General features: G+C 47.3%; 96 protein-coding genes, 14 tRNA genes, 2 rRNA genes and 1 pseudogene (1 of these 113 running past the window's edge). 44 read left to right on the top strand and 69 right to left on the bottom strand.

The window, feature by feature from the left end:
- From AC1DE7_RS25895 to AC1DE7_RS25885, 3 genes are all read left to right on the top strand, one after another.
- Positions 1 to 142, top strand: the end of a protein-coding gene (locus AC1DE7_RS25895; protein ID WP_036616682.1) for a response regulator. The gene continues 515 nt to the left of window position 1, outside the view; only the last 142 of its 657 coding nucleotides appear in the window; its start codon lies off the left edge, out of view; the stop codon is at positions 140 to 142.
- A gap of 207 nt (positions 143 to 349) precedes the next feature.
- Positions 350 to 2,065, top strand: a complete 1,716-nt coding sequence (locus AC1DE7_RS25890; protein ID WP_477535483.1) for a copper resistance CopC/CopD family protein — start codon at positions 350 to 352, stop codon at positions 2,063 to 2,065.
- A gap of 463 nt (positions 2,066 to 2,528) precedes the next feature.
- On the top strand, positions 2,529 to 3,305 hold the full coding sequence (locus tag AC1DE7_RS25885) for a YcnI family copper-binding membrane protein (protein WP_076329729.1): 777 nt from the start codon (positions 2,529 to 2,531) through the stop codon (positions 3,303 to 3,305).
- Between the two features lie 227 nt (positions 3,306 to 3,532).
- On the opposite strand, the gene AC1DE7_RS25880 is transcribed toward AC1DE7_RS25885, so the two are convergent.
- The 8 genes from AC1DE7_RS25880 to AC1DE7_RS25845 all read right to left on the bottom strand — a co-directional run bounded on the left by AC1DE7_RS25880 (position 3,533) and on the right by AC1DE7_RS25845 (position 14,140).
- On the bottom strand, positions 3,533 to 3,805 hold the full coding sequence (locus AC1DE7_RS25880) for a hypothetical protein (protein WP_017691024.1): 273 nt from the start codon (positions 3,803 to 3,805) through the stop codon (positions 3,533 to 3,535).
- A 56-nt stretch (positions 3,806 to 3,861) separates the two neighbouring features.
- On the bottom strand, positions 3,862 to 5,151 hold the full coding sequence (locus tag AC1DE7_RS25875; protein WP_477535482.1) for a Tle-like phospholipase domain-containing protein: 1,290 nt from the start codon (positions 5,149 to 5,151) through the stop codon (positions 3,862 to 3,864).
- A gap of 31 nt (positions 5,152 to 5,182) precedes the next feature.
- Positions 5,183 to 5,464, bottom strand: coding sequence for a hypothetical protein (locus tag AC1DE7_RS25870; RefSeq protein WP_017691026.1), 282 nt, complete (start codon positions 5,462 to 5,464; stop codon positions 5,183 to 5,185).
- A gap of 397 nt (positions 5,465 to 5,861) precedes the next feature.
- Positions 5,862 to 8,078, bottom strand: a complete 2,217-nt coding sequence (locus AC1DE7_RS25865) for a peptidase domain-containing ABC transporter (protein ID WP_101314861.1) — start codon at positions 8,076 to 8,078, stop codon at positions 5,862 to 5,864.
- The gene (locus AC1DE7_RS25860) at positions 8,071 to 11,481 is read right to left on the bottom strand and encodes a type 2 lanthipeptide synthetase LanM family protein (protein WP_477535481.1); all 3,411 of its coding nucleotides are present in this window, start codon (positions 11,479 to 11,481) and stop codon (positions 8,071 to 8,073) included. The genes AC1DE7_RS25865 and AC1DE7_RS25860 overlap by 8 nt, the downstream gene beginning before the upstream one ends.
- Positions 11,482 to 11,585: 104 nt before the next feature.
- Positions 11,586 to 11,768: a type A2 lanthipeptide gene (locus tag AC1DE7_RS25855; protein WP_036616672.1), complete on the bottom strand. Its 183-nt coding sequence runs from the start codon at positions 11,766 to 11,768 to the stop codon at positions 11,586 to 11,588.
- A gap of 276 nt (positions 11,769 to 12,044) precedes the next feature.
- Positions 12,045 to 13,427: a sensor histidine kinase gene (locus AC1DE7_RS25850; protein WP_076329727.1), complete on the bottom strand. Its 1,383-nt coding sequence runs from the start codon at positions 13,425 to 13,427 to the stop codon at positions 12,045 to 12,047.
- Positions 13,427 to 14,140: a response regulator transcription factor gene (locus AC1DE7_RS25845; RefSeq protein WP_477535480.1), complete on the bottom strand. Its 714-nt coding sequence runs from the start codon at positions 14,138 to 14,140 to the stop codon at positions 13,427 to 13,429. Before AC1DE7_RS25845 ends, AC1DE7_RS25850 begins: the two co-directional genes overlap by 1 nt.
- Positions 14,141 to 14,293: 153 nt before the next feature.
- On the opposite strand from AC1DE7_RS25845, the gene AC1DE7_RS25840 reads away from it, so the two are divergent.
- From AC1DE7_RS25840 to AC1DE7_RS25825, 4 genes are read left to right on the top strand one after another with little or no spacing between them, the layout of a single operon-like run.
- On the top strand, positions 14,294 to 15,214 hold the full coding sequence (locus AC1DE7_RS25840) for an ABC transporter ATP-binding protein (RefSeq protein WP_370511453.1): 921 nt from the start codon (positions 14,294 to 14,296) through the stop codon (positions 15,212 to 15,214).
- Positions 15,214 to 15,963, top strand: coding sequence for an ABC transporter permease (locus AC1DE7_RS25835; protein ID WP_282319592.1), 750 nt, complete (start codon positions 15,214 to 15,216; stop codon positions 15,961 to 15,963). Before AC1DE7_RS25840 ends, AC1DE7_RS25835 begins: the two co-directional genes overlap by 1 nt.
- A gap of 12 nt (positions 15,964 to 15,975) precedes the next feature.
- A complete protein-coding gene (locus tag AC1DE7_RS25830; protein ID WP_477535479.1) occupies positions 15,976 to 16,707 on the top strand; it encodes an ABC transporter permease in 732 nt (243 codons plus the stop codon).
- Positions 16,708 to 16,736: 29 nt separating this feature from the next.
- The gene (locus tag AC1DE7_RS25825; RefSeq protein WP_036616662.1) at positions 16,737 to 17,090 is read left to right on the top strand and encodes a YxeA family protein; all 354 of its coding nucleotides are present in this window, start codon (positions 16,737 to 16,739) and stop codon (positions 17,088 to 17,090) included.
- Positions 17,091 to 17,175: 85 nt separating this feature from the next.
- Here AC1DE7_RS25825 and AC1DE7_RS25820 read toward each other — a convergent pair whose 3' ends face one another.
- Positions 17,176 to 18,432 (bottom strand): DUF445 domain-containing protein, encoded by a 1,257-nt coding sequence (locus AC1DE7_RS25820; RefSeq protein ID WP_477535478.1) that lies wholly within the window; start codon positions 18,430 to 18,432, stop codon positions 17,176 to 17,178.
- Between the two features lie 333 nt (positions 18,433 to 18,765).
- On the opposite strand from AC1DE7_RS25820, the gene AC1DE7_RS25815 reads away from it, so the two are divergent.
- The 3 genes from AC1DE7_RS25815 to AC1DE7_RS25805 all read left to right on the top strand — a co-directional run bounded on the left by AC1DE7_RS25815 (position 18,766) and on the right by AC1DE7_RS25805 (position 21,235).
- Entirely contained in the window at positions 18,766 to 19,593 is an 828-nt protein-coding gene (locus tag AC1DE7_RS25815; protein ID WP_477535477.1) for an aldo/keto reductase, read from the top strand.
- Between the two features lie 275 nt (positions 19,594 to 19,868).
- The gene (locus tag AC1DE7_RS25810) at positions 19,869 to 20,387 is read left to right on the top strand and encodes a sigma-70 family RNA polymerase sigma factor (RefSeq protein WP_036673127.1); all 519 of its coding nucleotides are present in this window, start codon (positions 19,869 to 19,871) and stop codon (positions 20,385 to 20,387) included.
- The gene (locus AC1DE7_RS25805) at positions 20,384 to 21,235 is read left to right on the top strand and encodes a DUF4179 domain-containing protein (protein ID WP_477535476.1); all 852 of its coding nucleotides are present in this window, start codon (positions 20,384 to 20,386) and stop codon (positions 21,233 to 21,235) included. Before AC1DE7_RS25810 ends, AC1DE7_RS25805 begins: the two co-directional genes overlap by 4 nt.
- Positions 21,236 to 21,386: 151 nt before the next feature.
- Here AC1DE7_RS25805 and AC1DE7_RS25800 read toward each other — a convergent pair whose 3' ends face one another.
- Complete coding sequence (locus tag AC1DE7_RS25800) at positions 21,387 to 21,848, bottom strand: cupin domain-containing protein (RefSeq protein ID WP_017691032.1); 462 nt, start codon at positions 21,846 to 21,848, stop codon at positions 21,387 to 21,389.
- A 257-nt stretch (positions 21,849 to 22,105) separates the two neighbouring features.
- Between AC1DE7_RS25800 and AC1DE7_RS25795 the strand changes: the two genes are divergently transcribed.
- Positions 22,106 to 22,957: an AraC family transcriptional regulator gene (locus AC1DE7_RS25795; RefSeq protein WP_036616653.1), complete on the top strand. Its 852-nt coding sequence runs from the start codon at positions 22,106 to 22,108 to the stop codon at positions 22,955 to 22,957.
- Positions 22,958 to 23,107: 150 nt separating this feature from the next.
- On the opposite strand, the gene AC1DE7_RS25790 is transcribed toward AC1DE7_RS25795, so the two are convergent.
- A complete protein-coding gene (locus tag AC1DE7_RS25790) occupies positions 23,108 to 24,721 on the bottom strand; it encodes a glycoside hydrolase family 28 protein (RefSeq protein WP_477535475.1) in 1,614 nt (537 codons plus the stop codon).
- A gap of 480 nt (positions 24,722 to 25,201) precedes the next feature.
- On the opposite strand from AC1DE7_RS25790, the gene AC1DE7_RS25785 reads away from it, so the two are divergent.
- The 4 genes from AC1DE7_RS25785 to AC1DE7_RS25770 all read left to right on the top strand — a co-directional run bounded on the left by AC1DE7_RS25785 (position 25,202) and on the right by AC1DE7_RS25770 (position 28,387).
- Positions 25,202 to 25,930, top strand: coding sequence for an amino acid ABC transporter ATP-binding protein (locus AC1DE7_RS25785; RefSeq protein WP_211084485.1), 729 nt, complete (start codon positions 25,202 to 25,204; stop codon positions 25,928 to 25,930).
- 40 nt (positions 25,931 to 25,970) lie between these two features.
- On the top strand, positions 25,971 to 26,801 hold the full coding sequence (locus AC1DE7_RS25780; protein ID WP_477535474.1) for a transporter substrate-binding domain-containing protein: 831 nt from the start codon (positions 25,971 to 25,973) through the stop codon (positions 26,799 to 26,801).
- Between the two features lie 101 nt (positions 26,802 to 26,902).
- Positions 26,903 to 27,625 (top strand): amino acid ABC transporter permease, encoded by a 723-nt coding sequence (locus AC1DE7_RS25775; protein ID WP_036616642.1) that lies wholly within the window; start codon positions 26,903 to 26,905, stop codon positions 27,623 to 27,625.
- A gap of 111 nt (positions 27,626 to 27,736) precedes the next feature.
- Positions 27,737 to 28,387: an amino acid ABC transporter permease gene (locus AC1DE7_RS25770; RefSeq protein ID WP_477535473.1), complete on the top strand. Its 651-nt coding sequence runs from the start codon at positions 27,737 to 27,739 to the stop codon at positions 28,385 to 28,387.
- 519 nt (positions 28,388 to 28,906) lie between these two features.
- On the opposite strand, the gene AC1DE7_RS25765 is transcribed toward AC1DE7_RS25770, so the two are convergent.
- The 9 genes from AC1DE7_RS25765 to AC1DE7_RS25725 form a co-directional block, all read right to left on the bottom strand.
- Entirely contained in the window at positions 28,907 to 30,262 is a 1,356-nt protein-coding gene (locus tag AC1DE7_RS25765; RefSeq protein WP_477535472.1) for an FAD-dependent oxidoreductase, read from the bottom strand.
- Between the two features lie 41 nt (positions 30,263 to 30,303).
- Complete coding sequence (locus tag AC1DE7_RS25760; RefSeq protein WP_074093196.1) at positions 30,304 to 31,158, bottom strand: carbohydrate ABC transporter permease; 855 nt, start codon at positions 31,156 to 31,158, stop codon at positions 30,304 to 30,306.
- On the bottom strand, positions 31,142 to 32,056 hold the full coding sequence (locus AC1DE7_RS25755) for a carbohydrate ABC transporter permease (protein WP_340031712.1): 915 nt from the start codon (positions 32,054 to 32,056) through the stop codon (positions 31,142 to 31,144). Before AC1DE7_RS25755 ends, AC1DE7_RS25760 begins: the two co-directional genes overlap by 17 nt.
- A 237-nt stretch (positions 32,057 to 32,293) precedes the next feature.
- Positions 32,294 to 33,004, bottom strand: a complete 711-nt coding sequence (locus AC1DE7_RS25750) for a hypothetical protein (protein ID WP_477535471.1) — start codon at positions 33,002 to 33,004, stop codon at positions 32,294 to 32,296.
- A 30-nt stretch (positions 33,005 to 33,034) separates the two neighbouring features.
- Positions 33,035 to 34,330 (bottom strand): ABC transporter substrate-binding protein, encoded by a 1,296-nt coding sequence (locus AC1DE7_RS25745; protein ID WP_477535470.1) that lies wholly within the window; start codon positions 34,328 to 34,330, stop codon positions 33,035 to 33,037.
- Positions 34,331 to 34,433: 103 nt separating this feature from the next.
- Positions 34,434 to 35,201, bottom strand: coding sequence for a response regulator transcription factor (locus AC1DE7_RS25740; RefSeq protein ID WP_074093192.1), 768 nt, complete (start codon positions 35,199 to 35,201; stop codon positions 34,434 to 34,436).
- A 5-nt stretch (positions 35,202 to 35,206) separates the two neighbouring features.
- Positions 35,207 to 37,030: a sensor histidine kinase gene (locus tag AC1DE7_RS25735; protein WP_477535469.1), complete on the bottom strand. Its 1,824-nt coding sequence runs from the start codon at positions 37,028 to 37,030 to the stop codon at positions 35,207 to 35,209.
- 227 nt (positions 37,031 to 37,257) lie between these two features.
- Positions 37,258 to 38,151 carry an NAD-dependent epimerase/dehydratase family protein gene (locus tag AC1DE7_RS25730; RefSeq protein ID WP_127548018.1) on the bottom strand — a complete coding sequence of 298 codons (894 nt, stop codon included), beginning with the start codon at positions 38,149 to 38,151 and terminating at the stop codon, positions 37,258 to 37,260.
- A gap of 155 nt (positions 38,152 to 38,306) precedes the next feature.
- A complete protein-coding gene (locus tag AC1DE7_RS25725; protein WP_339190179.1) occupies positions 38,307 to 38,495 on the bottom strand; it encodes an aspartyl-phosphate phosphatase Spo0E family protein in 189 nt (62 codons plus the stop codon).
- Positions 38,496 to 38,926: 431 nt separating this feature from the next.
- Here AC1DE7_RS25725 and AC1DE7_RS25720 point away from each other — a divergent pair, with 431 nt between their 5' ends.
- On the top strand, positions 38,927 to 39,043 hold the full coding sequence (locus AC1DE7_RS25720) for a putative holin-like toxin (RefSeq protein ID WP_222592206.1): 117 nt from the start codon (positions 38,927 to 38,929) through the stop codon (positions 39,041 to 39,043).
- A gap of 846 nt (positions 39,044 to 39,889) precedes the next feature.
- On the opposite strand, the gene AC1DE7_RS25715 is transcribed toward AC1DE7_RS25720, so the two are convergent.
- Entirely contained in the window at positions 39,890 to 41,275 is a 1,386-nt protein-coding gene (locus AC1DE7_RS25715; protein ID WP_477535468.1) for a transcriptional regulator, read from the bottom strand.
- 264 nt (positions 41,276 to 41,539) lie between these two features.
- On the opposite strand from AC1DE7_RS25715, the gene AC1DE7_RS25710 reads away from it, so the two are divergent.
- A complete protein-coding gene (locus AC1DE7_RS25710; protein ID WP_477535467.1) occupies positions 41,540 to 42,664 on the top strand; it encodes an LLM class flavin-dependent oxidoreductase in 1,125 nt (374 codons plus the stop codon).
- A gap of 100 nt (positions 42,665 to 42,764) precedes the next feature.
- Here the strand turns inward: AC1DE7_RS25710 and AC1DE7_RS25705 are convergent, their stop codons facing one another.
- Complete coding sequence (locus AC1DE7_RS25705) at positions 42,765 to 43,343, bottom strand: TetR/AcrR family transcriptional regulator (RefSeq protein WP_477535466.1); 579 nt, start codon at positions 43,341 to 43,343, stop codon at positions 42,765 to 42,767.
- A gap of 281 nt (positions 43,344 to 43,624) precedes the next feature.
- Between AC1DE7_RS25705 and AC1DE7_RS25700 the strand changes: the two genes are divergently transcribed.
- Positions 43,625 to 44,839: an MFS transporter gene (locus AC1DE7_RS25700; protein ID WP_036673093.1), complete on the top strand. Its 1,215-nt coding sequence runs from the start codon at positions 43,625 to 43,627 to the stop codon at positions 44,837 to 44,839.
- Between the two features lie 121 nt (positions 44,840 to 44,960).
- On the opposite strand, the gene AC1DE7_RS25695 is transcribed toward AC1DE7_RS25700, so the two are convergent.
- Positions 44,961 to 45,371 carry a DUF2000 family protein gene (locus AC1DE7_RS25695; RefSeq protein ID WP_477535465.1) on the bottom strand — a complete coding sequence of 137 codons (411 nt, stop codon included), beginning with the start codon at positions 45,369 to 45,371 and terminating at the stop codon, positions 44,961 to 44,963.
- Entirely contained in the window at positions 45,368 to 45,859 is a 492-nt protein-coding gene (locus AC1DE7_RS25690; RefSeq protein WP_477535464.1) for a type 2 periplasmic-binding domain-containing protein, read from the bottom strand. Before AC1DE7_RS25690 ends, AC1DE7_RS25695 begins: the two co-directional genes overlap by 4 nt.
- Before the next feature lie 289 nt (positions 45,860 to 46,148).
- On the opposite strand from AC1DE7_RS25690, the gene AC1DE7_RS25685 reads away from it, so the two are divergent.
- Together AC1DE7_RS25685 and AC1DE7_RS25680 are read left to right on the top strand one after the other, a co-directional pair.
- A complete protein-coding gene (locus tag AC1DE7_RS25685; protein WP_477535463.1) occupies positions 46,149 to 47,396 on the top strand; it encodes an ATP-grasp domain-containing protein in 1,248 nt (415 codons plus the stop codon).
- Positions 47,397 to 47,462: 66 nt separating this feature from the next.
- Complete coding sequence (locus AC1DE7_RS25680; protein ID WP_477535462.1) at positions 47,463 to 48,749, top strand: MFS transporter; 1,287 nt, start codon at positions 47,463 to 47,465, stop codon at positions 48,747 to 48,749.
- Positions 48,750 to 48,790: 41 nt separating this feature from the next.
- Here the strand turns inward: AC1DE7_RS25680 and AC1DE7_RS25675 are convergent, their stop codons facing one another.
- Positions 48,791 to 49,843, bottom strand: coding sequence for an alkene reductase (locus AC1DE7_RS25675; protein WP_477535461.1), 1,053 nt, complete (start codon positions 49,841 to 49,843; stop codon positions 48,791 to 48,793).
- A 165-nt stretch (positions 49,844 to 50,008) separates the two neighbouring features.
- Between AC1DE7_RS25675 and AC1DE7_RS25670 the strand changes: the two genes are divergently transcribed.
- The 4 genes from AC1DE7_RS25670 (at position 50,009) to AC1DE7_RS25655 (ending at position 54,202) form a co-directional block, all read left to right on the top strand.
- Positions 50,009 to 50,872, top strand: a complete 864-nt coding sequence (locus AC1DE7_RS25670; RefSeq protein WP_477535460.1) for a LysR family transcriptional regulator — start codon at positions 50,009 to 50,011, stop codon at positions 50,870 to 50,872.
- A gap of 63 nt (positions 50,873 to 50,935) precedes the next feature.
- Positions 50,936 to 52,519 carry a helix-turn-helix domain-containing protein gene (locus tag AC1DE7_RS25665; RefSeq protein WP_477535459.1) on the top strand — a complete coding sequence of 528 codons (1,584 nt, stop codon included), beginning with the start codon at positions 50,936 to 50,938 and terminating at the stop codon, positions 52,517 to 52,519.
- Positions 52,520 to 52,606: 87 nt separating this feature from the next.
- Positions 52,607 to 53,623: an ABC transporter substrate-binding protein gene (locus AC1DE7_RS25660; RefSeq protein ID WP_477535458.1), complete on the top strand. Its 1,017-nt coding sequence runs from the start codon at positions 52,607 to 52,609 to the stop codon at positions 53,621 to 53,623.
- A gap of 9 nt (positions 53,624 to 53,632) precedes the next feature.
- Positions 53,633 to 54,202: a nitroreductase family protein gene (locus AC1DE7_RS25655; RefSeq protein WP_477535457.1), complete on the top strand. Its 570-nt coding sequence runs from the start codon at positions 53,633 to 53,635 to the stop codon at positions 54,200 to 54,202.
- 114 nt (positions 54,203 to 54,316) lie between these two features.
- Here AC1DE7_RS25655 and AC1DE7_RS25650 read toward each other — a convergent pair whose 3' ends face one another.
- The 4 genes from AC1DE7_RS25650 to AC1DE7_RS25635 all read right to left on the bottom strand — a co-directional run bounded on the left by AC1DE7_RS25650 (position 54,317) and on the right by AC1DE7_RS25635 (position 60,372).
- On the bottom strand, positions 54,317 to 56,392 hold the full coding sequence (locus AC1DE7_RS25650; protein WP_477535456.1) for a methyl-accepting chemotaxis protein: 2,076 nt from the start codon (positions 56,390 to 56,392) through the stop codon (positions 54,317 to 54,319).
- 232 nt (positions 56,393 to 56,624) lie between these two features.
- Positions 56,625 to 57,731: a Leu/Phe/Val dehydrogenase gene (locus AC1DE7_RS25645; protein WP_076329898.1), complete on the bottom strand. Its 1,107-nt coding sequence runs from the start codon at positions 57,729 to 57,731 to the stop codon at positions 56,625 to 56,627.
- 287 nt (positions 57,732 to 58,018) lie between these two features.
- The gene (gene cdaS / locus AC1DE7_RS25640; protein ID WP_047840418.1) at positions 58,019 to 58,648 is read right to left on the bottom strand and encodes a sporulation-specific diadenylate cyclase CdaS; all 630 of its coding nucleotides are present in this window, start codon (positions 58,646 to 58,648) and stop codon (positions 58,019 to 58,021) included.
- 209 nt (positions 58,649 to 58,857) lie between these two features.
- Complete coding sequence (locus tag AC1DE7_RS25635) at positions 58,858 to 60,372, bottom strand: DUF6359 domain-containing protein (protein ID WP_477535486.1); 1,515 nt, start codon at positions 60,370 to 60,372, stop codon at positions 58,858 to 58,860.
- Between the two features lie 224 nt (positions 60,373 to 60,596).
- On the opposite strand from AC1DE7_RS25635, the gene AC1DE7_RS25630 reads away from it, so the two are divergent.
- The 3 genes from AC1DE7_RS25630 (at position 60,597) to AC1DE7_RS25620 (ending at position 61,881) form a co-directional block, all read left to right on the top strand.
- Positions 60,597 to 60,890, top strand: coding sequence for a hypothetical protein (locus AC1DE7_RS25630; protein ID WP_339190203.1), 294 nt, complete (start codon positions 60,597 to 60,599; stop codon positions 60,888 to 60,890).
- A gap of 153 nt (positions 60,891 to 61,043) precedes the next feature.
- Positions 61,044 to 61,199 (top strand): hypothetical protein, encoded by a 156-nt coding sequence (locus AC1DE7_RS25625; RefSeq protein ID WP_017691064.1) that lies wholly within the window; start codon positions 61,044 to 61,046, stop codon positions 61,197 to 61,199.
- Between the two features lie 124 nt (positions 61,200 to 61,323).
- The gene (locus AC1DE7_RS25620; protein WP_477535455.1) at positions 61,324 to 61,881 is read left to right on the top strand and encodes a GNAT family N-acetyltransferase; all 558 of its coding nucleotides are present in this window, start codon (positions 61,324 to 61,326) and stop codon (positions 61,879 to 61,881) included.
- 155 nt (positions 61,882 to 62,036) lie between these two features.
- On the opposite strand, the gene AC1DE7_RS25615 is transcribed toward AC1DE7_RS25620, so the two are convergent.
- Positions 62,037 to 62,813, bottom strand: a complete 777-nt coding sequence (locus tag AC1DE7_RS25615) for a Crp/Fnr family transcriptional regulator (RefSeq protein WP_477535454.1) — start codon at positions 62,811 to 62,813, stop codon at positions 62,037 to 62,039.
- 376 nt (positions 62,814 to 63,189) lie between these two features.
- Here AC1DE7_RS25615 and AC1DE7_RS25610 point away from each other — a divergent pair, with 376 nt between their 5' ends.
- The 6 genes from AC1DE7_RS25610 to AC1DE7_RS25585 all read left to right on the top strand — a co-directional run bounded on the left by AC1DE7_RS25610 (position 63,190) and on the right by AC1DE7_RS25585 (position 67,402).
- A complete protein-coding gene (locus AC1DE7_RS25610) occupies positions 63,190 to 63,621 on the top strand; it encodes a GAF domain-containing protein (RefSeq protein ID WP_477535453.1) in 432 nt (143 codons plus the stop codon).
- Between the two features lie 109 nt (positions 63,622 to 63,730).
- Positions 63,731 to 64,381 carry a response regulator gene (locus tag AC1DE7_RS25605; protein ID WP_017691068.1) on the top strand — a complete coding sequence of 217 codons (651 nt, stop codon included), beginning with the start codon at positions 63,731 to 63,733 and terminating at the stop codon, positions 64,379 to 64,381.
- Complete coding sequence (locus AC1DE7_RS25600; protein ID WP_127548054.1) at positions 64,374 to 65,489, top strand: PAS domain-containing sensor histidine kinase; 1,116 nt, start codon at positions 64,374 to 64,376, stop codon at positions 65,487 to 65,489. Before AC1DE7_RS25605 ends, AC1DE7_RS25600 begins: the two co-directional genes overlap by 8 nt.
- 270 nt (positions 65,490 to 65,759) lie before the next feature.
- A complete protein-coding gene (locus AC1DE7_RS25595; protein WP_036616550.1) occupies positions 65,760 to 66,254 on the top strand; it encodes an Lrp/AsnC family transcriptional regulator in 495 nt (164 codons plus the stop codon).
- A 12-nt stretch (positions 66,255 to 66,266) separates the two neighbouring features.
- Positions 66,267 to 66,854, top strand: a complete 588-nt coding sequence (locus AC1DE7_RS25590) for a chromate transporter (protein WP_477535452.1) — start codon at positions 66,267 to 66,269, stop codon at positions 66,852 to 66,854.
- Positions 66,855 to 66,856: 2 nt separating this feature from the next.
- Entirely contained in the window at positions 66,857 to 67,402 is a 546-nt protein-coding gene (locus AC1DE7_RS25585) for a chromate transporter (protein ID WP_017691072.1), read from the top strand.
- Between the two features lie 156 nt (positions 67,403 to 67,558).
- Here AC1DE7_RS25585 and AC1DE7_RS25580 read toward each other — a convergent pair whose 3' ends face one another.
- A complete protein-coding gene (locus AC1DE7_RS25580) occupies positions 67,559 to 69,931 on the bottom strand; it encodes an Ig-like domain-containing protein (protein ID WP_477535451.1) in 2,373 nt (790 codons plus the stop codon).
- A gap of 211 nt (positions 69,932 to 70,142) precedes the next feature.
- On the opposite strand from AC1DE7_RS25580, the gene AC1DE7_RS25575 reads away from it, so the two are divergent.
- On the top strand, positions 70,143 to 70,748 hold the full coding sequence (locus AC1DE7_RS25575) for a methyltransferase domain-containing protein (protein ID WP_036616541.1): 606 nt from the start codon (positions 70,143 to 70,145) through the stop codon (positions 70,746 to 70,748).
- Between the two features lie 384 nt (positions 70,749 to 71,132).
- Here the strand turns inward: AC1DE7_RS25575 and AC1DE7_RS25570 are convergent, their stop codons facing one another.
- The 6 genes from AC1DE7_RS25570 to AC1DE7_RS25545 all read right to left on the bottom strand — a co-directional run bounded on the left by AC1DE7_RS25570 (position 71,133) and on the right by AC1DE7_RS25545 (position 78,524).
- Positions 71,133 to 72,269: a glycoside hydrolase family 88 protein gene (locus tag AC1DE7_RS25570; protein ID WP_477535450.1), complete on the bottom strand. Its 1,137-nt coding sequence runs from the start codon at positions 72,267 to 72,269 to the stop codon at positions 71,133 to 71,135.
- 200 nt (positions 72,270 to 72,469) lie between these two features.
- Entirely contained in the window at positions 72,470 to 74,422 is a 1,953-nt protein-coding gene (locus AC1DE7_RS25565) for a glycosyl hydrolase (RefSeq protein WP_477535449.1), read from the bottom strand.
- Positions 74,415 to 76,415 carry a heparinase II/III domain-containing protein gene (locus tag AC1DE7_RS25560; RefSeq protein WP_477535448.1) on the bottom strand — a complete coding sequence of 667 codons (2,001 nt, stop codon included), beginning with the start codon at positions 76,413 to 76,415 and terminating at the stop codon, positions 74,415 to 74,417. The genes AC1DE7_RS25565 and AC1DE7_RS25560 overlap by 8 nt, the downstream gene beginning before the upstream one ends.
- A 294-nt stretch (positions 76,416 to 76,709) precedes the next feature.
- Complete coding sequence (locus AC1DE7_RS25555) at positions 76,710 to 77,366, bottom strand: SGNH/GDSL hydrolase family protein (RefSeq protein ID WP_047840427.1); 657 nt, start codon at positions 77,364 to 77,366, stop codon at positions 76,710 to 76,712.
- A gap of 133 nt (positions 77,367 to 77,499) precedes the next feature.
- Positions 77,500 to 77,829 carry an AzlD domain-containing protein gene (locus AC1DE7_RS25550; protein WP_047840428.1) on the bottom strand — a complete coding sequence of 110 codons (330 nt, stop codon included), beginning with the start codon at positions 77,827 to 77,829 and terminating at the stop codon, positions 77,500 to 77,502.
- The gene (locus tag AC1DE7_RS25545; protein ID WP_036673217.1) at positions 77,820 to 78,524 is read right to left on the bottom strand and encodes an AzlC family ABC transporter permease; all 705 of its coding nucleotides are present in this window, start codon (positions 78,522 to 78,524) and stop codon (positions 77,820 to 77,822) included. Before AC1DE7_RS25545 ends, AC1DE7_RS25550 begins: the two co-directional genes overlap by 10 nt.
- A gap of 446 nt (positions 78,525 to 78,970) precedes the next feature.
- On the opposite strand from AC1DE7_RS25545, the gene AC1DE7_RS25540 reads away from it, so the two are divergent.
- Positions 78,971 to 80,971 (top strand): methyl-accepting chemotaxis protein, encoded by a 2,001-nt coding sequence (locus AC1DE7_RS25540; protein WP_477535447.1) that lies wholly within the window; start codon positions 78,971 to 78,973, stop codon positions 80,969 to 80,971.
- Positions 80,972 to 81,166: 195 nt separating this feature from the next.
- Here AC1DE7_RS25540 and AC1DE7_RS25535 read toward each other — a convergent pair whose 3' ends face one another.
- Both AC1DE7_RS25535 and AC1DE7_RS25530 read right to left on the bottom strand, forming a co-directional pair.
- Positions 81,167 to 82,363, bottom strand: a complete 1,197-nt coding sequence (locus tag AC1DE7_RS25535; RefSeq protein WP_477535446.1) for a DUF2087 domain-containing protein — start codon at positions 82,361 to 82,363, stop codon at positions 81,167 to 81,169.
- Between the two features lie 275 nt (positions 82,364 to 82,638).
- Entirely contained in the window at positions 82,639 to 84,612 is a 1,974-nt protein-coding gene (locus tag AC1DE7_RS25530) for a methyl-accepting chemotaxis protein (protein WP_477535445.1), read from the bottom strand.
- A gap of 266 nt (positions 84,613 to 84,878) precedes the next feature.
- Between AC1DE7_RS25530 and AC1DE7_RS25525 the strand changes: the two genes are divergently transcribed.
- Positions 84,879 to 86,279, top strand: a complete 1,401-nt coding sequence (locus tag AC1DE7_RS25525) for a serine hydrolase (protein ID WP_477535444.1) — start codon at positions 84,879 to 84,881, stop codon at positions 86,277 to 86,279.
- Positions 86,280 to 86,447: 168 nt separating this feature from the next.
- Here the strand turns inward: AC1DE7_RS25525 and nagZ are convergent, their stop codons facing one another.
- From nagZ to AC1DE7_RS25490, 7 genes are all read right to left on the bottom strand, one after another.
- On the bottom strand, positions 86,448 to 88,166 hold the full coding sequence (nagZ, locus tag AC1DE7_RS25520; RefSeq protein ID WP_477535443.1) for a beta-N-acetylhexosaminidase: 1,719 nt from the start codon (positions 88,164 to 88,166) through the stop codon (positions 86,448 to 86,450).
- Between the two features lie 31 nt (positions 88,167 to 88,197).
- On the bottom strand, positions 88,198 to 89,394 hold the full coding sequence (locus AC1DE7_RS25515; protein WP_477535442.1) for an exo-beta-N-acetylmuramidase NamZ family protein: 1,197 nt from the start codon (positions 89,392 to 89,394) through the stop codon (positions 88,198 to 88,200).
- Positions 89,394 to 90,104 (bottom strand): hypothetical protein, encoded by a 711-nt coding sequence (locus AC1DE7_RS25510; protein ID WP_339190227.1) that lies wholly within the window; start codon positions 90,102 to 90,104, stop codon positions 89,394 to 89,396. The genes AC1DE7_RS25515 and AC1DE7_RS25510 overlap by 1 nt, the downstream gene beginning before the upstream one ends.
- 48 nt (positions 90,105 to 90,152) lie before the next feature.
- Positions 90,153 to 91,262, bottom strand: a complete 1,110-nt coding sequence (locus AC1DE7_RS25505) for an ABC transporter ATP-binding protein (protein WP_127548076.1) — start codon at positions 91,260 to 91,262, stop codon at positions 90,153 to 90,155.
- Positions 91,263 to 91,401: 139 nt separating this feature from the next.
- A complete protein-coding gene (locus AC1DE7_RS25500; protein WP_017691096.1) occupies positions 91,402 to 92,235 on the bottom strand; it encodes a carbohydrate ABC transporter permease in 834 nt (277 codons plus the stop codon).
- A 64-nt stretch (positions 92,236 to 92,299) separates the two neighbouring features.
- The gene (locus tag AC1DE7_RS25495) at positions 92,300 to 93,223 is read right to left on the bottom strand and encodes a carbohydrate ABC transporter permease (protein ID WP_253505095.1); all 924 of its coding nucleotides are present in this window, start codon (positions 93,221 to 93,223) and stop codon (positions 92,300 to 92,302) included.
- Positions 93,224 to 93,278: 55 nt separating this feature from the next.
- Positions 93,279 to 94,631 (bottom strand): ABC transporter substrate-binding protein, encoded by a 1,353-nt coding sequence (locus AC1DE7_RS25490; RefSeq protein ID WP_036673010.1) that lies wholly within the window; start codon positions 94,629 to 94,631, stop codon positions 93,279 to 93,281.
- A 356-nt stretch (positions 94,632 to 94,987) separates the two neighbouring features.
- Here AC1DE7_RS25490 and AC1DE7_RS25485 point away from each other — a divergent pair, with 356 nt between their 5' ends.
- Together AC1DE7_RS25485 and murQ are read left to right on the top strand one after the other, a co-directional pair.
- Positions 94,988 to 95,950, top strand: a complete 963-nt coding sequence (locus tag AC1DE7_RS25485; RefSeq protein WP_477535441.1) for an N-acetylglucosamine kinase — start codon at positions 94,988 to 94,990, stop codon at positions 95,948 to 95,950.
- Positions 95,951 to 95,972: 22 nt separating this feature from the next.
- Positions 95,973 to 96,878 (top strand): N-acetylmuramic acid 6-phosphate etherase, encoded by a 906-nt coding sequence (murQ, locus tag AC1DE7_RS25480; RefSeq protein WP_477535440.1) that lies wholly within the window; start codon positions 95,973 to 95,975, stop codon positions 96,876 to 96,878.
- A 148-nt stretch (positions 96,879 to 97,026) separates the two neighbouring features.
- Here the strand turns inward: murQ and AC1DE7_RS25475 are convergent, their stop codons facing one another.
- Entirely contained in the window at positions 97,027 to 97,866 is an 840-nt protein-coding gene (locus AC1DE7_RS25475) for a MurR/RpiR family transcriptional regulator (protein WP_036616797.1), read from the bottom strand.
- Positions 97,867 to 97,991: 125 nt separating this feature from the next.
- Positions 97,992 to 99,221, bottom strand: a complete 1,230-nt coding sequence (locus AC1DE7_RS25470) for an anhydro-N-acetylmuramic acid kinase (protein WP_477535439.1) — start codon at positions 99,219 to 99,221, stop codon at positions 97,992 to 97,994.
- A 309-nt stretch (positions 99,222 to 99,530) separates the two neighbouring features.
- On the opposite strand from AC1DE7_RS25470, the gene AC1DE7_RS25465 reads away from it, so the two are divergent.
- Both AC1DE7_RS25465 and AC1DE7_RS25460 read left to right on the top strand, forming a co-directional pair.
- Complete coding sequence (locus tag AC1DE7_RS25465; RefSeq protein ID WP_477535438.1) at positions 99,531 to 100,916, top strand: N-acetylmuramoyl-L-alanine amidase; 1,386 nt, start codon at positions 99,531 to 99,533, stop codon at positions 100,914 to 100,916.
- 34 nt (positions 100,917 to 100,950) lie between these two features.
- On the top strand, positions 100,951 to 101,511 hold the full coding sequence (locus AC1DE7_RS25460; protein WP_340018961.1) for a GerMN domain-containing protein: 561 nt from the start codon (positions 100,951 to 100,953) through the stop codon (positions 101,509 to 101,511).
- A gap of 76 nt (positions 101,512 to 101,587) precedes the next feature.
- On the opposite strand, the gene AC1DE7_RS25455 is transcribed toward AC1DE7_RS25460, so the two are convergent.
- The 4 genes from AC1DE7_RS25455 to AC1DE7_RS25440 form a co-directional block, all read right to left on the bottom strand.
- A complete protein-coding gene (locus AC1DE7_RS25455; protein ID WP_477535437.1) occupies positions 101,588 to 103,177 on the bottom strand; it encodes an MBL fold metallo-hydrolase in 1,590 nt (529 codons plus the stop codon).
- Entirely contained in the window at positions 103,174 to 104,844 is a 1,671-nt protein-coding gene (locus AC1DE7_RS25450) for an ABC transporter permease (protein ID WP_076254000.1), read from the bottom strand. The genes AC1DE7_RS25455 and AC1DE7_RS25450 overlap by 4 nt, the downstream gene beginning before the upstream one ends.
- Positions 104,845 to 104,932: 88 nt before the next feature.
- Positions 104,933 to 106,006 carry an ABC transporter substrate-binding protein gene (locus tag AC1DE7_RS25445; protein WP_101314834.1) on the bottom strand — a complete coding sequence of 358 codons (1,074 nt, stop codon included), beginning with the start codon at positions 106,004 to 106,006 and terminating at the stop codon, positions 104,933 to 104,935.
- 70 nt (positions 106,007 to 106,076) lie between these two features.
- Positions 106,077 to 107,093 (bottom strand): ABC transporter ATP-binding protein, encoded by a 1,017-nt coding sequence (locus AC1DE7_RS25440; RefSeq protein WP_477535436.1) that lies wholly within the window; start codon positions 107,091 to 107,093, stop codon positions 106,077 to 106,079.
- A gap of 374 nt (positions 107,094 to 107,467) precedes the next feature.
- Between AC1DE7_RS25440 and AC1DE7_RS25435 the strand changes: the two genes are divergently transcribed.
- The 4 genes and pseudogenes from AC1DE7_RS25435 to AC1DE7_RS25420 all read left to right on the top strand — a co-directional run bounded on the left by AC1DE7_RS25435 (position 107,468) and on the right by AC1DE7_RS25420 (position 112,584).
- Positions 107,468 to 108,376: a LysR family transcriptional regulator gene (locus AC1DE7_RS25435; RefSeq protein WP_076253950.1), complete on the top strand. Its 909-nt coding sequence runs from the start codon at positions 107,468 to 107,470 to the stop codon at positions 108,374 to 108,376.
- 180 nt (positions 108,377 to 108,556) lie between these two features.
- Positions 108,557 to 109,383, top strand: a pseudogene (locus AC1DE7_RS25430) (hypothetical protein).
- 374 nt (positions 109,384 to 109,757) lie between these two features.
- Positions 109,758 to 111,440: a helix-turn-helix domain-containing protein gene (locus AC1DE7_RS25425; protein ID WP_477535435.1), complete on the top strand. Its 1,683-nt coding sequence runs from the start codon at positions 109,758 to 109,760 to the stop codon at positions 111,438 to 111,440.
- Positions 111,441 to 111,537: 97 nt separating this feature from the next.
- Entirely contained in the window at positions 111,538 to 112,584 is a 1,047-nt protein-coding gene (locus AC1DE7_RS25420; RefSeq protein WP_477535434.1) for an ABC transporter substrate-binding protein, read from the top strand.
- Between the two features lie 223 nt (positions 112,585 to 112,807).
- Here AC1DE7_RS25420 and AC1DE7_RS25415 read toward each other — a convergent pair whose 3' ends face one another.
- The 17 genes from AC1DE7_RS25415 to AC1DE7_RS25335 form a co-directional block, all read right to left on the bottom strand.
- Positions 112,808 to 113,413, bottom strand: coding sequence for a short chain dehydrogenase (locus tag AC1DE7_RS25415; RefSeq protein WP_036672991.1), 606 nt, complete (start codon positions 113,411 to 113,413; stop codon positions 112,808 to 112,810).
- 184 nt (positions 113,414 to 113,597) lie between these two features.
- Positions 113,598 to 113,668, bottom strand: a tRNA-Gly gene (locus AC1DE7_RS25410).
- Between the two features lie 110 nt (positions 113,669 to 113,778).
- Positions 113,779 to 113,853, bottom strand: a tRNA-Gly gene (locus AC1DE7_RS25405).
- An 8-nt stretch (positions 113,854 to 113,861) separates the two neighbouring features.
- Positions 113,862 to 113,948, bottom strand: a tRNA-Leu gene (locus tag AC1DE7_RS25400).
- A 9-nt stretch (positions 113,949 to 113,957) separates the two neighbouring features.
- A tRNA-Lys gene (locus tag AC1DE7_RS25395) sits at positions 113,958 to 114,033 on the bottom strand.
- A gap of 9 nt (positions 114,034 to 114,042) precedes the next feature.
- Positions 114,043 to 114,117 (bottom strand) — tRNA-Gln (locus AC1DE7_RS25390).
- Between the two features lie 11 nt (positions 114,118 to 114,128).
- A tRNA-His gene (locus AC1DE7_RS25385) sits at positions 114,129 to 114,204 on the bottom strand.
- Between the two features lie 97 nt (positions 114,205 to 114,301).
- Positions 114,302 to 114,377, bottom strand: a tRNA-Thr gene (locus AC1DE7_RS25380).
- A 23-nt stretch (positions 114,378 to 114,400) separates the two neighbouring features.
- Positions 114,401 to 114,478, bottom strand: a tRNA-Asp gene (locus AC1DE7_RS25375).
- A 26-nt stretch (positions 114,479 to 114,504) separates the two neighbouring features.
- Positions 114,505 to 114,578 (bottom strand) — tRNA-Met (locus tag AC1DE7_RS25370).
- A gap of 16 nt (positions 114,579 to 114,594) precedes the next feature.
- Positions 114,595 to 114,670: transfer RNA gene (locus tag AC1DE7_RS25365), tRNA-Val, on the bottom strand.
- A 6-nt stretch (positions 114,671 to 114,676) separates the two neighbouring features.
- A tRNA-Glu gene (locus tag AC1DE7_RS25360) sits at positions 114,677 to 114,748 on the bottom strand.
- Between the two features lie 4 nt (positions 114,749 to 114,752).
- A tRNA-Asn gene (locus tag AC1DE7_RS25355) sits at positions 114,753 to 114,828 on the bottom strand.
- Between the two features lies 1 nt (position 114,829).
- Positions 114,830 to 114,905, bottom strand: a tRNA-Ala gene (locus AC1DE7_RS25350).
- A 34-nt stretch (positions 114,906 to 114,939) separates the two neighbouring features.
- A tRNA-Ile gene (locus AC1DE7_RS25345) sits at positions 114,940 to 115,013 on the bottom strand.
- Between the two features lie 38 nt (positions 115,014 to 115,051).
- Positions 115,052 to 115,168: ribosomal RNA gene (gene rrf / locus AC1DE7_RS25340) — 5S ribosomal RNA — on the bottom strand.
- A 76-nt stretch (positions 115,169 to 115,244) separates the two neighbouring features.
- A 23S ribosomal RNA gene (locus AC1DE7_RS25335) occupies positions 115,245 to 115,343 on the bottom strand; the annotation flags it as partial.

The following is a 115,343-nucleotide window of genomic DNA, read 5'->3' as shown; positions in this document are numbered from 1 at the left end:
TGCCGATCAACTCGGTATTTCAGACCAGACGGTGAAGAATCATCTCAAAAACATTTTGCAGAAGCTCCAGCTTGAAAACCGGGTACAACTCACCCGCTACGCACTAGAGAGCGGGCTTGCAGGACGTAAACTTCGCAAATAAACATTGTTAATTCGGAGTCAATGATGCTTCCGACATAGGTGAGAAATGACATAGCATTCATGCTTTTGTCACAATTATGTAGACCAAATCGTTTTTTTATAGCCCAATGTAGTCATACGCAGTCATTTTGGACAAAGTTATAATGGGTTAGATTGTGTTTAAAGGCCATGAATGACTACAAATCTATAACCTGAGGGTGATGATTTTTTGATTTTTACACGCTTTACCCTGAAATGGAGCAAACGGCACTGGGCATTGGTCACCTGTCTGTTGCTCGTATGTTGCCTTGTTATGCCACAGTGGGCATCTGCCCATGCTTATATTGTTAAGGCTTCGCCAGGAGAAAATGAGATCCTCGTAGCTGCTCCGGAGCGGCTGACGCTGGAGTTCAACGAATCCTTGCAGACGGCCTTTTATGATATCAAAATAACCGGCCCTGACGGCAATCAGGCAGACGATGGAAATGTAAAGATTGATGTGGATCGCCCTCATATTCTGGAGACTGGCCTGCAAGCTGGACTCGGGAACGGGACTTATGCCGTTAACTGGAAAGCTGTATCTGCCGATGGACACCCAATTCAAGGGGCGTATGTTTTCCATATCGGTGAACCATCCGGTTCTCCTGCCGGACTGAGTGATCTTACATCCGGTTCCGGTTCAACAGGTGGGCCGCTGAAATGGATTGTATCTCTGACAGACTGGATTCAGTATCTCGGATTGTCTGTCATACTGGGGACACTTGCATTCTTGCTACTGCGAATCGCACCGACATCCATGACAAGAGAACCTATGGACGTTCCGGGCAGCTACAGATTGTTATGGATCAGTTATGCTGCTGCTTCCTTTGCCGCTCTGGTCAGCCTGCCACTGAATACGTTATATGAATCTGGTGTGGCTCTGAACGAACTAAGCTGGGCACTGATCGGAAGTGCGCTCAAGCTGACATCCTTTGGTCAGATCTGGATGTTACAAATACTCATTGTAATGCTGCTGGCCGTCACGATTCTCTCCGGATATGATCGCGATCGATCCATCCGTGCTCGCATCTGGTCTTCCTATGGCTCACTTGTGCTCGTGCTTGGATGGCTGTTCACGCATGCCATGACGGGACATCCGGCTGCGGCGGATCAACGTGCTCTCGCGATTGCCATGGACTTCGTGCATCTGATCGGTGCCGCTTTCTGGATTGGCGCACTAACCGCCATGGCGATATGTTTGCCTCCACTGGCGGATAAGCTGCCATCGAAGGTGCGAGGAGAGGTCTACTGGGTTGCTATTCGCAGGTTTACCGCCTGGGGAATTGGCGCCGTAGCCGCTCTGGTTGCTACAGGGATATACAGCAGTCTGATTATTCTACCAGCACCTGTGCTGACTTCCTTGTTCACTACAGCTTATGGCCTTGTCCTGATCGGCAAGATCGTCCTGCTTATTGTAATGCTTGTCTTCGCCTGGCGTCATGCCAGATTGGCAAGAGTAGCAACGGGAAGCAGATTATCCGGCAGCCTGAAAGCCGAACTTGCCACCGGTGCTGTCATTCTCGCTCTTGCTGCCGTACTGACACACCTGTCTCCAGGACAACCCGCTGCGGTCGGACCGTATCAGGAGACAAAGACTACAGAAGACGGCTCGGCGATCACACTTCAGGTGAGTCCCAATATAACGGGAGAGAACCAATTCGAAGTTGATGTGAAACGGGCAGATGGAAGTATGGTTAACGATCTGGAACAGATCACACTGTCACTCACACATCTGGACATGGATATGGGGATCTATGAGATTACCATTCCGAAAAACGACACCGGTGTGTACAAGGCTGAAGATTACATCTCCATGCCTGGACGTTGGAATATCAAGGTTCATCTCCTGACCAAAACGTTGGATGCACTGGATGCCGAATTTGAGATCAACACCGCCAAGCCATAGTTACACAAAGATCAAATTGAAAAGTGACCCAATCTAAAATGAGTGTTTCTACAAACTGCAAATGTAGTGAAGGGAACGAAATTGATTCTGGAGAAGCGAAGCACTCGCCTTTATTCCCGGATTTCAACTTATTACTATTTAAATTGAACTATTATTTACACTGAAACGGAGAGGGCAGAAAAAACCTGAAAAAGCGTAGCGTTCGCCTTTATCACCGGATTTTCCCCTTTGAGAAAAGGGAATCAAAAAATCTGGGGATAACAGCGATTGGAAGGTTATTCTGTCATCGGAGTGTATGTGTAAACCGTATTTAGTTAAATTTATATAGTTGCCTAAAAAATCCGAGAATAACGGTGATCGAAAGACCATTCGTAACCGAAACGGCGCCTTTGCAGAACGTAGACACTCATTTAAGAAAATGGGCCGAATCATATATGATAAGAACTGAGAGGGGTTATTTATTTTGAAGAAAACATCATGGATTTCCAAACTAACATCCACTATCGCAACAGGTACCGCAGCATTCATGTTATTCGCCGGATTCGCTAGCGCTCATGTTACCGTTAGCCCATCCGTTGCACAGACAAGTGCATGGCAGACGTACACCATTAAGATTCCATCCGAGAAAGAACTGCCTACAACCAAAATCACCATGAAAGTTCCGGAAGGTGTTGCATTCAAGCAATATCAACCACTGGCAGGCTGGAAAATCACCACAGAGAAGAACGATTCCAATGAAGTAACATCAATTACGTGGGAGATTGACGGCGATAACGAAGGCATTCTGGCAGGACAATTCCAGCAGTTCAACTTCGTTGCACAGAACCCTAAGGCGGAAGCTGAAGTAGCTTGGGATGCCTTCCAATATTACAGCGACGGCAGCATCGTAGAATGGACAGGCCAACCAAGTGACGCCAACCCACACAGTATCACAACGATTAGCGAAGATCCGGCTGCTGCTGGTAATGCTGCGGCAGGTGGAGGTCATGCCAACGATGGACATGATAGTGCAGGTACAGAAGGAGCCACTGGGGATAATGCAGCTACCGACGATAGCAAAGCAAACGATGACACTACGTTGGGCGATGCACTCAATGACACCGTTACAGGTGAACCAAACAACACGGATACAGACCCGGGTACGCTGAAGCTTCAACAAGCAACATTGATCGTATCCATTCTGGCCCTGATCTTGTCCTTCTTGGGGATTGCGTTGGCTACACGTCGCAAAAAACGTTAAGAACTAACTTACAGTTTTACGATAACTTGAGACAATTTCAGATAACAAAAAGCCTATGGCATACGGGTTCAAACCCGATATGCCGTAGGCTTTTTAGCTATCATCATTTTGATTGGCTACCCATGTTCTTTACAATCCGTGGTTAAGGCACTAATCATGCCGCTCCACGGTCACACTCTTATCCACGCTGATTACCATCCGCAATTTGGCATCAGCCTTACCACCCTTTAGCGTTCCTGATCCGTCTGGATCATGATCTCAATGTATTGCAGCAAGCTTTTCTTCTGCTGTTCAATGGATTGAATACGTCTGGACAGGCCCGCAAAAAACTCTTCAATCTGCTGTCTTGTATGATCTGCGGACTGGCCTTTCCAATCGTTCAGGCGACTATATAGCGCCCGCGCTTCCTGTTCATCGGCTTGCAGACGGGCAAGCAGCTGTGTCAGTTCTTTTTCCGCAATCCGAAGATCATTCAATTCCACCAGCAATTGTCCACCCACTCGTGTTCCCCTCCCCTATGTACGTGATATCAACGCTAGCCACCCAGAAATCCTAATTAAAAATGAACCGGACTCTCGTCAGCCTGCCGGAAAGCATCCGCCTTCTCATCAATAAAGTTCAGGAACTGGCTGGTATGTTTCATATGCCATGTGCTAAGTTCTTGAATCGACGCGTCCAGTTGGGTGACAATGGGCTCCAGCCTGCGACTGCGACTTGTATGCAGGTATTGAGCCATGCGGGTTCGCACCTGGTTTAGCTCAGCATTGCATTGTTGTGCATTTTGCTTCCACCGCGAAGCGACACTTTTCAGTTCTTCCGGCGTTACCTGAATTAGTCCGGAAGCTCCCCCCACTGAGCCAACACCTGCAACCATCTTGTTAGTCTGCACACCAAAGCTACGCATAACATCCGCAAGCTCCGTCATGATATTGGAAGGTTCACGGGGAGTTTTATTGATTTTCTCACCAGTGGTAGGGTCGTATAGATCATTGGAAATATAACCATTCTCGAACTGATACTGCTTCAGGTCGTGGTATTCCTTCCCACCAAAGGTGTTACCCATCTTATCTCCCATGCTCATGTTGTCATTCATGTCCTTGTAATTAGAGTTGATGTAATACATGGAACCCACATGACGATCATAGCCACCAAAGAATCCACTGGCAACAAAGTCACCCGGGTGACCAAAGTTTACGATCTGATTATCGAATCCACCCTCTTCTGCCTTGCGTTTCAGTGATGGAGTCAAGCTGGATATTACAGATGGCGCACTAAAGGTTACTGCCATCATTCCCGTATGCGCTGCTGCATACTGAGCATTTCCGCCGCCCAATGAATGCCCTGTCAGAGAGAAGTCCAAATTCTTGTATTTGTTCTGCATATCCTTCGCGTAGTCTTCTGCTTCGTACATTTGATTTGGAAAAGGATTCAGCTTTTTATCAATCTGTCTATCCAGCTCACCCACCGCATTATCCAAATGAGTCAGCCCGGTGACGTCTTTTACCTTTTGAATTCCACCTGATAACCAATCGGGTGTGAAATCGGTAGATTGTTCAATTTTTCTGCCCAGTTCGGGGATCGCAATCTGACCATCCGCCAGAAAATCAGGCCCTTTACGATCCCATCCGGCACTTCCTTCTGTTCCTCGGTAAGAAATGACTGCCTGCCCCGTTTCCGGATTGTAAAAAGTCACTGCGTCAAACCCGGAATAACCGTTGCCATGCGTATCCTCAAGCACTTGCCAGCCTGGTAGATTCGCATATTCAGTACCTGCTTTGGCATTTTCATAAGCCAGTTCCGACATCAGACGGTATGTTTCATCATCAATTCTTGGTGTATCCCCCATGTTATGTTCACCTCCCAAAATTCAATACAATCTACTTGGCAAAAGGATCGTAGCCTTTCTCAATGATGGCTGCCTTGATGGCAGGGCTCATTCCAAAATTTTTGATTTTTTTATCATTATAGTCATAGGAAATAGTGAACTCCTGATCCTCCTGCTCTACCACATGCCCTTCCATTGCAATCGAGTCCAGTGCCATTTCGGGTAGCAACTCCTTGCTTGTAATGACAACGTTCATCTCATACTTGTCTTTGAAATATTTGACCGCTTTTGCTTCTGCTTCTTGAAAAAGTGCCTGTTTCTCACTTTCTTTCATGTTCTGACAGCCTCCCAAAATAAAGATAGATAGCACAATTAGTAAGAATACACATACCTTTTTTTGTATTGGCCTCATACCAATCACCTTCTTCTTATGATTTCAATGTATATGTGCATCCAATGAATCAGGATCATTCACCCATGCCTTCTGCTTCTGTTAACTGAATCATAGTACAAAATCAACATGACCACATCGGCTGAGAGCATCGTTTTTATGTATCTTTCTTCCTAATATGATTCATACGCGTGTTCGCGTGTATATTACCCGATTTCCTGAATTTTGCATCAGTTTAGCTTCTCGGATTTTCCATATATAACAAAAAGGCATTCTCTTCAACACATATTGTGTAGAAAAGAACGCCTTTTGTCTTCCGTCAACATCATCCTCACTAGCCTCATCCATACTGTCTGGCCCCGGTTTCGTCCAGTTGTTCACACACGAGATCATTGTAGGATTTACATCGTCCAATCAATTCATCATGTGTTCCAGCATCCACGAGTACACCCTGATCCAGTACATATATGGTGTCCGCGCTTCGAATGGTACTGAGTCTGTGAGCAATGATAATCTGGGTGCATTTCAACATATTCAGATTATGGGCAATCGTCGCTTCTGTAACAGTATCCAAAGCACTAGTTGCCTCATCCAACAGAAGAACTTTGGGTCTGCTTACCAATGCTCGCGCGAGAGCGACACGTTGCTTCTGCCCTCCAGACAGATTCGAACCCGCTTCAGAGATCAGTGTGTTATACTTCATTGGCATCTTCTCAATATCGTCATGAATATCCGCCAGCTTCGCTGCGAACATTACATCCTCCAGCGTTGAACCCTCTGCATGTAGCCTGATGTTGTCATACACGGTGTTGTTAAACACAAAGTTATCCTGAAGCACGATACTGATCTGGCTGCGAATATCCTGCTGCTCCAGTTCTTCTACAACCACGCCGTCAAAATAGATATTACCCTGTGTGGGCGTATACAGCCCTACCAGCAATTTCGCCAAGGTACTCTTTCCTGAGCCTGATTTGCCAACCAGAGCGACCCTTTGCCCTGCTTTAATCGTAATATTAATATTTTTCAGCACATCTTCCCCGTAGTCGGTATACCTGAAACTGACCTGATCAATTGTAATATCCCCATTCAGCTTTACATCTCGGAGGGTCGGTGTTTTCTTCTTGAATTTATTACTTTCCTCGGCTTGAATGACATCATAGATTCGATCCAGTAGCGCATCCGCCATCACGAACTCGTTCAGCATCAAAGCAAGCGAGTTCAGCGGCCCCAGAAACAGCGCGGCCAGGGACTGGAATGAAACGAGCATACCAAGTGTCATATTCCCCTGCATAATCTGATATAGTCCCACCAGCAGAATGAGCATCGGAGTCATAAAACTCAGCGTATTCGTCACGGTATTTACTCTTGTCTGAAAAATAGCTTTTTCCTTGACCGTTGCGAGCTGACGCATGAATAGTGCTCTCCATTTTTCCCCGGTACGCTCTTCAATCCCAAGTGATTTGATGGTCGAGATGCCTTCCAACACTTCCGTCATGAATGATCCAGCCAAACTTTGGGCAACAATTTGGGTCTGTGTCAGTTTCTTGAATCTGCTACGTGTGTATACAAAAACAAGAATTTGAACCAGTCCAACACCAAGCAGTGTAAAAGCGATCAAACGGGACTGGATTACAATGTACGTGAAGGTCACAACAATTAAAAATAGATTGATCAGCGTAGAGATCATCTTCTGGGACAAAATCTCTCGAATGGTCGTATTGCTATTAATCCGCAGCATCAAATCCCCGCGCGAACGAATTTCAAAATATTGATAAGGCAGTTTGAGCATATGAGAGACAAAGTTTGTCGTCAGTTGGGAATCCAGCAATTCCTGAAGCCGTACGATGCACATATCCTTCATATAACTGAAACCGATCTGAAATAGGGTTAACAGCACAATGCTGGTGATCAGGACAGGAAATAACGAGTAGCCATCACCGCTAGTGGCCGCATCAATCGAAACCTGCATCAAGAACGGAAAGGCCACCGAAACCAATTGCAGCCCCAGAGCAAGTAGAACGGTCCAACCAAAATATTTTTTGTTACTGCGAATCAAATCCTTGAAGTACGCCACTTTACTAATCTTTTTCTCGGACAAGGGTACAAAGCCCTCATCCGGATATACGAGCAAAAAAATACCTGAATATTTCTCCGCAAACTCCTGCGTACTGATAACCAGCCTTCCCAAAGCCGGATCAACAATAATGAAGTGCCCACTCGTCTTGATCCGCTCAAGCACGACAAAATGATTGTCCTCCCAGAAACAAATGACTGGCAGAAAATCATTGTTAAGTGATTCAACAGGCGCTTTTTTGGCTATCCCTTTCAAGTGATAGGTCTGAGCAACCTCTTTCATTTTGAGCATGGAGCTACCATCCCTGCCGTTTCCCAGCATTGCAAAACGTTCCCTCAGATCGGTGAAATCAGCTTCATAGCCATGATATGCGAGTAACATGTGCAAGCAACTGGGACCACAATCATATTGATTCATTTGCAGTTTGACAGGGATTTTACGTTGTCTCTTCCGGCGCAGACGGAATACAGGCCGTTCAGGCATGATGCTGCCCCATATGGGATGACTGCTCCATAGTAGTCATCTGCTGCTGAGCGGACGCCGTTTCCATAGCGTATGTCTGAGCCATATCCCTTATCCCCTTGCCCTTTGGTCCTTCCATCATCAGTACTGAAGGCAGGTCACGATTGTACAGTCGGAGCAATTGATATCCAATTCCGGCAAGCCCTAGCATCAGTCCTGGGATTTGCTGACGACCCGGAATGCCGCATCTCCAATGATGGTTATCACGTCTCACCTGTGTCACAATGTAATTTGCCATCTGAACCGAGAACTCCTTCAACTCTTCATCCTGCAAGTAATCGGCTGCGAGAAGGAACAGCTCCAGATTGCCCATATCCCCATGGCAGAGCGAATAGCTAACTTCTGTAAACCCTTCTTCCATCGTCTTGGCTAACGCCCTGCGGATATCTGTCTCTATCGTATCCATAGCTCCCAATGACCTCAATTGCTGCGCTATCCCTACGCGGGCGATCCCTAGACCGGGTGCGCCATTACACCAGTACATAACATAGTGTTCTTCCGGCATGTTGCCATCGGTGAACCGCAGATCTTTCCAATTGTTTACTTCAGGGCTGTAGAGGGCTTCCTCATACTTCAGTCCTTCCATACAAGTTTCAAGATAGGCTTTGTTGCCTGTAGCACTGTATAGACGAGCCAGACTCAGACAGATACCTGCGTTGCCATGTGCAATACCGCTAAGTGGCGTTTTATTGATCGCTGACGTCACCCAAGCCATACCTTGATCCATCGGCTGGGCAAGATCCAGCAATCGGTCTGCGCATCGCACAGCCACATCCAGCGCTTTTTGCGATTGGAAGCTCGTATACATGTCCACACATGCCATCAATGTGCCCGCACAACCTGAGATCACATCCAATTGCTGATCACTATCAATCATATCGTCCAAGATATCGAGTAATTCCAGCGTATCCGGGTTGATCCCCGGCTCGGAACATACGTTAGCTTTATGCACCAGCAGATAGAGAAGCGACCCGTAGCCAGTGAACAATGAGATGTTTTTGTCGATGCTTTTGCGAATCATTTCCCAGGCAGTCTGAATGCACAGATTAACCATCTGCATATATTTGTGGTCACCTGTCTCCTGACTCAGATACAGATAGAAATAGGCAATACCGGTTACCCCGTTATATAACCCCAACTCGGAAGATTTGTAGATCAGCTTCTCGTCTGCATCCATACCCATACTGATCCATGACACCGAAAGACCTTCATCTCCCATAATAGCAATATCTTTTATGTACTCCCCAATCCTCACGGCTTCTTGCAAATATTCTTCTTTGGTCATGTGTATTTGATGTTCATTCAATATTTCCGGTCGGACGCTTTCCGTGCTTTTCTCCATGGCGAATGAGCGTTCCAGGACATATTTAGTCTGGATTGTACGCTCGGTAAACTCCCATTGCATATCCATGTCTTTGGGATTCATCGCCCGCACTTTATCCGCGGTCTGCGTTAAAATATCGGAGGAAAACACGCCGTTAATCGCTTGGTTGTCGTAGTGGTGGAACAACATTTGCTCACCGATAAACGTCTGGAACATGGGTACATCGCCGTGCAATAGATCATGGCACTCATATCTCACCAGTTTTTCACGATCACGATCCTGCCGCACAATCATCCACATCATGTCGAACAACATATTCTTATCCAACCCGTCTCTGAGATATTTCGGATGGGAACTGGCTTCAATCAGCGTAAAATACGTAACGGTCGGACGAACAATGGTACGTACAGCACAACCATGGAAGTCATTGCGGACTGTTGAGATAAATGACTCCTTTTGCTCCATAATAGCACTGTATATGCGATAGAAACCCTCCTTCAAACTTTGGATATATCGCTCAGGTTTAATGGGTGTATGTTCATATGAAGGCAAATGACTAAATCGACTCACACTCACCTTGCTTCGTTGGATTCTCATGGTATCGGTGTTTTTATCATGAATCTCATACGTATTGAGTACCTGATCCACATCCCCTGCAAGTCCGCTCAGATCACTGTGATACAAAGCGTTGGAATCCAACGTTGGTAACATGCTCGTTTTTAACACGGAATCATTCAATATCGAAAGGGTCTTCTCCAGTGCTGTATAGTGTGCCTTCTCCTCCTCATATTTGAAAGGTTGATTATGCAACAGTGATTCCAGATCGACGAAGAAGGGATGCTCGCCCTGAGCAACAATGTTCTCCATATGCATGTCTGTTGCATTAACGGCATACAAAATAGCGAGATACTGCCCCTGCCGTTCAAAAAAGCGTTCCGCTCCCTCCAGACTGGTGACTTCCTCATAGGGAATGAATTGCTGCCAGCCATATTCGGTGCGATCCAGCGATTTGGCAATACGGAAGGGTAATCCTATTCGCTGATCGTTAAACCATTGCAACAGACTGGCAAAAGCGGTGTCGATGGCCATGTTCCTAGGTTTGTACATGACATTGACCCCTTCGGCAAATGCCAACCGCAATACACTAGCTCCACCGTTATGGGAATCCCCGAGAAATACGATATCCTCCAGCTTATCCAGCTTGAAATCAAAAAAAGATTCCAGTTCACGATGATCTCTTGTCAGCCGCTCCAGAACACGCATCATATTCAGACTGATCCGAAGAGTGTGCTCGACAAGTCCTCGTGCAAGAACAGGATATTCCAGTAGTAAGGAGAGAATCTGATCTCTGGACTGCATGTTCTGGTTCACAAAGTGCAGATACCGCTGCCGGGAATCCTCACCTCTCAATTCATCTTGCAATCTCGCTTTATTTAATTCATAGATTAGTGTCTTGGCAGACATGTGGAACACTTTATCCGAGACGGTCTTCAGAACAAGCCCAGTAACACGTCGTTTGTCCAGCCATTCATATCCATCATTCAAGCCGTCCGTCATGATCTGAATGGATCGTTGCAGGAAGGGTCTAGAAAACTCAAAGAACGGGATTTCTTCCGTATTCCCCTCAATAAAATATTCGATCTCCAAATGCTCATTCTCCAGAAATGTGCTGCAGAGTTCCTGATGCCAAGGCATCTGCACAAAGTCGTACATGAAGCCTGTATCGTTAAACATAGCCTGCACCGTCTCCATATTCATGGATTCAGCCCGGAAGCGATTGGACAATAGCTCCTGGTCCTGAAAAAACTTTTCAAGCCATTTCTGCATCCTTTCCGACTCGGAAGTGTGCTCCACAGGCATGTCCCCATGCTGAACGTCAGCAGTTATATTTTTTTCATTTATATCAACAGCAATTTCCTCGCTAAATAAGAGATCATTGGGAACTTGGGCAGCATATCGCTGCACAAACTGCTTGTATTTCTCCGTTAAGTAGAGTGCATCACTCCACCGGGAGTCATGTAACCGCTCCTGTATGTTCATCGTTTTATCTCCCCTTCTATTGGATGGTTCGTGCCCAAAACCTCATATAACAAAATCAAGCACATAACTGAAATCAGCTATGTGCCCGAAGATAAGAGTAAAAATTAACAACAAGTCAGCCAAGAAGAAGGTGAAACCGAATTATAATGACATTCATGACTCACCGTACAGAATACACCGCCGCTTGCTTCAACATCAATTACAGATACCGCACCTGTAATGACCATCAGCTCATCATCACTGATGTCCTCGATTGCTCCCAATGCTTCGAGATTGAATTGTTTCATTGAAAAAACCTCCATTCAATTTTTTTTATATGTATAGCTTATAAAAAGCTAAACACCAAGGTTGAATTCAAGTCTTTACAATCCCAAAATATTTAATTTATGTAATTATTTACTATATTCATCCTAGCACGATTTGCTATTTTTTGTAAATCCATTCTTTGGATTTTCGCGTCATTTTGACAAGAAACATTACTTTTACTATGACGATGACAAAATTGCGATAGTTCGTTGTTACATGTATAAAGTTTTAAACACCTGTCCAAGGCAGGTGTTTTTCTAAGTAGCAGGCAACTGCAATACAGCTCTAAACCCTTCCCCACTGTCACTCGTGAGAATAAGCCTTCCCCGATGAGCCTTTGCAATCCTTGATACCATTGGAAGCCCCAAGCCATGTCCCTGGCGGGAGGGCCGTACACGTCCTGCGGCATAAGGGAGTACCACCACATCGTCCAGATACTCTTTTGGAATTCCTATCCCATCATCAGATACCACAAACTCACAACATAAATCCTCCGCTGAACGGCTCGTTTCCAGCACAATTGCACATCCATCCGGGTTATGCCTGATACTGTTATGTATCAGGTTCGTTACTGCACGATATAGTAATCGCTCATCCCCCATAACCTGAAGACTTTCGTCCTGAACATGAAGCGAGATCGGATAACGTTCATCCAGGCCATTGTTCAAAAAATCTGACACGACCTGTCTTGCCAGAACAGAGAGTCGAATCGACTTCAACTGCAAGGGCTGCATCTCATACTCCAGCATGGACACCAAATTCAGATCACTGACCAGTGACCGCAGACGTTCACCCTGGCGACGAATAATGGATGCCTGCTGTTTTTGCTCAGCTGGCAAATCCACTTGCTCTTCCAACTCGCTCGCGTAACCCAGAATCATGGACAATGGCGTCCGTATATCGTGAGAAATGCCTGCGATCCAGTTGGATCGAGCTTCATCTCTCGCTTTAAGAGCATCATCCTTATCCTGAAGCATGCGAGATGTTGAATTGATGCTTTGAGACAGATCATTAAATATACCCTTGGTCTCGACATGAACAGGCTCTTCCTTTGCCAGCGCATGAATGCCATTGATCAACGGTCGAATACTACGGATTACCCGTGTTCCAATTAATACGGATACCAGAAGAGCAAGAGCCACATTACACACCAATAATAGGATGATCCGAACAGGTAATGACTTAAGCCACTCTGCCAAAAAGTCGAACTGGTATTTTCCGTACGTATTCTTGGGGTAGCCTACGACCAATAATCCGTCGTTACGCTCCCACACATACACTGGGTATTCCATAAGATAATATCGGGAGAACTTCGCAACATCCGTCACGTTATAAGAGCGCGGGATTTCAGCCGGAAGCTGTTCGCTCCACTGTACCTTGCCCTGGGGATCAAGCAGCATAGCCCAAGCCTGATATGTATCCAGCAATTGCATTCCATCGCTGTCCAGCGCATATTCCCCCTGCTCTCCCTTGCTCAGGCCACTAGCCATCTGCTTCACAACCGCACCAGGGGAAGGCCCTTCATGAATTTCCTTGAAGATCAGCGAACCTAGCAGAATCAGATTGAATAGTAATAGCACCACAGATACCAGAATGGTTGATCCGACGAACCTTCTTAGAATTCGAACAACGCCATCCATTACCTAGACTCCTGAACCATCAATTTATAACCAAGTCCCCGTACCGTCAGCAGAAATATCGGTTTGGATGGATCTTCCTCAATCTTCTCCCGGATTCGCCGAACATGCACCATCAGGGTATTCTCATACCCATAACTCTCGTCTCCCCAGACGGCTTGACACAGGGCATCACTGGTTACAATTCGGCCCTGATTCTCATACAACTTGATCAGTATGGCATGCTCCTTAGCTGTCAATGGAAGCTCCCTGTCTGTCCTCTGTACAACAGCGCTCTCCAGATCAATGGTTTGTCCACCCAAACGAAATACAGGCAATCTCTCCACCGTATTGGAAGCATATACCCGCTTCAGAATAGCCATAAGCCGGAGAATCAACTCTCTTGGCAGAAAGGGCTTGACCATATAATCATCTGCTCCAAGCCCCAGACCGAGCAGTCGATCCTCATCTTCACCACGTGCAGACAGGAACAGAACAGGCATGTCCGAGAATGACCGGATCGAAGAGAGCAGAGAGAACCCATCTCCATCCGGAAGCATCACATCCAGAATAGCTGCATCCGGCTTTTCAAGTCTGCATACCGCCAAGGCATTCACGAAGTTAGCAGCCGTATAGATCCGAAAAAAACCTTCTTTCCGTAAAAAACGTTCAATCATTTCCCGTATTTCGGGCTCATCATCTACGATCAATATTTTCTTATTCTTCAATAATTCCATTGATATCACCCTTTTTATTATACATCATAAAGGCATTCATCCGATATTTTCCATTTCCATTTAAGGTAATTGTAAGGTTATCTTCAGCTACGAGCAAGAAGCCTGATCTATATTTAGAGCAACAGAGACATTAGTGAAATGGAGTTGAGATCAATGATAAACAGTTCCCCCATCGTGGAAACGCATAACCTGTCCAAATCTTATGGCGGTACTAACCGCGTACATCAGGTCAATCTGGCAGTTGAGACGGGACAGATTTTTGGCTTCCTGGGTCCTAACGGAGCAGGCAAAACAACCACATTAAAAATGCTGTTGGGTTTGATCAAACCTACCGAAGGCACTGTAAAGGTGTTTGGCAAAGATCTGAATAAACATCGCCCTTCCATTCTGAATCAGACAGGTTCACTGATCGAATCTCCATCTTATTACGGCCACTTGACTGGACTTGAGAATATGAAAGTCATGCAGCGACTACGGAACGTACCGAATAAAAATATTGATGAAGCTCTCAAAATTGTTCGACTTGAAAATCAAAAACATAAACAGGCCGATCAGTATTCGCTGGGGATGAAGCAAAGACTCGGTATTGCCATGGCCCTGCTTGCCTTTCCAAGCCTGCTTATTCTGGATGAACCTACGAACGGACTTGATCCGTCCGGGATCGGTGAGATCAGGGAATTGATCAAGTCCCTTCCAGGTCAATACGGCATAACAGTCCTGCTATCAAGCCACCTGTTATCAGAGATCGAACAGATTGCTACCTCAGTCGGCATTATCAGTGATGGCAAACTTCTGTTTCAGGGAAGCATGCAGAGTCTTCAGGCCAATAACAAGGCTACCATACGTTTTCAGACGACGGATACGGCAAGGGCGGAAAAAATCCTTTTGACTCAAGGCTACATGCCTACAGTCCAGGGCAAACAACTGGTGTTCGACTACCTTCGTGACGAAGAAGTCTCGCAGATGAATAAAGTGCTGGTACAACACGATATTCCTGTGATTCGTATCGAGGAATACAAGAAAAGTCTGGAAGGTATATTCCTGGATCTGACCGGAAAGGAGCGGAGCCTGTAATGAAAGCTCTATCCCTAGAGTATTTTAAAATCCGCCGCAAAAAGATCTGGGTCATGCTATCTCTTTTTCTGGCCGCTGAGATGATTTGGGCCTCCATGTCCATGAGTATCTCCATCTCCCGAAGTGCAGCCAATGCGAGCTGGGAAGCCTTGATCTTCAGCATCGCTTCCATGAACGGTCTGTTTCTGCCCATTATATCGGCTATCGTTGTATCCCGCATCTGTGATATGGAGCATAAGGGGAACACCTGGAAGATGCTAATGACGACCAACACCGGACGTAATCATGTCTACACAGCCAAATACATATGTGCGAACAGCCTGATCCTTTATGGTATCCTTGCGCAAGCTGTGTTCATTGTCGGTTTCGGTTTATCCAAAAATATTTCCGGTCCGCTGCCACTTTCCCTGCTTGTGCAGTTCGCTATAGGCACAATGCTAACTACACTCGCCATCACCGCTCTTCAGCAATGGTTGTCTCTTACAGTACGCAATCAGGCTTTTGCGTTATGTCTGGGTATGCTGGGCGGATTCATCGGAACAACATCGGGGTTGTTTCCAGCAGGTGTACGTCACCTTTTCATCTGGTCTTACTACATGGATCTGAATCCAGTCACTTATATTTACAGCGCATCTTCGGGTACCTATGTATCGGGTATGCTGCCTGTCGGTCTTTTCTTAGCCGCCTTGTTGATGGCTGCCATCTTCTATTTTGCAGGGAATATTCATGCTTCAAGACAAGAGATTTGAGGAGGGGAACACATGCTGAGGAGCATTTCCGCAGAATGGCTTAAACTTCGGCATTCCCGGATCAGCCTGGTACTGGCCATTCTGCCTATTATCAGTCTGCTTATCGGATGCTTTAACTTTTATTTCAATCAAGCGGCTTTACAAAACGGGTGGTACAGCCTGTGGACACAGGTCAGTTTGTTTTACGGAGAATTCTTCCTGCCCATCCTGATCGCTATCTGTTGTGCCTTTGTATGCCGCCTGGAACACAGCAATCGCAACTGGAATATGATTCTGGCTTCTCCTGTGTCAGTCACCAGCCTATTTGTTGCCAAGTTGGTCATTGTTGGCATATTGATCTTCTCGGCTCAAGCCTTCTTCATGCTCATGTACTGGGCAGCAGGCAAACTGTTCGTCATTCCGGGTCCGTTCCCGATGGAGACCGTCGTATGGAGCCTGCGAGGATGGTTTGCCGCTATCTCTATTGCTGCACTGCAACTAGGGTTGTCGATCCGGATAAGAAGCTTTGCGACGCCAATTGGCATCAGCCTTTGTGCAGTCTTTCTGGGACTAGGCATGTATGTGCTGAAAATCGGCATGTTATTCCCCTACTCCTTGTTAACTATAGGCATGGGCGTTCTGAGTCAAAAGGGACTGAAATCCTCGGAGAATATCGTCTTTCTTTTCATGAACAGTCTCTTTATCCTTCTGTTTGCTACCTGGTCGATCCGCCGCCTGAAATATAAAGACATCGCATCGTCCTAAATTTACCGAGATCAAAGGAGGACAAGAACATGAAAAAAGCATTCACTATTCTCGCATTGGTACTCGTTATTCTGACTTGCCTGTGGCTCTTCTTCATGGACCCTGCTAAATTGACTCCCGATAACCCTGCCGGCAAAACAACCTACTATACCACTGTGAATCAGACTACAGTCAACAAGGATGACAATGGCAGATATGCTTATGAACTGATCGGCTATACAGACGAAGGAAAATCAAAAACACTAAGCTTCTCCACCAGTAAGCTACTCAAAAATGGGGCCTATCTGAAACTATATGTATCCACGCTGCGTGGTGTTACACACTGGGAAGAGGTCACAGCGGACGATCTGCCGGGGCAAGCCAAGCAGTTAACCTCTAAATAGAAAAAAGATGCGTATCTATATCTCCATTGATATTTGCATAACAAAAAGAGCCTTGCCCCATTACTTCAAGGGTGGCTCTTTTAGGTTATGCCAATGCCATCTGCAGCGCAGTCAGCGCAATCCCGATAACAAATCCGGTAACGGCTCCGTTGATCCGAATCCATTGCAGATCCTGTCCAACCTTATCCTCAATCATCGAAACCAAAGTGGCATTGTCCATTTTGTCCACATTTTCTCGTACCAGTTTACCGATTTTGGAATGATTTTTCTCCAGCAGTGTTGTTACGCCATTTACGATCTTGGCATTCATGCCTGTCATCAACGCGTCATCTGCCCGCAGATCAACCAATACCCGCTCAATGGCAGGCAGTGCATACGTATCTACATACTGTCCATCTTCCATCGCGGCGAGCGCCTTGTCTCTCAGTTCGGTGAGTTTGTTCAGCACCGTTTGCTCTGCGTTCCAGCCCTCCAACATATTGTTCTTCCAACTGTTGATTCCATCTTGCATAGCCTCACTCATTGCCAGACGCACCGTCTGGGTACGTACCATATCAAGCACCTTGTATCTTAGAGCACTGCCTTCACGTTTCATATCCTCTACCCGATCGAAGAGATACCCTTGCAAAATGCCACCCAGACGCTCCTCGTTCATATAACCCAGGAACGCATTCATCGCAAACTGCATCAATCCGTTCATCTGAATGCCGCTGATGGCTTTCATGCCGCTTTCACCCAAAAACATGATCGTCTCGGGTTTAACCAGCCACTCCTCGGCTTGCTTCAGTCCGTAGTCCAGCGCTTTGGCGTCGTAACCCCGCTCTGTCATCTGATGGGCAGCCCGTTCCAGAATCGGACCCAGATCAAAGGCGCCCGCTTGTGACTTGATCTCACGTGCCACGAGCGGAGCAATCTGCTCTAACGGCAGACCAGCCAGAATTCGTTTGCAGAGCGTATCAATCATGATCTTGATCCCGTCACTGTGAAGCTCACGTGTCAACGTATCGAGCACCGTCTCTGCTGCTTTGAAATCTGCAATTTTCTCGGTAATGCTGTCTTTGTTGAGCAAGTTATTCTCTACTGCGGAGACCAGACCTTCCGTCATTTTATCCCGATTTTTCGGCAGCAATGCCGTATGCGGAATTGGAATGCCGAGCGGGTGACGGAATAATGCAGTAACTGCGAACCAGTCCGCAAGTCCACCCACGAGTCCCGCTTCAAATGATCCTACCAGCAACTTGCCAACCGGAACGCCCTGGAACGGCAAGGATGCAGCAAATCCTGCTCCCATTACCACGAGAGACCAGGCAGCTGCTTTTTTGGTTTGTTTAGGTTTAGCCATTATATTCTTGCTCCTTTATCGTTAATCGTACGGTCTGGTCTAAACCCGATTCCGTACTTCGTCTGTTCTTATGTAAACTCTCCAATTACAAAGTCTTGACTTCCATATTTCGTATACTTCATCTTATCACCCACAAGCGTCAAAACCAAACCTCTGGTTGAAGAAAAAAGATAATAGCGGCGTTTACTTCGTAAAATGGATCACTCCCTTTTCCAAGACCAGACAGATTTTAGTATAATGATTCAAGACGGCCCTTCGATATCGATTGGCTGCTGAACAGCAGGGTAATTACATAGTGGAACAATGAATCAATAAGAGGAGGAATTTCGGACCATGAAACACGTGCAGGACACAACCACGCTCTATAACGGAGTCAAAATGCCATGGCTGGGTTTTGGGGTATTCAAAGTTAAAGACGGAGACGAAGTCGTTCATGCTGTCAAAACAGCCATTCAAGCTGGTTATCGCAGCATCGACACTGCCAAAGCGTATAACAACGAAACAGGTGTCGCTCAGGGTATTCGTGAATCTGGAGTAGCTCGTGAGGATCTGTTCATTACCACTAAAGTATGGAATAGTGATCAGGGATATGAATCCACGCTGGCTGCCTTCGAAGCAAGCATGGAACGACTCGAACTGGAGTACCTGGATCTCTATCTTATCCACTGGCCGGTTAAGGGCAAGTACAAAGACACATGGCGAGCGCTGGAGAAACTCCATAAAGAAGGACGCATCCGCGCGATCGGTGTGAGCAACTTCCAGATTCACCATCTGGAAGACTTGATGATCGATGCCACGATCAAACCAGCAGTTAATCAGGTGGAGCTTCACCCACTATTGATTCAGTCAGAGCTTCGTGAGTACTGCAACAAACATCAGATTCAGATCGAAGCCTGGTCTCCGCTCGGACAAGGTCATCTGATGGATCATCCGTTGCTGAAGGATATCGCCGCCAAATACAGCAAGTCCCCCACACAAGTAATTCTGCGCTGGGATCTGCAGAACGGCATCGTGACCATACCAAAATCCGTTACGCCTGAGCGTATTCACGCAAATGCTGATCTCTATGATTTTGAGTTAACTTCGGAAGAAATAGAGCAGATTAACAGTCTGAACGAGAATAAACGATTTGGTTCTGATCCAGACAACTTTAACTTCTAATATAAGCAAATTAATTCGATTACACCCGCCTTCGATCTTAGAAGAGCGGGTGTTTTGGCATGTGATGTTATAGGCAAATTATTCTATGTTAAGAATGGAGGCGAGGTTCGTTATCCTCTTCAGGGCCAAAAGAAAAAAAATTTTTTTGACCGTTTAGAACTATTTCTTCTCCTCACCAGTCTAACGAGTGTCAAGCGAACTCAAGCACTTCTATAGAAACCAGGCCTGGAACGAGCGGTGACTTGAATATTTAGGTTGATCAGGGGGGATCAGGAGTGATTAGACTGAACCATAGAAAGACAAAAGAAGAACAGTTCAGCGAAAAAATAACAGAGATTCAAAATAAATTATATCGACTAGCATACTGCTATGTTAAAAATGAACAAGAAGCGCTGGATATCGTATCCGAAGCGGTCTATAAAGGGTACATCGCTTATGGAAAGATGGAGTCCATGACTTATTTTGATTCCTGGATGTCACGAATTGTGATTAACACAGCGATAGATCATATTCGACGTAACCAGCGAGTGACCTATATGGAGGATCATGTGCAGGAGTTTGTGGCTCCAGAGCGAGGGGCGTCCGTGGAAGAGAAAATGGATCTGTATGACGCACTGGATCGACTCGTGCCCGAAGATAGAGCCTATATTATATTAAAGTTCTTTGGTAATATGCGTTTCCGGGAGATCGCTGAAGTGCTCTCCCTGTCGGAGAATACCGTTAAGTCAAAATTCTATCGGATTATCAACAAATTAAAAATGGATTTAATTGAAGGAGAGGTTGAGAACGTATGACAGGAAAAGATCGTTACGAAAATATTGAAATCCCTGCTCAACTTACTGAAGTTATTCATCATGCACAGAAAAGAGCCACTGCTCGCAAGAATTCATCTCGAATGATTCGTTATGCCTCAGTCATAGCGGCATGTGCTGCTTTTCTCTTCGTGGTGAACATCCCTTCCGTAGCAAACGCCATGTCCAAAATACCTGTGGTTGGATCTATTGTTCAGGTGTTGCAATTTGGCGATGGAGGCAAAGTTACAGATGGAGTAACTGTGGGATCGGAAGCAACCGAAAATACGCTTAAAATCAATTTTAGCACCGACGATCAAAATCAGACTAATGATGCGCCCCATTATAATGTGGTACACAAAGAAGCACCGAATCGTATCCTCTTCACTTTTAGCGGTGCACGTTACATGGATATAAAGAAAGTCAAAGCCGACTTCATGACCCAGCCTTTAGTGAAAGATGTTTATGGTTCCATGATTTTAGACGACTCTTCCGTCGGATTCGTAGTTGTTTTAAAAGAAGGGGTACAGTATGCCGTAACGGAATTCAAGAATCCTGGATACCTGGAAGTGAAACTGACTTCCGACGGCAAATCGGTCACACCTCGGAAGGTATACTCTCTCCGCACAGAATCAATGCCTTTTGGAGAATCGATGGGTATAATTAAAGAATCCTATCCGGATGAGGACATTTCTTTCCTCAAAACGTCCACTGGTGAGTTTACAGCAGTTATTGGAGAATATCTTACCGCTGAAGAAGCTGAACAGAAGCTCAAAGAACTCGCTCAGCAACCGGATTATCATGAGGAGTTTTATGTGGACAGCTGGATGAGTAACGAGAATCCGAAGTGAATAGTCATTGCCAAAAGTGATGCTTATTCAAAAGGGAATGATCTATCCCTGAACTAGGCATAGACCTCAGCATACTTTATACGCTCAATCCAAAAAAATCCCGATTCGGATGCCCTGAGCATCTCGGATCGGGATTTTCACATATCAAAACCTATTCGCTTTTGGATACAAGCTTGAAATCATCAAAGTGGAAACCTGGCGCTACTACGCAAGTTACCAGTACAGGCTCATCGCCCAGCGGACGCGCTGTCTGCCATACGCCGGCAGGAACGAGCACCTGTGGTGATTGCCCCGCAGCAATATCCATCCCCAGAACAAGAACTTCCTCGTTCTCCGGGTTCTCCCCATTGCCACCCAGCTTCAGTTCAACTGGACTGCCGCTGTGCCACAGCCAAAGTTCATCGGACAGAACCGTATGCCACTCGGAGATTTCATGTGCGTGCAGCAGGAAATACGTGGAACTTGCCGAGAATCGTGGACCGGAGTATGTATCCGGCAGAACGGACTGTGGAATCTGATAAGACGCCTTCCATTCTTCCTTATACCAACCGCCTTCAACGTGAGGTTGCATATTGAGCGCAGCAACCAATGGCGATAATTCATGTGTCGTCATAACCTGTTTCCTTCCTTCCAAATCATATTGAAGGCACTCCTTAACCAGAGTTTCGCCTCTCTCCCCCTACTCTAAAACATCATTCAAGTTTTGTCACCTTGACAGCACATAAGTACCATGCCGAATTCATTCTCTCGGTATTTAACGATAGGATTAAAGAAATATTTCATTTCCAATGATAGCGTTTACAAAAAGATGGATGTTCCGTTATGATATGGATATCGTTGTTAATCCGTGAAGCAGAGGGGAGCTATACCATGAGTCTCATAGAAGACCGGATTGGACCCAAATACCGAATCGGTGAACATTCATTTACCATTGAACATATGCGCAGACATGATGGGAATGGTATGCCACAACCTCACGCTCATCCATTCTACGAACTGTATTACTTACTTGAAGGTGAACGAGTGTATTCCATGAATGGTCAGATTCTGTCCGCCCGCAAGGGTGATTTCATTCTGATTAATCCACACGATGTACATACCACCTCCAAAGGAAGTATTCCCGGCTTCGAACGGATATTAATCGGTTTTTCTCCTGCTTTTGCAACGGGGATGGAACTTGGCATATGTGGTCTGCTGCCTTTTAATTGTTCAAGACTCCTTCGCCTGCCTGAAGCGGAACAGCCCGAGATGGAGCGTATATTGTGGCAGATGCTGCAAGAATGCAAAGAGCGACGCCCTCACTATGAGATCGCCGTAAGAAGTCTGCTTGCCCAACTTTTGATCCGTATTCATCGGGTAGAGGAGGACATCCGGCAGTCATGCCCCGGTCCCTTGCATCCAATGCAGGACAAAATCAGTGAAATTGTCACTTATGTGAATAAAAACTATACCGAACCACTTACACTGGAGGGTGCAGCCAATCGTTTTTATATCAGTCCATCCTATCTGAGCCGAATGTTCAGCCGGTTTACCGGGTTTCGATTTAGCGAATATTTGCGGGTTGTTCGTGTCCGGGAAGCACAACGAAGATTACTGTCCACACAAGAGCGTGTCCAGATGATCGCTGAGAAGGTAGGATTTGAACATACGGCTCATTTTAACAAAACATTCAAACAGGTTACCGGTACAACACCGCTGCGCTATCGTAAGGAACACCGGTAGATCATCAGATAACTTCATATAAAAGCCGAGTGGGTAGCCTCGCTCCAGAGATTACGCATTCCTTATATCAAAAGGCATCACGATTACTGGATCATGGCTGCACCACTACGGCTGAATTGGACCAAATTGTATAACCCTACTACATACTTTTTATCTGCGAATGATCACACCACTTCGTACCTCGGGACCCACAGAGATCTGACGACCGTCTGTGTCTGCATCGCCTTCACGACATACAATGCCTGCGGACTCGTGTCCGGTCACCATCAGAAGTCGGCCATCCGCACCTTTTCCCTGAATGCTCTCTAGCTCCGCCCCTTTGCACTGGTGCAAATGAACCAATGGACCTTCGGTGATCTGCGCTTGCAATTCAGCGATATGCAGATGTTTCGCATGAGCACATTGGATACCACTGCGAGCTTGCACGTTGTAACGCTGGATGATCACCCCATCCAAAGGCTGTTCCGGCAATCCACTCACAAGCAACGCAGTGTCGGCACCCGCACAGATCACATCCGATATTCGAATATCTCGGAACACTGGCGTCTCTTCGCTAATCTCCTGAGATAGATCACTGCCCCGGGCAGACCCTTCCTGATTTGCATAGAAAAAGGAAAACGAGATCGCTTCCATAATGATATCTTTCATATATATGCGCTCAATCTGAATGTCCTCAACCACTCCGCCGCGCCCACGTGCGCTTTTGAAGCGAAGTCCAATGTCCGTTCCGATAAACGTACAATCCGACACACGCACATGCCGCACTCCACCGGACATTTCACTGCCAATTACAAACCCGCCATGACCGTGATACACCGTGCAATCCCGAATGGTGATGTACTCCGATGGAAGACCCAGTTCACGGCCTTCGGCATCCTTGCCTGATTTCAGACAGATCGCATCATCACCGACATCGAATACACTATTCTCCACCACCACATGACGGCAGGATTCAACGTCCAGCCCATCTCCATTCTGAGAAAACCACGGATTCCGCACACTCACGTTACGAATGGTGACATGCTCAGATGCCCAGGGGTGCAGATTCCATGCAGGCGAGTTCTGAAACGTTGGACCGTCCAGCAGTACCCGTTTGCATCTCCGTAAACTGACCATGTTGGGACGTAAAAAGTCTCTGACTTCTTCATAGGCAGCGACATCACGCACCTGCTCCTGATGCAATCGATTCGCGATGGTGCCACCCTCAAGTGCAGCTGCGGTAGGCCACCAGATTTCTTCATCTCCGCCGGATTGCTCTACAACACCACCGGAAGCGACCAATTGGTTCCATTGTGAAGTGGTCATTTTGGAGCGTTTCACCGGACGCCATGCCTCCCCGCCCCCATCCCATATCCCCTCACCAGTAATCGCAATATCCTCCAGTTGATCACCATCGATCGGGGATTGGCAACGGACCACCTGCCATCCTTCGAAGCTTGATGCAATTAATGGGTATTGATCAAAATCTCGGCTAAACGTAACCAGTGCCCCTGCTTCCACATGTAGTTCGATCCGGCTACGCATTACAATCGGACCTGTGAGCCATACCCCGGCAGGAATTACGATTCTCCCACCTCCTGCTTCAGCACATGAAGCGATGGCAAGTCGGAACATCTCCGTATTATCTGTTACGCCGTCTCCAACAGCTCCATAGTCTGTAAGCTGAAAATCCTGAGCAGGAATGACGGGCAAATTAGCTTCATAAGCTCGAACATCGGACTGGGCACTTGCTCCTGTCGACATTGGGGAGTGATATGTATTCATCGTGCAGAATCATCCTCTCTACATGTAATGGAATTGTTATGGGATCAATACATCGCTTTTACTTTCCTTACTTACGTTCAAACGGACGCTCTCTCGCTCCATCATATCAATGGCATGACGTGTAGGGTTGAGCTTTTTTGCCATGTACACGTGGAACTTGATGCTATTTGTTTTGTTAATCAGAGTCATAAATCAAACATCACTTTCAGTATACTCTATACAACTATTCCAAAGGTTGGAAAGAAACTAGGAGAATAGATTCATTTTTCTGTCAGGATTCGTCACAAGGCATTTAATAACATGACAGATATATAACATATTTTCTGGCTATAGCCCTAGGGAACCCATTACTTATGTCATGTTTTATCACAAACCAATTGCCATAAGCAGGATGACTATGTATGATTAAATAACTAGTTTCAATTTATTCCTTATTATTCCTTTTACACACAGACGTTGCAGAAAGGATGGGGTGTACTCTTGATTGAATTTAGGGGTGTCCAGAAACATTTCGGTCATTTTCATGTCCTCAAGGATATCCATCTTCACATTGAAGAAGGAGAAGTCGTCGTCATTATCGGACCTTCCGGCTCCGGCAAAAGCACGTTACTCCGCTGTATTAACCGCCTGGAGACCATTACCGAAGGTGAACTTGTCGTCAGTGGGATTCCTCTACATCAGAAAAAGGTGGACATTAACCTCTTCCGCCGTGACATCGGCATGGTATTTCAACACTTCAATCTTTATCCTCACAAAAAAGTCATCGATAACATTACCCTTGCACCCATGAAGGTGCGCAAACAACCCAAAGAACAAGCAGCCGCAACAGCAATGAAGTATCTGACCCGAGTGGGCATTGCCGACAAAGCAGACAGTTATCCCTCCCAGTTGTCCGGTGGACAGCAACAAAGGGTAGCCATCGCCAGAGGACTCGCCATGGAGCCCAAAATCATGCTTTTTGACGAACCTACCTCTGCTCTCGATCCCGAGATGATCGGGGAAGTCCTCGATGTTATGCGTTCCCTTGCCCATAATGGCATGACCATGGTCGTCGTTACCCATGAGATGGGATTCGCCCGTGAAGTTGCGGACCGGGTCATCTTCATGGACGAAGGCCGAATTGTAGAAGAGGCCAACGCTACTGAATTTTTTGACAACCCCAGAGAAGAACGAGCACAGCAATTCCTGAGCCGTCTGATTCATCATTGAGAATAATCCACTATTCCATTTTGAAAGGGGTCTTTTATTCATGAAGAAATTATTGAAATGGCCATCATTTATGCTTGTCCTCATTCTCTCCCTTGTATTGTCAGGTTGTAGCACAGGTACAGATACACCTTCAGCGAGCGGTGGTGGCGATGCTGTGGCGAAAGGCACGATTGAGCGGATTAAGGAACGCGGCAAGCTCATCGCCGGTGTGAAATACGATACGAAGCTGTTTGGCTTGAAAGATCCCGCAAGTGGCAACGTTGAAGGATTCGATATTGATATCGCCAAAGCACTCGCCAAACAAATCCTTGGAGATGAGACCAAGGTCGAACTGAAAGAGGTCACTTCCAAGACACGTATTCCCATGCTGCAAAATGGAGACATCGACATCATCATCGCCACGATGACAATTACGGATGAGCGTAAGGAACAGGTAGATTTCAGTGATGTTTATTTCGAGGCAGGCCAATCCCTGCTGGTGAAAAACGACAGTGCGATTACCGGCCTGGAAAGCCTCAGCGGGGTGAAAGTACTCGCGGTGAAAGGCTCCACATCCGCTCAGAACATTCGCGAGAAAGCCCCGGATGCTGAGGTGCTTGAATTCGATAACTATCAGGATGCATTCACTGCTCTCAAAGCAGGTAAAGGCGAAGCGCTGACCACAGATAACATCATCCTCATCGGTATGCAACAGACGGATAACAGCTTCCAATTGGTTGGTGGCAATTTCACAAGCGAACCTTATGGTATGGCCATTCGCAAAGGTGACACTGCCTTCGTGGAGGAAGTCAACACGCTGCTCAAAAGCATGAAAGACAGCGGGGAATATGACACATTACATGAGAAATGGCTCGGCTCCAAGCCCGAGTAACCCGAATTAAGATAGGTAAGCGGCGAATTCGTCTGCTGGATGCGAAGCATGAGCAGACGTAATCGCCGTTTCTACATCTGGAGAACGGAGGCTTCGCCTATATGGGCACATTGGATTTCAGCGTACTGATGCGACACTCGGATCGTTTTCTGGAAGGGTTCCTGAATACGATTCAAGTGAGCATTATGGCTCTCATTGGCAGCTTTATCCTTGGCGCGATCCTGGCTATCTTTCGGATATCCCCTGTGAAACCGCTGAACTGGATCGGCACGGCTTTTGTGGAATTTATCCGAAACATCCCATTGCTGCTGGTTGTGTTTTTCTTCTATCTTGGACTGCCTGCACTAGGCATCTCGCTGGATGGGTTTGTCTCCGGTACTCTGGGTCTGACCATCTACACCGCCGCTTTCATTGCCGAAGCGATCCGAGCGGGCATTCAGACCGTGCCGCGTGGACAACTGGAAGCAGCAAGGTCTTCCGGCTTGTCCTATGTACAGGCCATGAACCTGATCATTCTGCCCCAGGCCATCAAGATTGTACTGCCGTCCATCGGCAACCAGTTCATCAATTTGGTCAAAAACTCATCCATTCTTGCCGTTGTCGCCGGTATGGATCTTATGTATTTTGCCGACCTAGTTAACTCGGATACGTTCCAACCGCTAAGTGTGTACACCATTGTTGCGCTGTTCTATCTGGTGCTGACACTACCACTTAGCTTCCTGGTGCATTATATGGAGCGCAGGTTTGGACAGAGCGATGCAGAAGCGCGCAGCACCAAAGGCAAACCGAAAAAGAACAAACCGGCAGGTCAGGTTACCATGTAACAGATTGACTTGTACCTGCGCAGATTTTTAGGGAGATATATTGGCTTGTCCATGCCCCATCTATTGATCTTCGATATTCCATTCCTGCACACAGAAGGAGGCTAATAAAATATGGACTTTAGCGGGGCCTATGCGTGGCCCAACCTTCGTTTCCTGCTTCAAGGATTCCTGATTACCCTGCAGGTAGCAGGGCTATCCATTATATTCAGCTTTGTGCTCGGCACTGTGCTGGGTACGATCCGGTTTACCCGTATCCCTGTTCTGTCACAGATCGTGGCAGTGATCGTGGACACGATCCGAAATCTGCCGCTGTTGCTCATCATTTTCTTCATCCACATGGTACTTCCACAGCTCGGGATTAAAATGTCCGTCTTCTGGTCCACAGTTGTTGGACTGAGTCTGTTTGAAGGCACGATGATCGCTGAGATCGTCCGTAGCGGTCTGAAGTCTGTTGAGCGCGGTCAGGTGGAAGCTGCCCGCTCCTCGGGCCTGAGTTACATGCAGACTCTCGGTGGCATCATCATGCCACAGGCGCTACGCCGCATGTCCCCGCCGATGGTAAGCCAATTCATCTCACTCCTGAAGGATACTTCACTGGCGATCATCATCTCTCTGCCGGAGCTGATGCACAACGTGCAGATCCTTGGCGGTCAAAGTTTCGATTACATTATCCCGGCCCTGCTGCTTGCAGCCGCATTGTATTTTGTCATCAACTACGCGCTGTCCATTGTCGCAAGGCGACTTGAGGCACGGATGAATTGATAATCGGAGAGAATAAGGCATGAAAGAAAAATGAAGGAACAACTAGGAACATCAAGGAACCGAGACCCCCTGATTGATCAGATATGAAGAAATGAACTTGAAGGAAAGAACCTAATAGATGAAAAGAATGAGAACGCCCCAAAAACTCTAAATTCACCTATGCTATGCAGTGGATTTGGAGTCTTTGGGGCTACAGTTATGCTCATCAATTCACAAGCTTCCCACCAATTTCTAACGAACTGAGGGAAGCTTATTTAGCTATTTTGGGGATAGTTTCTAATCTAACGAATCGTAGACGCTCTATTCTTCCGATTCACCCCACTTTTACCCCCTATTGCAGGGTTTTGAGTAAAATAACTTCACTGAGATTCGTTACATTTTTCATTTCAGCTTATATCCCGAAATTAGACGCCTCAGGTTCGTTAAAACTTACGCCACCACCGCGAATTAAATAAACACCCACTCCCACTATTAATGATTCACCCGATTCGCCCAATTCGTCCACAATCAGCTCATCCGCTAGATCGCTGCTCCGTTGCGACGTAATTCCGCCTGTAACAGCGCGATCGGCAGTTCCACCGGGTCCAGCTTCATCTTCACTGTGAGTGCAGCCGCTGTTCCCGCGGCCTCCCCGGTAGCCATACAGCTTGGAGTCAACCTTGTCGTTGCATGCGCCTCATGTGTGGTGGAGATGCAGCGTCCTGCCGCCAGCAGATTGCGGATATTTCGAGAGATCAGACAGCGATACGGAATATCATATGCTCCATCTCCCTCTATAAAGGCAGCCACAACGCCTTGACCCGAAGGGTCATGAATATCAATCGGATAACCACTTCTGGCAATCACATCTTCAAATTTTTGTCCTGCAACCACATCCACCTGGGTCAAAGCGTAATGACCTATGATTCGCCTGGATTCACGGATACCAATCTGCGTTGCTACTGCCGAGATCGAAGCCCGTTTGAATCCAGGCACATCACGCTGCAAAAACTCAGCGATCATTAGCACCTGCTTCCGGCCTTCCTGTTCCGCAGAAGTCAGATCCTCGGCATCTGTCGCATCAAGTCCCTGCACCCGGGTACAATTAATCAGCACTTCATCCTCTGCCGGTCCGGTAAAAAACAACACCTGGTCGCGATTAATCGACACACCTGCTTTTTTCCACTGGGAATAGAAACCACTCACCCCGGTTAACGGAATGCTGTCCAGTTCAGCAAAAGGAGTTTTCACATAGAAATCCTCCGGGTGCTCCAGCATGTATTGTTTCACTCGTCCAAGATCCACACCACGCATGCGGAATTTCATGGTCATCGGCTGTGACTGGTGGTCTCCGTCTCTTCCCTTTGCCACAGAAGCACCCGCAAGATAAGCCAGATCCGCATCACCGCTTGCATCCACAAATACATTCGCCTGGAATTCCATTCTTCCAGACTTGTTGGTCACTCGCACCGCTTCCACCCGATCATCTACAACGGCCACCTCGTCCACAAAGCTGTGCAATAACAGCCGGACACCTGCCTCCCGCAACATCTCTGCCGCAACCACCTGAAAGATGGCCGGATGGTACGGCGTGACGGTATACACAAATCCAACCGTATCGCGCAGATGCCCCGGGGAGCCGCCACGTGCCTGCAAACGATCTACAATCTCCTGCGCAATACCTTTAATAACCTGCTCACCGCGCTCCGTATGGAAAGTCATCCAGGGATAAACCATAGCGGCAGTTGACATCCCGCCCACGAATCCATATCGCTCCACCAACACTGTTCGTATACCCAGTCGTCCAGCCGCAATGGCTGCCGCTATACCCGCAGGGCCCCCTCCCACAATAACGACATCTGCTTCTTCCTTTTTGATGCTCTTCTGTTCACGCAAATGTTGTCCCTCCTTCCGTTCTATTGCACATGTTGCACTGCTCACTCTTTCAGCCCTGTCATGGCAACCCCCTCAATGAAGCGCCGTTGTGCCAGGAAAAAAACAATTAACAGTGGCAAGGTTGCCATGACGGTGGCACTCATCAGATATTGCCAGGCTGTACCCACTTCATCTGTAAACAGGGATAATCCAAGCGGCAGCGTCATTAGATCACGCGAGTTAATGAAGATCAATGGATCAAAAAACTCATTCCAGATGGTCACAAACGTGAAGATCGTCAGCGTAGCCATACCCGGCTTGGCAATCGGCAGCATAATTCGCGCATATATCCGGAATCGGTTGCAGCCGTCCATCATCGCTGCTTCCTCCAGCTCCGTTGGCACCGTAATGAAGAACTGCCGCATCACAAAGATGCCAAACACACCACCCGCCCCAAAGATCGGCAGTAAAATCAACGGAAGATGGGTATCAATCCACCCCAGTTGTCGCATGAATAGAAACATCGGAATCGCCGTGACCTCATGGGGAATCATCATCGCACTTAGCAGGATGAGAAATACCACATTACGTCCTTTGAACGGAATTTTGGCAAATGCATACCCTGCGAGGGAGGCAAAGAATACAGTTCCTAGCACAACCAAAGCAGAAATGTAGATACTGTTCCAATAAAAACGGTGAAACGGAATCAATTGAAAGACATCGATATAGTTCTGAAATCGGAATGTTTCCGGTATCCACTGCGGTGGATAGGTGAATATGCTCTGGGGTTCCTTGAATGATGTCGATATCATCCAGATAAATGGCACAATCATAATGAGCGAAATCAGAGTCAGCAACAAATACGTCCCCAGAGTACTTCCTATCTTCCGCCCCGAAGGACTAGGCATCGCCTTCATTGAATACCCACCTCTTTCGGAGCTGCCATTGCAGCAGCGTCAGAATTAGCACGATAAAGAACAGCACATATGCGAGAGCAGAAGCGTAGCCAAACTGAAATAGTTTGAATGCTTTTTCCCAGATATAATAAACCAATACCTTGGTGCTGTTGCTCGGCCCGCCCTGTGTCATCACATAGATCTGCCCGAATACTTTGAGTGAACCAATCACAGTCATGACTACGGTCAAAAACACGGTTGGCGTGATCATGGGCAGTGTGACGTGAAAGAAAGTTCCCCTCTTGCCCGCCCCGTCTAATGTTGCCGCTTCGTACAGCGAACGCGGTACCTGCTGAATGGCTGCTATGAACAGCACCATGTTCAGACCGACATTTTTCAGCACACTTGTCACGATAATCGCTGGCATTGCCAGATCCTGATTGTAAAGCCAAGCCGGACCCTTGATGCCCAGCATCAACAGAAGCTGATTAATCAATCCAGACTCAGTCGCATACATCAGCTTCCACACGATGGCCCATACGATCAACGAGGTCATGACCGGAACAAAGATGGCGGTTCGGAAAATTCCGATGCCCCGCAGATTTCTGGACAGCAACAACGCGAGCAGCAGGGCGAGCACAATATTAAGCGGCACCAGCCCCGCTGTGAAATAGACCGTATTGGCAAGCACTTTCCAGAACATCGCGTCTGTCATAATATTCTGGTAATTCTCCAATCCAATAAAATGATGATCCCCCAGCAGCGGCCAATCGGTCAGGCTCATGTATAACGCGAGACCCATGGGAAATAACAGCAGCAGGGTAAACCCAAGCACCATCGGCGATACAAACAGCCACCCCGCGATCTGGGCCTCTCTGGCGAGCGGCCCCCCTCTTTTGCGCTTGCGTGAATGGGTCAATCAGGCCTCCCCCTTTTAATCCAATTTCCTCCGAAGCAGAACTCTGCGACGATTCTATATAAGGTGAACTATACATTTACACAAGAACGTAGAGGACAGAAAAAACCTGAAGAAGCGAAGTGGTCGCCTTTATCCCCGGATTTCCCCTTTATATATGGGATTCAAAAAAAATCTGGGGATAACAGCGATCGGAAGGTTGTTCTGGCATCGGAGTGGCAAGTGTAAATATTCTTTAGTTCAACTTATATAGTCCGAACGGTTCAGACTGTCCACCGCATTGCGGAACCCGTTCACAGCCCTTCGCAGCTGTTCCTCCGTATTGCCAGTCACGACCGCCCCAAGCATAATTGCTTTGACCCCGGTATCGCGCAGCACCCGAACATCCTCCGATACCAGCTTTCGCTGGGAAGGAACCAATACCGGTACCTGGGCTTGCAAGACCAGACGGCGATACTTGAGTACATCCGCGAAGCTTAGCGGTGTACCATATTCTTTTCCAGGCACAATGGATGCCTCCAGAGCGGTGAAGCCGAAGTGAGCTGCCGATGTTACGAGGGAAGCATCATATTCCTCATTGATCGCAAACGTTGGGTCCAACCCCAAGTCACTCAGCATGAAAGATGGCAAGTGATGTGCATAGATGGAATAGAAATCAAAGCCCAGCCCACCAAGACGCTCCACATCCTCCCTTTGGGCTCCATCTATACTGCCAGAAGGTACGACCCCAAGTGGACCACCAAACTCACTTCGGATCGCCCGAAACACCTCGGCATACATGTCCAATGGACCAAAATGATTCCCGCTGGCGCGATGACCGACATTATAATGCACCTTCAGTGCATCAGCACCCTCTTCCATGGCTGCCCGAGCCAAAGCGATATCATTCTCAGGCAGGCTGACCACCAGCGACAGCGCTTTCCGTTCAAGTAATTCTTTGAATTTGCCCATCGTTCTCACCTCCGGTTCCGATCGAATGATTTAGGGTTGCAACACGCTTTGGATCTCTTCCTGCATTTGTTTCAGGTTATCCTTAGCTGTCGCTGTCTTTGCAAACAGTCGGTCAAATCCCTGCAATACCGCATTGTCGATATCCTGCCAACGGATATGACCTGGGATTAAGCGCGCTTTTGGCATTTCATCAATGACCGCCTGCCCGATATGCTCTTTGCTCGGGTTATTCGGCTGAAGAATGAATGCATCTGAGTTCAGAACAGAGGTACGCGGAGGTACAAAGTAGGTGGCTGTCGCCTGAATCCCCTGCTCACTGGCAAAATACTTCAACAGCTTCTTCGTTTCCTCTGGATGTTTGCTGTCGTTGAACATGGCATATCCGGCCTGCCCCAGCATCGGCACACTGCCTTGAGAACCGGAAGGCATAGGAGCGATGCTCCATTCAAAATCCGTAATTTCTCTTGCTTTGGAAACATAGCTGTAATTATCAAAGAACATGCCCACATTACCCGCATCAAAGCTGACCTGTTCGCCCGCCTTTGGGTGTGATTCATCGGTGAACATCATGCGTTCCAGCAATTCAAAGGTCTGTACGCCATAGGCATCGTTCCAGGTGAACGTTGTCATGCCTTCGTCGAATGGACCGCTTCCATTGGACCAGGAGTAGGAGGAAAGCACCGCCCAGGTCTTCCAGTCGCGAAAAAAGTTGGCACCATAGATTCGGTTGGTCGCATCCTTACTGGTAATGGCTTTGGCGGACTCTTCGAACTGTTCCCATGTCCATTTTCCTTGGGTGGCAAGTCTGTTTGGATCAGTCAGACCGGCTTGGTCAAACAGCGTTTTATTGTAAAACATGACCACCGGAGGTGTAGAGAAAGGTAGCCCTAGCAGTTGATCGCCATCACGGAACAAATCCAATGTACTTGGAATATAATCATCCAGCTTAAACTGTGCATCTTCCTTGAACTCGGATACATCGGCCAGAATGTGGTTGGACTTGAATTGTGGCACCATTCGCTCCGATACCCAGGCGAGATCGGGAAGAGAGCCTCCGGCGGCAAGCACCGAAATTTTTTGCTGGTATTCTGCGAAAGGTACGGATTCCATCGTTACTTTGATGCCTGGATTTTCCTTTGTGAAGTCATCAATCAACTTGTTGTATACATCCATATGCGCCTGATTGCCCCACATCATGAACTTCAGCTCGACCTCTCCATTCTCTCCGCTTGCACTGCCAGATTCACTGTTAGAATTGGAGCTTGCGCACGCGATTGAAGCCATCATCATGAGTACAAACACCAGTATCAGTCCTGCTTTTTTCATGTAAATCCCCCTTATGGACGTCGTGGTATACATGTGCAACCAAAGTATAACGAAAGCATCGTTCCCCCTTAAATCACGTCAACTACAGAAATGGTATGGTTTTTCAAGAGATACTGAATCGGTCTCGATATTCTCCTGCGGTCCATCCCACCTGCTGCTTGAACACCAGCATGAAGTGTTTGGGGCTCTGATGCCCGGATAACCGTGCCACATCATAGATTTTGAGACCCGTGTTGATCAGCAACCACTTGGCCCGCTCCATACGTGCCTCAGTGATGTATTCGGAATAATTGATGCCTATTTCGTTCTTGAACAATTGGCTTAAATAAGTAGGGTTCAAGTTAACAAGATCGGCTATCGTCTGAAGTCGCAGATCTCCATCGGGATGTTGCTTGATGTGCTCCTTCACATCTCGGATAATCTTCCGTGTATCTCCACCAGCGTGTTCTGTTTTGCCAGATGGCTCAGGGATAGAAAGAGTTGTAATACCGTATCTGCGATCCAGCAGCAATTGAATCTTTTGTATGCATAATGCCAGTTCATAACGATCGATGGGCTTCAACAGGTAGTTCAACACCCCGAACTCCATCGCTCTGCGTGCATATTCAAACTCGCCGTAGCCGCTAATGATGAGCATTAGCAATTCAGGGTACATGTCTCTTGCTTTGCTTACCAAAGTTAGTCCGTCCATTTCACGCATGCGGATATCCGTGATTAACACGTCCGGCACCTCACATCTCAGAAAATCCAGCGCCTCGGTACCGCTCGATGCTTCGCCCGTTACCTGAAACTGAGAAGACACTTGTACGATCAGTTCCCTCAGTCCCTGACGGATGACCGTCTCATCCTCTACAAGCAATACTTTATACATGCGCTTCAATCCCCTTTCGGTAGAAGTTGAATGGATATCGTGACCACCAGGCCCTGCCCGGGACTCCCATCAATGCTTAGGCTGCCGCCTTCTCCATACATGAGGCGAAGCCTCTGAGCGATATTGTTAAGCCCCAGACTGTCCCCGGCATGGCAACGTAATGCCTCATTGGAAGGCTGTTTTAATATGGACTCATTCAACTCGTCAATCTTTGTCTGAGTCATACCCTTACCGTTGTCTCGTACACTAATCAGCAGCTCCTGGTCGAATTTCAAGGCAGATACCCAGATTACTCCTCCATTTCCCTGCCCTTCAATGCCATGGTAGACTGCATTCTCCACTAGCGGTTGCAGTACCAGCTTGGGAATCAAATACTCGGTTATCCCTTCTTCGATATCATAGATAATCTCTAACTTGCCGTCGTAACGTACCTGCTGAATGCGTACATAGGATTGTACAAAAGCAAGTTCTTCTCCAAGTGGAACCATCCGGTCCACCTTATCAATCGTATAACGCAGCAGCTTGCCAAGCGCCGTCACCATGTCCGACACCTCAGCATGCTTCTGGCGAATGGCCATCATGTTAATGGACTCCAGCGTGTTGTATATAAAATGGGGATTCATCTGGCTTTGTAACGCTGACAACTCTGCCTCCCGCTCTTGAATGCCCAGCAGAAACACCTCATTGAACAGTCGATGAATCTCTTCCATCATTCGGTTAAAGCCCCGGCTAATCTGTCCAAATTCATCACTGCTGAAGTACGATACACGTTGGCTAAAATCTCCCTGCTCCACCCGAATCATGTGGTGCTTCAGTCGAATCAGCGGCCGGGTGATACGATAAGATAACAGAACCGCCAGAATCGCTATACCCGCCATACATAACACAGCGAACCATATTGTGAAGGTGAGCATCTCACCCGACTCCTTTTGAATCAAAGCAATAGGTGTAAGACTGATCACCGAAAGCCCGGAATAGCTGGAATGGTGTTGTACATAGAGATAGGGCTGCCCATCCAGAATAACTTTTTGGTTTCCTGCATAGCTTTGAAGCTGTCCCTGCATTAGCAACTGGTCGTACGCAGACATCCCTCCGATTGAGGTCCGTTCGAACAGCAGACGCTGCTTGCTGTCTACAATCATCAGGCTTGCATCTTGCTCATAATTCAGATTGGATAACAGTTGACCGAAGGCCTCCAGACGGATATCAATCAGAATGTAACCCAATCGCTGGAGCGTGCCCGGATCTCGAAGCACTCTGCCTACCGATATATACGATTCTTGCTGACCGCCCGTGTAATAGCCGGGTTGATGCGGAGGAAGCAGACGCCATGTCCCTTCCGAGTCTTCAAGCTCTGCAAACCAGTCATCCTGCCTGCTGTCCCATACCGGCTTGACCGCCAGTGAATCGAGATTGGAGAACAAAATGCCGCTGTTGCTGATCAGGTGAATTCCCCGAATCTCGGGCCGGTCATAAGCTTGACCCGATGTGTAAAGCTTCATTTTCAGATAATCCTCCGACCTCGCCCATGTTCCCGACCCCATTGAAGCGTTGTATTTCCCTAGAATGCCAAGCACCATCTGATCGTAAAGCGGCAAGAGCGACAACCGCTCAAAGTCCTTCAGCAGCCGATTCAGATTGGCGTTAATCTGGCGAACCAGTTCAATGGTGAACTGCTCGGTCTTGCGATCCATCGTCTGCGAGAAATGCTTGTAGTTCATCACTCCCTGCAAACTTAGCGGCAGCAACGTCAGCGCCAGGAACAACAGGAGCAACTTGGTGCGCAGGTTTACGTTTTTCCCGAAATAACTGTGTACCTTGTCCATCATTTCCGTTCATCCCTCCCTCTCCCGATCATTGTATGAGCCCCCTTCACAGATCAATCTGGATATAACTGGGGTCATCATATCCAGTTTTAATGATCATTCGCTATCCTGCCAATCCTGGAATTGGTACGGAATTTCAAGTTATCCGCATAGGTTTCAGGGTGAACGCAAAAAAGCCGACTGTATCGCTACAGTCGACTACGCTATTTCTATAGAACACATCCGCTGAATTAATCTATGGAACTAATCTGCTGAACCAGACGAGGAAGCCATTCTTCCAGTGAGTCGAATGCAAATCCGGCTTGGGCTGCTTTGTTTGTATTCATGTACCAGGATGAAGTGATGCCAAAAGGTGAAGAATGCTCGTTCTCCGCCTCAGATTGAATGATGCTCTTTTTCCCGACAGCAACTTCAATTTTACCGATCAGTTCATTGAGCGATATTGTTCCACTGGAAGCCGCATTAATAGGTCCATTGATCTCCGCATCCGCCAGCCAAGCCAAAAAACGTGTCGCTTCCGAAGATTGAATGAATCCAATATCCGCTTTCGGGTTAGGTAAACCGATCGGCAGCCCCTGTTGTACATGTTCTATATGAAAATGTAATCGTCTCGTATAGTCATCCATACCCAGTACAATGGGGAACCGAACAGTCACTACTGGGAATGTTGCCTTTTGTATCAACATAGCCTCCGCTTGTTTTTTACCTTCCTGATAAGAAACGACTTCATCTCCCACCATTTGAACGGGATAGGTGGACGGGTCAAAATCCTCTTCATGAAAGCCATCATCTCCCTGTGTCCCGGCCTCATAGACAGATAAGCTTGAAGTGAGGATGTAACGTTCTACTCTGCCTTCAAAGACTTTCACTGCTGCCAGAGCCGCTTCTGCCGAGTAGCAGGCATGATCATACACCACATCCCAACGCTCCAATTCCGCAGCCTGACGCAATGATGCTTCGTTAGTCCGATCCAGGATAATATGGGTAACCCCTGAATCAAACGGAAATGCAATATTCCCTCTGCTCACTACTGTGACTTCAACGTTCTCTTGGGCTGCCCAATGCTCGACAAGCCTTTTGCCAAAAAAACGGGTGCCTCCAATAACCAATATTTTTTTACTCATTCCATACCCCTCCATGTCTCATGATGATGAATCCAGAATGCAGCCCCGCAATCGGACGCTCTAAGGAGTAAACGATAGAAGAGTATGAAAAGATACGAAGTAAGTTGGATCGGCGTGCTCACTTTCTTGTTTATACATAAAAACAACCGACTGCATTATGCAATCGGTTGTCTGTTCCCGAGATGGCTTTTATATTTGAATCGATTATATTCATTAATAAGCTCGTCCAGTACCATGGACTGTCGGAGGACTTTGTTGTCCTGCATGCCATGATTCTCCGCCAAACGACTTAACTCATGCCTATTTCGTTCGATTTTATCTTTGATCTGCTTCGGTTCATTCATAGCATGCACCCCCTCTTTGTATAACATTTTAGGATACATTGCCAAAAAATTCATATTATATTCCTTTGCAGAATAAAATGATCGTTTACAAAGGTATTTTCATAACTTAAATTAATTTATATCTCCCTATTTCACATGCATCAAAAAAGCTAATTCAGAATTGGATTCCATCTACCGTTTGTATAAACAACTCATATGATCAACTTAAAGGTTACTGATCTCAGCCGGACTCATTTCTTCATCTACATAGGGTTCATTGTTCAAGGCAATCTGGTTTGAGTGGTCAGATTGCAATCACTAGACATATAAATCAGATGTGTTCTGATCGCTGCAACGGTATCCACCATAATAGTAAGTATGGTATAATATTCCTATCAACAGAATGGCTAATATGGGTGGTCGGCTAGTCTCCTGCAAAGGAGGTGATGCCTGTGGCGATTGAAACGGTATTGACATTGATGATCAGTTTTGCGGGGTTCATTGTAACCTTGATTGGACTGATTGTAACTATTGTCATTGCCTTAAATAATCAAAACAAAAAGAAATAGACCGCCCCAGCTAAGGTAATGGTCTATTTCAGCTACCTATGCACAGCCACCGCCCTTAGAAGCGGCTGTTGTAAAGAGTAGGGATGTTCGCGCATCCTTGCTCTTTTTTTATTATCTCCAGTTTAGCACAGTTTGTTGCAGAAGTTAACTCTTTACTGGTAATTATTGTCGCTCATTTTTGGAGTAGAAGGGAAGGGGTATAAGCATGGTTGTTGCATAAAGGTTCGCTTAATCTTTAAGCGCATCCTGTCTGCCACACATTCAAATAAAATAAGTTCCTCTTTATTGAATCCTTTGGCAAAAAAGCTTTCAGCTACAGCAAATAACTCTTCTGAATAGGATCGTTCGTCCGTCACATGAATGATAACTTGTTGTATGCAATCCAGCTTACCAAGTTCAACACACTCGTATAGGTATGGTTCCACAAGCCTCCAGTGGGCGCGGGTTCATAGACATCGGTCTGCTACCTTTAAGAATGGCACTTAAAGTTCCAACATTAATTCCAGTAATATCGGAAAAATGCTGCAACTTGAGATTCTGCTGTCTCATATATTTCTCAATATGTACTCTTATTGTAGGTACCAATTCCACTGTCTCACCTCCGTCATTAGAATCACTTATAATTCAATTTAATATAATAAATGTTATTTTAATCCTGTATTTTACATTGGTCAATCTATGAAAATACAAAAAAAGCTTACTCTCAATACTTGAAAGTAAACCTCATTGACAATTTAATATATCTCTGACTGTTATAGACTGCCTCCACCATGATGATAAGCTAACATTTGTATAATTACATCACTATCAAAATTACCAATTCCACCAAAATTAATAATCATAAAACTAAGCAAGATTACATAGAAGATTTTCTTTTTTTTCATAAGATTTCTGAACCTCCATCATTATAAGTTTGTATTGATGCTCGATTTCAGTGTTGCCCATGCTTTTGTACTTTTCATATAAGGAAATACAATGAATGACATCTTTTTGATTATTTAATCTTATAGATTCTGCTAAACAGTGTATAAGCTCCTTCAAACCCTCTTGATATTCATGACGATTCAAGTGATAGAGAGAACGTTCTAACAAAAATGCAGCATACATATCACTTTTCATCTGTTCTGTATATCCTTTTAAATGGTTAATTTCCGAGTTAATTTGATCACTAAACTTATACAAAATCTCATCAATATTTTGTTCAAATTTATTAGCCGCTTCTAAAATATTAACTATTGCAGGTAAAATTTCATGTTCATTTTGTTCAATAAATTCCACGTAAGCAGGTAAAACATTGAAATCACCTATCATTAATTTATATAAATAAGTATTGGCTTCTGTCCAACCAGCAAATTTATCAATAAAAATCTGATCTTCTTCATCCGGTTCAGAGACTTTAGCAAGCTTGGCATAGAGTTCTGTATAGAGCAAAGCCTCTTCATAACGTCCCTGCCTTTCACATGACATTGATTTAAGCAAATTGGAATAAGCTCTATATACGAACAAAGGATAGGCGGTAAGTCTATCGCTTTTAGCTATTTTTTTCTTTGTATATGACTGCAAAATTTTCGTTTTCTGATCTAATTCTTCAGCCAGATCAATTACCTTGTCCCAATACCTCAGGGCGAGATACGTATTCCCCAAATCCTTAATCGCATCCAGTTGTCGTTCCTCATCCAGCCGATTAATATATGGCTCAAAGTGCACAGCGGCCCGCAGGTTATCATGTTGATTCTGACCAAGCGAGAGGGTGAAGATGCGATACTGGCACAGAGCCAGACGTTCCGAGTGTTGATATTTCTCACACTCCGCCACACATTCATACAACATCCGTGCAGCCTTCGTCTGTCCACGTTCAAGCATGCCTTCCGCCATCTCGAACAATTCCGAGATATACGAGCGGTCATCCGTCACTTCCTGGATAACCTTATGAATACATTCCAGCTTGTCCAATTCAGCACAGCGTTGCAGGAATGGTTCCAGTCTCCTCCAATGAGGTGCCGATTCCACGAAACATTCAGCCCCATAAATCTCGTAGAAATACCCCTCTTCCAGCTTCATGCCTTGGGTAATCAGATCCAGTTGCGCCATAGCGATGGGCCGAGTCCCCTTAATAATTGCGCTAAGCGTTCCAGCGTTAACTCCCGATATATCGGCAAAATACTGCAGGGTGTACCCCTGTTTCCTGATGTAGTCCTCAATATATGAGCGTATCGTAGTTGTAGGTTCCATGTATCCCACCTCCACAATGAAAATCCATAATTTTGAATTTATATGATAAGCACAATTTTAATCCTAAATTTTACAGCGGTCAATAAAAATCGTGGCAATTCCCTTCACATTTATGCAAGGAGGCCTCGCTGTTCTTGCTTATAGAAAAAATCCATTAGAAGAATCCGTGAGAACGTGATACATTTAGTCCAACTTACATATCCTACTATTTCAATAGGATTATACGACACAGATACTATCAATTCAGTTCGAGGAGAAGGTCAGATGAAATTTGCCTTGTTTAGTCTCATGATGAATCTGCCTAATGCCGTAACCGGGGAAGCTCTGACAACTCAGCAGAAATTCCACAATATATTAGAGCAAGCGAAGCTGGCTGAACGACTGGGATTCGATGCCTATGGGATCGGTGAACGACACGGTGCGCCTTTTCTATCTTCCTCGCCACCTGTCGTATTAACCGCAATAGCCGCAGCAACCACACGCATTCGGTTACTAACCACCGTCACTGTTCTTAGTATACTTGATCCAGTCCGGGTTGCCGAGGATTATGCCACGTTGGATCAATTATCGGGCGGACGGCTGGAGATGATCATCGGGAAAGGCAATGACCCTCGGCACTATCCGCTGTTTGGCATAAGCGAAGAGGAACAATGGGACTCACTCGATGAACGCTATCATCTGCTAAGACGGCTGTGGTCTGAAGAGAATGTAACCTGGCAGGGAACGTATCGCCCTCCGCTTGAGGGGGTGACCACGTGGCCAAGGCCGCTTCAGCAATCCATCCCAATCTGGCATGGTAGCGCGTCGAGCACGGTCTCGACCGAACTCGCTGCCAAATATGGCGAGCCGCTCTTCACGTCGAACTCTTTTCACCCGCAAGCCAAATACAAAGCGTTAATTGATCATTATCGGGAGCGCCTCGATTATTATGGTCATGATCCGCAGCAAGCAGTGATTGGCTCTGGTGCCGGCAGCCTCTATCTTGCGGATACGGGCGAAGAAGCCATTCGCCGCTATAAGCCATATTATGAAGCGTTCCATGCCACTGCCGCCGCACAGCATAACCAGTCCCCCTTCACCGATCTGGAGGATAACATTGCACGAGGTCCTGCGTTAATCGGCAGTCCGGAGCAGATCATTGAGAAAATTCTGGACTATCATGCCGCTTACGGACATCAGGTGTTGAGTATTAGCGTAGATGGACTGACGCATAGCGAGCAACTTGAGCAAGTGGAGCGTTTTGCCAAGGAAGTTGCCCCTGTATTACGCCGCGAACTGCCCAGTTCGGTATGGAATGAACCCCCGGTGTTAACCCAGCACTCATCCTTCCTTTCCTCTAATGTTACAGATTCATGGCCCACAGCCATCTCACCTATATTCCAGGTCTAACAATCTCCCACGTACAATATACATGTGCTCCTTCCAGGGTGATTCCTACGAATCGCCCTCTTCCCTCTTCCTCCCACTTGTATCGCGGCTATCCCTATATCTACTTGGACTGAATGCCTTCCAACAATGAACGAAGCATCAGATCTACAAACGCATCATCCATCGCTTCCCCCGTCACTAACATACGATAGAACACCGGCCCATAGATCAGATCAATGTATAATCCAATGTCTATCCCACTCTTCAATTCGCCGCGCTCCACACCCTTCTCCAGAATTCCCCGAGCTTCACGTCGACGTGGTTGGATGTATCTTGTACGGTATTCTTCGGCAAGCCCTTCATCCGACTGCCCTTCTCCAATAATCTGTGTAATCACCTTACCTTCACGACTGGTCAAAAAACGAACCAGATTACTCGCATGTATGCGTATATCCTCCAATACCGAGCCTGTATCCGGCACTGGCAATCTTGCCGTTGCGGCAGACATATATCCGTCCATGATGACAGCGCCTTTATTCGGCCACCATTTGTAGATAGTGGCTTTGCTCACCTGTGCACGTTCAGCAATCTTTTCGATTGTAACCGCCCCGAATCCGTGCTCCAACAACAACTCATACGATGCTGTAAGAATGGCATTCTGGGTTTCCATGTTACGCGGACGTCCTCTTTTGGCAGTCATCTTGAGCCCTCCTGGATGTATAAAATATATTTAATCATCAGTATTTTTCATAAAAACGATACGTTCATTATACTAAACTGCCATGAGTACACACAATTCCATCCTACGCTCACCTTTTCATCCTCATTAACTTTCTCATTAAAATATGTAGAGCCTATTTACAATACTATACGTTTAGTTTATTATATATTTGTAATTAGTGAACACACCGTTTAGTAATTAACGTTTTTAAATATCACCTGTTTATTGGGAATACCAATTTAGAACTGTGGAGGATGATTATGATGGATATGAGACAACAAGTGAAGAAGGCACCTGTACCCACCTGGATTATTTTTTTGCTGGCATCCGCTTGTGGATTGATCGTGGCAAACCTGTATTACGCTCAGACCGTTATCGGTCCGATCAGCATGACAACGGGTCTGTCTTCTGCCGCTGCCGGATTGATCGTAACGTTGACTCAGATTGGTTATGTCATTGGTTTGCTGTTTATCGTGCCGCTCAGTGACATTACCGAGAATCGACGCCTGGTCGTTCTTTTCCTCATCGTACTGGTTGTTGCCCTGATTGCTGCGGCTTTCTCGCCCACTGCTGTTGTATTTCTGACTGCCTCTCTGTTCATTGGTATAGGTTCTGTGGTCGCTCAAATTCTGGTGCCCTATGCGACATATCTTACTTCCGAGGAACAGCGCGGACGGGTTGTTGGCAATGTAATGAGTGGTCTGCTGCTGGGCATCATGCTGGCTCGTCCTGTCGCAAGCTTTATCACCAGCCTCTTCGGATGGCAGACGGTCTTTGTATTCTCCGCCATTGTCATAACACTTCTCATGTTGCTCCTATCACGCGCTCTTCCTGCTCGCCAGCCTGAACCCACCTTGAAATACGGGCAATTAATCGTGTCCTTGGGCACACTGTTCAGAACGATGCCGCTGCTGCGCCGCCGGGCGTTCTATCAGGCCAGTCTGTTTGGTGCTTTCAGCTTGTTCTGGACTACGGTTCCGCTCAGGCTCGCTAACGATTTTGATATGTCACAGCAAGGGATTGCCTGGTTCGCACTGGCTGGTGTCGGTGGTGCTATTGCCGCTCCTATTGCCGGGAGACTGGCTGATCGCGGACTAACACGTATTCTGACAGGTGCTGCCATGGTGATCGCTGCTGCTTCGTTTGGTCTTGCTTATGCGTTCCAGAGTCACTCCACGTTAGCACTGATACTGCTTGTGATCGTGGCGATCACACTGGATATGGCTGTCTCGGGAAATCTGGTGCTGGGTCAACGCATCATCTATTCGCTAGGAAATGAAGCGAGAGGGCGCGTGAATGGCATATTCATGTCGATCTTTTTTGTCGGCGGTGCGATCGGTTCATCCCTTGGAAGCTGGTCTTATGCTAACGGAGGCTGGAGTCTCACAACGCTGATTGGCCTGATTATGCCGCTGCTCGCTTTGGTGTATTACTTTACGGAAAAGAAAGCTGCCGTTATCAGCAATCATCTATAAATGCGATGCCTTCAGGCATCCTTCATAATCAAAAGCGGACTTTTGAACAACCTCTATAACAATTCTTTCATATATAAAGAAGGGCAGAGTGATCTCTAAGATCCGCTTCTGCCCTTTTCCCTTATTTCATGACACTGAATTTTTTGGTCGCTGCCCTAACTCGATCATCCTCGCCCCATACAATGACACCTACCACTTTGGTATCTTCCAATTCCATCGAAGCAATCTCAACTGCATATTGTTCAAAGGCATTGTTGAGCGACTGGCCTGTCTGTGAAAAAACAACATGGCTCAGTCCCCCGCTGTCATCTGACCAGAGTTTGGCCAGATTGATCAGTTGATTCTCCCCGGCCTTCAGAATGACAGTGCTATATCGGATGCCTGCATGCTGAACACCGCTATGATCCAGCACAGGTTGATCAGAATATAACCCCGGCTCATTCAGGGCTGCTTGTCCCATTAACAGGGCAGCCACATTGGCGGCGGCGCCAGGTTCCAGATTTTTATCCAGTATAATAGCAATTCTTTTCATATGACTGTATTCACCCTCTGTGTATTTTGTGTAAAACATACCCATGGCATATTGATTCCCTCACGCAATACTTTGTAGGTCACAAGCCCGTAATGATCAGCGCATAGCTGATTCGTGAGCGCAATGGACTTCTCCGTGTTGTGCATGACCTTCCTGCAAGCTTCAGGGTTGGACGATACGGTGCTGTTCTCTCTATAGGTTGTATCAAGTTCAGATAACAAGTATGTGGTTGCTGGATGATGATAGATAATATCGATCTGATCGGGACATACCGCATGGAAGCCGGATAGAACCAGCGCAGGAATTTTCTCCACAAAGCTCTCAGACACCGCTAGTTCAGAATCCATGATAAAGCTGTTGAGCTTGGGATACGCCCCGGGGACCAGTAAGCAGGATATGATCCCTGATCTCAAGTCTTCCGCAGCCGCTTCAAATTCAGGGTATGGCTTGATACGTTCCGAGTTGCCTAGCTTTTTCGCGATATGCATGCTACAAGTCAGGAATCCTTCATCGTCTCCCAGCGTTCCCAGTATGGCATATTTCTCTTTAACGATCTCTATTTATTTCTATTTCCTCCTTTTTATTTCTAATCCGCTAAAGATCGTATACCAAAAATTTCCTATTGTCAATTAACACTTTAACGCAACATAAATATGTATTTTGGTTCATATTTTTAACCAAAAGGTGTATTCAAAATGGAAAATATTGAGCTATAATGTTATGAAATGAATTTTTACTATTTTTAGTATTTTGTTGAAAGGGGATATACGAGAACGTATGAAAACCATTGTATACATATCTGATTTCAGGCTTCCAACTGGATTAAACTTCGTTAATCCTTTGCAGAAATTGGCGGATCACAAGAAAATTCTGATTATTGAACGGCATAATTTGCATCATGATGAGGTCCTCAGGGACTTCTTTGATGAAATTAGATATGTCGATCATCTGGAGTCCGTAGATGCCATCCGGGAGCATATGATGCAGATCCGAGAATCCCATTCCATCTCTGCTTTGTTAACGCCGGGTGAGAATGCGATTGAGATCGGTGGTCAGCTCCGTTCCGAGTTCGGGATCCCCGGTATGCAGCGCAATCAGGCTGAGGCTGTTCGCAACAAATGGATCATGAAACAAATGCTGCATCAACGCGGAATTCGGACATCCGAAATTGCAATTGCTCTACATGAACAGGACTATATTCGTTTCACTGCTGTACACGGCTTCCCGATTATTGTGAAGCCACTCAGCGGATATGGAAGTATCAATACGTTCAAATTGTCCAGCATGGATGAACTGGTACATTATCTTCACCATACAAGACAAGCACAGCAAAAGGATTTGCTGGAGGAATTCATCCACGGTACGGAGTTTCATTGTGATTCCATTGTGTCCAAGGGCAAGGTTGTATTTGCATCTGTTTCCCAATACCTGTATAACTGCCTGGATATTGCGACAAAGCAGAAACCTCCGGCCAGTATTACGTTCCCTGAAGGCACGGAAGCTGATTTTATCCATCACATCAAAGAACTCAATGAACAGGTCATTGCTGCCTTGGGTATCAATCAATCCGTAACACATGCCGAACTTTTTCTGACTCCGGAAGGAGAAGTGGTGTTTGGAGAAATTGGTGCAAGAATCGGGGGATCACATGTTATGCCTCCTTGTATCAAGAACACTCATGGCGTTGATTTCTTCGAAGCTGTCACTGATCTGGAAGTTGGAATATATGAATTTAAGCAACAGCAGACGCGCCATAAATTCACAGGCATGATCTGCTTCCCTTCACGCGCAGGGGTAATTCAACACATATCCGGGATAGAGGATTATGCCGATATCCCTGGCATCATTGAGTTCAATGTATCCTATCAAGTAGGGCAGCGCGCCGGGGACGTCAACGATACCATGACCCGATCAGGCTATGCTATTGTGGAGGGTGATTCGTTCGAGGAATTGCGTCAAACCCTGCTGGATATGTACGATCGTTTCAAGATTGAAGTGACGGTTGCTGAAACTGAAACTGTATAAGATGTACGGATGATCCTCACCGTTTTTGGTCTGGAGTGACGGTTATCTTGGGGAGGGCTGGAATTATTGTCTTTATTCAAAACCTACGCGGGTCTGAGCCGCGATATCTATTATCTCTGTTTAGCCAGAACGATTAACAGCACGGGAGATTTTGTATTCTCCCTGATTACCTTGGTGCTTACGTTACAGATGGGCATGAATGTGGTCAGTGCAGGGATCTTTGTGTCCATGGCAGCCCTGATTAGCGGACCCGGTGTACTTCTCGGCGGCTATTTAAGCGATCTTATGGGCAAAAAAACAATTATTGTCATCGGGCAACTGTTGTCTGCCATCATGATTATAAGCTGCTCTTTTTGGTCAGGCACCATTACCGTTGGTTATCTTCTGATTGCAGTCATGTTCTTCATCAGTATTACCCGGCCTGCATATAATGCACTGATTATTCAACTGTGTACGGAGGAGAAAGAGCGAAAGTCCGCCTTTTCCCTCATGTATCTGGGGGCCAATCTGGGTATAGCCATCGGACCACTGGTCGCCGGTTTTTTTATCAAGGATCACGTCAACATTGTCTTTATAAGTATCGGTACCGTGTTTCTGATATCTACCTTTATCATCATCAACCAGGTTAAGATCGGCACACGCAAGGAATTGGCATCAACAAACAGCGAACATGCTGGACAACAACAAGAACAACAACGATCGAGCCAACCGCCTTCGCCGTTATTCAGACTACTACTGAAAAATCCACTCGTTGCCTTTTTCATCGTTGTGTCATTTCTTAACTATTTTATCTATATGCAATACTCATTTAGTCTCCCACTCCAGATGAATCACTCATTTGGCGAGAACGGGGCAGCATATTACGGCTCTGTCATGACTATCAATGCCATTAGCGTCATTATTCTTACCACCGTGATCCTGTCCGCTACACGCAAATTAACTGCCCTAAACTCGATAGCTACAGGCGCACTCTTCTATGGAATCGGATTTGGAGCCTTGAACCTGCTGGGTTACTTCCCCCATTTTTCCATCGTCGCCTTATCCACGGTGCTGTGGACCATTGGAGAGATTCTCGTGCAGACCAATATCAACCTGTATATTGCTTCGCGTGTACCCGATACACATCAGGGCCGGTTTAATGGCCTACTGTTATTCGTAGGTTGCCTGGGTTATACACTTAGCCCATATTTGACAGGCATTTTCATCAAAAGCATGGACATAGAAAGTGTATGGATCATTATTCTGGCTGTCAGTCTGTTCTATGCGTTGTCTATGATTATTCTCTGGTATATCGAAAAAAGCTCAACAAGAAGAAACGAAATGAAACCGCTGGATCACTCAAAAAGTATCTGAACCTCAGGGCAGCCTGTTCTGCCCTTTTTTCCACTTTATTTTCACACCAAAACAGGCAAATGTGCATTCGCATTATACTCGACCAATTGCTGACCCGCATGCAGTCTCTGTACCAGATCTGGATTGGCGATAAACGGTCTGCCGAACGCAGCCAGATCTATGTTTCCCTTACCAATCGCGTGCTCCGCGGTTTGAACATCCAACTCCCCCACACCAATGATGATTCCATCCCACCGACTTCGAATCCGCTCGTGAAAGGACTGCTCCTCTTCCCACGCTTTTGTATATTGGTCTGTTGAGGGATGCAAGATCGTAATTCCCGTCTCACGGAACAAGTTCAGATATGCATCGATCATTCCAGCTTTGTCTGCCCAAGCATAGGATGCATCATCATCCTTTTTCTCTGAAAATCGTACCGATATGCGATCCACAGGGATCTCTTTTTTCACAGCCACAATAATATCCCGCAAGAACCGCAATCTGCCCGCTGTGTCTCCTCCGTATTTGTCTGTTCTGTGGTTGGTCTTCTCATTGATAAACTGGTCGATCAGATACCCATGCGCAGCATGCAGCTCGATCCCGTCGAAACCTGCCAGAACCGCATTGCGGGCGGCCGTCTGAAAATGCTGAATTGTATCCGCTATATCCTGTGTACTCATCGCTTGAGGAACCTGATACGGCTTATGTAGCTTATGCACTCTTCCCTCTGCCGCAAGGCTGGAAGGTGCCACTGGAGAGGTTCCGATCAGATCGGAGTGGGACAACCTGCCGACATGCCATAGTTGAGCAATAATGGTGCCGCCATGTCTGTGAACAGCATCCGTTACCCTTTTCCAAGAAGTCGTCTGTTCATCTGTATATAAACCGGGGATGCCGTAAGTGCCTTTGCCTGCCAGATTCGGGTTAATGCCCTCGGTAATGATCAGTCCCACGCCATCCCGCGCACGCTGCTCATAATATGCCACCATCTCATCCGTCACGGTCCCCTCCCGATCATCAGCAAATCCCCGGGTCAACGGTGCCATCACAATTCGGTTCCTTAATTGCCACTGATGAATCGTTACCGGGCTTAATAATGTTGAACGTGTATTCATGTTATCCATGTCATATCCCTACTCTCTTTGTCATTAAGGATATTGTACGGCGGCTCCGATATATCGTAAAATGATTGAAATATATAGTGGTATCTCTCAGAGAGATACCTAACATCAGCATCTGCAGAAGTAATTGAAGGTAATCCACGTTCAGGAGGATACAGCATGGAACTTTCCGATATCGATATTGTTCTCGCGGTGGCGCGTTCAGGCAAAATCTCACAGGCCGCCAAAGAACTGAATTACGCGCAATCCAATGTCACTACGCGCATCAAAAAACTGGAGCAGGAATATCAAATCCAGTTGTTCAACCGATTTCCCAAAGGTGTTGTACTGACCTCCAAAGGAGAACAGTTTATTGAGTACGCCACACGAATTCACAATCTTATGCACGATCTGAAGCAGGATATGACCGATCCCGGGGAGCCTTCTGGCACGCTGAAAATCGGCATTGTGGAAACGGCGGCATCCAGCCGCTTTATGGAGATTCTGAATGAATATCAGATAACCTACCCGAAGGTGTCCATCTCACTCGTCAACGCCACTTCACCCAAAGTACTGCGCAAGGAAATACAGGACGATGAGATTGATGGTGCTTTTATCAGCGGGGCTTGTGTGAAAGAGGGTCTGAAGGTGGAATATGAGATGCAGGACACGGTTCATATCATCTCCAAGCAGATGGATACACCACCCGAAAGTCTGTGCCAAGTATCATGGGTTGTTTTCCCCGAGGGCTGTCCTTATCGTGAAATGACCGAAGAATTTTTGCAGGAAGAAGGGTTGTCCGCACGTAATATCATCGAAGTGAGTACGATGGAAAACCTGCTGAGCTGTGTGGAGTCTGGAATTGCTTTTACCATTATGCCGTGCAACGTTATTCACAAGAAACCGGATGATTTCTCCGTATTTGATCTGGCAGATCGTTTTACCCATACCACGACAACCTTTGTCCGCGGTGAGGATCGGTATGTCAGTAGTGCGCTGGATCAATTCATAAAGCTACTGAACCAGAAGTGCATCACGTTTTGATATAGATAACTTTTATAAGCAGCAGTATAGTATGTACATTCACAGCAGTCAGGAGAAGATCAGATGAAACTCATGAATCTTTTATATAGGCTCATTGATGCCCGGCGTGTCGACAACAATGCTGAACAAGTGTCCTTTCCATCCCGTCCACATCATACGCTGCTTATTGTGATCAAAGGGATCTTAACCGTCAAAGTCGAAGACAAAGTCATCTCCCTATGCGCTCCTCAAGTCCTTTCCGTCCCGCCTTCTCACACCTGTATCGCAACCACCGAGGTACAGCATGATTTTGAATGTGTCACCTTAACCTACAATGTCTACAACGAAGAACTAGATGGCAACATGCAACAAGTTATTGATCCACATCTTGAATTCATTGCCGCTGTTGTTCCCTCAGCTCCCGTTCTCGCCATTCAAATCCATGAAGGTGGGCAGAAGGAAGATCCATGGGCTGGAATGGCACGTCAGATCCTCTTTCAGGAACTTTGTCTTGTCCTATTGAAGCAAAAGAAGCAAAAATCCCAGGAAGGTACCGCCATGGAAGCGGTAAGGCAGAGCCAAAAATATATCAATACACATTATCAGGATAACTTCACACGCGAAAAACTGGCTGAAATGGCTGGACTGAGTGTCAACCGTTATTCCAGATTGTTCAAAAAAATGATTGGACAAGGCCCCATTGAATACTTGAACGCCGTACGCATCCGGGAAGCCGGTGATCTGCTACTGGCCTCGGACAACACGATCAAACAAACAGCCCGTCAGGTCGGGTATGAAGATGAATTCTATTTTAGCCGAAAATTCAAAGCAACCACCGGATTGTCTCCCATGGTTTATATTAAAAAGCATCGCTCCGTAACACGTATCGCTTCACTTGCCCATCCCTATACGGGACATCTGCTTGCCCTTGGTATTGAGCCTTATGCGGCACTGATTAATCCGGTCCATAGAACCTCATATGAATTCAAAAATGTGATTCAAGTGGGCAGAGATCAGCCTGATCTGGAACTATTAATGAACGCACACCCGGAACTGATCATTGGGTATGAAGGAACCGATTATGAAGAGCCCAAAAAAGCCGAATTATTTCGGCATATTGCCTCCACTTGCACCATATCTTTTGCAGGAGATTGGCGTAAACAGTTGTACTCCATTGCACAATCCGTGGGCAAAATAACAGCTGGTGAAGAATGGCTGGAACGTTATGATCTATCGGTCAAACAAAAAATCTCCAGTATACAGCATGCCATCGATGACCACCCTGTGGCTGTGGCGCAATACGAAGATGGACAGTTCCGGGTCTACGGCAACCGTAATCTGGGTACGGTACTCTATGATGATTTGCAGTTATCCGTACCCCAAGCCCTACACCACGTATCCCATTCCCGTATAATGTCACTGGAACAGCTGGTTCAGTCGGATATTGAACACTTCATTCTGTTTACAAGTGGCCAAGCAGACGAGCGTGCGCACACTGTAGCATCGCTTATGCAAAATTCAATTTGGCAGCAATGGGAGGCGGTTCGTATGAATCAAGTCTATGAATTGGGCGATTCCTCCCCCTACTCCTGTTATACTTCCTTGGCCCATGATCTGTTTCTGAATCGGGTTAGTCAATTGTTCCTAAGCCAAACGTCCATGCATTAAACAGGAATATCCATGGATTACAATTTGGAATGCACCTATAATTATTTTGATAATGATAATCAAAATCAATTGAAGGGTGTGTACAACGTGTCTTTACCTAATAACCAACGCTTCTCTACCTTTTTCAAATCAGGACGATTCCTTATAACCGTTCTTGTTCTATGCAGCATGCTGGCGGGCTGTGGAACTTCCCAGAACAGTGGGAACTCCGCTTCACCCGAATCTAATGGGGCAGAGCCATCAACCGCTGAACAGGGAAGTGAGAATACACGCACCATTTCTACGATTAAAGGGGATATCGAAATTCCTGCCGAACCCCAAAAAATTGCGGGTATGCTCTACGTCTTTGCTGACCAGTTACTCGCTCTCGGCATTGAACCAACAGCCATGGTAACGTATAACGATCTCGGATTCCCTGAATATCTGGCAGATCAGATGAAAGATACCACTGCCGTAGGTTCCGGCGAGTCTCCCAATTTTGAAGCATTGCTCCAGGCTGAGCCGGATCTCATTCTGGCCTCCAAAACGTTAAATGAAGCAAACTATGAGCAACTCTCCAAGATTGCTCCAACGATCCTTTTTGATAATGAAGAAAAAGGAGACTGGGAGCGATTCATGGAAACGGCAACTGTTCTTGGCAAAGAAAAAGAAGCCCAAGCGGTCAAAGATGCCTATGATACCAAAGTCACCCAAACCCATGATGAGCTTGCCGTAAAAGCCAAAGACGAAACGGTGGCCTACATGCGCGTGCAGGATAAACAGCTTCAGTTGATTAAACCTGATGATAACTTCACTCTGTTTGGTGCTCTGGGATTAACCCCTGCTTCAGTAGACAGTGTAGATTTCGAGGGATCATGGAATGTGGCAATTTCCGAGGAAATTCTGCCTGAGCTGAACCCGGATCGACTGTTTATCATTCTGCGTCCTGGGGAAGAAAACAAGGTAGTGCTTAATAACATCATGAATACATCCATCTGGGCCAATCTGAATGCAGTTAAGAACGATCATGTATATATCGGTGATGCCAACCTGTGGTTTGCAGGATACGGTCCCATCGGTCTTAGCAAAATTATTGATGAGATCGCTGCTTCCTTCGAGTTATAGAGGGACATGATGAAACCCAAAACAAGTCTTAGGCAGACCGTGATCGAACGACGTACGATTCAGGAATTTAATGGCCTACCCATTCCCTTGGAAACGATTCATGAGATTCTGGAGGACGCGATATGGGCTCCTTTTCACTCCAAAAAGGAACCTTGGCGCTTCATTCTGTTTATGAATGAGGGCAGAGAAACATTCGCAAGCGCTGTATTGAGTACACGCAATCCTGAATTTGTAACAAAGTACGGACAACAAATCAGAGCGGCCTATTGTGCACAGACACCTGTGCATCTGGTTGTGGTTATGACAGCCAACCTGCCCTCCAAGGCGTGGGAAGAGGCTTTTGCTGCAACCTCGGCACTGATCCAGAACATACAGTTGCTCGCCTGGGAACAACACATTGGCGTCGTATGGAAGACAAGTCCTTTCAACGAAAATCCACTATTCTGTGAAGCCATTGGTGTGACATCAGAGGAAAAAATAGTAGGTACACTACACATGGGGTATTTTAACGCTGAAGATCAGCCTATGCCCAAGCCTCGCACACCTCTCCCTCAACTGTTGCATCTCATTGATCACTAAATGAACTAGAGCACATTGATCGAGAGCACAAAAAAAAGGGATGTCCTATAAGTCATGAATATGACAGGGGACATCCCTTGTTCGTGTTATTTTGTTTTAATGAACCTGAGACCCTTACTCCACCTTGAATCGCGCAGCCGATTCGGCCAGCTTTTGCGTCAATTGATCGATCGTATCAACCATGTTGGCCAACTGCTGTACTGTTGAAGATTGCTCCATCATGGTTGCTGTTACCTCTTCAACCGAAGCGGATACCTGCTCTCCTGAAGCCGACAAACTATGGGCAGACTCCAGTACGTCATCCTTGTTCTGTAACATCTCCTGCATCTGTCCTGCCATCGTAGCGATCTGTTGATTAATGACCGTTACCTTCTCCAAAATCAAATCAAATGCCTGACGAGTCTGCAAGACAAGCTCATCCTGTCTGGACGAGATGGTGTGAATTTCGGCAACACTTTGGTTGTTCTCGGCGACATCGGCCAGATTCTGCTCGATAATGCTGGAGATTTCCTTGGATTGGCGGGAGCTCTGCTCTGCCAGGTTGCGGATCTCCTCGGCTACAACTGCAAATCCTCTGCCATGCTCACCTGCCCGTGATGCTTCAATGGAAGCATTCAATGCAAGCAGATTGGTCTGCTTCGCAATCTGGCTGATGGCTTCCGTGATCTGACTAATACTGCCCGAACTGGTTTGAAGTTTGACGGTAATCTCCGAGATTTTCTCCACTTCCCGTTCGTTCACCTCGTTGATACGCATCAGTTCATTCACGACTTCATTCCCATTGTGGAATACCGTTTCGATCTCATCTGCTCTTGCCTTCACATCCTGTGCACTGCTGTTCATGGCAGCCACTTTATCGCCAAAGCTGTTGAATTTGCCTGCAATCTGCTCGGTATCTTCCGATTGGGCCTCCATGGCTTTGGCAATCCCCATGGACGTTGCCGATGTCTCATCAATGGATCTTGCCGTCTGTCTGGATGTCTCCTCCAACTCCTGAGTGCTGGCCTGAAGGACATGAATCGAACTATTCATATCGGTAATAAGGTTCCTGTTCTGCTCCACCATACCATTGAAGCTCTCCGCCAGATCCTTGAATTCGCTGTTATACTTGCCATTGGCCTTAACGGTCAGATTGCCTTGAGCAAGCTGTTGGAACAGACCGCTCAGACGTATGATAGGTCTTGTAATACTGCGAGAAATCAGCAATCCCACACCAATAGCCAGAGCAATCCCGATCAATATCACGATAACCATCTGGCGCTGCATATCCTCTATCGGACGCTTGATATCGTCATAATCGTCAATAATGAGCACAGAGAGATCTGCACCCGGAATCTGATTAATACGATAGTAGGTATCTTCTCGATCCATCGAAGTGATTTTCACTTTGTCGGTGGCTCTAGCCTCGATAATTCCCATCGCGTCCTTATCTTCTTCCAGCGTTTGTCCCACAACGGAAGGGTCCAGTGAATCATACATAATGATGCCGCTCCGACTCAGTACTTCAACTCTGCCTTGACCATTGATTTTAATGTCTCCGAGTTGCCCCAGGAAGAAGCTGCTGTCCACCGACATAGCAAGCACACCCAGGTTATTCCCCTCTTCATCGGTGATAGGCTCCGAGAATACAATAATGAGCTTCTTGCCAGTCTTAGAGACGACCGCGTCACTGATGAAGGATTTCCCCTGTATAGATTCCTTAAAATATTCCCGATCTCCCCGTGACTGACCAATGACTTCTGGCATGGTTCCTGCCACCATGATTCCTTCCTTATCAAAAACGAACAGATCTGGCTTACTTCCTTCCGTTTCCGATATACTGTCGGTCAAGATCGTATTGGCCTTATTGAAATACGGGTTCTCATCCGATAAAAATTCTTCATCCGTCATGTCAGTTGTATCACGCAACTTTAAGAGTTCTTTAAAAGTACTATGTACGGATATCGCATGACTCAATTGTTGTTGAAGCTGCATCGCTGTCCAAAGCCCTTCCCCAAGGCGGTCAGCCATCACATTCATTTCATCCTTGCTTTTCTTGACCACAACATCAGATGAAATCATATAACTTGTGGTCGTTGCACCAAGCAGAACCAACACAACCAATACACTGATCATGAAAGGCAGCTTGATCTTAAGTGACATATTTTTGATCTTATACCCTATCCCTTGCTTTTCCCCCGTTTTTCCCATTCCCACTTCTCCCCACTTCCCTGAACCATCTGCATCTGAACGATGTACATACATTATCGGAAAAATCCATAGTAAAATTGATCAATTAGGGAGATATTGCCACTGTTTTTCTTTTTTTTGAAATTCTGATAGCAACATAAAAAATGGCCTGTCAGATCGACTATCCATCTTGGGAATGGATGTTGCCGTTATCTAACAGACCGTTTTAAGTTTTTTTATGAATCTATTAAGTTTACTTGCGCAATCTCCGGGAACTCAATGAGTGATGACCATTCTGCAAGAATGTACTGCGCGTATTCTTCATCTGTTCAATCCGTCGCTCAGCCAGACGATCTGCGGCAACATAGGTTGCGATGCCCTCGGTACGTGAGCTTTCGAATATTTTCTCCAGAGTGGAATAGATCTCTCCGATCTTGCTCCACGCCCGATCCGCGTTATAACCGTTCAACTCATCCGCAATGTTAATTACGCCACCTGCATTGATAACATAGTCAGGCGCATATACGATGCCCATATCATACAGCTGATCCCCATGACGGGTCTCCAACAGCTGATTATTGGCACAGCCCGCTACAACCTTTGCCTTGAGCGTTTTGAGCGTATCGTCATTAATCGTGCCGCCCAGTGCACATGGTGCATAGATATCACATTCCACACTCGTGATGTCTGCGGGATCAACTGCTGTTGCGCCGAAGCGGTCCACAGCCTGTTTCACCGAGTCCTTATGGATATCCGTAACGATCAGATGTGCACCTTCCTCATACAGATATTTGCACAGATGCATCGCCACATTGCCGACACCTTGGACCGCTATCGTTTTACCCTCCAGCAGATCGGTACCAAATGCTTCTTTGGCCGCTGCCTTGATCCCCCGATATACACCCCAAGCCGTTGCAGGCGATGGGTTACCGGATGAACCATAACTCGCGGAGATGCCTGTCACATAATCGGTTTCCTGATAGATCAGGTTCATGTCCTCTTCCGTTGTTCCCACATCTTCGGCAGTGATATAACGTCCGTTCAATCCTTGAATATATCGTCCAAACGCCCGAAACATCGCTTCGTTTTTGTCGCGCCGCGGATCTCCGATGATAACGGTTTTGCCACCGCCCAGATTCAGGCCAGATACCGCATTCTTATATGTCATACCACGGGCAAGGCGCAGGGCATCTTCAATGGCTGCTTCTTCTGAAGCGTAAGTCCACATCCGCGTGCCTCCCAGCGCAGGGCCGAGTGTTGTGTCGTGTATGGCGATAATTGCTTTTAACCCTGAATTTCGATCCTGGCACAGAACCAGTTCCTCATAATCGTGATGCTCCATTGCTTCAAACCAACTCATGTGCTAACCGTCTCCTCCAACCATTTTTGCGATCCAATCGCATTGTTCTCTATTCATTGACCATCCTCTATTGTACCCATGAATACCCAGTTTGTGCAAAATCACATCGCAATGTCAGAGAAGCATCGATCGATGTTTCTCATATGGCGGGAGCAAAGCTGTCGAATTTCAGATTATAATTTTATCGTCTATCCATAGAAAAACCTCTCTCCCTTACAGGAGAAAGGTACAATTCTCTCAACTACATCAACCTATTCGCCCCGAGTAGACCAATTAATCGTTCACATTTAAGGGAGCGTCTCAACCACATTGATTGGATGCAAATCGCCATCTACAGCAAATGAAGCCTGTCCTGTCTCCTCGGAGACAACTAATACAACCGCATCCGTCAATTCACTGAGTCCCAGTGCTGCCCGATGACGAGTGCCTATTTTTCGTTCATGCACTTCCGCTTGCGACAACGGCAGCACATTACCAGCGGATACAATCTGATTGCCACGAATCAACACAGCCCCGTCATGTAATGGCGCACCAGGAATGAATAGCGATTCCAACAACGCATGCGTCACTCTTGCATCCACAGTCACGCCTGAGTGAATGATCGACTCCAACGGAATCTCCCGTTCAATCACAATCAACGCCCCATATCTCCGGTCAGATAGATGCTGTACGCTCGATGTTAATTCGGCAAACTTCTCGGTAAAGGGTGACAGATAACAATCCAGATAAAACGAAGAGGCGAGCACCTCGATCTGCTTGATTTCCGCTCGAATCTCTGCAAATTGCCCCAGCAGGCAGGCACTGTCATTGTCAAATCGGGATAACGTCAGATTCATACGCTCTGCTACACGATGGAGGTCTGCCTTAAGCTTCTGCCTCATCGAGGAACTGTCACAGTCTGCTTGCTGGGTCATCATTCGCCGCCTCCTTGGTTGGGTTGGGCTTCACGCCGCATCATTAGTACCCATACCTTCCCCTCTGGAGCACATATTTATGCAATGGCAAGGCTGTAAGAGCTAATCACGATCTTCATTGTAACTGATATAACAAGCAAAAAAAGAGCCTCTCCGCAAAACTCCACGGTCAGACTCTATTTGCATAATGATTTGGTGTTTGTCTACTTTACTTATTGTGCTTTTCCGTATGAACCTGCCTTAAACGTAGTCGGATCATACCATTTGTACCCTGCCGCAGGTGCAGCCCATGGCTCAAGTTGTGGCTCGGTTGATGCGGCCGGAGCTTCGATAGGAAGCAGGCTTGTTGCCGTATCCAATGTCAGTCCTGGCACTTGTGCCAGACTGGTGTAGCTCTCTTTGACCGCGAGCCATTTCACAGTATTCACAAGGAACGTTGCATCGTCCACTTCTTTGAATCCATCATAGGTCTTCTTGGTAGCACCGGTCTCTTCACGCAAATATTTCGGAGTCGCGTCTTCTACAGGTGAAGAGTCACCGATAAATGCGGCTTTGCCTGCACCAACCTTTGCAATGGCAGCATAGGCTCCTTCAGCTCGTCCACCACCATTATATACGCCCTGATCCACGGCATTGCCCCACTTGGACACACCACTTGGTACATAGACCAAGCCTTTGGCTTTGTTCGGGTCTATAATCGCAATGGTCGATCCCGCATGCATGGCTACAGAATTAACACCAGCTGTAATGCCGAAGGATTGTGCAGGTGCAACGATATCCGATGCATTTACATCTCCAAGAGCATTGTAGCGGAAACGGACACCAAAGTTCGTCGCGAGCCAGTCTGAACTCGTCACACTCTGCATCGCTGGTGATTCGGCTTCAGCCGAAGACATGCCTTTGGCCGGATTCAGGAAGGCACCGCGGCGATAGCCGTTAAATACTTCGGAAGAATCCCAGCGGTTTTTGTTGCGGTCTGCATTATAGTGGTCGGAGATGAAGAAGATACTTCCTCCGTTCTGCACGTACTGCACCAGCGCTGCCTGCTCAGTCGCTTTGAACGGCACGTTGGCTTCGCCGATGACAAAGACGTCGTAATCTTTCAATTTATTATAGGTGATAGCTTGCTCACCGAATGTATACGGGATGCTGCGTTCCAGCTGATCCACGGCAAAGCCTGCGTTTCGCAAACCATTGGCAAAATCCGAAAATGCCCCGTCAATAATCCAGTCGGCAGCACCTGCTGTCTGGGCGTGGGTATTATCAAACAATACTTTCTTGCCGGTACCGTCCGGCAGTGTTGTGCCCGGGTTTGGTTCTGGATCAGGATTGGTTGTTCCGGAGGAAAGTGTGATGGACGTTGGGTTTTTGACTCCTGCATAGCTGTTGTAGGCACCTAAGGTTCCGGTTACGATGATCTTTTTGCCTACAAGACTGGGGTTGGACGCCAATCCATATTGCGAACGGAAAGATGAGGGAATCTGTACATCCAATAATCTGGCGTTGGTCCGCTCTGACGCTGAATCCGCAATCAGAACATTAAAATCATTGGCATACGGAGATGTAAACTTCGCGGTAAGCGACCCGGTAGCATGTCCAACAATGATTCCTTCAACCGTTTCTGTTCCTCCACCGCTCTGGGCAGCGATGGCCTGAGATACCGTAAGTGGTGCTGCAGCTTGTACCGGACTTTGCGAACCCGGCCCCAGCAGTGCGGTTGCCATCATGATAAAGACCAGGAATGCCCCGATCCAGTGCTGCCATAACGCCTTCTTCATATTCCCTTTCTCCTCCTCCAAATTACCTGATAATGGGTTATCCTCCTTTAATTTAATTGTTCATATGCTGAATTCCTCTTTCTTTTTGTAAAGTTTATGAAAAAGTTTAGAAGTTGAGTCTATTGGCCCATACTGATTATCATTAGAATTCCATTTACCGAAGGAGTAAAACGATGATGAAGTTGGTATTTTTAATACTCTTGTTGATTGTTCCGCTGATTATGGCTTATGTTGCTCTTCGTTCCCGCATGGTTACCCGAGTATTTCATATTCTTGCGCTACTCTGTTTCTACAGTGCGGCAACTGTCATCGCTGGTGATGTGTATGCGACGAATGCTCATATGACCACATTCACCACCGAGATTCACCATTTCCTGTTGAATGGCTGGTTCCTGTATCCGTCTGCATATCTCGGTGTATACATTCCCTATGTGCTGTGGGTGAGCCTATTTTCAGAAAAAAGTTAAATTCGATGCGGACTTGGGATTGCATTTTGCCAGCGTTCATTGCATAATGAATATATAAACATGATAATGATTATCATTCTTGAACTTGTCTCTTTGTAACTTTCTACTGCATATGATTTTACGATTTTATAGATAAAGGGGAACGAACATCGAATGAATACAACTCTGCAAAAGGCTGATCTGCAGCTTGACGATTATTTGGATCTTCTGAACCTGGCAACCAACCTGGGTGATACGAGATGGCAAAAGGAAATTATCCGTAAGCTGGCTTATACTTATCCCGCAGTTCAATGTAAACAACCACAATAGCATTCCACATACATCATAGATCTACATTATGGCTCATGACCGATTCATTCGTTGAATCTGTTATGGGCTATTTTTGTTGTACAATGGACAGTAAAGTTATTCAAACGTGAAGGAGTGAACAACGATGCAATTGGAGACCGAACGACTCATCATCAGGGATATTCTGGAGACAGACTGGAAAAGTATACATAGCTACACATCCATGCCGGAAGTTACACAGCATACGGCATGGGGGCCGAATACCGAAGAGGATACACGAGCTTATGTGCAGTTTGTGTTGGACATGCAGCAGACCAAACCACGAGAAGGCTATGAACTGGCGATATGTTTGAAAAGTGATGGAAGACTCCTCGGCGGAGTAGGTATTCACTTGATGGAGAAAACCAATGCAGAGATCGGTTACGTCCTTAATCCCACCTATCAAGGAAAAGGGTATGCCGCCGAAGCAGCCAGTGCTCTACTAGGCTTCGGTTTCAACGAACTAGACGTTCACCGGATTTACGCCAAATGTCGTCCGCACAACACAGCTTCGGAGAATGTCATGAAGAAGATTGGCATGCAGCGAGAAGGGCTATTACGCGAGCACTGGTTCTACAAAGGTTCCTTTCATGACTCTGTGATCTATTCGATTCTCTCCAGTGAATATGCACATGAACAATTTCAAAGAAACACAAAAAGCTGACTCCCATATATGGGACGCCAGCTTTTTTTCTTTTACTCCGTAACGACCCCAATCGCCAATGGAGGTGAAGCCTCATTTGGAATCCAAATCAAATTTGTTCCTCGGGAATGCAACCGTTGTGCTTCCCTCAACTCGGAACACCGGAACAAGTTATTTTACAGTCGGCACAGCTCTACCGGACAGCTCGGGAATGTAGGACATCCACACATACAACGCAGGGCTGCCAGGTCACGAATCATCAGTTTGCCGTCCATCATATCCAGCGTACCTTGTTCCTTCCATGCCCCCAGCATCCGCGTTACGCTCTCCCGGGTAGCTCCAATCATCTCGGCAAGATCGGTATGGTTCAGCTTCATCTCCAGCACAATACCATCCGGTGTAACCCTACCATACGAATTGCTGGCACGGATCAGTGTCGAAGCGAGCGCACCCGCCTTGCCATAGAGCAGCAAATCACGGAATCTCGACTGGGTGATCCGCTGCGACAGTGCCATCCATTGCAAGAATTTCAAGGCAAGGTCGCCATGTTTGCTGAGTATACTTTCCAGATCGCTAAGCGAGATAATGGCCAGTTCCCCTTTTTCCGCCATCTCTGCACTGTAGCTATGATTCAATCCTCCGATGCCGCCGAATTCACCGATGAGATCGCCGCTTTGCTGAATGGATAAAATAATTTCCTTGCCATCCTCCGTCGACTTGGTCATTTTCACTCGTCCCGAACGAATGTAGTACAGATATCCGGCTTCATCGCCTTCGAGAAAGAGACTATATCCCGATTTCACCCGTTTGGGCTGCATTTTTGCTTCAATCAGGCCCCATTGCTCAGATGTAACGAACGAAAGGATTCCGCCTGTTTCTCGTGTCATTTTGCCCGCCTCCGTTTGTTTCTGCTCTGCTCTTTGGGCTGTTCTTTCTACAAATACTGTACCCATAACCTTCGTCCCCCTCGGTGATTCCTTATGTATCCATCATACCGCGAAAGTAGCGCGAGGGTTATCGGGGGATTACCTGATCATTAACGAGAAACTCCCTGAATTTGCTGTGAGAAAAGTCACATTTCACCGATATGCCTCATCCTTCGCATTTCTTCAATCCCTTGGTGCACCTGATTCAGGAGTCCTCCACTGCCTAAGTTCAGTAGATTATAGAACGGAAATAGGGGTTTTCCCTGAATTACAATATACGAGAAAGGGTCTACAATAGAATTAACATTGTAATACCCTTACTTTAAGATGATCCTGTTCAAAGGTTAATGATAATAATTACACGTCACGTACGTTATAATTTCGAAAAAGGAAGTGTCCTCTCATGCATGATGAACTGCCATCTGGCATTCAGGAGATGATCGACGGCCTGCGCCTGAACACATCCAGCGACTTCTGTGGACTTGCCTGTCTGAACGGGACGATGCTACGCTGGAAGTATACCTCTGGGGCTAGTAATGAACGGGTGAAACGCATGGAAATGCGCGCCGGACAAGATCTGGTGGGCACAGCCCTTCGGACTGGACGCACAGCTCGATCTGATGCACAATCCACCGGGGAGCATACACCCGGTCGTTGCCCGTTAATGCTTGCTGAGCGGCTGGTATGTGCCATAGCGGTACCTGTGTTCCAGGAAGGAAGCGTGCCTGGCGCCGTGCTACTCGTTGGCAGCAGATTGCCTTGCACCTTCTCACCGGACATGATCCGGCACACGGAGCAAGTCGCTCTACATCTTCAGCCGAAGGTGTTTGGATAAAAGTTTGAACTAGAGAGTAAGAGAAGCTATTCGGAGATTAAAGCTCTGAATGGCTTCTTTTTTTGTTATGATATAGATAGAACTAAGGAAGCGGACAGGGGGAAATCATGTGATTCAACTATTAGTTGTAGACGACCATGTTGTCGTGCGTTCCGGGCTGATCGCCTTACTTGAAGGAAAGAATGATATACATATCGTTGGAGATGCCGCAGATGGCGATGAAGCCATTGCCAAGGCTCAAGAGTTGAAACCAGATGTGGTCTTGATGGATTTCAGCATGCCGCCAGGCAAAGACGGTCTGACCGCTACGGCTGAATTGAAGAAATTGATGCCAGATGTCTCCATTTTGATACTAACCATGCATGACGATGAAGAATATCTGTTCCGCGCCATCCACGCGGGAGCATCCGGATATATACTCAAAAGTGCGCCGCATGAAGAATTGCTTGCTGCGATTCGTTCCGTAGCAGAGGGTAGCGCCTATCTGTACCCCAGTGCAACCAAGCGGCTGATGAGTGAATACCTGGACAAAGCCAAACAGGAAAACGCCGGACCGTATGACACGTTATCCGAGCGGGAGAAAGAGATTTTGTCCTGGATTGCCAAGGGTTACGCCAACAAGGAAATCGCCGAACATCTGATCATCAGTGTCAAAACGGTCGAATCCCACAAAAGCAATCTGATGGAGAAACTTGGCCTGCGTACACGACCGGAACTGGTGAAGTTCGCTATGAAAAAGGGGTTGCTGAACTTTGAGTAGTGCACGCAAGAACAGATTAAGTGGACTCGCAGACCAGCCCGTACGCCTCCTGCTGGACGAAATCGATAATCACATTACGGATAATGAATTTCGCAGCAGGTTGAAGGGTTCCCTGCATCAACTGAGTGATCTGAAATTTGCCTTGGATGAATCCTCCATTGTAGCCCTGACAGACCGCAAGGGTAAAATCCAGTATGTGAATGATAAATTCTGTGAAATCTCACAGTATGAGCGCGAGGAACTGATCGGTAAGGATCATCGAATCATTAATTCCGGATACCATGGCAAAAGCTTTATGAAAAACCTGTGGGACACGATATCCTCAGGTAAGGTATGGAACGGGGAAATTCTCAATCGTGCCAGAGATGGCAGTCATTATTGGGTCAACACCACCATCGTGCCTTTCCTTGATAACGACGGGGAGCCATATCAATACCTAGCTGTACGCAGCGAGGTCACCAAGCTGAAATCCGTCGAAGCCGAATTGCAAAAGATGATGTCCCAAGTGATGAATATTCAGGAAGAGGAACGACGCCGGATCTCGCGTGAACTGCATGACGGGATTGGACAGAGTCTCTTCTCTCTGGTGATTCAGATGGATCGCCTGCTGGCAGACCAGCCTCACCCCGGGGTTGAAGCACTTCGTAAGCAGGTCACGGGTATCATGGAAGATGTACGCGGTATGGCATGGGAGCTGAGACCATCTGTTCTGGATGACCTGGGTGTTGTTCCGGCGATTCGTACGTATATCGAGAATTACACCCGACACTACGGGATTGAAGTTGATTTGGAATGTAATTTGCGCAAACGACTGGAGATGAACCGGGAGATAGCCATCTACCGAATTATTCAGGAAGCCTTAACCAATGTCGCAAAGTATGCCGATGTTGCCGAGGCACGTGTTACTATAGAAGACGCTGAGAACATGACGATGGTTATTATTGAAGACCAGGGTGCTGGATTCAGCGAAGCAACCGCTGGCAATGGCGTTGGATTGTTTAGTATGGAAGAGCGTGCCCGTGGTGCAGGAGGAACGTTGAGAGTTTCTTCCGAGCCTGGCGAAGGGACTACCGTTACCCTTTTATTGCCCAAGACAGCACAGGGATAACCGTACATGCTTCGTATCACACTTTGCGCTTTACTCCAGCTTATCTATTATTTAACGGCTGCTCGCTATTGGACTATGCGAGTGGTCTTTTTATTTCCGATTGGTCGAAATGACAAAATGAAGGCTCAAAATCGGTTAAATTCAACAATCATGATAAATAGATTGACTCCAGTTACGATTCGTCATTAAACTATGAATGCCACATACACATTGTATGTTTAGTAAAATTTTATTGTTTATTTCATATAGCGAGAGAAAAGGATGGTCAACATGTCAGAGAAACGCTCCTCCAAAGGAGGAGAAATTCCACAAATGTACAATCTGGACGAGATGGATCGCAAAATTATCGCCGCGCTTCACCACAACAGCCGAATATCCTATACGGATCTGGGTACACAGATCGGGTTGTCACGTGTAGCTGTTCAAGCCCGCATTAATGCGTTATCCGAAAAAGGAATCATCGAACGCTTCACCGTTGTAATCAACCCTGGCAAAGTTGGGCTTCAGGTCTCGGCCTTTTTCAATGTCGATGTTGAACCGCCCTTCCTGGATGAAGTCGCTGAGAAACTGGATGAAGAGCCAGCCGTCACCAGCCTTTATCATATGACAGGCCCGAGTACACTGCACATGCACGGTATTTTTGCGGATATGGAAGAGATGGAGCAGTTTTTGCTGGAGAAGCTCTATAAGATGCCGGGTATCGTCAAAGTGGAATCACAGCTATTGTTGAAACGTTATAAAAGCCGGATGGGCATGAGACTCTAGGAGGAAATCAGCATGGGTTGGAAAGATTACAACGGTCTCGTCATCGGAATGGTACGAACCGGAATTCTCGGATATGGCGGCGGCCCTTCGGTGATCCCGTTAATCCGTTACGAAGCCGTTACGCGTTACAGATGGGTCAGTGATGAGGAGTTCGGCGAGATTTTGGCTATCGCCAACGCCTTGCCGGGTCCCATCGCGACCAAAATGGCCGCATATCTCGGTTATAAAACCAAAGGTGTGCTGGGCGCGATCGTGTCTGTACTCGCTCATATTTTGCCGACAAGTATTGCCATTATTGCTCTGCTCGGTTCCATGTACGCGCTACGCGAGTCGAAAGTGGTAGCAGGCATGGTAGCCGCCGTAAGGCCAGTCATTTTTGTCATGCTGGGCATGATGGCTTATGAATTTGCCATGAAAGCCTGGAAGGGACTTGGTAAAGTTTTTGCCGCCCTATTCGGCGTAATTGCCTTTGTACTATTGCAGCTGCTGGATATCCATCCGGGGATTGTGATCGCAGTTTTCCTTGGATATGGTGTCTTCCATCTGGATCTGGTTCAGCGCTTCAAGTCCAAAGGCGAGTCCGATAAGGGGGTGTCCTAAGGATGCTCCAGACCTGGTGGGAATTATTTTGGGGATTTTTCGTAGCAAACATCTTGGGATATGGGGGCGGTCCGGCTTCCATTCCGCTCATGCAGGAAGAGATTGTGAACCATTACCAATGGATGACCACCGAGCAATTCGGTGATGTACTGGCGATTGGTAACGCCCTTCCCGGCCCGATTGCAACCAAAATTGCTGCATTTGTCGGGTACCACGTAGCAGGCTGGTTTGGGGCATTTATCGCAAGTTTTGCCACAATCGTGCCTTCCGCAACCGCATTAATTATATTACTTCGTCTGTTGAACAAACATCGCACTTCACCAAAAGTCAAAGGTATGACTCTACTCGTACAGCCTGTTATCGCTGTACTCATGATTCTGCTCACATGGGAATTTGGGCAGCTGTCCACTGATTCCATCGGCATCTGGCAGACGTTGATCATTGCAGGCATCTCGCTCTGGGTCATGACCAAAACCAAGCTGCATCCGGCCATTCTGATCGTGATCGCTTTTGCCTATGGTGCGCTGGTACTGTCTCACACGATGTAGTTATAGAACATACAGGGAACGATCCCTTAATAAGACGTTTCAGATTCGTTAGCGCTTGAAGACATGCCTAGTTTATAAACAAAAAACGGTGATGCCAGCTATTAGCTGGCATCACCGTTTTATTTGCGCGTTTCACACTCACATTTGGAAAAGCAATTACTTCGCTTCAACCACTACCGTTACTTTGGTTTTCACACCTGCAAATGTTACTGTAATCGTTGCTTTACCTTTGCCGTTCGCCTGAATGATTCCATCTTTCACCGATGCTGTTGCAATACGGGAAGATTTCCAGAGAGCCGGTTTGGATACATCAGCTTCACTGCCATCGGCATACGTTGCAGTTGCAGCCACGGTTACCTTTTCACCAGGTTTCATGGTCAACGTTACTTTATCCGTCTGCAAATATTTCAGTGTATCCACATCTAGAGCAATCGTTACAGACTTGCTGCCGTATTTTGCTGTGATTTTGGCTTTACCTGAACCTGTAGCTTTGACTTTACCTTTGGTCACTTGAGCTACTTTGTAGCTGTTCGTTTTCCATTCAGCTTTGTCCGTAACATCACGCTCGCTACCGTCGCTCAAGAAGGCAGTAACCGTCAGATCAGCTGTATCGCCTGATTTCAGGGAAAGAACCGGCTCGGAAGCTTCAATACGTGTGATGACATCCACTTCAACTTGGATCGTCACTTTTTTGGAGCCGTATTCTGCTGTGATGTTGGCTTTACCACTGCTGTTACCTGTGATCACGCCTTTTTTCACATCCGCTACACGTGCATTGCTGGATTTCCAGGTTGCTTCGGATGTAACATCCAACGTGTTGCCGTCCTCATCCGTACCTGTTAGAAGGATCGTCTGAGTTTCTTTGGCAGACAGAACAACGAAGTTCACATCTGCTTCCAGTCCACTAGCCATACCTACTTCAACAGGCAGAGTCAGTGTTTTGCCTTCAATCTTCGCGGTAATGGTTACTTTACCTGTAGCAACACCTGTGATAACCCCTTTGCTATCTACCTCAGCGATTTTGTCGCTGCTGCTGCTCCAAGTTGCATCTTCAGATACATCTTTGGATGTTTCACCATACAACGCCAGTACTTTGGCAGAAGTCGTTCCACCAACGGCTACCGATGCTTTCTTCTTGTCCATCTCATACTTGTCTGCTACGTCTACATTCACTGTGAATTTAACCGTTTTACCGCCATAAGCTACAGTGATCGTAGCCGTACCGGATTTGTATGCAATCAGATCGCCGTTTGATACATATACGACATCTGGATTGCTTGAAGTCCATGTTGCTTTGGAAGTTACATTTTCTGTACTGGCATCAATATATTCGGCATTGGCTACCAGTGTCTTAGACTTGTTATCACCGGTAACACTCATGGCGAGCTTGTCATTTACATCTTTGATATCCAGATATCTTGCCGTATCTACATCTACAGCAATTTCTACAGTTTTTCCACTATAGGTTGCTTTGATCGTTGTTGAACCTGCGCTAATGGCTGTAATCTGCCCCTTGAATACCGTTGCAACTTTCTCGTTGCTGGATGTCCATGTCGCCTGATCCGTTACATTCACATCGCTGCTGGTTGGATAAGAAGCCGTTAATACGATATTGGCTGTATTCTTGTCCCCACCCAAACGGAAGAAAATACTTTGTTTCTCCACACTCAGCTTGCTGGTCAGATCCACATCCACGTCAACGGATACAGATTTCGTACCGTATTTGGCTGTGATCTTGGCAGAACCTGCCGAGTATCCTGTAATTTCGCCTTTGAGAACGTCTGCGACCTTCTCATTGCTGGATGTCCACTCCGCCAGATCGGTTACATCTTTGGTTGTACCATCTGGATACGTAGCCGTCACTTTCACACTTTCACTTTTGTTCAACAGCAAGTTAACTTGCTGTTTATCTACATCTACACGTTTAACCACTTCAACGTTAACATCCACCGTCACGCTTTGGCTGCCAACTTTGGCTGTGATCACAGCTGTACCCGCGCTTTGTCCAGTTACTTTACCATTCACCACGGTAGCAACCTTCTCATCACTGGTAGACCATTCTGCAGTACTTGCTGCTTCATTATTTGTTTCATTGTCACTATACGTTGCTGTCAAAATAACTTCTTTTGTATCTCCCGTGCGCAAATCCAGACTTTGCACGTTTTTCGAAAGAGCTTTGACCTTCTTCGTTACTTTCACTTGAACGGTCTGACTCTGGCCCTGGTAAGCTGCGGTAATCGTCGCTTTACCTTCTTTTTTGGCCGTGATTGCACCATTATATACAGTTGCTATCGAAGTATCTTCGCTACTCCAGGTTGTACTAATCGTTACATTAGCCGAGGTATTATCTGAATATACCCCTGTCACCGTAACAGACCCAGAATCACCAACTTCGAGCGACATCTCATTCTTGGAAACCACAATTTTGGACAGTTCTTTGTCTGCCGCAGCGGCCAAGCCTACGTTGGAAATACTCAGCATCAACACCAGCATCATCACCATGTACTTGGTCAATCTTGGCTTTAACATCATTTCCCCCCGATTATCATCATTTTTTTCCTTATGTTTTATGTCGGCAAGTCCTTTCCAGATGTTTAGACTTTCAGGAAATTTTCAGGGAATTCTATGGAAATTAATTTATCTTCTATTCCTGTTTCAACCGATCATACCTGCGAATATTGCGCATACCTATGTATATTGGCAGTCTTGAACTTCTTTTAACAGGATTGGAGGAAACATAATGCATCAGCCTTTTGATTACATCGGGTATTGGGAGGAAACATATCGTTCGGGTGAAACTTCTGGGAGGGGTTCATACGGGGTTTTGGCTGAATTCAAGGCCGAGGTCGTGAACGGACTGATTCAACGTGAAGGGATTCATCGTGTCATTGAGTTTGGATGTGGGGATGGCAACCAGTTGCAATACATGAATTATGAGGACTACCTGGGCGTGGATGTAGCGGCTTCTTCAGTAAAGCGTTGTGCTTCCCAATTTGCCAAGGATTCGTCCAAGAGCTTCATGTTGTATACACCAGGCCTATGGATTAACCGTGGTTTCCTGCAAGCCGATCTGACGGTCTGTCTGGATGTGTTATATCACATCACGGATGAAACAGATTTTCGCAATACCCTCTATGATATTCTGCACTCCTCAACAGCATGGGTGGTGCTTTACACCCGTTTGAAAGAAAACGGCAACCCGGGGATTGATACAATCCAGGACCGTAATCTGTTTGAATATCTCTTCGACTACCCTGATTTCAAAGTTCATGAGATTATTCCGCAGCGCTATCCAGATCAATCTTCTGCCGACTTTGTCATCCTGAGACGTACACCTTCGAAGTGAAAATCGATTCTTTCAGTAGAGCTTAGCTAAGTCTGCACCCCAACTGGACCCGTAAGAATGAGTATTCATAGACCAGACATTCTTTTGTCTTCCTTCGATTACGTACACCATCCGCCTGTCCGCTCACCTTGATTTGTCTATTCAAAGCTCAAGCTTAGGTATACTCCTTCTCCAGTAGAGGGAATATCGTTCCTAATCCTGGAGACAGCCTTATGCGGACAGGTGATGATGGTTTGCTAATGATGCTACTGACAACTAAATACTGAATATATAACTGGTTAACTAGTTGAATCTAATGAAATAATTCGAAGGCTCACAACACTAATACCTTACTAATCCGTTCTCTTCTTCGGTTCTTCCAGCCCGTAGTTCTCAATTCTTCTTTTAAAATAACCCCGCATGTCCACGCAGCTTCGCCAGCGCTTCCATATAGAAATAATCGCCGTATATAATCGGCACATTCAGCCCTCGCCCTTCCGGGTAATGCACCGTTCCCTGCATGATCAGACCTTCTTCCGCTGCCGAGTCGCCAGAGCTATAGTGCTCATGCAACCCGCGGACGATGCGCTCTCCCGCGGCAGCATAGGTTTCCCCGCGTGGCGACAGCTTCGCCAGCTCAAGCAACCCGCTCGCGGCAATCGCCGCAGCGGACGAGTCCCACGCCACCTGATGCTCCGCAGGTGCGCGGAAATCCCACATCGGCACGATCTCTTCGCCAAGCATGGCGAGGAAGAAATCGGCCGCACGCTCCGCTGTCTCCAGATATCGGGCTTCGCCCGTATACCGGAAAGACAGCGCAAACCCGTGCAACGCCCAGGCGGTGCCCCGCGCCCAGGCGGAACCTGGAGCATGGCCCTGTCCGCCATGCTCTCGCAGCTTCTGCCCCGTGTGTGGATCAAACTCCACCACGTGGCAGATGGACCCGTCAGCGCGGATGAATTCGCGCGCGACGGTGTCCGCATGTGCTTCCGCCAGCCAGCGGAAGCGAGGATCGCCGCTCTGCTCGGATGCCCAGTAGAGCAGCGGCAGGTTCATCATGCTGTCAATGATGGCTACGCCGCGCGTATCCATTGCTGACGAGCTGAAGTTCCAGGCGCGGATGAACTCACCGCGCACGTGGAACCGGGCAGCGAGCAGGTTGGCGGCAAGCATTCCGCGCCGCCGTCCATCCATGCTACCCGTCTGGCGGTAGTTGGCTACGCCACTAAGCAGCCAGATGAACCCCAGATCGTGATCCACCGATTCGGGATCACGCAGACAACCTTCCAGTTGCCGCTCACAGCTTTCGGCAATGCGATGTAGCGGAGCGACCGCTTCACTTTCCGGAGCATCCTCATAGACCAGCCATAACAATCCAGGCCAGAAACCTGCTGTCCACCATTCCGGATCATTCCGATCATACGTCCCTTGCGGGGCAATGTGCGGAAATGTATCCTTAATCCGCTTTGCATTCCGAATCGTCTTGGCAGCTCCCTGTTGCCACGCTTCCTCGAGCCATTTTACCGACGTTGATGTGTTCATGAACATATCCCTCCTCGATTCAATACCAGACATCTAAGCTTGATGCTCCAGCTCATCCTCAACTTATCTATAGCGTCGTATGCCGTAACTGCAATAGCTATCCGTTAAATATCACTAATCATCCACGAATAACACTTTTAACTATGCTTCGAGCTGTTTTGAGATGTTTGGAGATCTAATGATCCTCAACCTGAACACCTTCAGTTAACCTCGCCCAATCGGATCGCAAATGACAACCTACGTGCTCCGTTCACTTCAATCCGGGCTTCCTTCAGTAAACCATTACGGGAGGCCACGGCCTGTTCCTCCAGATGAATTATGGCTCCCTGATCCAGCGCAGTGGATTCTACATACGCCCCCCGATACTTCGTTCGTACGCTATGATCCGTATGGGTAATTACCGCCTGTTCACGACCATCATGGAACATCAACGGAATGAGTGCCCCTGCTGCAGCGATCTCTCCTTCGAATTCATACGTTATAGTCAGCACATCCGCCTGTTGTACATAATGGGTACGCAATATTTTAATTCCGGGTAATGGACCGACCCATGTCACGGCAAAAGCATTCTCCAAGGCGTTCACGCCATCTTCTGCCGCTCTTTCCTCCAGATGCTGCTCCACTTGGTTCCGTGTATCAGGGTCCACCTTCTCATACACAATGGAACCACCTCCCTGAGCAGGGTCTAATCCAACATCCCGATCATATGCACCACCGGATGGAATCCCCTCTGCAAGACTGTGCCATACCCCATCTGGTGTCTTCCAGGCAGGACAGTAACTGAGCGGACGAACCGCCCCTTCGGCAAATTCCGTAAACCCGGCCTGCACATGGCTGGCAGCGGACGGACCAATCAGACCAGGTAACCCCATCTGTTGAATCCGTACCAAACCAGGAATCGTATACGGATCATTCATCGCCGTGTGTAATACCAGTTGCTGACCAGGTATGGAAGCAATCACAGTTTCAAACCACCCATCGGTCTGCAAAACCCTGCTGCCTAACTCGGAAGGAAGGTATACTTCGCTCATATCGTCTCCCGGATCACTGAGACAAGCGTGAGCAAGCGCTGCTGCCGTCCACAGGTTGTAACAGGTGTGGTTGGTATATATCTCGTACCCGTGCCGATCTTCTGGCGCGTATTCATTGCGTACGATTTTCAAACGTCCATCTTCCATCTTCCAGCGCTCAACAGCAGCAAAACACCGATTGGCCGCACGTGCAAAAGCACCCGCCATCACCCGATCTCCCGCCTTCAGAGCCTGCGTTGCATGTGTGGAGCATACATAAGCCGCCGCCGCTTCATTCCACTGATGCTGGGAGCTGCGACCACGCGGTGGAATCTCACCTAGCGGCGAGAGCGTCAGTAACGAGCTGAAGGCACCATGGCGCAGTTGCTCACGTAACGTATCGGCAGTGGTTCCCTCGTAACCAGCTTCAAGCATCACCCCAAGGTGATAACGGGTGGCAATATCATAGGAAAATGGACAATTTGGACGGTCCAGCGGTCCATCCTGATACAAGCCAAGGGCCGTAAACCGGGGTAGATGATAGGCTTCCAGATAACGATCCATCCACGCAGTACCCTCATTCGCCAGCTGTTCATGCCACCGCAGATATTCGCCAGAGATCATAATGGCGTTCCAGTTAATCATGCGATTGGGATTGTTCATCTTGCTCATCGTAAATACATAATCTTGTTCAGGACTGATTGTCTTGAGTGCCTCAGCCCAGATCTGTGCATGTTCAGGCAGGTGTGATTTCAACAACATATAGGCTCTTATCATGAGAACCGGAAAAAAATCGGGGTGATTGTCAGGTGCGCTACCATTGACCACGGTATCAATGCTCTGTGACAGGGCTATTGCTGCCGATTGGAGCAAATCTGTACGCCCTGCATCAACCAGAACTGCCGCAGCCATCGCATAGGCCGGTGTAGAATAATATCTCTCCACACCCGAGAACGGGTCGATAATTGCCCCCTGGCTGTCCTGATATGGTCTGTAAGCGCGAACAACACTTTCAACAAGTGCCAACTTGCGCTCCCTATTCCAGCCGTCTGCCGGAGGGGGGCCCGCTTGTTCTGCCAATGTACGGTAATGTTCGAGTTCGTCTTTCCATGGATACGTGGACGCAGATGTATATTTACTCACGCATGCTCACCTCGGTTTCTCCCATTTTCGGTTCAATGATGAAGCGTACCTCACATATCGTTTCAAGCGGATTAGGGCGTTCTGTCCGAACATCCGTCTCATCAATTACACCTGTCCATGATAGTGACGTCCGATAGAATGTGACTGGAACATTGTCATGATCAACTGTGTCCAGTTTCTCCGTAAGAATTTTCCACTGGTTCGCATCATACGTCATATGGATCGCCCCATGTGCACCTTGCCAGCGAAGATTACCGCTCTTCACCACCTCAGGTTGTACTCTGCTCATCCAGCGCTCCACTACGCTCGAACATCCTGCATCTGAATCATCCACCGAAGAGAATCGTTCTGCCGAAGACACCACCCTGCTCTTCCATTGAAAACGGTCAATGAGACGCAATTCCGCTCCATTCCCGCTCCCGTCAGAAGCCATCTTCCAATGAAATTGGCGCGTATAACGAGCCAGTGAAGCTGCCCCAGAGTATGCGGATGTCAGATCCAATGTAGTATCCAGCTCACCGCCACCCTCTGCCAGCTTTGCCTCTAACACATGGGCTTGCGCTTGCCGACCGGAGCATTGCTCCTGGCCTTCAATGAGCGGAACGTTATGCCCGGATGACGAGATGTGGAACAGTTGCTCTCTGCCTGGCGCAAAATACGCTTGGGTATACAACCCTGCTCCTGGATCACACAGAATATTCTCACCACCGCAATGGATAATGAACTGCCCCAGATCATTATGGTTGTGAGGTTCATCGTTATGCCCGCCTTTAATGGAAATAGCCACATGAAGGGGTGCGCCGTTCGCATGTTTTGTATCCGGAGAATCGAACGGTCCTTTTGCAATCATCCATCCCAGATTTTGAAAAATAAATCCTCGTTCAGCCTGCCCAGAGGCACCTTCATCACCGTACACTGGCGGATCGCTCCACATCACGTTCCGCAACAGATGAGCCCAGCGATGACAGGAATCATCAGTAAGCAGTGGGATATGAAGCGGCAAATCCACCTGCAACCCAAATCGGGATGCGAGCAGGGAAAGCAATCCGGAAGGGATCTCTTCCTGCTCGGCACTGTCCGAATAATTTACGAATGTTCCACCTGACAAATGAACTCGCAGCGGGAAGGCTGCGATAGCTGTTATTTTGGAACCCGTCAGTAGATCTAGTTCGCCCTCACTGTACTCACGAAGCATCTCGGTATAATAGGTGAAATAACCAAATCCATATACCCAATATCCAATGCCTTCGGCACAGCCGCCATCCTCGCCATATCCGCTCAAGAATGCGTTCATACAGCTGACCGTATGGGAGATCGATTCCTGTAGTGTGGACTCATCCTCGAGCAGCAACAATGCGGCCATGCCACAGCACCCACCACAGACCGCCGACCAGTTGTGATCCGCTGTCTGCCAGTGGAACTTCCGTTGCTCCCGGTAAAGCGGAGTGAAGATTCGCCGTTCTGCTTCAGACCTGATCCGTTCTATGACAAGGCGATCCAGCCGCTCGGCGTGAATGGTCACAATCTCGGCCAGCATATGTACCGTCTCTGCTGCGAACAGATCGATGTTCCCATTCACCTGGTTGACCTCTCCCGTACCCAGATGCGCGGGCAAACACCACGTATACTCACCACACACGTCCCACAACATTTCTTCCAGCGCTTGCAGTGCATCCGGCCTAGCCGTGTCCAAGGCGAGCATCGCCGTAGCAGCAAGTCTGCCCCTTCGATCGAAATAAGCTTCTTCATAGGCTTTTCGCTCACCCCTATCGCTGAACTGTCGATATAGACGGAACGACAAGGAAGGCATGGGTTCTTTCAAGGCACGTTCACCGTAAGCCTTCAAGTCTGTGTATAACGTAGCCAATTCAGGCCGGGATAACTTCTCCAAGAGTCTGTCGGCACTTAAGGAACTCAATGCTCTGCTCTCAGTACCACGTTGGTTTATATTTTCATTTTCGACTTCGTGAATGGAATCTTCCACTGGATTCACCACTCTTCGTTAATGGATTGTCATGCCCATATTATAATGTAATCGATTTCATTTTACCGGATATGATAGCATTTTTGAAGAATTATCCATTAGAACCCTTTCCACGACGTTACTTCCTTCTCCTTCCTAACCAAAAAAACGAAGAACCTTCGCCAGGTTCTCCGTTGCATTCTGCCTGTCACCACAGGCTTTTTATGGTTATCTCATATTCTTAACTATCTTATATCCTCATCCTCAATTAATCCTGAATACCTATAATGCTGCTGCCCATATCCTAGCTGTCCGCTGTTGTTATCACACAATCGCAAGCGAAGAATTCTGTACAACAGACAACCATTGGCGTGCAATCAGCTCATGACCTGCTGCGGTTGGGTGTACGCCATCCCACAACCAGTACGCTGCATCCGCCTGTTTCAGAGCGTCATTAAACGTCTGCTGCAATGGTACCCACACAGCTCCAAATTCTTCAGCAAGACCTTGGGCCAGTTTCTGATATTGACCGACATACTCTTCCCAGGCTTCCCATTTCTCCGCAGTCGCTCCGGTTCTCAGAATAAACGGCTCCATCAAAATCAGCCCCGTATCTGGCATCACTTCCCGAGTTTCTTCGAGCAAATGGCGATACGCCCGTCCGAAACGATCCGTTACCCCGCTAGGTTCACCATTCATCGTGCGCCAGGCATCATTAACCCCAATCAGGATGCTGATCAGGTCCGGTTTTAGACTAATGGTATCCTCATTCCAGCGTGCGTACAGGTCCGATGCCCGATCCCCGCTGATGCCTCTGTTATAGAAGGTCTTTTGCTTACCCGCCAGTTCCATACCCAGTTTGCTGGAGATCAGATACGCATACCCGTGTCCGAGAAAATGATTTGGATCATCATTGCGTGATCTTCCCCCATCTGTAATCGAGTCTCCCTGAAACAATATAACGGATGGACTTGTACTCATGATTGAAATCGTTCCTTCCTCTTGTGCAAAATGGAAACACTGTACACCTCAGTCTTCATTTTATCCCTTTCGGCTACAATAGAAAATAGCGTTTTCATCACTGAGGGTCGCCATCTTATGAATCTCCTAGCAATTATCCGATCCAATATCGCAGTATCATCATAGCCACAATACCGACCAATACGGTTCCCAGCAGACTGCGTGTCCAGATGGCTACTGCAATCGTAGGCAGGGAGGCCCACAGAGCTGCATTGTGCGTAATCGGCACTAACTGGTTGCCCGACATGAACAGTTCCTGACCAATCAGCGCTGCCATGACCGCTACGGGTACATACTCCAGCCAGCGTAACAACCACATCGGAATCTGTATCTTGCTGAACAGCATCAGTGGCAGTACACGCGGGATAAATGTTAACAGTGCCGAACCCATAATAATCCAGAATACATCCCATCTTACTTCCATCGTTCCATGAACACTCCCATCGTTGCCGCAATGACCGCAGCCACAATGACACTCATGCTGCCAAGTGAAGCCATGCTGGCGAAGATTACACAGACCACGGCGATAATAGCCACATTAATGTGTATTTTTTTGTTTTTGCGATGCACCAACTGGAGTACAACCAGTCCAATAAACATCGCTGGCAGGGCATAATCCAGACCCAGTCGTTCCGGGTTAGTGATCCAGCGTCCAAAGTACGCTCCCGCCATATTAGCCACGAACCAGTTCAGATATGCGGTAATATTCAGACCGTGCATCCAGCGTTCACTAAGCCTTTCCCTGCCAATCGCACGTGTCATCGCCACGCCGAAAGACTCATCGGTAAGCAATGAACCAATCCACATATTTTTAAGCGGGGTCAGATGCCGAAAATACGGTGATACAGCTGCACTGAGCAACAAATGACGAAGATTCACAAAAAATATGGTGAACATGATGGCTATTGCTGATCCATTCGATGCGAGCATGCCTGCTGCAATGAACTGAGCCGATCCTGCATATAAAATCAGGCTGAGCAGTGCCGTTTCCGCCAGACTCAGACCTGCGGTCATTTCAATGACACCCGCCGCAAAGCCAATACTCAAATAGCCAAGCAGGGTTGGGATACAATCTTTGACCCCCTGCATGAATGTAGCTTGATCCTGGACCTCTTCCATGTTCTCCTGTCCAGATATCTGTAGTGTACTTTGGTCCAACTGCCTTACAACCCCTCTCCAATTTCAGTCCCCATAAACCGATATATATGGATATAGATCCATCCAGGTCCACTCTTCATGAAAACAACCTCTTTGTGTATTCAACATGACCAGTTACATGTCTTATGGATTTCACATTTTGCAGAATTCACTTCACATTAATTCAGAAATATACCACAAGATGTGCACTAAGGGAGAGACAGATTACTTTTTATAGAACAGATGTAATCCTAAACACCTACAAAACCAAAAAATATTTTCGCGAAACTCATAAATTATGTTGAACAAACGCGAAATTTGTCATACGATAGCACCAGAAACTTCTGGAAAGGATGGAATGAAATATCTTTTACCAGATGGGCTTGTCCACTAGACATGGGGATGGGTTACACAGAGGGGGAATGTGTATGAAAAAAATTCGTAAACAAGGGGTCAAAAGAACAATGCAGATGAGAGAGAAACTGATTTTGTCATTTGCCATTGTACTGCTCATTCCAACTATTAGTCTGGGCATTATCTCTTTCCAAACAGCTGATGCCAAGGTTGAAGAAAAAATGTATGAGAACGCGATCAGCAGTGTTACTGTGCTCAACCAAACTATTGACCAGATCATTGGTGCAACACGCAAAAATGTTGATTTCCTGGCAAGTCAGCTGGATGCAGGCAATGTCGGACCCAATCAGGGTGACGAAACAGATACCATCCGTACCTTGCTCGACGCTTACAAGGAAACGCATGATGACGTGGAACTTGCCTCCATCGGTACCGATCAGGGCGTGTATATTAACTCCCCTGTAACTGCGGTGAACAAAGAAGGATATGACCCGCGCGAACGCCCGTGGTATCAGGCTGCTACGCAGAACAAAGATGTCCCTACCGTAATCACCCCCTACTTATCAAGCAATACCGGCAATGTTGTTGCTTCGGTAGCTCAGACCTCAGCGGATGGCCATGGTGTCGTCTCTGTCAGCCTGTCGCTTGAAGCCCTCTCGAAGACGGTTAACTCCACGAAGATTGGCGAGAAGGGTTATATCTATATCATTGATAATGCCAATAAAATCATTGTACATCCTACCGAAAAACCAGGGACCGAAGGAACCATGGCACCCTATAAAGATATTTTTGCACAGAAAAACGGAAGTCTGACCTATACACTCAATGGAAACCCGGAACACGCCTTTTTCTCCACCAATGAAACGACGGGCTGGACCGTGGTTGGTGTCATTGACAGTGGGGAAGTGACGGCCTCTGTCCGTCCGATTCTATACACCACACTTATTGTTGTAGCGATTGCAATTGCGGTAAGCTCCATTATTATTTTCTGGATTGTGCAATCAATCACCAAACCACTGAACCGCTTGGTGAAGGCATCTGACGAAATTAGTAATGGTAATCTGACCATCGAAGTTGCTGTATTGGGACAGGATGAATTCGGCAAGCTGAGCACCAGCTTCAATAAGATGAGCGAATCCCTGCGAACCGTTATTCAGGACGTGCGACACACAGCTGACGAGTTAACCGCCTCATCCACACAATTGGCAGTCAACTCATCGGAGACAACCAAAGCAACAGAGCAAGTCGCCCTGATCACGGAAGAATCCGCAGCTGGACTTGAGAAACAAACAAGCAGCCTGAAACATACGGCACTACAGATGAATGAGCTTGCTGGAGGTGTAGGACAGGTAACGAACAGCACACAGCAAGTATCCGAAGCTGCCATGCAAGCAAGTGAGCTCGCGGATAAAGGGAATGCAACCATGCAGACGGCCGTATCCGAGATGAGTTCCGTCAGTCGCTTTGTGCAAGGTATGGCAGATACTGCTGGACGACTTGGACAGCATTCCACATCCATTGGTGAGATGGTATCTGTCATTACAGATATCGCTGCACAAACCAATTTGCTTGCTCTCAATGCTTCTATTGAAGCAGCACGTGCAGGTGAGCATGGACGCGGCTTCTCCGTTGTTGCCAGCGAAGTCCGCAAGCTGGCGGAACAATCGAGCCTGTCCGGCCAGAAGATTGTAGAGATGGTTGGAGCAATTCAACAGGAGATTTCAATGGCCAACCAGAATGTACAGATCGGGCAACAGGATGTGAGCAACGGCATTCGTGCCGTGCAGTTTGCAGATGAAGCTTTTGCCCAGATTAGTGAGGCTGTTGGGGTCGTCAATCATCAGCTTGAGAACATTGCAGCCGCCTCACAACAGATGTCTGCAAGTACAGCCGAAGTGGTGCAATCCATTGATCAGATCCACGCCATATCGGAAACTAATGCCGATGGAACGGAGAACATCTCTGCTGCTACGGAGGAGCAAGTGGCTTCTATGCAGGAGATATCATCCTCTGCTGATTCCCTTGCCCATCTGGCTCACAAGCTGCAGAAGCTGGTTGAACAATTCAAGCTGTAGTCGTTGAACTAAAGATTGTTTACACTAACACTACGATGACAGAATAACCTTCCAATCGCTGTTATCGTGTAAAAGATTAGTTCAACTTATATAATAATAAGTAGTCTATAACACCCAAAGCCCCTTTGCCATCATATTGGCAAAGGGGCTTTGGGTGTTAAAAGGTCAGGCATTTTAGAGAGGAAAATGCCTCTCCTATTCAGCAGATTGCTTTTTATCTCCGTGGTACCCTTGATCTCCGTAGGGCTCTAACTGTTCAAACCAGCGATTCAGACATTTGGCGAGTGCATCTTTGGAATCGTAATACGGGTTATCGTCTTGTTTCAATGTCTCCAGCACCTCGATCACAAACGCAGTCTCTCCATATTCATTCCATTCAGCCTGCAATCTTCGATTCAGATGGCTACCCATTTGTAACATAAACCGTTGTCCGTTAATGGTTTTCAGGTTCAGTGTGCTGTCGATATAAACTTTGCCGTTACGTTCATTCCGAATCTGGTAGACGCCCGCTTCCGTTTTGACTTCTTTGGCCTGTTCCTGTAATTCTTTGCGACGATTCATCTTCTCCTGCTCCCCCTTTTCTTTGCGCTCCTGTTTTCCAACTTTGGCGCTCTGTTGATCTGTGTGGCTTCCCAACCAATACTGACTGCCGTCTGGCTCACGTTCCAGCAAACCATAGTCGACGAGATACCTCCGTATTTCCACGTAATCATCATGAACTTCCTTCAGAAGCTCATTGACCTGTTTCTCGGAATATTTGCGCTCTGTCTCGAATCGTTTGGCAATTTCGATGAGCACAATATATTTATGCTTTTGCTGCATATGAAATGTCGTCAGCCGACCGCCAGTACCCTCTGGAAAATACTTGTTTAACACCTTCTCCCGATCCTGTTCTGTAATATCAAATGAGTTCGGATGGATCGTATGCCCATGTCTTGTCACCGGCGACACCCATTCAGCCGGGGCTTGGGTATCTTTACTCTTGAGAAGCTCCATTAATGCCAGAAATATCTTGGCCTGCCGTTCCTTCTCCTTTAATACAAACCGATGATTCCGGATCGTGGAAGCACTCCCGATGCCAAGGGTCTTCTGTACTTCAGCATCCCTCTTGCCTTCATAGAATTGTGACAACAAGCCCCGCTGGACATCAGACAATCCGGTTACGCTTTTATCCAGCTCCAGCAAATATTCAAATACCGATCCATGAGCCTTCTCAATGTGCACTCGCATATAACGGGCTGCCTCATAGAGCACTCCATCTTCAGGATAGATAATCCCCGCTTCCGTCCTGTATCCGCAGCAGACACATATATAGGCGGGACCCTCCTCCATATAACCACGCTTGATCTCTTCCAATGAAGCTGTTTGCAACCAGGATTCCGATGATTTCATGTAAAAGCTCCTTTTTATCATTGTTTTGGTCATTCCAACCGTATATTAATCAAATATTCTATGATTATGTTTGTTTATTTATAGATATAATATAGTTTTGTTTATTATATGTCAATATAACGGAAAAGAATGTTGTGTTTAAAGTCATAACGTATGCCCCTTGTTCAACAGAAAAAAGACCGCAGGGTCGCAACCCTGCAGTCTCATCGCAGAAAGGGCGTTTCAGCACCTTCCATAAGCATTTATCCTCAATCATTGTCTCATTTCAATCCCTGTTACAACTTAAACCGTTCAATCATGCTTTGCAGATCTTCAGCCATACGTGACAATGCTGCCGAAGAAGCTGCAACCTCTTCCATTGTAGCCAACTGCTCTTGAGCCGCCGCTGATCCATCTTCCGTTCCAGAGGCAATTCTGTCCGACAGAACCATTGTATCACTTACTGCCTTGTTGATATGACTCATGCCCCCATCAATTTGACGGGAAGCCGTGGATACTTCTCCAGCTTGTGCAGCCACCAACTGTACCGCAGTACGAATGTTATTGAATGCTTCGCCTGCTTCTGTAACCATCTGCGAACTCTTCACCATACCTTCTCCCGTACGGGCAAAAGTGGATTGCACCGCATTGGTTTTCTCCTGCATCTCATGCATAAGCTCATTAATCCGCTCGGCTGAAGCGCCTGAACTGTGAGCCAGTGTCTTCACTTCGTTGGCTACAACCGCGAATCCGCGCCCTTGCTCGCCAGCTCTTGAAGCTTCAATGGATGCATTCAATGCAAGAATGTTCGTCTGCTTGGCAATGGCCGTAATCTCGGCCACAATCACAAGAATCTCTTCATTTTTCGCGCGCAGATCCTCAATGACCACAGACATGGCTTTGCTCTCATCATTCACCTGCTGAATATGGGTAACCGCTTCTTCTACTGTAACCATACCTGCTTCCGACTTAGTGGATGCATCCAGAGCGATACGAGCGGTATCTTCAGCACTTGATGAGATCTCTTTGACTCCAATGGACATTTCGCCCACGAGTTGACCTGTAGCAGCAAGACTATTGTTCTGCAAAGTCGTTCCCGCAGCTGCATCCTGCATCAGTTCAGCCACCTGTTCTGTGGCTTTGGATGTCTGCTCGGAACTCGCCATCAGTTCTTCAGAAGATGCCGCCAGCTGGCTGGATGTATCATGCACCTCTCCAAGCACACTACGTAGTGAACTCGTCATCGTGTCGAAGCTTTCCCCCAGCTGTCCGAACTCATCCCGGCGCTGTAAACCTACCCGAACGGTGAGGTCCCCAGCGCTTACTTTGGATGCTGCCTGCGTTAATTGCAGCAATGGCCGGTGAATGCTGCGGATAATGAATATAAGCAGAATCAACCCGATAACCAATGCAGATGCCACAATTGTAATTGCACGGATCAAAATAGGCATTACCGCTTCACTTGCTTCGGAAGGAACCATCTCGCCAACAATTTTCCAACCTGTCACCGGATTGGTGAAATACACAGCTTCCACTTCGTGACCATCATATGTATACTTCACCGTTCCACTTTCCTTCGTATACATCTCATTAATGTAGCTTTCATCCGACTGTGTACCGGATTCAATATTGTAGTGGAACAGGAATTTACCCCCGTTATCCAGCATGTACAGTTTGCCTTCTTTACCAATACGTATCTGATCAACGGATTCTTTCAGATGATTGAGACTAACATTGGCCCCGAATACCCCTTTGCCATCAGCTAGCTTGGCAGCTGCCGTTACAACCCATTCACCTGTCGTGACTGACTGGAACGTATCCGAGATTACAGGTTCGTCCTGGGACATGCCCATCGTATACCATGAACGTTCACGTGGATCATAGATCTGTTCCCCGGGATCAGGAGATTTCATCCAGCTGCCATCTTCCGCACCTGCGGTGAGTACACCCAGTTCCTTATGATTCTGAGACATCCGATCCATCTGCCTTTGCAGTGCAGGGGATTTATTAATAATATCGTTTGAAGTAATACCCGCAGCCATCTGCGCTGCGTTATCCTTCTCCATATCCAGCATTTGATTTATCTGCAGACTAAGCATTTCTGTTTTGGCTTGTGCGGAACGAATAATTTCCATTTTAACCTGGTCAGCAGCTTTTTGATAAGACAACCAACCAACAGTAATGCTCGGTACAATCAGGAACAGGAGCAATGCAGCGATCAGGCGTTTTTTTACGGTTAAAGTAAACCAATTTCGAATCCTTTTCTTCATTAAACTATCCCCCATCATAATCTTCACCCATCCTTTTATCGGACAATTGCTGTAAAAATATTATGTATAGATACTAAATTAGAATAAATTTAATCTTTTCGGTCAGTTTAGATGGATTCACCTAATCCTTCTATTCGTTTTGACCCCCTTAGCGAGATCGTTTACAATGCTCATAAGCTGGCTATTCATGAAACGATTGGAAGGAGAGGATTCAAATCTTACGCAAGTCACATGAAAGGCAACGTATTTCCACGGTATATTCATCCATGTTCCGCATTCTGTTAGCGCTCATCCTGTGTGCAGGCCCGATTCTGGGACAAGCTGGTATTACGGTATCCGCAGCGCAGGCGACGCAAGCAGTTCACATTGAAGTGAATGGTGAGCAACAATCCTGGAAGAACGCACCACTTATCATCAAAGGTTCAACGTTTGTTCCACTGCGGGATGTGGTCACATCGGTTAAAGGCACGTTGAACTGGGATAATCGCACCAAGACGGCTACCATTACCGTTGGCAGAGACAAGCTGATCCATCAGGCTGGCAGCAATTCCATTAAAGTAAACAAGGTCGATCTAGCTACAGGTGTGAATTCACGTACCGTTAACGGTACGTTGATGGTACCTGTCCGGGCCATGGCTAATGCAATCAAAGCAGACATCAAGGTCCAACGTACAGCCACGGGGCAGATGAGTGTAAGTATGGTCACTGATCAAGTCAGCCTGCTGAACAGCGAGGTTGCCAGCGTGGATACGTATCTGCGCGAGATCAACTATCCAGGTATGGCTCTGATCGCCCGCGATGGTGAAATACTTCTAAAGCAAGGCTACGGACTTGCCGATGAACAGACGCTGAATCGCCCGGATCAAAAGACCCGAATCGCATCGCTGAGCAAATCCTTCACGGCCGCGTCCATTCTGAGTCTCGTGGAGGATGGTAAGATTAATGTGCAAGATCCAATCTCCAAGTATATCTCTGGTATACCAAAGGGAGATCAGATCACGCTGCATATGCTGTTATCCCAGACTTCAGGTCTGCCATCTGCATTTGGTCGGGGTGAAGGAACTTCTATGGAAGAGACTGTAGAGGAGATTCGCCACAAAACGCTGAAGTTTGAACCAGGAAGTGCCTATCTGTACAGCAACAGCGGGTATGTTTTACTTGCATACGTCGTTGAACAGGTATCTGGCTTGAGTTATGCCGACTACGTGCAGCAGACGATACTGAAACCACTTGGTATGAAGAATTCGGGAGAGGCCTCCCGTAAAGTGCACACGATTAGTGGTTTTGTTCAAGAAGATAACGCATGGGTAACTGCACCTTACTATGTGTCTCAATCCGGATCAGGAACCATCTATTCCACGGTGGACGATATGCTGAAATGGGATCGTGCGCTGTATACGGACAAGATTCTAAGCCAGGATACGATTGAACAGATGTATGAGCCTTATTCTGATAAAAACTATGGCTACGCCTGGATTCTCAAAGAGAATGGCGCAAACCGTACCGTCTTCCACAACGGTAGTGGTGGCGGGTTTGCCACAGCCTTTTCACGTAATCTGTCCGATGATATCACCATTATCCTGCTTGGCAACCACGCAGGTATGGACATGACTTCACTTTTGGATGAAGTTGAGGCACAGACAGCCAAAGCACTGCAATTGCAATAATCTATAATTAATAGCTTATAATGAGCAAAGAGACGGTCCTTTAAAGGATCGTCTCTTTGTGTTGTATATGTTCTCATTTTAACGACTCACACTTCCGTTTCGCTCAACCCACAATCCATCTCTTCTCCATCCTGCAAAAGGTAGTTTTACTCATATTCTTATTACTGCCTAGGAGACATCCGCTCTTTCATCATCTGTCTGCTTTAATGTTACAGGAAGTTTCCCCGCAAAAGGAATGCGCCCCATCAGCGCCTGAGCGACGCTATCCATGGCAAGTGGCCGGCTCTCGTAAGCCGCTACATAGACCTGGGCATCCGGAAGCGCCAGCAGATCATAGGGGCTTCGCAATGCCACAACAGCCAGCGGTTTGCCCAATTGCTGTATCCAACCAATCAGCCTGCACTGTGGATCGCCGGAGGGACTTCCCGCATTGTAGGTTCCCACCACAATCTGCCGAATGTCATCTGCTTCCGCTGCCTGAAGCAGACGGGCGGAACGAATGGCAACCTCCTCGGGCGTGACCGTCAGATCGACAACATCCAGACCATACATGGATAAGGCTGAGCCCAAGGTGAACGTCTGAGTCAGCTGTTCGTCTGCAATTGTCGTCACGGACGTGGCAACCGTTATGACCAGCGTGCGTTCCGGCTTCAAAGGCAGCATATTCAGCTGATCGCGCACCAGTGTGATACTGTTCTCGCTAATACGGCGAGCAACCTCTTGGTGTAATGAACTTTTGCGCTCTGAACCACTGGATAGAGCAGGAGCGTTTGATGCCTTTGGCAATGATGCATTCGATACTACGCCATACACTTCCTCATCACCTGCATCACCCGTTTCACTCTCTAACAAACCACGTTTCGCCTTGTACATCAGCAAGCGATTCACCGACTCATCAATACGTCTCTCGCTAATCCGCCCGCTCCTCACAGCTGCTAACAAAGCATCAAATGCCTCTGCCTGAAGCTTAGCCGTATGGCTAATTAACACCAGATCTGCCCCGGCCTCTACCGCCATTACGGCTGCATCGACAGTGCCATAGTTCACGGCAATGGCATCCATCTCCATGCAATCTGTCACGATCATGCCCTCATAACCCAGTTCCTGGCGAAGCAGACCGCTTAATACGGTTTGCGATAGCGTTACGGGCAGACGCTCTGGCTCCAGTGCAGGGAAATAAATATGCGCCGACATCATGGCATCGACACCTTCGGCTATAGCCGCTCGGAATGGAATCAACTCCAGGCGCTCTACCCGTTCCCGATCATGAGTGATGATCGGGAGATCCAGATGGGAATCGGTATCCGTATCCCCATGCCCCGGGAAATGCTTGGCTGTCGCTGCAATCCCAGCGTCCTGTATTCCCGCAATGGTTCTGGCCCCATATTCTGCAACCGATTGTGGAGATTCGCCAAATGATCGTACACCGATGACCGGATTGGCCGCGTTATTGTTTACATCCAATACCGGAGCAAAGTTCATGTTAATGCCCATGGACTTCAGCTCCAACCCACTGATATATGCCGCCTGATATGCATCGTCAATGGAACCGGCAGCGGCAATGGCCATTGGTCCAGGCATCAAGGCGATTCCTTCGGTAATTCGTGCAACCATGCCGCCCTCCTGATCAATGGATATCCAGAGCGGCACATTACCGCTACTTTTGGCAATCTGCTGTAACCCTGACGACAACCGCTCTACCTGCTCTGGCGACTCAACGTTGCGAGCAAAGTAGATTACGCCACCGATTGGATACATTCGGAGAAAGGATTCCACATCGCCAGCAGCTTCGGTGCCATGAAAGCCACAAAGCAGCATTTGCCCGATTTTCTCACGCAAGGTCATCTGTTTCAGCTTCGACTGGTATAACTCTTTTGGCCCACTCATTTCATGCCTCCCTCCGCTAACAAACATCCGTTCATTCATATAACAAAAACGGCTTTCGCCGCTCCTTCCATTCCGCTGCCTGTACATTCCACGCGTCCATTAAACGAATGAATTCCGCGCGGTCATGAATCGTTTCCCTGGCTTCCTTACCCCCTGCCAGCAGGTCGATAAAGTACCTTGAACCCGGCTCTGGTGGCTCCAGCCAGCAGAATTGCTCCGGATAGAGTGACACCAGTTCATGCAAAAGCACCAACCCTGTCTCTACCGCCCGAAATTTCCTGCTGTCCGTTACAAAAATCCTTACGCCACCACACAGCTCACCTGCGTGTTTGGAGAATGTTGGGGACATGTACACTGGATGCACATGTACACCTTCCAGCTTGTATTCCCGAAATCGTTCCGCCAAACACTCACCCTCAACCCAGGGGGCTCCAATCCACTCGAATGGGCGGGTCGTGCCCCTGCCCTCCGATACATTAGTGCCTTCGAACAGGCACGTACCCGCATATACCCGCACACTGTCCAGCGTGGGCATATTGGGAGAGGGTAACATCCAGGGAAGACCACAATCCGCAAACTCCATGGAGCGCTGCCATCCTTCCATGGCAACCACGTCCAATTCGCAAGGTACATCCATCTCGCTGTTGACCATCAGGGCGAGTTCACCTACCGTCAATCCGGTACGTACAGGTACACGCCAAGCGCCAACGAGTGATTCATACCCCGCGTTCAACACACCGCCTTCCACAACGTTTCCACCGAGCGGATTGGGACGGTCCAGAATCAGCATATGTTTGCCTGCTCCAGCACAGGCATCCATCATATGGAACAAGGTTGAGGCATATGTGTAATAACGGATGCCCACATCCTGAATGTCGAACAGCACCGTATCCACTCCAGCCAGCATTGCAGGCGTAGGTTTCTTGTAATCTCCATACAGGCTGAACACCGGAATGTCCAGACGTGGATGAAACATGTCTCCGAATCTGACACCCGCCTGAAGCTCTCCATACAGTCCGTGCTCACAGGCATAGAGCGCTGTAAGCTCGGTATTAGCCAGTCCGGCGCACACATCTATTGTCGATACAAAATCCGCTGTAATACCAGTCGGGTTTGTAATTAGACCGATTCGGTTACCTGTTATCCATGGATGCGATAACCCTCTGGACAGAAGATCAACTCCCGTTTTTACAGCCGGGATCTGCTCGGTCCCATTCAACTGACCCATCACACATTCCCCTGGCTGACCCAGCCTGTATGCTGGTGATCATTACCACCTGTTACGACAGGCTCTTCTTCAGGCTCCAGTACATTAAGAGCTACCTTATGCTGATAAATGGCAAACATACCTCCAAACAGCGCTCCGAAACCAACGACAGTCAGCATCAGCAGAGCCGTCAGGCACATGGCCTGAAAACAAGCGCCCATCGTGTACCCCGGGTGACGGAAGAACAGCTTTACACTTTCCCCCATCGCCTGAACGATGCCCATGTTTTTTTGTAAAACAAGCTGCCAGGTATAGAACTGTGACATCAGCGCCATGAGAACAAAGAACGTCTGGAATACACCCACTGCTGTACCTGTAATTCCACCCTGTCCACCGTAATACCACCAAGTTGACCATAGAATGAAACCAAGCACCGCGAAAAGCACACCCACCGATCCTCCCGGGATTATTCCCTTCAACGTTCCGACCCAGATATCCTTAAGTCCATTGCGCCGTTCCTTACGTTCCAATCTGTGATGCACGGCATAACAAACACCGAACAGGATTGGCATATACATCAAGGCCAGAAGCAGTATAGCGATCGGCAGCGGAGCAAACATCAGAATGGGAATCAAAACGATGGAGCTAACGACACTGTACAAGGCCACCGAAATAATATCCCGATAGATTTCCGCACCCGACTTGATCAATACTTCACTCAGCTTACGCATGTTTATTCTCCCCTTTCTCACCGTTCCTTCTTCACCAGGCATCGTCTCTTACTCCCGTCCAATCGCAAGCTCCGTCTCTGGATCAAAAAAGTGCGCCTTACGCAGGTCCAACACAAAATTTTTGTCCATACCTACATAAGCATGTGTTTCCGGGTGGACCTTGGCCGTAACAGTACGGGCACCGGAATGGAAATATACCAAATTCTCGGAGCCCAGATGTTCTACAACCTGAACCCGCGCCTGTAGCATGTGGTCTGTCGGGATATTCGGAGCGACATCATCACCAAAAATATGCTCTGGACGCAGACCCATAATCACCGGCTTGCCTTGATGACTCTGAAGACGAGCGAGTAGATCTTCTGGCAAGGTGAATGATGCACCGTCCACGACAACCTGCGTGCCTTCAATCCGGGCATCGATGAAGTTCATCGCCGGGGAACCGATAAATCCGGCAACAAACATATTCCGCGGACTCGCATACAATTCTTTCGGTGAAGCCACCTGCTGAATATCTCCATGATTCATGACCACGATGCGTTCCCCAAGTGTCATGGCTTCTACCTGATCATGCGTCACGTACACAATCGTGGCACCGAGACGTTTATGCAGCTCACCCAACTCCACCCGCATCTGTACCCGCAACTTGGCATCCAGATTGGACAGTGGTTCATCGAATAAAAACACCTGCGGATCACGGACGATCGCCCGTCCCACCGCAACACGCTGGCGCTGACCACCAGACAGCTCGCGTGGTTTGCGCTCCAGCATAGCTTCCAGTCCCAGAATGGAGGCCGCATTCTGCACCTGTTCATCAATGTAGGACTTTGGCTTTTTCAGGTTTTTCAGGCCAAAGGAAAGATTCTCACGGATGGTCATATGCGGATAGAGTGCATAATCCTGAAACACCATCGCGATATCCCGATCCTTCGGATGCAGATCGTTAACTAGCCGGTCACCGATCACAATATCACCGCTTGTTTGCTTTTCAAGTCCGGCAATCATCCGCAGTGACGTTGTCTTGCCACAGCCCGAAGGACCCACAAACACTACGAATTCCTTATCTTCTATAACAAAGTCCGAGCCGGCCACAGCCGTGAACGTTCCTTTATGATCGTCTTTGAATTCTTTGCGCACTTGGCGAAACTCCACGCGTGCCATAGGTAGATCCCCCTTTACGTTGTCGCTTGTCCTGAACTATATAAGTTCAACTAACGAATATTTACACGGGCACTCCGATGACAGAACAACCTTCCGATCGCTGTTATGGTGTAAATGTTTAGTTGAACATATATTGGAATTAACCTTTTACTGCACCGATCGTAATGCCCTGCAGGAAGTAACGTTGCAGTGAGAAAAACAGAATGATCATGGGCAACGCACCTATTGTAGCCCCAGCCATCATTGCGCCGAAGTCCGTTGATTCGGCAAATACAAACGAGGCCAGCCCCACCTGAATAGTACGCATCTCGTTGGAATTGGTAATGAGGAACGGCCAGAAGAATTCATTCCACGAAGCTACAAACGTGAATATCGCCAGCACCGCGATTCCCGGCTTTGCCATCGGCAGAATGACTTTCCAGAAGATGCCGAACTCACTGCATGCATCGATACGTGCCGCATGAATCAGCGATGTGGGCAGCGTAGACATGAACTGTTTCATCAAGAAAATGTTGCCCACACTAACGGCAGCAGGCAGAATAATGGCCGTATACGTATCCCCCAAGTCAAACACGTTAACCATCAGAATGTACAAAGGAATTAGTGTCACCTGCGCCGGGATCATCATGGTCCCAAGCAAAGTCCAGAATACCGCCTGACTACCCGGAAACTTCAGTTTGGCAAACGCATATCCCGCCAGGGAGGCGAAGAATACATTTGTTACGGTCAGAATGATCGAGATGAGCAGCGAATTGTACAGCCAGCGCCAGGCATCAGTTTTGGCAAAAAAGCGCTCATATGGTGATAACGACAACTGCTCCGGAATCATCTGTGGTTTAAACGAAGCCGACATCGCGCTATCTTGCACCGAACCAACGAGCATCCAATACATCGGAATGACCGTCACCAGCGCCCAGACCACCAGCAGAATGGATGCAACAACAAGCAGTATCTTTTTCTGTGTTGATTTCATGGATTTCATTCACCCCCGGATGCTTAATGCAACGTGCTCTAATAGTCCGTGTTTTGAACTACCTCTAATACTCAATATCGCTGGAGAAATATTTGAACTGTATGACGGAGATGACAATGATGATAATCGCCAGTACAAACGACTGAGCCGAAGCCAATCCGAACTCATAGAATTTAAATGCCGTTTCATAGATCAGATAAGCGATTGTTGTTGTCGCAAAGTTTGGTCCACCCTGTGTCATCAAATATACCGAGATAAACACCTGGAAGGATGTAATGACACCCGTGACGAGCAAATACAGCGTCGTTGGTTTGAGCAGCGGCCATGTAATCTTGCTGAACTGGGTCCAGCCGCTGGCATGATCAATATCCGCCGCTTCGTACAGCGATTTCGGAATACCGCCCATGGCTGCCAGATACAGAATAATGCCCGCTCCGTGCGATCCAAGCCAGTTCATCAGAATGAGGGAAAAAAGTGCCGTTCCCGACTGGCCCAGCCAGATTACCGGGTCAAGGCCGAACAGACCTAGGAAACGGTTGAGCAGTCCTGAATTCGTCGGGTCAAAGATCGCCAGCCATACAATGGAGATGGTCACCCCGGAGGCTACCGCAGGCAGATACATGGTAGCTTTGAAAAATGTCTGCCATTTGCTTTTCATCTGATAGATGAAATAGGACAGTACAAATGTAATGAGAATATTGACCGGGACTGTGCCTACGGTGAAGATGACTGTATTTTTAATCGACTTCCAGAATGTCTCATCCTTCACCAAACGCTCGTAGTTATCCAATCCAACCCACGTCGAGTTCATAATATTGTATTTCTGGAAGCTCATCACAAGAGCCGTCAGAACGGGATACAGTGTGAAAATGAGAAACAGCAGGACAGGCGCCAAAATAAACAAATACGCCCACCCGTAGTCTCGCCAAAACCGGGCAACCCGGGAAGTCCGGGGCACTGACGATTTTGGCGCAAGGGCGGTCTGCATGGCGAATCCTCCTCTCCTAATCAGTGTGGTTTTACGTTATGTTTGATTGTCCGAGTTATTGTCCAAACATCTGCTGGCCTTTGCTCTTGAAGTCTTCTGCGATCTGCTCCGGTGATTTTTCACCCGAGAACAGCGCCTGAATATTAGGCTTCACAACCTGTTCCTTGAATTGTTTTTGCTGAGATGCTTTGTCGATATCCAGTTCAAGTACAACCGGCATCGCGATATTCTCTGCCATGACTTTTGCAGCAGCCAGATTATCCGGTTGACCAAGCTCTTTTCCTTTAAACAGATCCACCTGGGACTGTCTTACGAATGGAAGCGCCAGTTCATTGGCCGAGTTCCCTGCTTTGGCACCACTAAGCGCCTCCATCACCAGGAACGTATTTTTGGCATGCTGTTCGCCCTTGTCCTTTTTCTGTTTGAAGGCTACATACCCTTCGCCGCCCATCGTTGTGGCCGCAGGTTGATCATCATTATGTGGTACAGGCAACAGGACAAAATCAATCTTTTCTCCCTGCACCTTGCCATCATCGATGTCCTTGTTGCGATTCTGAATCATCACATCATAATAAGGAATCGCTTTGGAAATAATCGCCGTTTCCCCCGCGTAGAACATATCCGTCCGTTTCGCTGGAGCGAGAGCCGCCGTTTCCTTCGGCATATACCCTTGATCCATCAGGTTTTTGATAAAAGAGAGGGTATCCAGAATGCGACCATCATTCCATTGGAACGTGCCGTCTTTATCAAGAACATCGATCATCCCGTTGTTACGAGACAGCATTTCAATGAAGTCAAGCGAGGTTCCGTCGGTAACCAGTGCATATTGCTTGGCCCCGCCATCCAGCGTTTTGGTCAGCTTGGCAGCAGCATCGTTGAATTCGGACCAGGTCCAGCCATTTTGTTGAATGGACTTCCAATCAATGCCCGCTTCCTCCAGAATGCGTTTGTTACCACCCCATGCCCATTGGAATTGATACAACGGTAGTCCGTACTGTTTCCCCTGAATCTGGCCTAAATCAAGCGTACCTGGCAGGTAGTCGTCCTTGATCTCAGGTGTCAGGTAGCTGTCCAGCTCAAGTGCCAATCCCGTATTCACATATGTGCCGTCTACGCTATGAAAGTAAAGATCCGGCGGATTACCTGCGTTCAGAGCGACATCGAATTTTTTGGGCCCTTCCGCCCAGGAAAGCATTTCCGTCTTCACGGTAATGTTCGGGTGTTCTTTATTGAAATCAGAGATTAGATCCTTCAGTTCATCTTCATATGTGCCATGTACAGGATAGGTCCATACCGTTACCGTATCATCGGCATTCGGGTCATCCGAAGCAGCACCTCCGCTATTCCCACAGGCTGTAACCCAGACCATCATCAACAACATTGCCCATACCAGACCCTTCTTTTTCATCCCTTCATCTCCTTTGCATGTCATCATCCGATTCTTTCATTGCCTAACCATGCTACCCCTTTGTGATCGTTCGGCCTTCAAACGCAATCCACCTATACACGCGGCAGTAAGGAAAAGCACCTCCCCTGTAGATTGGGCCTGCCAGTCGCAGGCTAAATCTCTTAAATGCAATATTAACGTCAACTTAATTGACAATAACAGTATTAATTCCTTCCAAAATTGTAGATTGAATTCATTATATGAGTTGTAAAATAAAAATTCAACATTATTTTTTATCATAAAATTTAATTTTACTTTTTCTTTTCATGCAACTATACTATGTAAAAAGAAAACCCAAGCAAGCGAGGTGAGCCACTTTGCGAGTATATGTAGGCGTAGATGGAGGCGGTACCAATACTGATGCAGCAATCATTTCTGAATCTGGTGAAATTCTTGCCCGACTCAGCGGCGGTCCCACGAATCCTCACAGCGTATCAACTGAACAGGCCATTTCCGAACTGCAACGAGTGCTGGAACAGCTATTTAATCTAATAAGTGATTTATCGACAAATTGTGAGGGTATATGCCTTGGTATGTCAGGTGTAGATACGATCCAAGAACGGCAACTTATAGCCGAAGCAGTAAATAACTATATGAAGAGTCGTAATCAACAGGCATCAGAAGGTTGTCTAGTCTGGGTTGTATCCGAAGGAGAGATTGCTCTGATGGCCTCTCTCGGACATACGCACGGTGTATTGTGTATCTCTGGAACAGGTTCCATCGTGTACGGATTTACGCGGGAAGGCGAGCGATACCGTGCAGGAGGCTGGGGTCATCTGCTCGGAGATGAGGGGAGCGGCTATCGTATTGGGCAGCGTGCACTCCAAGTGGTTATGCAGAGTTATGACGGTGTTCTTCCTCCAACCCGTTTAACCCCGCTTCTTCTAAAGAATCTGAACCTTCGGGATATATCGGAGTTAAAGACGCGAGTGTATCAGACGGATTGGGGCAAAACCGAGACCGCATCCATCGCCCGCCTAGTTATAGAAGCTGCTGAACTCGGAGATGTGGCCGCCCGCGCACTGATCATTGACGAAGCCTCACAATTGGCGGATACCGCCAAGGCGCTGATTGCACGTCATCCCGATTTTGCATCCACTCCGGTTGTCCTGTCCGGATCACTGTTTCGATACGCTGCACTTTTCCGAAATACATTTATTCAGAAGTTATCGGAATATTATGGAGAGTTGGACTTTGTATATCGTGAAGATGCCCCCGCTCCAGCGGTTGGCGCAGCACAACTGGCACGAAGACGCTGTTCCCTGAATGAATCATTTTAAAAGAGAGAAGGAGGCCATACGGATGAATCACTTGCTGAATTCACTACTAACAGAACAACCCAATCCACTAACGGATCATATAGATGAATTGCCTTCGGCAGAAATTATGGAGCTCATTAATAAGGAAGATCAACGGATTGCGGAGCTCATTCAGCCCCTCATTCCGGTCATTGCTCAAGCTGCGGATCGGATCTTGGAGGCATTTCAGTCTGGCGGCAGGCTTTTTTATGTAGGCGCAGGTACCAGTGGACGATTAGGAATACTTGACGCTTCGGAATGCCCGCCTACCTACGGAACCCCGCCCTCCATGGTGCAGGGTATTATTGCAGGGGGATTCCGGGCAGTGAAGGACCCGGTTGAAGGTGCTGAAGATAGTGAGGAGTTGGGAGCTGCGGACCTTGATGAACATGGCTTAGACAAAAACGATGTCGTGGTTGGCATTGCAGCCAGTGGACGAACGCCGTATGTGCTGGGTGCGATGAGGCACGCCAAGGAGATCGGGGCTACGGTGATCAGCCTGAGTAATAATGCAGGCACGCCGATGACCCTGTTGGCTGATGTGAGCATTGAGGCTGTTGTCGGCCCAGAGGTTGTCATGGGTTCAACACGTATGAAGGCAGGCAGTGCACAGAAAATGATTCTGAACATGCTCACCACTACCGCCATGATTCGTCTGGGCAAGGTTTACCGTAATTTCATGGTTGATCTGAACCCTTCGAACGAGAAGCTTGTCCATCGGGCCAAACGCATGATCCATCTGGCAACCGGAGCAAATGAAGCGGATATTGAAGAGGCTTTTACCGGTGCAGACGGTCATGTAAAAACGGCAATCGTCATGCTGATGGCAGGCGTGGACGCAACGGAAGCCCAGCACAGGCTTGATCTGGCTGACGGATTTGTCCGTAGCGCCATTGCGGGGCCTTCCTGAGCCGTACAAGGGGTATTATTAGAGGTTGAAAGAGAGGAGCCCAACATTAGTCCGGGCTCTTTTTTTTATTTTTTTATACTAAAAGCGGATATAATCCGTCAAAAAATCCCCTCCTGCATGAACAGAAAGGGATTCATATGGTTTTACTTCACTTGTGCTCCAGAATAGCCTGTCGGCTCTTCTCCAAATATTCCACCGACTGGTTGTAATCCCGACTGGCAATCGCTAGATACAAAATATCGATCACGTTCAGCTGTGCAATCCGTGACGAAGTTGCTCCGCTTCGAATATCACTTTCGGTGGAAGTAATCATCAGGGGTACATCCGCCATACTACTGAGTGTATTGCTGCCCCACTTGGTAATGCTGATTGTCGCTGCACCGCCATCGTGAGCATGCTTGAGACAGGAGATTACGTTCGAAGTCTCCCCTGAATACGAGATACATACCACCGCATCATCCTCACGAAGCGTCGTTGCGGACGAAATCTGCATATGCGGATCGGCGAACGAAAAGCTTGTGCGATTGATTCGCATGAACTTGTAATGTGCATCCAGCGCAATCAGGTTGGAGGCCCCTACTCCATAGAAGAAGATCCGGTTCGCCTGATGAAGCACGTCCACGGCTTTTTCCACCAGACGTGGGTCCAGAATATGAACCGTGTCCTTCACCGACTGAATATTGTTTGCGGACACATGCTGAATAATGCTCTCCATGGAGTCCTGGGGACGAATCTCCGTATATTGATATGGCTCACTCGTCTGCAAATCTCCGGCAATCTTCAGCTTCAGCTCCTGAAAACCCGTTACACCTAGTGATTTGCAGAGACGGATAATGGCAGCTGGGCTGCCTCCACTCCGTTCAGACAACTGGGCCACCGAGGATTGAACAGTTTCTTGCGGGTGATCGAGAATATAAGCTCCGATCTTCCGTTCGGACGGGGTCAAGTCATCCATTAATGCGCGTAAACGTACAAGTCCACCTTTCATGCCTTCCATTCGCTCCTCCTTTCCGTACTGCATTCATGTACAAGCATTTTATCTTATAATTCCACTCGCGTCTAATCGAATTCCTCGCCCTTCCATAACTGAACTCATATTAAATTCAGGTCTCACTAAAGTGTGAGATTGCCCGAGATTACGGCGTGTTTTGCGCCGGTTACTGCCGGAAGTGTATTGGTTCTTCCCATAAGTGCCTCATGGCCAAGTAAAGCAAATCCAATGGCTTCCCGAGCATCATCGGGTATACCATAATCTTCCGTTCGCTCCAAACGGATATCCTTCGGTAGTCTCTGACGGATCATCTCCATTAACGTGGCATTGGAAGTGCCACCACCGCACGCGAGCATGGCCGATATTTGCACCTTGGGCAGAATAAAATCTTTCACTGCACGCACGATGGTTTCCGCGGTCAGACAGGTGGCAGTAGCCAGCGTATCTTCAAGAGATAAGGAACGCTTTGCGGCCATCTCCATCAGTCTCACTGCATACGCGGCTCCATATACTTCTCGCCCGGTACTTTTCGGTGGAAGTCTTTTGAAATACTCATCCTCCAAACACAGGTCTACCAGACCCTGATCGACCTTTCCCTGTGCGGCAATACTTCCATTCGGATCATAATGCTGCCGCCCATCCGTTGCCTGCCGCACAATGGCGTCCATCACCATATTCCCTGGTCCCGTATCAAATGCCGAAATACCTTCGGTAAAAGACTCGGAGGGAAGCACCGTCACATTGCCAATACCACCGATATTCTGCACCAGCCGTCCTTCCGTCGGGCTACGGAACATCAGAGCATCCGCATAAGGCGTAAGCGGGGCACCTTCCCCACCAGCGGCCATATCCCTTGCCCGCAGGTTGCCAATCACTGGCAGTCCTGTCCGTTCTCGAACGACAGCACATTCACCGATCTGCAATGTCGATACCACATCAATACTTGCTCCCGTTGGCCCTGGAAATGCAGATGCTACAGGAGCATGCCATACCGTCTGCCCATGCATGCTAATCATATCCACCTGCTGCGTTGAGATACCAGCAGACTGCATCAGTTCCGTAACGCTATGCGCATACCACTCCGATACACCAAAATGCGCGGCTGTCAGCTCGTCGACACGCGCCGTCCTCGGTGAACATAACCGGATCAGTAGGTCTCTCAATCCATTCGAATACGGCACACAGACGAAATCAACCAGCTCTATCTGCTGTAATGCCCCGCTCATATCGGTTTGAATACGCACCAGTGCCGCGTCAGTTCCATCAAGTGACGTTCCTGACATTAGTCCGATGACCAGATGCTCCTGCTTCAAACGATACTTCTCCCACATCGGATAGCTGCCTGTATCCATCCACTTCCAACCTCCTGCAAGACCCGATGAACACGTCATCCTGCCATAATTTCACCCAGTATATGATATTAAATTTCACAAGTCAAACATTATATGAAATTTAATTACATCATTGAAAATAAAAAGAGAGATATTCATCCCATTTGCGATCACACATCATGTTTTCTTCCATCAATTGATAATTAGATATCAGAAGAGAAACATTTTTACATTTTTACCGTTTATAATATGTAGGGATATTTTGGAATTAAGAAAATGATCTAATATTAGTCGAGGTGCATAATGAAGAAAACCATTTTACTACTGTTTTTGAGTCTATTCTTACTCGTTTTGCTCCCTAATCAGGGAAATGCCGCTACAAGCACGTCGAAAATCTTTATGGATGGAGAGGAATTAGTCCTCCCAAGTGATGTACAGGTGACGATTATCAATAAAAACGTGATGATCCCAATTCGTGTCGTTGCCGAAAATTTGAAATTCAAAGTCGATTGGAACCAACAAGCACGCACTGTAAAAATTCAGCAAGATCAACAGACGATTTCCCTAACCGTCGATCAAAAGCAAGCCATGGTTGCTGACAAACAAGTCACTTTGAACACAGCACCGCAGATTTTGAATAAAACGCTGGTGGTGCCCATTCGATTTGTCAGTGAACAGATGGGGCTTAAGGTGAGATGGAACAATCAAGACAAGATCGTATACTTAACGAACACTAGTAAGGAACCTGCTATTGAACCAGGAAATAGTCCTGGAAAAGGGGATTCAAGCTCTACCGCTCAGGTTACCGATATCCAATTTGCCAATAATCAGCTCGTGTTATCCACCGATGGGGCCGTTCAGCCGATAGTAACGACCCTCAAGTACCCTGATCGTCTGGTTGTGGACTTGCCCGGAGCCACCTTTGGTGATATCTCCCAGCCGCTGGATCAAGGACTCAATGGCAAGTTGGATGTGAGCGGTTATCCCAATGTGACAGAAGTGAGATATTCACTGTTCAAACGAGAACCGGCACAAGTTCGCATTGTCGTAGAATTGAATAATGTGAAGAATGTCCAGTACAACCAGAACGTCATTGCCGACAAATTGATTATTGATCTGAATGTTGCGGGTGACAATGTCACACCTGCTCCAGTCACTCCAGTAGGCGACTCAGGACGCAAGGTTGTGGTCATCGATCCAGGACACGGTGGCAGTGATCCAGGGACGATCAGCATCACGAACAAACCCGAAAAGGAATACAATCTGGCATTAGCTCACAAAGTACAAGCCCTGTTGCTCAATGAACCCAATATCGAATTGGTGATGACTCGTGAAGGTGATACCTATCCGACCCGCCCTGAGCGTGTTCAACTCGCCAATCAATTAAATGCGGATGTATTTGTATCTATCCATGGCAATAGCGTGAAGTCCGCCCCCCAAGCCACAGGTACGGAGACATATTATTATCAACGCAGTAACAGCAAGGAATTAGCTACTATCATTCATCAACGTTTGGTGAAAGCCATGGGTCTCAGAGATCGTGGTGTGAAAAATGGCAACTTGGAAGTAATCCGAGACACGACCATGCCTGCAGTGCTTTTGGAAGTAGGATTCTTGAGTAATGTAATCGATGAAGAACTGATGTCGTCCGAAGTTGTTCAGATGAAAGCCGCTCAAGCGATAGCCGATGGAATCAAGGAGTATTTGGGCCTATAAATCATCAAATAAATCAGATAAAGGAAGTGTTTCTTTGAATAAGAAGCTAGGTTGTGCACTTATATTATCATGCTTGATCCTTATCGGAGTTGGATGTGCCCAGAAGCCAGTGAGCCAATCCGGTTCGAATGAACCTGCTGTTCAGGGAGGACAGGTGCAGGCACCAAACCCATCCGAAACGGAGGTGGATCTGGGCACAATGAATACACAAGTCGTTGATGTATATTTGGCAGACTCTCAGGTACTTGAGCTAGAGAAAACAGAGCAGGAAATTGAGTACAAGGATGACTCCGAAAAATATGAAAAAACATTTGCAGCGTTGCAAACAAACACCGATTCAGAGCTTGTTTCCCTCTGGGAGCAGGTGGAATTGCTCTCTGTCCAATATGCTGAGGGTACGGTAACTTTGGATGTTCATATCCCCGCTGAAGCGAACCTCGGTACCAGTGGAGAATTGCTCGCATTGGAAGCTTTAACAACAACGATGTTTCAATTTGATGAAGTGAAGAGTCTGGATATACTGGTGGATGGTGAAGCCGTTGATAGTTTGATGGGTCATGCCGAACTGGAGCACCCCATTCATCGCGAACCCTAAATGATCAGACAACAATGGAAAAAGAACGTCCCCAGGGACGTTCCAATCTGACGCATCAATTCGATTCATACACAATTCACACATATAGCTCGTCACCAGCAGACAGTGAATGTATCACTGTTCCCGGTGACGGGCTATTTCTGAGCAATCCTTCTTTTAATCTGTCCGTCTCTGCCCGGTCAGCATGCACAAGGACCGTATGCCTTGCTGGAACCTGATGCAGCATCCGTTCAACATCCTTCCAGCCCTGATGTACTTTATAACGTATTTTCCGCACATCACACACTCCATACTTGTCAGGAACCCGTAGCAACTTATCAGCAAATGTACCATGAGCAACATGCCCAGTGAGCAGGATCAGATTCTCCTCCCTGTCCGATAATTGACTATAGTACCAACGGGCAAGCGAGGACTGCATCATGCCGTCCGGAATGAACCATAGCGAAGCAGCATGATGTTCCAACAGTTGTTCCCGCTCTTGGGTAGTAGTAGGCAGATCCCATCCCCGTCCAGTCAGAAAGCCATCAATTTCGTCTTTCAACGAACTTCCGATGACACGCTCTCCCTTCTCCCTCAACCAATACGGAACATGCATAAGCTGCTTCATCCCTTCCACCAGCCCTTGTTCCACTACGATTGGAATAGCCGGGAATTGTTGTTGTGCCCACAGTATGATCTCCTGTCCACGCCCTACGACAGGCATAGGTAAGAGCACCTTTCCACCTTGAGCAATCGTCTGGCGAATGGCTCGTTCAAGCTGTTCCAGTTTGTCGGCCTGTGTATCCTGGTCCGTACCGTAGGCCGCATCAATGATCGCCAGATCCACCAGCCCGACGGAAGATATTGGCGCAGCGTCTGCTACGTTTGCTCTGCCTGCTCTGAATGCTCCATCTGCTCCATTGGATGAGAAATTCCTCTGCTTCATGGGTATCTCCGTGGATACGAGTGTTCTTGACGACGCTTCTGATGCAACAGATGTCTGATCTGGTGACGTTATGAGTTCTCCAGCCTTTTGCCCACTGTTTATAGCAATTAGTTCCTCCGCGCCCCACTGTTCACTGCTCGGAGTATCGAACAACGTATCTTCACGAATCATGTTTTCCCGTAAGAACGCCTCCGCTGGATAATCCTCCTGTAAAAGCATCGATTCGGACGTGTAGTCCCCGGAATAAAAAATCCGCTTACCTTCCATTTCAACCCCAAACCATACCGATCCAGCCAGATGTCCACTCCGGCCCCACATCACTTTTACTCCAGGAATGGGTTCGAACCAGGTTTGGGATACAACCTCATCCTCCAGATACCGATAACGAATAGCCTGCTCATCTGCTTCATCGTAAGGGAGCTTCTCTCCGACACGTTCTGCAAACCTTCGCCAGTTGGCAAAATACGTACGTAGTTGCGCCCTCGTCTCTCTCGTCGTCCACACTTCACCCTGGTAGCCCATCTTGTACAGCAAAGGGATGGCGACCGAATGATCCTCATGGGCGTGGGACAACAGGACCGCATCCAGTTGCGGGACAATCTCCGGGTCAATCATCGGATACTCGCCCGTGCCTTCTTTTTTCACACCACAATCCAGCAAAAGGTGGAACTGGCTCCCGCTCAGGAGATAGGCGGAACGTCCGTGTTCCCCTGCACCGCCCCATACGTTCAGTTTGATCATGATGCATTCCACTTTCTCTTTGAATTCAGCAGTTCGATTCCCAGCAGCATCAGCACCGTCATGCCTACAGTCACAACAGCCATTGCCATTCCCAACGACACCTGACCTTGTTCAAACTGGGCAAAAATATACGTAGCCGACGTCTGCATCGACGGCGGAAGAATCAATAACGAACCTACCAGCTCCCGGGTAGCAATCGTAAAGGTCATCATCCAGCCGGCCAGCATGCCGGGCAGGATCAGCGGGATCAGGATTCGCCGCAGAATATACAGCGGCTTCCCGCCAAACACTTGCCCAGCTTGGAACAACGTTCCGTCAATCTGGGTAAAGCTCGATTTTACATACTGCACGGTGTAAGGCAAGAAGAGCACAACGTACGTGAGCACAACCATGCCATAGGTGTTATACAACGTGACTGGCATCCAGGGTGAGTTCCAGAACAGAATCAAACCCACCACCATCACGATACCCGGCACCGTATTAGGCAACAGACTGAACAAGTCAATCACACGCTGCATGAATGAAGATGATCTGCCGATCGCCAGCGCAAATCCAGTTCCGATAATAACAGCGACCGTTGAAGCCGCAAGGGATAGACCGAGACTGTTCCCGATGGCCTTCATGCTCACCGATCCCCAAGATAACAGCTCTTTGTAATGATCCAAGGTCAGATTATCAAATGCAATTCCCGATCCCCGTAACTTCATGGTCGAAGCGGCGATGATGGAGAAATACGGGATACCTATCGACAGGATCAACAGGATTGCAAGATACGCCCCGCACAACCATCCTGCTCCGCCACGAAGAGAATATCGCTTCGAACGTTGCCCTTTGCCACCGACCAGACGATACGTGAACTTTCGACTCATGGCAGACTGCATATACCACATCACCAGACAGACGGAGAGCAGCACCGATGCCAGCGAAGTCGCCTTGCCGAAGTCAATCGGCCAACTGGAGATGTACTTATGGATCTCGGAGGTCATGACATAATAGCCAATCTTGCGCCCAAAGGTCGCTGGTGTTCCGAATTCCGCAATCGTTTTGACAAAGACCAGCATGATCCCCATGCCGTAAGATGACAACAATAAGGGTAAAATAATACGTCTGAAACGGTACCCTGCACGTGCACCGTGCACAGCTCCCGCTTCTTCCAGATTGCCACCGATGCGGATCAATGCATCCCGAAGCAGCAGATACAGGAATGGGAACAAGTGCAAGCTCATGATGAGCACCATGCCCCAGAAGCTGAAGAACAGCTCACTCCAGCCCGCAGATGAGGGCACCCATTGCTGCAGATATCCCCCTTTTTGCATAAACAGAATCCAGCCCATCGAACCGATATACGGCGGGGTCATGAACGGAATCATCAGGATTACATCGACCCAGCGATGCTCGCCCATCCGAGTCTTCGCCATCATCCATGCCAGCGGCAGCGCCAGCAGCGTGGTTACCGCTACAACGCAGATACCAAGCCAGACGGAGTTCAGCAATACACCTGATAGATGATGACCGGTAATCGTGCGAATCGGAGCCATCCAGTCCCATTGTCCATCCGGATACACACTTTGCCAGAAGATCAGCAAGAGCGGCACGCCAATGCTTATGGTCAGCAGAAAGAGGGCCAGAATCACGCCCACTCTCCGAAAAATTCGGTTGTTGTCCATTACAACAGGTTTCACTACGTTCACCTCACATGACTTTCCACAGACAGCAGGTATTCCTTTTGCCTAGTTGTCTCTATCCTTGTTCTTCTTATTTAAAAGTCTCGGAAAAACGCGCCGCTGTCTCTTCGCCATGTTCGCTCATCCAGTTCCAATCCACTTTAAGCTGTGGAATATCCTTCACATTGGCACGGTTAGTCGCTTCAATGTCTTCGCGGCCCGGAATCAGATAAGCATCAGCAACGAGCTTCTGTGCTTCATCGGACAACAGGTAGTCAATGAACGCTTTGGCGTTCTCTACATTTGGACTGGATTTCAGAATCGCTGCCGGTCTTGGGCTGATTACCGTGCCTTCCTCAGGATATACGATATCCAGTGGTTCGCCTTTTGCCTTGGAGGAATACGCCATGTAGTCCACACCTGCTGCTACGATGCTTTTGGCACCCGTAATGACTGGATCAAGTGCTTCCTGATTGGCGCCTGCCATCGCTACACCATTGGCTTTATAGGCACTCAGCAGATCCCAACCTTTTTCACCGTTCGCGCTCAGATATCCTGTGATGAAGTCGAGTGCTGAACCTGATAATGTTGGGTCGGGAATGTTCACTGCATCTTTCCACGCAGGCGTAGCCAGCTCTGCCCAACTTGTTGGGGGTGTAGATACCAGTTTGGTGTTATACACAATACCCAGTGCGGAAGCACTGCTGCTGAAGTAGTTGCCCTCTGCATCCGACCAATCCTTGTTCAGCTTGTCTGCATTGGCTGCGTCCGGGTAAGGCATAGTCAGTCCATCGGCTTTCAGAGCCTGTGCGGAAGGTAAAGAAGCCAGAATTACAACGTCTGCAACCGGATTGGATTTCTCAGCTTCCATACGAGCCAGAATTTTTCCTGTCGTTCCCTGAAACATCTCAACTTCGATCCCTGTTTTGTCTGTAAATCCGCTCACGATGTTATCTGCCAGCTTCTGTGGGCCAGCACTGTACAAGACCAACTTGCCACCAGCCGGTTTCGTTGTTTCTGCCGCTGCTGCTGTGTTTCCTTCACCTGCGGGTTGTGCTGCGTTGCCTGTGGTGGAGTTCCCTGTGCTACATCCGAACAAACTGATACTCATTACCGCTGTTAATAACAGCATTGCGCTCTTTTTCCGTGTTTTCATACCCAACATATTCGTCCATCTCCCCTGGTTTCTTATAAAATGTGTACTTCTGCTTCCAACTGCGTGCTCGTTCAACAATTTAATATGCCACTGCGATCGCTTCATTCTGCTTCATACTCGGGTGGTCATAACCCTCCATTCGGCATATCCGCTCAGGGGTTACATAGAGCTGCACCCGCTCCCCTACGCGCACCCTTTGGTTCATATAGGCTGTCCATACCCCAAGCCCTTCCATCTGCACTCGTACTTCATATCGTTCACCTACATAGCTGACACTAAGTACCGTCCCCGGATAACACAGATCGTCATGACCTGTTTTGTTCCAGGTGACATGCTCTGGACGCACCATCGATTGATTAGGCGTGAGCCAGTTGGACTTTCCGATAAACGAAGCGACATACGGATCACTTGGCGCCGAGTAGATCGTTTCCGGGCTTCCCTTTTGCAATATCCGCCCCTTCTGCATCACCACAATCTCATCCGACATCGACATCGCTTCAATCTGATCATGTGTGACGTACAGCGCAGTCAATCCCATGTCCCGAACCAGTGACATCATCTCAATCCGCATCTCTTCCCGGAGTACAGCATCCAGTGCACTCAGTGGCTCATCGAACAGGATCACACCAGGTCTAACCGCTACGGCTCTGGCAAAAGCAACCCGTTGCTGCTGTCCACCAGACAGCTGATGAGGATATCGGTCTTCCATGCCTTGCAGGCGAACCATGCCAAGCGCTTCGTTCACCTTTTGCCGCAGATCAGATTTCTGTTTTCCGGCCTTCAGGCCAAACGCTACATTTTCGTATACGGTCATATGCGGCCATAATGCAAAATCCTGAAACACCATGCCCAGATTACGCTTGTGTGTTGGTATATCAATCCGCTTCGCCGCAGAGTAGATACACTGACCATCTGCACGAATCTCCCCCGCGTCCGGCTGTTCCAGCCCGGCCAACATGCGGAGCAGTGTTGTTTTGCCACAGCCGGATGGGCCGAGCAGGGTCGTGAACTTTCCATGTTCAAGCGTTAGATCTGTCGGCAACAGTGCGGGTGTTTGATTAAATGATTTTTGAATTCCTGTTATCTCTAATTTCATAAGCATCCCTGCCTGTCTTCTGTTACTTGATCTCTTGCACTGTTCTCAGTCTAACGTCCGCTTTCGCGAGTTGTATGTCTTGTATGTAAAATTGGAATTAACTTTTTAGATGAATTCTGTTGATGTTCATAGATTAAATCTATAGAAGGTGAACTAAATTAATTTTCATGTTGTCGCTTCGATTACAGTACCATCTTCCGATCGCTGTTATCCCCAGATTTCTTATATTCCCTTTATGAAGGGAATATAAGAAATCTGGGGATAAAGGCGAACGCTTCGCTTCTTCAGATTGGTTCTGTACTCTCCGTCTTTATGAAAAACATTAGATCATCTTATATATTGGGGCTAGTAGAAGTGAGAGGAGTGTTAGGACATTGAATCTGATCAAATTACAAATTGTTGAGCTGATCGATAAACATCATCACATGACAAGCGTGGCCGAGTTACTGGGGATCAAACAACCTACCGTTACATTTCATATGAAGTCATTGGAGGAAGAGATGGGTGTGCGATTATTCGAATCGCGCAGTGGAAAGACCTTTTTAACCGAAGCCGGACAAGCTCTGCTCCATTATTCCGTCAAAATCAATGCTCTGACCCAAGAGGCAAGGCGGGTCGTAAAGGAATATGACAGCCTCTATCGGGGCACCCTGCACATTGGAGCAAGCTATGTACCGGCTACATATTTGCTGCCCACCATACTCAATACCTTTTCTCAGGAATTCCCGGGCATTCGTATCGTCTTATCCGTCAAACCATCACCTGTTATTCGCGAAATGTTAATTCGTCATCAGATTGATCTGGGGGTGATCTCTTCCGAGCCATTTGTTGGACCCGCCCTGCAAGCTGAGACGCTGTGTGAAGATGACTTAGTATTGATCTGTTCCCCACAACATGGGTTGGCCCAGAAGGATGCTTTAACACCAGATCATATCGCGCAGATTCCTTTTGCCTTACATGGCAATGAATCCAGTACACGGCGGCTAACCAATCAATGGCTTGCGCAACATGATATTCGTTTGCGGAGTACCGTGGAGATGGATTCCCTGGAAGCGATCAAACAGCTCGTGTTAATCGGGGGGCATGTCTCATTCATGTCTCGGATGGCGGTACAGTGGGAGGAACAGCACGGGCTCATTCAAGTTCTTCCAATTCCGGGAGAGCAGGCACCGCGCCATATCTATACGGTACATAACAAGGATCGCCACCCTTCCGTTCAGGTAAACCGCTTCAAAGAAGTGCTGCGAGAGGTGAGTCACGGCTTCCCCATTTTCCATGGCTGATTGCCCTGATCCGCTATAAACTATCGTTTGCCATTCATCAAATCTATACAGGGTTAACGCAATGTGCGCTTCCCTTTAATCGCTTTCATATATTCGGGCGATAAAGTGGGATCTGTACGTTAATCCAGATTAGGAGAGTGATTGGTTTTGAAAAAGTGGAAAAAGGTAACCGCCTCATTGATGTTGAGCATCGTAACATTGGGAAGTGGAATGACATTTCTGGGAGCACCCCAGGCTTCAGCTGCTGCCAATGCCGTTCCTGCTTATGAAGTAAAGTTTCTGGCCAAGCCGGAACTTGTATTGAATACAGATGGGACACCACGCAGTGAAGTGATCCAGACACTCGGCCTAAATTCCACGCCAAGAAATATTAACGTAGAGTACTTCGACACCAATGCTCTCGGATTGGATCAACAAGGATGGAATGTTCGTTTTCGCAAAAAGGATGATAAAAATAACTACGAATTGACTTATAAAAAACGCTACCCTGTGATCAATGGCGATATCAACGCAGCGCTGACTCTGGCTAACCAAGAGGGATTGACAAATCAGATGATAACTACGAGGCTGAGATTGATTGGGGATACGGCAAACAGACGCTGAGCTTCTCCAACACCAAAAAAGTCGATACCAAAGCGACAGGAGTCCAACTTCCTTCGCAGCAAGAAGCCTTGAACATGTTACTGGACAAGCTTCCGGGCAAATTGAAAAACTGGTCTGCCTCCAACTGGGGCAAGCAGCAATTGACTCAATCCCGTGCATATGGTCCAATCACATTCCAACGATATGAAGGTACATGGAGTGGTCAAGAGCTTACACTCGAAGTATGGCCGATCCGTGACGCAGCAGGTACAGGTATTGAGAATATCGTAGAGGTTTCTTTCAAAACCGATGATACTGTAGCCGTATCCGGACTGCGTACCCAACTGTTGCAGTTGCTGGAGAACAACAACTGGCTGATTCCGGCTGATGGCTTGAAAACACAGACGATTCTGGAAAGATACTAATCGCAAGCTCTAATTAAAAAGACAAGTTCCTCTTCCTGCGGACATCGTAGGAGAGGGGCTTGTCTTTTTTTGCGTAGTGAATTAAATGATCTGTTATTTAAGTAATTCTACGATTAACATCAGTTAAGATTTTCACTAATTATTCGCTCAACGGTTTAGATGATGGGAACTATGTATTGGCTATTTTCCAACTCGGTAACCTATTTTAATTCAAGTTATAGTGGAAAGTTACGCGGTTCAATGATTAGAATTCGCTATTTCATTTTCATATTATCATATGGACTTCTTATTTGAATGACAATATGCGATAATTGATAATTATTCTCAAATACATCATATGTAATGTTACTATTGCAAGTTAAGGAGGGATTCTGGTGACTTTGCAAGTCTTTCCACTGATATCTAACGGTGACCATACCCGTGACCTATATGCAAGATTCAAGACATCCGAAGTTCTCGATCAAGCGTCTTTTCTTGCCCCATTCGTATTAGCGGACTCACATCTTCTGCTCATCTGTACTGGCGGTGAAGCCGATATCCGTATTGGGCATAGGCTGAATCATGCCACACTCGGCAAGATGTATCTGATCCTGCCAGGAACAGCGATAGAATATACAACGGATGAGGTTCATCCTTTACAGGGCATCGCGATATATTTTGATATGTTGAAGCCTCTCTCCGACATCAATAAAGCTACTTCCGGATCTACTGTAATGGAGGTATACCAAAAAGGGTTACTTCGTTCGGCTTATGCTGATGAGTTACCGCATGAACTTTTTCAGGAATGTACCAGAATTGCCTCACAGCTCCATGAATGCATCTCTGTACCTCAAGAAAATCGTCCATTTCGTATTCAGACTTTGATGCATGAATTGTTGACCCATGTGTATGCTCCTCCCAAAGAAAGTGCAATAGGAGATTCCGAACACACCTCTGCTTTGGATCAAACGCTTGAACTTATTGAGCTTGGATATGCTGAGCATCTTTCTCGGGAAGTTCTTGCCGGAGTGGCAGGCATGAGTGTATGGCACTATTCGCGGGTATTCAAAAACCGCACTGGCATCAGTCCCATGGAATACGTGAATAACATCCGCATGGACCGAGCCAAAGAGATGTTGCTCGTCCCCGGCCAAACCATCAAACATATCGCCTCACAGGTTGGTTTTCAGGACGAGTTTTACTTTAGTCGCAAATTCAAAAAATATGTTGGCGTGTCTCCCTCTACCTATCAACGGCAGAAACGCAGTAAAATTGCCACTCTCTCCTTCGGAACCACTGGCCATCTGCTGGCATTACAGATCATTCCCCATGCGGCATTGATCGATAACCGACGGGATCAACACAGGAATCTGTTTTTCTCGAATATCCCTTATCATCTGGGGCGTAGCAAACGAATGAATCCTCATATCTGGCAAACCAACGTTGAGTTGTTGATGCAAGCGAGCCCTGACCTTATACTCTGTAATGAGTACGAAGCCCATACGTTAAAAAGAACGCTACAGCGAATTGCGCCTACCATCGTTATCCCATGGAAAGGATTGAGCTGGCGGGAACACTTCATACAAGTTGCCTCCATTGTGGGACAGCAACAAGATGCTCAGCAATGGTTGGAGCAGTACGATGACAAGGTAATCCAAGCCAAAGAGCAGCTTACTCATTTAATCGGTAAGGATACGGTCTCCATTATTCATATCATGATGGGTCATCTGTTAATCTACGGGCGACGCAATGGGGGCGCTGTTCTATATAACGACCTGGGCGTGGCGCCTTCACATGATCTGCTTCCAGGGCAAGTCTATCGTGCATTGGATGAACAGGAGTTGCCTCAAATGGTTGGAGATCGCATGTTACTGATTGTGGACCAGGACTCAGAATCCCAGCAACGTTGGCATAAACTACAACATACTCAGCAATGGCAAGATTTGATGCCTGTGCAGAACCAACATGTATATCTGCTAGATGAAATGCCGTGGTTGGATTATTCACCATATGCTCATGATCAGATCATCGATGAAACCCTGAAACTTTTTGGTGGAACTCAGCACATTAATCCATGACCGGATAGCACAGAAGGCTATGTCTCCCCCAACATGAGACCGCTACAATATAAAGTGTACTGAGAATCAATATCATTAGAAACACAGGGGGATTATGATGTACAAACAGCAATATGTCAAAATAACGGGAATCCTGCTCATACTCGCCATGTTACTTGTTGCGTGTGGACAGACACCTGCAAGCACTTCGCAGCCATCTGCAGATGGCGTAAAATCAGCTGCGGGGACAGATGGCGACTCATCCACTGAATCAGCTACTAAGACCGTGGAGAGCGCCAGTGGCAGCAAAGAAATCCCGGCACATCCTGAACGGATTGTGTCCATTAATATGGAGGATATTCTCCTCTCCTTGGAGGTACCACTGGTACTTGCTACACCTATTGGCCGGCAAGATTATCTGAATGAGCAACTTGAAGCCCAAGGCGTGGCTGTCGAACCCATTAATGAAAGTGTCAATTTTGAAGCTGTAGTTAGCGCCAATCCGGACCTCATTATTGCCAATGCCAGTTTGGATGCCAAGATTCTCGAACAACTCGAGAAGATCGCGCCTACGATCACTTATGATCGCCGTAATTGGCAGGAATCTATCGTGCAGGTAGCTACTGCGCTAGATATTGAAGAGCGGGCTGAACAGCTTTTACAAAAAAATAAAGACCAAGTAACTGAAGCTCAGAAGCTCGTAGCCGATATCACCAAGACCAAACCTACAGCTGCATTCCTGCGCCTGGAAGAGAAGGATATGCGTTTGTTCTTCTCTTCCATTCCATCCACGCCATTTCCAGCTTCCAGTTATGTAGGAGCGGGTTATGAGGTTGGATTCACTCCCGATGCTCTCGTTACCAAACTCGAGGCAGAGAACCCGGATCGGATGAATGCCAGTATCTCGGTAGAACTTTTGCCTGAAATCAAAGCAGACTATCTGTTTATCGTGTCCATTAGCTCAGATGGGTCAGCTGAAGCGTTGCAAAAAACAAAAGATGAACTTAATGAAATCCAGCAACTCCAAGTATGGAAAAGCCTACCCGCTGTCCAAAATGGTCATGTCTATGTCCTCAATGCTAAGAAATGGCTCATTGACGGCCCCATTGCCGAATCGCTCAAACGTAATGAGATGCTCGAAGTTCTTGGGCTACCTGCTCCATAATAGTCAATATACCTCTGTTTCATTCACAACAAACAAAAGGAGATCTACCGAAAATCCGGTGAATCTCCTTTTGTTTTAATATTTCAAATGGCCTCATTCAGTTCTGTTTCATGAAAAATCATTCTACATGCTTAACAGCTAAATGTATTTCATGTACACCTTTCTCATCCTGCAATTAATTAGGGATAGGTAATCATCAAAATCATATATAACTTTCCGGCTTTTAATATATTTTGAAATTTTGGGCTGTTTCAATCCCAAGTGCACTCTGGATAAACGTATTAGCCACTTTCTCTACAGGTACAGGATTAAATCCAATAAAGAAATCCTTATATTTTTCCGCCGACTCTACAAACAGATTAGGACTAACCGAATTCAAACGAATGCCTCTTGGTAACTCAAACGCTGCCGCTTTGGCAAACGAATCAATAGCCCCATTGACCATAGCACTTGATGCACCTTGCTCAATAGGGTGGTCTTGTATAATGCCACTGACCAGCGTGAAACTCCCCTTGTCGTTAATATAGTGCTGTCCAATCAATACGATATTGACCTGTCCAAGCAGTTTACCCTGCACACTAATCATATTGTTCTCAGGTGTCAGTTCTTCGAGTTTCGCATAATGGGTCTGGCCCGCCGCCACAATGACGTAATCAATATTTCTCACCGTTTCGAAGAGGGTAGTAATACTCTCTGTCGACGTCATATCCACCTGAACATCCCCGGATTGTCTACCTGCTGTAATAACCTCAACGGAATAATCTTTCAGTTTCGCAACAACGGCTTTACCTAATGTTCCGTTTCCACCAATGACCAGAGCTCTTTTCATTACTGTTTGTCCTCCTTTATAAATAAATGCGGTTAATCAGATACGAATTGTTCTATTTATTTAAACAAAGATTTCATCCTTAATCAAATGACAATTGACCCTATTTTAAATAAATTACACTTATTCTTTTTAACACAAAAAAAGCCTTTGCTATAAGCAAAGGCTCTTCTATATGTTACTAGGAAGCGGGTGATGGGAATCGAACCCACGCTATTAGCTTGGAAGGCTAAAGTTCTACCATTGAACTACACCCGCAAATAAAAAAAATCGGGATGACACGATTTGAACATGCTGAGAGATTCGAACTCCCGGCCTTTTGATTCGTAGTCAAACGCTCTATCCAGCTGAGCTAAGGGCGCAAATATTGGAGCGGAAGACGGGAATCGAACCCGCGACCCTCGCCTTGGCAAGGCGATGCTCTACCGCTGAGCCACTTCCGCAAAACATATGGTGCGGTCGAGAGGACTCGAACCTCCACGGGGGTTAGCCCACACGGACCTGAACCGTGCGCGTCTGCCAATTCCGCCACGACCGCAAAATATAATGGTGAGTCATGAAGGGCTCGAACCTTCGACACCCTGATTAAAAGTCAGGTGCTCTACCAACTGAGCTAATGACTCGTAATGAAATGGCTGGGGATATAGGATTTGAACCTATGCATGACGGAGTCAAAGTCCGTTGCCTTACCGCTTGGCTAATCCCCATTAAAAAATCATGGGGCGATCGAGGGGAATTGAACCCCCGAATGCCGGATCCACAAACCGGTGCGTTAACCACTTCGCCACGACCGCCATAGAGTAAGCCATTCATCCACTAAGAGAATCTTAGTATTAACAATTTTACTTGTAATATACATTCTATCACAAATTCAGATGTAAATACTAAAAATGGTGCCGGCGAGAGGACTTGAACCCCCAACCTACTGATTACAAGTCAGTTGCTCTACCAGTTGAGCTACACCGGCACGGTGTATATTTAATTAAAAAATGGCGGAACCGACGGGATTCGAACCCGCGATCTCCTGCGTGACAGGCAGGCATGTTAGGCCAACTACACCACGGTTCCAGATCACTTTCTCAAGGAAAGTATAATTGCGGGGGCAGGATTTGAACCTGCGGCCTTCGGGTTATGAGCCCGACGAGCTACCGGGCTGCTCCACCCCGCGTCGTTATAAAGTTATATGGTGGAGGCTGAGGGGATCGAACCCCCGACCCTCTGCTTGTAAGGCAGATGCTCTCCCAGCTGAGCTAAGCCTCCATAATATGACCCGTAGGGGATTCGAACCCCTGTTACCTCCGTGAAAGGGAGGTGTCTTAACCCCTTGACCAACGGGCCTTACTGGCTCCCCGAACAGGGCTCGAACCTGTGACAACTCGATTAACAGTCGAGTGCTCTACCAACTGAGCTATCAGGGAATGGTGGAGCCAAGCGGGATCGAACCGCTGACCTCCTGCTTGCAAGGCAGGCGCTCTCCCAGCTGAGCTATGGCCCCATACWCTGGTGTATTTCTTGTTGTGGTCTTGCTATGGGCCCTGGTGGACTCGAACCACCGGCCTCACCCTTATCAGAGGTGCGCTCTAACCAACTGAGCTAAGGGCCCTTATCAATTTTCGAAAAAAAATACCCCAAWGGGRWWTCGCTTGGCGGCGTCCTACTCTCCCAGGACCCTGCGGTCCAAGTACCATCGGCGCTAGAGGGCTTAACGGTCGTGTTCGGGATGGGTACGTGTGGAACCCCTCCGCCATCGCCACCAAACGCRTAGCTTACAWTTCAGAGTTGTTGTTCTCTGAAAACTAGATTCGAAACGAAACATGCGAATTAYMACTTGCTATTGGATAAGCCCTCGACCGATTAGTACTGGTCAGCTCCATGCATTGCTGCACTTCCACCCCCAGCCTATCTACCTCGTCGTCTTCAAGGGGTCTTACAT

This window comes from Paenibacillus sp. 10L310 (assembly GCF_056395745.1).
The sequence above is the reverse complement of the archived record's forward strand: the minus strand, read 5'-3'. Positions and strand labels throughout refer to the sequence as shown.

Excerpts from the sequence above, each read along its gene's own strand:
- AC1DE7_RS25610 (WP_477535453.1), top strand. The coding sequence starts at position 63,190 with ATGCATGATGAACTGCCATCTGGCATTCAGGAGATGATCGACGGCCTG.
- AC1DE7_RS25870 (WP_017691026.1), bottom strand. The coding sequence starts at position 5,464 with ATGAAAGAAAGTGAGAAACAGGCACTTTTTCAAGAAGCAGAAGCAAAA.
- AC1DE7_RS25420 (WP_477535434.1), top strand. The coding sequence starts at position 111,538 with ATGTACAAACAGCAATATGTCAAAATAACGGGAATCCTGCTCATACTC.
- AC1DE7_RS25415 (WP_036672991.1), bottom strand. The coding sequence starts at position 113,413 with ATGAAAAGAGCTCTGGTCATTGGTGGAAACGGAACATTAGGTAAAGCC.
- AC1DE7_RS25770 (WP_477535473.1), top strand. The coding sequence starts at position 27,737 with ATGGACTTTAGCGGGGCCTATGCGTGGCCCAACCTTCGTTTCCTGCTT.
- AC1DE7_RS25705 (WP_477535466.1), bottom strand. The coding sequence starts at position 43,343 with ATGACTGCCAAAAGAGGACGTCCGCGTAACATGGAAACCCAGAATGCC.
- AC1DE7_RS25540 (WP_477535447.1), top strand. The coding sequence starts at position 78,971 with ATGAAAAAAATTCGTAAACAAGGGGTCAAAAGAACAATGCAGATGAGA.
- AC1DE7_RS25595 (WP_036616550.1), top strand. The coding sequence starts at position 65,760 with ATGTCAGAGAAACGCTCCTCCAAAGGAGGAGAAATTCCACAAATGTAC.
- AC1DE7_RS25670 (WP_477535460.1), top strand. The coding sequence starts at position 50,009 with ATGGAACTTTCCGATATCGATATTGTTCTCGCGGTGGCGCGTTCAGGC.
- AC1DE7_RS25550 (WP_047840428.1), bottom strand. The coding sequence starts at position 77,829 with ATGGAAGTAAGATGGGATGTATTCTGGATTATTATGGGTTCGGCACTG.
- AC1DE7_RS25625 (WP_017691064.1), top strand. The coding sequence starts at position 61,044 with ATGAATACAACTCTGCAAAAGGCTGATCTGCAGCTTGACGATTATTTG.
- AC1DE7_RS25545 (WP_036673217.1), bottom strand. The coding sequence starts at position 78,524 with ATGGAAGAGGTCCAGGATCAAGCTACATTCATGCAGGGGGTCAAAGAT.
- AC1DE7_RS25635 (WP_477535486.1), bottom strand. The coding sequence starts at position 60,372 with ATGATGGCAACCGCACTGCTGGGGCCGGGTTCGCAAAGTCCGGTACAA.
- AC1DE7_RS25535 (WP_477535446.1), bottom strand. The coding sequence starts at position 82,363 with ATGAAATCATCGGAATCCTGGTTGCAAACAGCTTCATTGGAAGAGATC.
- AC1DE7_RS25790 (WP_477535475.1), bottom strand. The coding sequence starts at position 24,721 with ATGAATACATATCACTCCCCAATGTCGACAGGAGCAAGTGCCCAGTCC.
- AC1DE7_RS25710 (WP_477535467.1), top strand. The coding sequence starts at position 41,540 with ATGAAATTTGCCTTGTTTAGTCTCATGATGAATCTGCCTAATGCCGTA.
- AC1DE7_RS25845 (WP_477535480.1), bottom strand. The coding sequence starts at position 14,140 with ATGGAATTATTGAAGAATAAGAAAATATTGATCGTAGATGATGAGCCC.
- AC1DE7_RS25650 (WP_477535456.1), bottom strand. The coding sequence starts at position 56,392 with ATGGGAAAAACGGGGGAAAAGCAAGGGATAGGGTATAAGATCAAAAAT.
- AC1DE7_RS25865 (WP_101314861.1), bottom strand. The coding sequence starts at position 8,078 with ATGCCTGAACGGCCTGTATTCCGTCTGCGCCGGAAGAGACAACGTAAA.
- AC1DE7_RS25575 (WP_036616541.1), top strand. The coding sequence starts at position 70,143 with ATGCATCAGCCTTTTGATTACATCGGGTATTGGGAGGAAACATATCGT.
- AC1DE7_RS25725 (WP_339190179.1), bottom strand. The coding sequence starts at position 38,495 with ATGAATGAACCGAAGCAGATCAAAGATAAAATCGAACGAAATAGGCAT.
- AC1DE7_RS25745 (WP_477535470.1), bottom strand. The coding sequence starts at position 34,330 with ATGAAAAAAGCAGGACTGATACTGGTGTTTGTACTCATGATGATGGCT.
- AC1DE7_RS25675 (WP_477535461.1), bottom strand. The coding sequence starts at position 49,843 with ATGAATACACGTTCAACATTATTAAGCCCGGTAACGATTCATCAGTGG.
- AC1DE7_RS25655 (WP_477535457.1), top strand. The coding sequence starts at position 53,633 with ATGAAACCCAAAACAAGTCTTAGGCAGACCGTGATCGAACGACGTACG.
- AC1DE7_RS25835 (WP_282319592.1), top strand. The coding sequence starts at position 15,214 with ATGAAAGCTCTATCCCTAGAGTATTTTAAAATCCGCCGCAAAAAGATC.
- AC1DE7_RS25730 (WP_127548018.1), bottom strand. The coding sequence starts at position 38,151 with ATGAGTAAAAAAATATTGGTTATTGGAGGCACCCGTTTTTTTGGCAAA.
- AC1DE7_RS25455 (WP_477535437.1), bottom strand. The coding sequence starts at position 103,177 with ATGATCAAACTGAACGTATGGGGCGGTGCAGGGGAACACGGACGTTCC.
- AC1DE7_RS25860 (WP_477535481.1), bottom strand. The coding sequence starts at position 11,481 with ATGAACATACAGGAGCGGTTACATGACTCCCGGTGGAGTGATGCACTC.
- AC1DE7_RS25715 (WP_477535468.1), bottom strand. The coding sequence starts at position 41,275 with ATGGAACCTACAACTACGATACGCTCATATATTGAGGACTACATCAGG.
- AC1DE7_RS25840 (WP_370511453.1), top strand. The coding sequence starts at position 14,294 with ATGATAAACAGTTCCCCCATCGTGGAAACGCATAACCTGTCCAAATCT.
- AC1DE7_RS25555 (WP_047840427.1), bottom strand. The coding sequence starts at position 77,366 with ATGAGTACAAGTCCATCCGTTATATTGTTTCAGGGAGACTCGATTACA.
- AC1DE7_RS25505 (WP_127548076.1), bottom strand. The coding sequence starts at position 91,262 with ATGGCACGCGTGGAGTTTCGCCAAGTGCGCAAAGAATTCAAAGACGAT.
- AC1DE7_RS25750 (WP_477535471.1), bottom strand. The coding sequence starts at position 33,004 with ATGGGCAAATTCAAAGAATTACTTGAACGGAAAGCGCTGTCGCTGGTG.
- AC1DE7_RS25450 (WP_076254000.1), bottom strand. The coding sequence starts at position 104,844 with ATGGACAACAACCGAATTTTTCGGAGAGTGGGCGTGATTCTGGCCCTC.
- AC1DE7_RS25510 (WP_339190227.1), bottom strand. The coding sequence starts at position 90,104 with ATGCGTAAGCTGAGTGAAGTATTGATCAAGTCGGGTGCGGAAATCTAT.
- AC1DE7_RS25490 (WP_036673010.1), bottom strand. The coding sequence starts at position 94,631 with ATGAAAAAGAAGGGTCTGGTATGGGCAATGTTGTTGATGATGGTCTGG.
- AC1DE7_RS25700 (WP_036673093.1), top strand. The coding sequence starts at position 43,625 with ATGATGGATATGAGACAACAAGTGAAGAAGGCACCTGTACCCACCTGG.
- AC1DE7_RS25580 (WP_477535451.1), bottom strand. The coding sequence starts at position 69,931 with ATGTTAAAGCCAAGATTGACCAAGTACATGGTGATGATGCTGGTGTTG.
- AC1DE7_RS25855 (WP_036616672.1), bottom strand. The coding sequence starts at position 11,768 with ATGAAACAATTCAATCTCGAAGCATTGGGAGCAATCGAGGACATCAGT.
- AC1DE7_RS25685 (WP_477535463.1), top strand. The coding sequence starts at position 46,149 with ATGAAAACCATTGTATACATATCTGATTTCAGGCTTCCAACTGGATTA.
- AC1DE7_RS25875 (WP_477535482.1), bottom strand. The coding sequence starts at position 5,151 with ATGGGGGATACACCAAGAATTGATGATGAAACATACCGTCTGATGTCG.
- AC1DE7_RS25470 (WP_477535439.1), bottom strand. The coding sequence starts at position 99,221 with ATGGATACAGGCAGCTATCCGATGTGGGAGAAGTATCGTTTGAAGCAG.
- AC1DE7_RS25775 (WP_036616642.1), top strand. The coding sequence starts at position 26,903 with ATGGGCACATTGGATTTCAGCGTACTGATGCGACACTCGGATCGTTTT.
- AC1DE7_RS25495 (WP_253505095.1), bottom strand. The coding sequence starts at position 93,223 with ATGCAGACCGCCCTTGCGCCAAAATCGTCAGTGCCCCGGACTTCCCGG.
- AC1DE7_RS25645 (WP_076329898.1), bottom strand. The coding sequence starts at position 57,731 with ATGAGTTGGTTTGAAGCAATGGAGCATCACGATTATGAGGAACTGGTT.
- cdaS (WP_047840418.1), bottom strand. The coding sequence starts at position 58,648 with ATGATGACCCAGCAAGCAGACTGTGACAGTTCCTCGATGAGGCAGAAG.
- AC1DE7_RS25620 (WP_477535455.1), top strand. The coding sequence starts at position 61,324 with ATGCAATTGGAGACCGAACGACTCATCATCAGGGATATTCTGGAGACA.
- AC1DE7_RS25525 (WP_477535444.1), top strand. The coding sequence starts at position 84,879 with ATGTTCCGCATTCTGTTAGCGCTCATCCTGTGTGCAGGCCCGATTCTG.
- AC1DE7_RS25780 (WP_477535474.1), top strand. The coding sequence starts at position 25,971 with ATGAAGAAATTATTGAAATGGCCATCATTTATGCTTGTCCTCATTCTC.
- AC1DE7_RS25850 (WP_076329727.1), bottom strand. The coding sequence starts at position 13,427 with ATGGATGGCGTTGTTCGAATTCTAAGAAGGTTCGTCGGATCAACCATT.
- nagZ (WP_477535443.1), bottom strand. The coding sequence starts at position 88,166 with ATGAGTGGGCCAAAAGAGTTATACCAGTCGAAGCTGAAACAGATGACC.
- AC1DE7_RS25515 (WP_477535442.1), bottom strand. The coding sequence starts at position 89,394 with ATGGGTCAGTTGAATGGGACCGAGCAGATCCCGGCTGTAAAAACGGGA.
- AC1DE7_RS25795 (WP_036616653.1), top strand. The coding sequence starts at position 22,106 with ATGAGTCTCATAGAAGACCGGATTGGACCCAAATACCGAATCGGTGAA.
- AC1DE7_RS25740 (WP_074093192.1), bottom strand. The coding sequence starts at position 35,201 with ATGTATAAAGTATTGCTTGTAGAGGATGAGACGGTCATCCGTCAGGGA.
- AC1DE7_RS25630 (WP_339190203.1), top strand. The coding sequence starts at position 60,597 with ATGATGAAGTTGGTATTTTTAATACTCTTGTTGATTGTTCCGCTGATT.
- AC1DE7_RS25570 (WP_477535450.1), bottom strand. The coding sequence starts at position 72,269 with ATGAACACATCAACGTCGGTAAAATGGCTCGAGGAAGCGTGGCAACAG.
- AC1DE7_RS25820 (WP_477535478.1), bottom strand. The coding sequence starts at position 18,432 with ATGGCTAAACCTAAACAAACCAAAAAAGCAGCTGCCTGGTCTCTCGTG.
- AC1DE7_RS25830 (WP_477535479.1), top strand. The coding sequence starts at position 15,976 with ATGCTGAGGAGCATTTCCGCAGAATGGCTTAAACTTCGGCATTCCCGG.
- AC1DE7_RS25590 (WP_477535452.1), top strand. The coding sequence starts at position 66,267 with ATGGGTTGGAAAGATTACAACGGTCTCGTCATCGGAATGGTACGAACC.
- AC1DE7_RS25615 (WP_477535454.1), bottom strand. The coding sequence starts at position 62,813 with ATGGGTACAGTATTTGTAGAAAGAACAGCCCAAAGAGCAGAGCAGAAA.
- AC1DE7_RS25475 (WP_036616797.1), bottom strand. The coding sequence starts at position 97,866 with ATGAAAGGTGGACTTGTACGTTTACGCGCATTAATGGATGACTTGACC.
- AC1DE7_RS25760 (WP_074093196.1), bottom strand. The coding sequence starts at position 31,158 with ATGAAGGCGATGCCTAGTCCTTCGGGGCGGAAGATAGGAAGTACTCTG.
- AC1DE7_RS25445 (WP_101314834.1), bottom strand. The coding sequence starts at position 106,006 with ATGTTGGGTATGAAAACACGGAAAAAGAGCGCAATGCTGTTATTAACA.
- AC1DE7_RS25690 (WP_477535464.1), bottom strand. The coding sequence starts at position 45,859 with ATGCATATCGCGAAAAAGCTAGGCAACTCGGAACGTATCAAGCCATAC.
- AC1DE7_RS25695 (WP_477535465.1), bottom strand. The coding sequence starts at position 45,371 with ATGAAAAGAATTGCTATTATACTGGATAAAAATCTGGAACCTGGCGCC.
- AC1DE7_RS25805 (WP_477535476.1), top strand. The coding sequence starts at position 20,384 with ATGACAGGAAAAGATCGTTACGAAAATATTGAAATCCCTGCTCAACTT.
- murQ (WP_477535440.1), top strand. The coding sequence starts at position 95,973 with ATGAATCACTTGCTGAATTCACTACTAACAGAACAACCCAATCCACTA.
- AC1DE7_RS25825 (WP_036616662.1), top strand. The coding sequence starts at position 16,737 with ATGAAAAAAGCATTCACTATTCTCGCATTGGTACTCGTTATTCTGACT.
- AC1DE7_RS25735 (WP_477535469.1), bottom strand. The coding sequence starts at position 37,030 with ATGATGGACAAGGTACACAGTTATTTCGGGAAAAACGTAAACCTGCGC.
- AC1DE7_RS25800 (WP_017691032.1), bottom strand. The coding sequence starts at position 21,848 with ATGACGACACATGAATTATCGCCATTGGTTGCTGCGCTCAATATGCAA.
- AC1DE7_RS25500 (WP_017691096.1), bottom strand. The coding sequence starts at position 92,235 with ATGAAATCAACACAGAAAAAGATACTGCTTGTTGTTGCATCCATTCTG.
- AC1DE7_RS25440 (WP_477535436.1), bottom strand. The coding sequence starts at position 107,093 with ATGAAATTAGAGATAACAGGAATTCAAAAATCATTTAATCAAACACCC.
- AC1DE7_RS25665 (WP_477535459.1), top strand. The coding sequence starts at position 50,936 with ATGAAACTCATGAATCTTTTATATAGGCTCATTGATGCCCGGCGTGTC.
- AC1DE7_RS25530 (WP_477535445.1), bottom strand. The coding sequence starts at position 84,612 with ATGAAGAAAAGGATTCGAAATTGGTTTACTTTAACCGTAAAAAAACGC.
- AC1DE7_RS25815 (WP_477535477.1), top strand. The coding sequence starts at position 18,766 with ATGAAACACGTGCAGGACACAACCACGCTCTATAACGGAGTCAAAATG.
- AC1DE7_RS25585 (WP_017691072.1), top strand. The coding sequence starts at position 66,857 with ATGCTCCAGACCTGGTGGGAATTATTTTGGGGATTTTTCGTAGCAAAC.